At 42.2% G+C, this 115,343-nt stretch carries 99 protein-coding genes and 1 pseudogene; 65 read left to right on the top strand and 35 right to left on the bottom strand.

Annotated elements, in window-relative coordinates:
- Positions 1-144 precede the first annotated feature (144 nt).
- Positions 145-672, top strand: a complete 528-nt coding sequence (hpt, locus tag A9260_RS01945) for a hypoxanthine phosphoribosyltransferase (RefSeq protein ID WP_068695685.1) — start codon at positions 145-147, stop codon at positions 670-672.
- A 56-nt stretch (positions 673-728) separates the two neighbouring features.
- Here hpt and can read toward each other — a convergent pair whose 3' ends face one another.
- Positions 729-1,379 (bottom strand): carbonate dehydratase, encoded by a 651-nt coding sequence (gene can, locus A9260_RS01940; RefSeq protein ID WP_068695683.1) that lies wholly within the window; start codon positions 1,377-1,379, stop codon positions 729-731.
- A gap of 95 nt (positions 1,380-1,474) precedes the next feature.
- Between can and A9260_RS01935 the strand changes: the two genes are divergently transcribed.
- Together A9260_RS01935 and A9260_RS01930 are read left to right on the top strand one after the other, a co-directional pair.
- Entirely contained in the window at positions 1,475-2,395 is a 921-nt protein-coding gene (locus A9260_RS01935; protein ID WP_068695681.1) for an ABC transporter ATP-binding protein, read from the top strand.
- Positions 2,395-3,165, top strand: a complete 771-nt coding sequence (locus tag A9260_RS01930; protein WP_068695679.1) for an ABC transporter permease — start codon at positions 2,395-2,397, stop codon at positions 3,163-3,165. Before A9260_RS01935 ends, A9260_RS01930 begins: the two co-directional genes overlap by 1 nt.
- 91 nt (positions 3,166-3,256) lie before the next feature.
- Here the strand turns inward: A9260_RS01930 and A9260_RS01925 are convergent, their stop codons facing one another.
- Positions 3,257-3,907: a hypothetical protein gene (locus tag A9260_RS01925; protein ID WP_068695677.1), complete on the bottom strand. Its 651-nt coding sequence runs from the start codon at positions 3,905-3,907 to the stop codon at positions 3,257-3,259.
- Positions 3,908-4,243: 336 nt separating this feature from the next.
- Between A9260_RS01925 and A9260_RS01920 the strand changes: the two genes are divergently transcribed.
- Together A9260_RS01920 and A9260_RS01915 are read left to right on the top strand one after the other, a co-directional pair.
- A complete protein-coding gene (locus A9260_RS01920) occupies positions 4,244-5,800 on the top strand; it encodes a YadA-like family protein (protein ID WP_068695675.1) in 1,557 nt (518 codons plus the stop codon).
- 310 nt (positions 5,801-6,110) lie between these two features.
- A complete protein-coding gene (locus A9260_RS01915) occupies positions 6,111-7,568 on the top strand; it encodes a Na+/H+ antiporter family protein (RefSeq protein ID WP_082957008.1) in 1,458 nt (485 codons plus the stop codon).
- Between the two features lie 107 nt (positions 7,569-7,675).
- Here A9260_RS01915 and panC read toward each other — a convergent pair whose 3' ends face one another.
- The 7 genes from panC to sfsA all read right to left on the bottom strand — a co-directional run bounded on the left by panC (position 7,676) and on the right by sfsA (position 13,553).
- Positions 7,676-8,527, bottom strand: coding sequence for a pantoate--beta-alanine ligase (gene panC / locus A9260_RS01910; RefSeq protein ID WP_068695672.1), 852 nt, complete (start codon positions 8,525-8,527; stop codon positions 7,676-7,678).
- A gap of 8 nt (positions 8,528-8,535) precedes the next feature.
- Positions 8,536-9,330 carry a 3-methyl-2-oxobutanoate hydroxymethyltransferase gene (gene panB / locus A9260_RS01905; protein WP_068695670.1) on the bottom strand — a complete coding sequence of 265 codons (795 nt, stop codon included), beginning with the start codon at positions 9,328-9,330 and terminating at the stop codon, positions 8,536-8,538.
- 28 nt (positions 9,331-9,358) lie between these two features.
- Positions 9,359-9,841 carry a 2-amino-4-hydroxy-6-hydroxymethyldihydropteridine diphosphokinase gene (gene folK, locus A9260_RS01900; protein ID WP_068695668.1) on the bottom strand — a complete coding sequence of 161 codons (483 nt, stop codon included), beginning with the start codon at positions 9,839-9,841 and terminating at the stop codon, positions 9,359-9,361.
- Positions 9,838-11,190: a polynucleotide adenylyltransferase PcnB gene (gene pcnB, locus A9260_RS01895; RefSeq protein WP_068695666.1), complete on the bottom strand. Its 1,353-nt coding sequence runs from the start codon at positions 11,188-11,190 to the stop codon at positions 9,838-9,840. Before pcnB ends, folK begins: the two co-directional genes overlap by 4 nt.
- Before the next feature lie 105 nt (positions 11,191-11,295).
- Positions 11,296-12,183 (bottom strand): tRNA glutamyl-Q(34) synthetase GluQRS, encoded by an 888-nt coding sequence (gluQRS, locus tag A9260_RS01890; protein WP_068695664.1) that lies wholly within the window; start codon positions 12,181-12,183, stop codon positions 11,296-11,298.
- Positions 12,184-12,247: 64 nt separating this feature from the next.
- Positions 12,248-12,694, bottom strand: a complete 447-nt coding sequence (gene dksA, locus A9260_RS01885; protein ID WP_068695662.1) for an RNA polymerase-binding protein DksA — start codon at positions 12,692-12,694, stop codon at positions 12,248-12,250.
- A 142-nt stretch (positions 12,695-12,836) separates the two neighbouring features.
- Complete coding sequence (gene sfsA, locus A9260_RS01880) at positions 12,837-13,553, bottom strand: DNA/RNA nuclease SfsA (RefSeq protein ID WP_068695660.1); 717 nt, start codon at positions 13,551-13,553, stop codon at positions 12,837-12,839.
- A gap of 57 nt (positions 13,554-13,610) precedes the next feature.
- Between sfsA and hrpB the strand changes: the two genes are divergently transcribed.
- The 10 genes from hrpB (at position 13,611) to A9260_RS01830 (ending at position 30,036) form a co-directional block, all read left to right on the top strand.
- Complete coding sequence (gene hrpB / locus A9260_RS01875; protein WP_082957007.1) at positions 13,611-16,085, top strand: ATP-dependent helicase HrpB; 2,475 nt, start codon at positions 13,611-13,613, stop codon at positions 16,083-16,085.
- A gap of 32 nt (positions 16,086-16,117) precedes the next feature.
- On the top strand, positions 16,118-18,490 hold the full coding sequence (mrcB, locus tag A9260_RS01870) for a penicillin-binding protein 1B (RefSeq protein WP_068695658.1): 2,373 nt from the start codon (positions 16,118-16,120) through the stop codon (positions 18,488-18,490).
- Positions 18,491-18,560: 70 nt separating this feature from the next.
- Positions 18,561-20,867 (top strand): patatin-like phospholipase family protein, encoded by a 2,307-nt coding sequence (locus A9260_RS01865; protein WP_068695657.1) that lies wholly within the window; start codon positions 18,561-18,563, stop codon positions 20,865-20,867.
- A 269-nt stretch (positions 20,868-21,136) separates the two neighbouring features.
- Positions 21,137-23,725, top strand: a complete 2,589-nt coding sequence (acnB, locus tag A9260_RS01860) for a bifunctional aconitate hydratase 2/2-methylisocitrate dehydratase (protein WP_068695655.1) — start codon at positions 21,137-21,139, stop codon at positions 23,723-23,725.
- Between the two features lie 175 nt (positions 23,726-23,900).
- Positions 23,901-24,269, top strand: coding sequence for a YacL family protein (locus A9260_RS01855; RefSeq protein WP_068695653.1), 369 nt, complete (start codon positions 23,901-23,903; stop codon positions 24,267-24,269).
- Positions 24,270-24,496: 227 nt separating this feature from the next.
- The gene (gene glnK / locus A9260_RS01850) at positions 24,497-24,835 is read left to right on the top strand and encodes a P-II family nitrogen regulator (protein ID WP_068695651.1); all 339 of its coding nucleotides are present in this window, start codon (positions 24,497-24,499) and stop codon (positions 24,833-24,835) included.
- Positions 24,836-24,859: 24 nt separating this feature from the next.
- Positions 24,860-26,089 carry an ammonium transporter gene (locus A9260_RS01845; protein WP_068695649.1) on the top strand — a complete coding sequence of 410 codons (1,230 nt, stop codon included), beginning with the start codon at positions 24,860-24,862 and terminating at the stop codon, positions 26,087-26,089.
- A gap of 206 nt (positions 26,090-26,295) precedes the next feature.
- Positions 26,296-27,309, top strand: coding sequence for a Fe(3+) ABC transporter substrate-binding protein (locus A9260_RS01840; RefSeq protein WP_068695647.1), 1,014 nt, complete (start codon positions 26,296-26,298; stop codon positions 27,307-27,309).
- Positions 27,310-27,385: 76 nt separating this feature from the next.
- The gene (locus A9260_RS01835; RefSeq protein WP_068695644.1) at positions 27,386-29,011 is read left to right on the top strand and encodes an ABC transporter permease; all 1,626 of its coding nucleotides are present in this window, start codon (positions 27,386-27,388) and stop codon (positions 29,009-29,011) included.
- A complete protein-coding gene (locus A9260_RS01830; protein WP_068695642.1) occupies positions 29,011-30,036 on the top strand; it encodes an ABC transporter ATP-binding protein in 1,026 nt (341 codons plus the stop codon). Before A9260_RS01835 ends, A9260_RS01830 begins: the two co-directional genes overlap by 1 nt.
- Before the next feature lie 15 nt (positions 30,037-30,051).
- Here A9260_RS01830 and A9260_RS01825 read toward each other — a convergent pair whose 3' ends face one another.
- The 10 genes from A9260_RS01825 to hemL all read right to left on the bottom strand — a co-directional run bounded on the left by A9260_RS01825 (position 30,052) and on the right by hemL (position 45,580).
- Positions 30,052-31,938 (bottom strand): beta-N-acetylhexosaminidase, encoded by a 1,887-nt coding sequence (locus tag A9260_RS01825; RefSeq protein WP_068695640.1) that lies wholly within the window; start codon positions 31,936-31,938, stop codon positions 30,052-30,054.
- A gap of 137 nt (positions 31,939-32,075) precedes the next feature.
- Positions 32,076-33,071 (bottom strand): ABC transporter ATP-binding protein, encoded by a 996-nt coding sequence (locus A9260_RS01820; protein ID WP_068695639.1) that lies wholly within the window; start codon positions 33,069-33,071, stop codon positions 32,076-32,078.
- A 29-nt stretch (positions 33,072-33,100) separates the two neighbouring features.
- Complete coding sequence (locus tag A9260_RS01815) at positions 33,101-34,087, bottom strand: ABC transporter ATP-binding protein (protein WP_068695637.1); 987 nt, start codon at positions 34,085-34,087, stop codon at positions 33,101-33,103.
- Positions 34,084-35,118 (bottom strand): ABC transporter permease, encoded by a 1,035-nt coding sequence (locus tag A9260_RS01810; protein ID WP_068695635.1) that lies wholly within the window; start codon positions 35,116-35,118, stop codon positions 34,084-34,086. Before A9260_RS01810 ends, A9260_RS01815 begins: the two co-directional genes overlap by 4 nt.
- A 1-nt stretch (position 35,119) precedes the next feature.
- Positions 35,120-36,106 carry an ABC transporter permease gene (locus A9260_RS01805; RefSeq protein WP_068695633.1) on the bottom strand — a complete coding sequence of 329 codons (987 nt, stop codon included), beginning with the start codon at positions 36,104-36,106 and terminating at the stop codon, positions 35,120-35,122.
- 150 nt (positions 36,107-36,256) lie between these two features.
- On the bottom strand, positions 36,257-37,930 hold the full coding sequence (locus A9260_RS01800) for an ABC transporter substrate-binding protein (protein ID WP_068695631.1): 1,674 nt from the start codon (positions 37,928-37,930) through the stop codon (positions 36,257-36,259).
- A 631-nt stretch (positions 37,931-38,561) separates the two neighbouring features.
- On the bottom strand, positions 38,562-41,945 hold the full coding sequence (locus tag A9260_RS01795; RefSeq protein ID WP_068695629.1) for a response regulator: 3,384 nt from the start codon (positions 41,943-41,945) through the stop codon (positions 38,562-38,564).
- A gap of 107 nt (positions 41,946-42,052) precedes the next feature.
- Positions 42,053-43,072: a 16S rRNA (guanine(1207)-N(2))-methyltransferase RsmC gene (rsmC, locus tag A9260_RS01790; protein ID WP_068695627.1), complete on the bottom strand. Its 1,020-nt coding sequence runs from the start codon at positions 43,070-43,072 to the stop codon at positions 42,053-42,055.
- A 12-nt stretch (positions 43,073-43,084) separates the two neighbouring features.
- Entirely contained in the window at positions 43,085-44,170 is a 1,086-nt protein-coding gene (locus A9260_RS01785) for an AI-2E family transporter (protein ID WP_068695625.1), read from the bottom strand.
- Between the two features lie 123 nt (positions 44,171-44,293).
- On the bottom strand, positions 44,294-45,580 hold the full coding sequence (gene hemL / locus A9260_RS01780; protein WP_068695622.1) for a glutamate-1-semialdehyde 2,1-aminomutase: 1,287 nt from the start codon (positions 45,578-45,580) through the stop codon (positions 44,294-44,296).
- Between the two features lie 220 nt (positions 45,581-45,800).
- Here hemL and erpA point away from each other — a divergent pair, with 220 nt between their 5' ends.
- The 3 genes from erpA to A9260_RS01765 all read left to right on the top strand — a co-directional run bounded on the left by erpA (position 45,801) and on the right by A9260_RS01765 (position 50,457).
- Positions 45,801-46,142: an iron-sulfur cluster insertion protein ErpA gene (gene erpA / locus A9260_RS01775; protein ID WP_068695620.1), complete on the top strand. Its 342-nt coding sequence runs from the start codon at positions 45,801-45,803 to the stop codon at positions 46,140-46,142.
- Positions 46,143-46,247: 105 nt separating this feature from the next.
- Positions 46,248-47,354 carry an efflux RND transporter periplasmic adaptor subunit gene (locus A9260_RS01770; protein ID WP_068695618.1) on the top strand — a complete coding sequence of 369 codons (1,107 nt, stop codon included), beginning with the start codon at positions 46,248-46,250 and terminating at the stop codon, positions 47,352-47,354.
- A 10-nt stretch (positions 47,355-47,364) separates the two neighbouring features.
- Positions 47,365-50,457 carry an efflux RND transporter permease subunit gene (locus A9260_RS01765; protein WP_068695616.1) on the top strand — a complete coding sequence of 1,031 codons (3,093 nt, stop codon included), beginning with the start codon at positions 47,365-47,367 and terminating at the stop codon, positions 50,455-50,457.
- Between the two features lie 47 nt (positions 50,458-50,504).
- Here A9260_RS01765 and A9260_RS01760 read toward each other — a convergent pair whose 3' ends face one another.
- The gene (locus A9260_RS01760) at positions 50,505-51,800 is read right to left on the bottom strand and encodes a peptidoglycan DD-metalloendopeptidase family protein (RefSeq protein ID WP_068695614.1); all 1,296 of its coding nucleotides are present in this window, start codon (positions 51,798-51,800) and stop codon (positions 50,505-50,507) included.
- Positions 51,801-51,926: 126 nt separating this feature from the next.
- On the opposite strand from A9260_RS01760, the gene tyrS reads away from it, so the two are divergent.
- Both tyrS and A9260_RS01750 read left to right on the top strand, forming a co-directional pair.
- Positions 51,927-53,114 carry a tyrosine--tRNA ligase gene (gene tyrS / locus A9260_RS01755; protein ID WP_068695612.1) on the top strand — a complete coding sequence of 396 codons (1,188 nt, stop codon included), beginning with the start codon at positions 51,927-51,929 and terminating at the stop codon, positions 53,112-53,114.
- Positions 53,115-53,512: 398 nt separating this feature from the next.
- Complete coding sequence (locus A9260_RS01750; protein ID WP_068695610.1) at positions 53,513-54,358, top strand: magnesium transporter; 846 nt, start codon at positions 53,513-53,515, stop codon at positions 54,356-54,358.
- An 81-nt stretch (positions 54,359-54,439) separates the two neighbouring features.
- Here A9260_RS01750 and dacB read toward each other — a convergent pair whose 3' ends face one another.
- The gene (gene dacB, locus A9260_RS01745; RefSeq protein WP_068695608.1) at positions 54,440-55,810 is read right to left on the bottom strand and encodes a serine-type D-Ala-D-Ala carboxypeptidase; all 1,371 of its coding nucleotides are present in this window, start codon (positions 55,808-55,810) and stop codon (positions 54,440-54,442) included.
- A gap of 98 nt (positions 55,811-55,908) precedes the next feature.
- Positions 55,909-56,961, bottom strand: coding sequence for a porin (locus tag A9260_RS01740; RefSeq protein ID WP_068695606.1), 1,053 nt, complete (start codon positions 56,959-56,961; stop codon positions 55,909-55,911).
- 503 nt (positions 56,962-57,464) lie between these two features.
- Between A9260_RS01740 and greA the strand changes: the two genes are divergently transcribed.
- A complete protein-coding gene (gene greA / locus A9260_RS01735; RefSeq protein WP_068695604.1) occupies positions 57,465-57,938 on the top strand; it encodes a transcription elongation factor GreA in 474 nt (157 codons plus the stop codon).
- Positions 57,939-58,022: 84 nt separating this feature from the next.
- On the opposite strand, the gene yhbY is transcribed toward greA, so the two are convergent.
- On the bottom strand, positions 58,023-58,319 hold the full coding sequence (gene yhbY, locus A9260_RS01730) for a ribosome assembly RNA-binding protein YhbY (RefSeq protein ID WP_068695602.1): 297 nt from the start codon (positions 58,317-58,319) through the stop codon (positions 58,023-58,025).
- Positions 58,320-58,451: 132 nt separating this feature from the next.
- Here yhbY and rlmE point away from each other — a divergent pair, with 132 nt between their 5' ends.
- From rlmE to glmM, 4 genes are all read left to right on the top strand, one after another.
- Entirely contained in the window at positions 58,452-59,081 is a 630-nt protein-coding gene (rlmE, locus tag A9260_RS01725) for a 23S rRNA (uridine(2552)-2'-O)-methyltransferase RlmE (protein ID WP_068695600.1), read from the top strand.
- A gap of 107 nt (positions 59,082-59,188) precedes the next feature.
- Positions 59,189-61,129 carry an ATP-dependent zinc metalloprotease FtsH gene (gene ftsH / locus A9260_RS01720; RefSeq protein ID WP_068695598.1) on the top strand — a complete coding sequence of 647 codons (1,941 nt, stop codon included), beginning with the start codon at positions 59,189-59,191 and terminating at the stop codon, positions 61,127-61,129.
- A 91-nt stretch (positions 61,130-61,220) separates the two neighbouring features.
- A complete protein-coding gene (gene folP, locus A9260_RS01715) occupies positions 61,221-62,051 on the top strand; it encodes a dihydropteroate synthase (protein WP_068695596.1) in 831 nt (276 codons plus the stop codon).
- Between the two features lie 17 nt (positions 62,052-62,068).
- A complete protein-coding gene (gene glmM, locus A9260_RS01710) occupies positions 62,069-63,406 on the top strand; it encodes a phosphoglucosamine mutase (protein ID WP_068695594.1) in 1,338 nt (445 codons plus the stop codon).
- Positions 63,407-63,532: 126 nt separating this feature from the next.
- Here the strand turns inward: glmM and suhB are convergent, their stop codons facing one another.
- Positions 63,533-64,336, bottom strand: a complete 804-nt coding sequence (gene suhB / locus A9260_RS01705) for an inositol-1-monophosphatase (RefSeq protein WP_068695592.1) — start codon at positions 64,334-64,336, stop codon at positions 63,533-63,535.
- Between the two features lie 156 nt (positions 64,337-64,492).
- Between suhB and trmJ the strand changes: the two genes are divergently transcribed.
- The 20 genes from trmJ (at position 64,493) to A9260_RS01605 (ending at position 82,391) form a co-directional block, all read left to right on the top strand.
- On the top strand, positions 64,493-65,224 hold the full coding sequence (gene trmJ / locus A9260_RS01700) for a tRNA (cytosine(32)/uridine(32)-2'-O)-methyltransferase TrmJ (protein ID WP_068695589.1): 732 nt from the start codon (positions 64,493-64,495) through the stop codon (positions 65,222-65,224).
- A gap of 111 nt (positions 65,225-65,335) precedes the next feature.
- Entirely contained in the window at positions 65,336-65,839 is a 504-nt protein-coding gene (gene iscR / locus A9260_RS01695; RefSeq protein WP_068695587.1) for a Fe-S cluster assembly transcriptional regulator IscR, read from the top strand.
- Positions 65,840-65,866: 27 nt separating this feature from the next.
- Positions 65,867-67,081 carry an IscS subfamily cysteine desulfurase gene (locus A9260_RS01690; protein ID WP_068695585.1) on the top strand — a complete coding sequence of 405 codons (1,215 nt, stop codon included), beginning with the start codon at positions 65,867-65,869 and terminating at the stop codon, positions 67,079-67,081.
- 33 nt (positions 67,082-67,114) lie between these two features.
- Positions 67,115-67,498, top strand: a complete 384-nt coding sequence (iscU, locus tag A9260_RS01685) for a Fe-S cluster assembly scaffold IscU (protein WP_068695583.1) — start codon at positions 67,115-67,117, stop codon at positions 67,496-67,498.
- A 46-nt stretch (positions 67,499-67,544) separates the two neighbouring features.
- Positions 67,545-67,868, top strand: a complete 324-nt coding sequence (gene iscA / locus A9260_RS01680; RefSeq protein ID WP_068695581.1) for an iron-sulfur cluster assembly protein IscA — start codon at positions 67,545-67,547, stop codon at positions 67,866-67,868.
- Between the two features lie 67 nt (positions 67,869-67,935).
- Complete coding sequence (hscB, locus tag A9260_RS01675; protein ID WP_068695579.1) at positions 67,936-68,451, top strand: co-chaperone HscB; 516 nt, start codon at positions 67,936-67,938, stop codon at positions 68,449-68,451.
- Positions 68,452-68,474: 23 nt separating this feature from the next.
- Entirely contained in the window at positions 68,475-70,325 is a 1,851-nt protein-coding gene (gene hscA / locus A9260_RS01670; RefSeq protein WP_068695577.1) for a Fe-S protein assembly chaperone HscA, read from the top strand.
- Between the two features lie 12 nt (positions 70,326-70,337).
- Positions 70,338-70,676 (top strand): ISC system 2Fe-2S type ferredoxin, encoded by a 339-nt coding sequence (gene fdx, locus A9260_RS01665; RefSeq protein WP_068695575.1) that lies wholly within the window; start codon positions 70,338-70,340, stop codon positions 70,674-70,676.
- A 25-nt stretch (positions 70,677-70,701) separates the two neighbouring features.
- A complete protein-coding gene (gene iscX / locus A9260_RS01660; protein ID WP_068695573.1) occupies positions 70,702-70,896 on the top strand; it encodes a Fe-S cluster assembly protein IscX in 195 nt (64 codons plus the stop codon).
- Positions 70,897-71,132: 236 nt separating this feature from the next.
- Entirely contained in the window at positions 71,133-72,419 is a 1,287-nt protein-coding gene (gene pepB, locus A9260_RS01655; RefSeq protein ID WP_068695571.1) for an aminopeptidase PepB, read from the top strand.
- Positions 72,420-72,502: 83 nt separating this feature from the next.
- Positions 72,503-72,931 carry a nucleoside-diphosphate kinase gene (gene ndk / locus A9260_RS01650; protein ID WP_068695569.1) on the top strand — a complete coding sequence of 143 codons (429 nt, stop codon included), beginning with the start codon at positions 72,503-72,505 and terminating at the stop codon, positions 72,929-72,931.
- Between the two features lie 156 nt (positions 72,932-73,087).
- A complete protein-coding gene (locus A9260_RS01645; protein WP_068695568.1) occupies positions 73,088-74,203 on the top strand; it encodes a bifunctional tRNA (adenosine(37)-C2)-methyltransferase TrmG/ribosomal RNA large subunit methyltransferase RlmN in 1,116 nt (371 codons plus the stop codon).
- A 62-nt stretch (positions 74,204-74,265) separates the two neighbouring features.
- Positions 74,266-74,940 (top strand): type IV pilus biogenesis/stability protein PilW, encoded by a 675-nt coding sequence (gene pilW, locus A9260_RS01640; protein WP_068695566.1) that lies wholly within the window; start codon positions 74,266-74,268, stop codon positions 74,938-74,940.
- Positions 74,941-74,989: 49 nt separating this feature from the next.
- On the top strand, positions 74,990-75,913 hold the full coding sequence (locus A9260_RS01635; RefSeq protein ID WP_068695564.1) for a RodZ domain-containing protein: 924 nt from the start codon (positions 74,990-74,992) through the stop codon (positions 75,911-75,913).
- 2 nt (positions 75,914-75,915) lie between these two features.
- Positions 75,916-77,037, top strand: a complete 1,122-nt coding sequence (ispG, locus tag A9260_RS01630) for a flavodoxin-dependent (E)-4-hydroxy-3-methylbut-2-enyl-diphosphate synthase (RefSeq protein WP_068695562.1) — start codon at positions 75,916-75,918, stop codon at positions 77,035-77,037.
- Between the two features lie 41 nt (positions 77,038-77,078).
- The gene (gene hisS / locus A9260_RS01625) at positions 77,079-78,347 is read left to right on the top strand and encodes a histidine--tRNA ligase (RefSeq protein WP_068695560.1); all 1,269 of its coding nucleotides are present in this window, start codon (positions 77,079-77,081) and stop codon (positions 78,345-78,347) included.
- An 11-nt stretch (positions 78,348-78,358) separates the two neighbouring features.
- Complete coding sequence (locus A9260_RS01620; RefSeq protein WP_068695558.1) at positions 78,359-78,973, top strand: YfgM family protein; 615 nt, start codon at positions 78,359-78,361, stop codon at positions 78,971-78,973.
- 11 nt (positions 78,974-78,984) lie between these two features.
- Positions 78,985-80,145, top strand: coding sequence for an outer membrane protein assembly factor BamB (gene bamB / locus A9260_RS01615; RefSeq protein WP_068695556.1), 1,161 nt, complete (start codon positions 78,985-78,987; stop codon positions 80,143-80,145).
- A 153-nt stretch (positions 80,146-80,298) separates the two neighbouring features.
- A complete protein-coding gene (gene der / locus A9260_RS01610; protein WP_068695554.1) occupies positions 80,299-81,786 on the top strand; it encodes a ribosome biogenesis GTPase Der in 1,488 nt (495 codons plus the stop codon).
- A 374-nt stretch (positions 81,787-82,160) separates the two neighbouring features.
- Positions 82,161-82,391 (top strand): zinc ribbon domain-containing protein, encoded by a 231-nt coding sequence (locus A9260_RS01605; protein ID WP_068695552.1) that lies wholly within the window; start codon positions 82,161-82,163, stop codon positions 82,389-82,391.
- A 2-nt stretch (positions 82,392-82,393) separates the two neighbouring features.
- On the opposite strand, the gene xseA is transcribed toward A9260_RS01605, so the two are convergent.
- Complete coding sequence (xseA, locus tag A9260_RS01600; protein WP_197485218.1) at positions 82,394-83,797, bottom strand: exodeoxyribonuclease VII large subunit; 1,404 nt, start codon at positions 83,795-83,797, stop codon at positions 82,394-82,396.
- 152 nt (positions 83,798-83,949) lie between these two features.
- On the opposite strand from xseA, the gene guaB reads away from it, so the two are divergent.
- From guaB to focA, 8 genes are all read left to right on the top strand, one after another.
- Complete coding sequence (gene guaB, locus A9260_RS01595) at positions 83,950-85,413, top strand: IMP dehydrogenase (RefSeq protein WP_068695548.1); 1,464 nt, start codon at positions 83,950-83,952, stop codon at positions 85,411-85,413.
- Positions 85,414-85,639: 226 nt separating this feature from the next.
- Positions 85,640-87,217: a glutamine-hydrolyzing GMP synthase gene (gene guaA / locus A9260_RS01590; RefSeq protein ID WP_068695547.1), complete on the top strand. Its 1,578-nt coding sequence runs from the start codon at positions 85,640-85,642 to the stop codon at positions 87,215-87,217.
- A 142-nt stretch (positions 87,218-87,359) separates the two neighbouring features.
- Positions 87,360-87,881: a DUF2058 domain-containing protein gene (locus tag A9260_RS01585; protein ID WP_068695545.1), complete on the top strand. Its 522-nt coding sequence runs from the start codon at positions 87,360-87,362 to the stop codon at positions 87,879-87,881.
- 165 nt (positions 87,882-88,046) lie between these two features.
- Positions 88,047-89,210 (top strand): ABC transporter substrate-binding protein, encoded by a 1,164-nt coding sequence (locus tag A9260_RS01580; RefSeq protein WP_068695543.1) that lies wholly within the window; start codon positions 88,047-88,049, stop codon positions 89,208-89,210.
- A 34-nt stretch (positions 89,211-89,244) separates the two neighbouring features.
- Positions 89,245-90,909: an ABC transporter permease gene (locus A9260_RS01575; RefSeq protein WP_068695541.1), complete on the top strand. Its 1,665-nt coding sequence runs from the start codon at positions 89,245-89,247 to the stop codon at positions 90,907-90,909.
- A 7-nt stretch (positions 90,910-90,916) separates the two neighbouring features.
- Entirely contained in the window at positions 90,917-91,564 is a 648-nt protein-coding gene (locus tag A9260_RS01570) for an ATP-binding cassette domain-containing protein (RefSeq protein ID WP_068695539.1), read from the top strand.
- Positions 91,557-92,174: a CDP-alcohol phosphatidyltransferase family protein gene (locus A9260_RS01565; RefSeq protein WP_068695537.1), complete on the top strand. Its 618-nt coding sequence runs from the start codon at positions 91,557-91,559 to the stop codon at positions 92,172-92,174. The genes A9260_RS01570 and A9260_RS01565 overlap by 8 nt, the downstream gene beginning before the upstream one ends.
- Before the next feature lie 261 nt (positions 92,175-92,435).
- A complete protein-coding gene (gene focA / locus A9260_RS01560) occupies positions 92,436-93,911 on the top strand; it encodes a formate transporter FocA (RefSeq protein ID WP_068695535.1) in 1,476 nt (491 codons plus the stop codon).
- Between the two features lie 63 nt (positions 93,912-93,974).
- Here the strand turns inward: focA and A9260_RS01555 are convergent, their stop codons facing one another.
- Positions 93,975-94,904 (bottom strand): LysR family transcriptional regulator, encoded by a 930-nt coding sequence (locus A9260_RS01555; RefSeq protein WP_068695533.1) that lies wholly within the window; start codon positions 94,902-94,904, stop codon positions 93,975-93,977.
- Positions 94,905-95,136: 232 nt separating this feature from the next.
- Here A9260_RS01555 and A9260_RS01550 point away from each other — a divergent pair, with 232 nt between their 5' ends.
- The 7 genes from A9260_RS01550 (at position 95,137) to A9260_RS01520 (ending at position 101,759) form a co-directional block, all read left to right on the top strand.
- Positions 95,137-95,472: an ArsR/SmtB family transcription factor gene (locus A9260_RS01550; RefSeq protein WP_068695531.1), complete on the top strand. Its 336-nt coding sequence runs from the start codon at positions 95,137-95,139 to the stop codon at positions 95,470-95,472.
- Positions 95,473-95,624: 152 nt separating this feature from the next.
- Entirely contained in the window at positions 95,625-96,686 is a 1,062-nt protein-coding gene (gene arsB, locus A9260_RS01545; RefSeq protein ID WP_082957006.1) for an ACR3 family arsenite efflux transporter, read from the top strand.
- A 342-nt stretch (positions 96,687-97,028) separates the two neighbouring features.
- On the top strand, positions 97,029-97,502 hold the full coding sequence (locus A9260_RS01540; RefSeq protein ID WP_068695527.1) for a hypothetical protein: 474 nt from the start codon (positions 97,029-97,031) through the stop codon (positions 97,500-97,502).
- Between the two features lie 22 nt (positions 97,503-97,524).
- A complete protein-coding gene (locus tag A9260_RS01535; RefSeq protein WP_068695525.1) occupies positions 97,525-98,451 on the top strand; it encodes a tripartite tricarboxylate transporter substrate binding protein in 927 nt (308 codons plus the stop codon).
- Positions 98,452-98,521: 70 nt separating this feature from the next.
- Positions 98,522-98,968 (top strand): tripartite tricarboxylate transporter TctB family protein, encoded by a 447-nt coding sequence (locus A9260_RS01530; protein WP_068695523.1) that lies wholly within the window; start codon positions 98,522-98,524, stop codon positions 98,966-98,968.
- A gap of 9 nt (positions 98,969-98,977) precedes the next feature.
- Positions 98,978-100,468, top strand: coding sequence for a tripartite tricarboxylate transporter permease (locus tag A9260_RS01525; protein ID WP_068695521.1), 1,491 nt, complete (start codon positions 98,978-98,980; stop codon positions 100,466-100,468).
- 232 nt (positions 100,469-100,700) lie between these two features.
- A complete protein-coding gene (locus A9260_RS01520; protein ID WP_068695520.1) occupies positions 100,701-101,759 on the top strand; it encodes a polysaccharide lyase family 7 protein in 1,059 nt (352 codons plus the stop codon).
- A gap of 578 nt (positions 101,760-102,337) precedes the next feature.
- Here A9260_RS01520 and A9260_RS01515 read toward each other — a convergent pair.
- Positions 102,338-103,381 carry a polysaccharide lyase family 7 protein gene (locus A9260_RS01515; RefSeq protein WP_068695518.1) on the bottom strand — a complete coding sequence of 348 codons (1,044 nt, stop codon included), beginning with the start codon at positions 103,379-103,381 and terminating at the stop codon, positions 102,338-102,340.
- A 613-nt stretch (positions 103,382-103,994) separates the two neighbouring features.
- On the opposite strand from A9260_RS01515, the gene A9260_RS01510 reads away from it, so the two are divergent.
- Positions 103,995-105,419: a DASS family sodium-coupled anion symporter gene (locus A9260_RS01510; RefSeq protein ID WP_068695516.1), complete on the top strand. Its 1,425-nt coding sequence runs from the start codon at positions 103,995-103,997 to the stop codon at positions 105,417-105,419.
- A 135-nt stretch (positions 105,420-105,554) separates the two neighbouring features.
- Here the strand turns inward: A9260_RS01510 and A9260_RS01505 are convergent, their stop codons facing one another.
- Both A9260_RS01505 and A9260_RS01500 read right to left on the bottom strand, forming a co-directional pair.
- A complete protein-coding gene (locus tag A9260_RS01505; protein WP_068695514.1) occupies positions 105,555-106,364 on the bottom strand; it encodes a RecX family transcriptional regulator in 810 nt (269 codons plus the stop codon).
- A gap of 182 nt (positions 106,365-106,546) precedes the next feature.
- The gene (locus tag A9260_RS01500; RefSeq protein WP_068695512.1) at positions 106,547-107,035 is read right to left on the bottom strand and encodes a hypothetical protein; all 489 of its coding nucleotides are present in this window, start codon (positions 107,033-107,035) and stop codon (positions 106,547-106,549) included.
- Positions 107,036-107,146: 111 nt separating this feature from the next.
- Here A9260_RS01500 and A9260_RS01495 point away from each other — a divergent pair, with 111 nt between their 5' ends.
- Both A9260_RS01495 and yidD read left to right on the top strand, forming a co-directional pair.
- Complete coding sequence (locus A9260_RS01495; protein ID WP_068695510.1) at positions 107,147-107,362, top strand: DUF4177 domain-containing protein; 216 nt, start codon at positions 107,147-107,149, stop codon at positions 107,360-107,362.
- Positions 107,363-107,366: 4 nt separating this feature from the next.
- The gene (gene yidD, locus A9260_RS16535) at positions 107,367-107,591 is read left to right on the top strand and encodes a membrane protein insertion efficiency factor YidD (RefSeq protein ID WP_082957005.1); all 225 of its coding nucleotides are present in this window, start codon (positions 107,367-107,369) and stop codon (positions 107,589-107,591) included.
- A 74-nt stretch (positions 107,592-107,665) separates the two neighbouring features.
- Here the strand turns inward: yidD and A9260_RS01490 are convergent, their stop codons facing one another.
- The 3 genes from A9260_RS01490 to A9260_RS01480 are packed head-to-tail and all read right to left on the bottom strand — an operon-like array spanning position 107,666 to position 110,657.
- On the bottom strand, positions 107,666-108,412 hold the full coding sequence (locus A9260_RS01490) for an ABC transporter ATP-binding protein (protein WP_068695508.1): 747 nt from the start codon (positions 108,410-108,412) through the stop codon (positions 107,666-107,668).
- Positions 108,412-109,494: a FecCD family ABC transporter permease gene (locus A9260_RS01485; RefSeq protein ID WP_082957004.1), complete on the bottom strand. Its 1,083-nt coding sequence runs from the start codon at positions 109,492-109,494 to the stop codon at positions 108,412-108,414. Before A9260_RS01485 ends, A9260_RS01490 begins: the two co-directional genes overlap by 1 nt.
- Positions 109,491-110,657: an ABC transporter substrate-binding protein gene (locus A9260_RS01480; protein ID WP_068695506.1), complete on the bottom strand. Its 1,167-nt coding sequence runs from the start codon at positions 110,655-110,657 to the stop codon at positions 109,491-109,493. Before A9260_RS01480 ends, A9260_RS01485 begins: the two co-directional genes overlap by 4 nt.
- A 632-nt stretch (positions 110,658-111,289) precedes the next feature.
- Here A9260_RS01480 and A9260_RS01475 point away from each other — a divergent pair.
- Both A9260_RS01475 and A9260_RS01470 read left to right on the top strand, forming a co-directional pair.
- Positions 111,290-111,619, top strand: coding sequence for a helix-turn-helix domain-containing protein (locus A9260_RS01475; RefSeq protein WP_068696023.1), 330 nt, complete (start codon positions 111,290-111,292; stop codon positions 111,617-111,619).
- A gap of 120 nt (positions 111,620-111,739) precedes the next feature.
- Positions 111,740-112,861, top strand: coding sequence for a type II toxin-antitoxin system HipA family toxin (locus tag A9260_RS01470; RefSeq protein WP_156683989.1), 1,122 nt, complete (start codon positions 111,740-111,742; stop codon positions 112,859-112,861).
- A gap of 242 nt (positions 112,862-113,103) precedes the next feature.
- On the opposite strand, the gene A9260_RS01465 is transcribed toward A9260_RS01470, so the two are convergent.
- The 3 genes and pseudogenes from A9260_RS01465 to istB all read right to left on the bottom strand — a co-directional run.
- Complete coding sequence (locus A9260_RS01465) at positions 113,104-114,417, bottom strand: HipA domain-containing protein (RefSeq protein WP_068695504.1); 1,314 nt, start codon at positions 114,415-114,417, stop codon at positions 113,104-113,106.
- On the bottom strand, positions 114,401-114,703 hold the full coding sequence (locus A9260_RS01460; RefSeq protein WP_068695502.1) for a helix-turn-helix transcriptional regulator: 303 nt from the start codon (positions 114,701-114,703) through the stop codon (positions 114,401-114,403). Before A9260_RS01460 ends, A9260_RS01465 begins: the two co-directional genes overlap by 17 nt.
- Before the next feature lie 422 nt (positions 114,704-115,125).
- Positions 115,126-115,343: pseudogene (istB, locus tag A9260_RS01455) on the bottom strand (IS21-like element ISVch3 family helper ATPase IstB); the annotation flags it as partial.

Genomic DNA, 115,343 nt, shown 5'->3' with positions numbered 1-115,343 from the left:
TTTGAAAATTAGTTTGTTACAATGCATGCCCATTTAACATCAACTGGCTTTTTACAGTTATAGAACAGCAAAAAAATAATCTTTTGCTCAAATTTTCCAGTCTATAGCTATAGTTGATGCGAGCCCAGTATACGAGAGAACAGTATGAAACATACCGTAGAAGTGATGATTTCTGAACAAAAGGTTCAGGAAAGAGTGCAGCAGCTTGGTGCATTAATTAATGAACACTATAAAGACAGCCAAGAGCTTGTCGTTGTAGGTCTTCTACGTGGATCATTTGTATTTATGGCCGATTTATCTCGCGCTATAACCGTTGACCACAGTGTTGATTTTATGACTGCATCTAGCTATGGCAATAGCATGGAGAGCTCTCGTGATGTACGTATCCTTAAAGATCTGGATGATGATATTAAAGGTAAAGATGTACTGCTAGTTGAAGATATTATCGATACCGGTAATACCTTGAGCAAAGTGTGTGAGATCTTATCTATTCGCGAACCAAAATCTATTCAGATTGCTACTTTGCTTGATAAGCCTTCTCGTCGCGAAGTGCATGTGGATGTTAAGTGGATTGGTTTTGAAATCCCAGACGAATTTGTCGTGGGTGTCGGTATTGATTACGCACAGAAATATCGCAACCTTCCTTACATTGGTAAAGTGATCCCATTATAGAAAGCAAAAAGCCAATACTCATGTTAAATGGGTATTGGCTTTATTAGTGACTGAAATTAATCTTGTTTTAAGATTTTAGCCATAGCTTCTGGGAAGTTTTGCTCTAAGGTTTCATGGCTAGAACAACGAACACCAAGGTCTTCAAGCTTGCCGTCCCCGATACCGTAGACAACGCCGTGAATTTCGACTTCTTGTCCTCGCTCCCATGCAGACTGCATGATAGTCGAGTTAGCTAAGTTGTAGACTTGGCCAGCAACGTTAATTTCACACAGTTTGTCGGTTCTTTCTTCGGGTGACAGTTTATCTAGCATGTCGCGATGTTTTAGGTATAAGTCACGAATATGCAGTAGCCAGTTATTGATTAAGCCTAATTTAGGGTTCTCAATAGAGGCATTAACACCGCCACAGCCATAGTGACCACAGATAATAACGTGTTTCACTTTTAGTACATCGACAGCGTATTGCACTACAGATAAACAGTTTAAATCGGTGTGAATGACTTGGTTAGCAACATTACGGTGAACAAACAACTCTCCAGAAAAGAGACCGGTTAATCGTTCTGCAGGAACTCGGCTATCTGAGCAACCAATCCACAGGAAGTCAGGGTTCTGTCCCTGTGCTAATGTCGTAAAGTACTCAGGTTCATCAGCTTTGAGGGAATGAGACCATTTGGAATTGTTCTCAAATAAAAGTTTAATTTCTGGCATGGTAAGTCCTTTTTTAAATCTTAGGCTACTATACCTAAAAAATCATCAAATCAAATCGGATTTGTGACAAATAATCATAGAGAAATCAACTTCATATGTATGCATTAGAAATAGAGAATCTACGAAAAACGTACAAAGGTGGCTTTGAAGCGTTAAAAGGTATCTCCCTTCGTGTTAAAAAAGGGGATTTTTACGCCTTACTTGGGCCTAACGGCGCAGGTAAGTCGACAACCATTGGTATTATTTCATCTCTAGTGAATAAGACCTCGGGTAATGTATCGGTTTTTGGTCATAATCTTAGTCAAGATTTGGAGCTTGCGAAGCAATATTTAGGCTTGGTTCCTCAAGAATTTAATTTCAACATGTTCGAGACAGTTGAACAAATCGTACTACAGCAAGCAGGTTACTACGGTGTATCTCGTGCTGATGCGAAAGAGAGAGCTAAGAAATACCTCACCCAATTAGACTTATGGGACAAACGTAATGAACGAGCACGAAGCCTGTCTGGCGGCATGAAGCGTCGTTTGATGATCGTTCGAGCGTTGATGCATGAGCCTAAGTTACTCATTCTAGATGAGCCTACAGCCGGGGTTGATATTGAACTGCGCCGCTCAATGTGGGGCTTTTTGCAAAAGATTAATGAAGAAGGGATCACTATTATCCTAACCACTCATTATCTTGAAGAAGCAGAAATGCTTTGTCGCAATATTGGCATTATCAATCATGGTGACTTAATTGAAGACACCAGCATGAAAAGCCTACTAGGTAAGCTTAAGGTCGAAACCTTTATTTTAGACTTAGAAGAAGGCGCTAAACCTGAGCTACTTGACGATGTGGTAAGCCAGAACTTTATTAATGGCTCTCTTGAAATTGAATTAAAGAAAGATCAAGGGCTTAACCATGTATTTGCTCAGCTTAGCGATGCTGGTATTAAAGTGCTTTCGATGCGCAATAAAGCCAACCGCCTTGAAGAATTATTTGTCACAATAGTGCGAGAAGAAAAGGAACAACAATAATGTATGCCGTTTATTGGACCGCTTTTAAAAGCCTATTACGAAAAGAAATTAATCGTTTTACTCGAATTTGGGTACAGACGTTAGTACCGCCTGCAATCACCATGACCCTTTACTTTATCATATTTGGTAATTTGATCGGTTCGCGTATCGGACAAATGAACGGCTTTAGCTATATGGAATATATAGTGCCAGGTCTTATCATGATGAGCGTGATCACGAACTCTTACTCTAATGTGGCATCTTCATTCTTTAGTGCAAAATTCCAAAAGAATATTGAAGAGTTGTTGGTTGCGCCAGTGCCGACTTACGTCATTATTGCTGGTTTTGTTATGGGTGGGGTAGTGCGAGGAATCTTAGTCGGAAGTATCGTAACGTTCGTCTCATTATTCTTTGTTGATCTGCAAGTACATCACTGGGGAATTATTATTGCGACGGTCTTTTTAACCTCAGTCGTATTCTCATTAGGTGGCTTAATTAACGCCGTCTTTGCCGGAACTTTTGATGATATCTCTATTATTCCGACCTTTATCTTAACGCCGCTTACTTATTTAGGCGGAGTATTTTATTCAATAAACCTGCTTCCTGAGTTTTGGCAGTCAGTGTCTAAAATCAACCCAATCGTATATATGGTTAATGCATTCCGTTATGGATTTTTAGGAGTGTCTGACGTTGATATTGTCAGTTCGTTTACCGTATTAACCATTTTTGTCGCAGTGCTTTTTGCTGTGGCATATAAATTGGTAGATAAAGGTATTGGGCTAAGAAGTTAATGAATATCAATGGTCTAAACTAAATAAAAATGGCAGTTTTAACTGCCATTTTTATTGCGTGTGATTTAATTACAATAGTATTAACTGCTTATTATGTAACAACAAAGCATTCAAATGTCGCAATAATCTGCATATGATCTTGAAGCTCTATCATTCGTAAATCCTCAGGAATATGCTCCTCTATATAACGAACAAAGTTTTTGTCATAGGCAGAATAAAACTCCATATATTCTAAAGGTGCGCCAGGGTGAGTTCGGACAATAACTAGTTGTCCAGATACTGGTTTTTTATCTTTATCAAAATAGATATGTCCAGCATGGTTTAAGCGACCCACAGGGCGACTTTGCCAAACGGTAAAAATACTGGGTTTATTTCCTGTTGGGCACATAAACCGAGTGATGGCCTCATTTTTTGAAGCCTCAGAAAATAATAAATCTATGCCTTTATCAGATATGTCATTAATAGAAAATAACGGCGCTCCATAACGCTTATCTCTATCTAAATGACCCGTCGGAGTAATTGGCCCTTTACCCGTCAGAAGCCATTCCATTGTACATTGAAGAGTCCTACCCAATAAAAAAGCACTATCTGCCATTATGGATTTTTCTGGATGCTGCATGATATTTGTAATTACTGCGCGACTAACCCCTGAATCTTTTGCTAAAGCTAAATTTGACTGAATGTTCAAATCATTCATTCTTTTTTTTATGTTTTTTGCTAAAACAGATTGTTTCGATTGCATATGTTTCCCTACAAGCAATATTGCATTGTATGTGTCATAACGGCTCCAATGCTACACCTCTGAATATTAATGTAATGTGATCTCTAACATACTTCCAAGATCTTAATATATCGTTAAATTAGTGTCTATTTATGGTAAATGTACACTAAGTATTTGTTTTTTATCTATAATGTCTTTTTTGTCATATTTGAAATGTGTGTTTACATTTATTGACAGTGAAAAATTTAATAATCGGAATATATTGGGCGACAAGGTGATTCGTTCGATGAAGTTAGTGCGTTGAACGTGTCGATAGTTTGGTTTGTCTGAATTGAATATTCAGAAAGGTAGAAGATTATGAGAAAATTAACTTTGGTAGCTGCAGCCGTATCTGCAATTATTTCTACAGGTGTATTGGCAAGTAATGCACCTATAATTGGCGAAGGAGTTGATGTAACGACTCCTGCATCAACTCAGGCATATCCTGTCCCCCCTAAAGCTAACGTTCCTACGGCCCCTGTTGCCGAACCTATTGCAGTTAACCCGGTTCCACAACCTATGTTAGTAACTGAGCCGTCAAGTGCTTATCATAAAGTTCCTACAGCTCCTACAGCCCCTGTTGCCGAACCTATTGCAGTTAACCCGGTCCCACAACCTATGTTAGTAACTGAGCCGTCAAGTGCTTATCATAAAGTTCCTACAGCTCCTATTGCCGAACCTATTGCAGTTAACCCAGTCCCACAACCTATATTAGTACCTGCACCGTCAAGTGCTTATCATAAAGTTCCTACAGCTCCTATTGCCGAACCTATTGCAGTTAACCCAATCCCACAACCTATGTTAGTAACTGAGCCGTCAAGTGCTTATCATAAAGTTCCTACAGCTCCTGTTGCCGAACCTATTGCAGTTAACCCAGTCCCCCAACCAATGCCAGTAATTGCACCATCAGAGGCATATAAAATAAAACAACCTGTACCACAAGAAGCTCAAACATTGGCGGTACCAAAAACTCGAGGTGAAACGAATACGCAAAATATCAATGAAGTAGAACAGATTGTTGCAGTTAACACGCAGATAGCTAGTGAAGCAGAGACTAATTCAGAAAATAACGGTAAAGAGATTCAACAAGTGGCTACTACAGTTATTAATGACCATCAAACCATGGTGCAAAATACTGGCGTAGCAACTCATGCGGAACTTCAAGCTGAAGCAAACACTCAAGCAATTGATGAAAATACTCAATTAGCTCATGCGGTAGACGTTCGTTCAACAACTAACGCTCAAGATATTGTAAGTAACTCACAGGCTATTTCATCAAATACTCAAAGTATTGAAACCAATACCAAAGCAATTGATTCAAACACTCAATTAGCGAAAACACTAGATGCTCGCTCAACAACGAATACACAACATATCACTGCCAATACACAGACTATTGATGCGACACAAAAAGTGGTTCATTCAAATACTCAATTAGCTCAAGCGGTAGACGCTCGTTCAACAACGAATGCACAACACATTACAGCTAATACACAAACTATTACTAGTAACACGCACCACATTACTAGCAATACATCACGTATAGATAGCAATGCATTCGCCATTGATAGAAATACGCAAAGTATTGAACAAAACAGCCAAGATATTAAAGGTCTACGTGCTGATTTAGAGCAGCAAGCTAAAATTATGGATGGTGCGATGGCGCAAGGTATTGCGACTAGTTCATTAGTTATGCCATACAATGTTGGTAAAATTAGTACTACGGTTGCGCTAGGTCACTCAGGTGATGCAAATGCGATTGCAGGTGGTGTTGGTGTTCGTTTTACTGAGAACTTCACTGCTCGTTCAAATGTTGCATATGATACCGGTTCTGAAAACGTATCTATCGGTGCTGGTGTGGGTTACGAATGGTAATATAGCTTTACGCTAAAATACTCATTTTCAGATGAAAAGCGGCAATAGGGTGACCTACTGTCGCTTTCGTCATTTTGGGGTAAAGCAATTCATTATGAATCTATATGCAATGGGATGCGTGTGAGTGGTAAAGCTGATATAGGTTAGATGAGATATAAAATTAAACGGCGTTACCATGTCGTAAGTGATTGATTAATAATTGCTTGTAAAGCATGAGTGTTTTTATTTTAGTACTTTTTTAAAAAGTGATTTACTAAAGCCTAAATTTACTGATTTAATGCATATATATCCACACTTAGAAACAGAGAACATGGACAATTCAACTTCTGGAAGTGAGACTATTCAGCCTCCTAAAAATACTAAATTCCAAAATATTGCTATCGCAGCTGTTGTTGTTATTAGTTTAATTGCAATCTTATCCCCAGGCTTTCTGCCGGTGAACTCAGTATTGCTTGCTATTAGCTTAATGATTGCAATGTGCTTACTTCGTTTACCGGTGCCAGTTGCGTTGATATCAGGCGCACTAGTGGGTGGTTTAAATAGTGGCTTAGATATCCATGATACGATTGGCGCTATTAATGACAATCTGGCTGAAGGTGCACAGGTTGGTATTACTTATGTGATGATTGGTGCTTTTGCAGTTGCGTTAGCTCGAAGTGGCTTATTAGATATGCTAGCCAATAAAATGAGCGGTGCGGTTGCCAAAGGAGTTAACTCAAGCTTATTGAAGTGGGGGTTATTTTCAATCTTTATCCTTGCATCAGTGATGTCTCAGAATGTCGTGCCCGTGCATATTGCATTTATTCCGGTGATGATTCCGCCTCTTCTGACTATCTTTAATCACCTTAAAATAGACCGTCGAGCTGTAGCTTGTATTATTGCTTGTTCTATTAGTGTCAGCTATTTACTTCTTCCTACCGGTTTTGGCGCTATCTACTTATTTGAAATCCTTTTGCCTAATTTAAACTCAGCAGGGGCTGACTATGGGTTAGCTGTAGAAGCAAGCCAAGTACCAGCAGCTATGTTTTTACCGGTAATGGGGATTATTGCGGGTATGTTAGTCGCGGTATTCATTACCTATCGAAAACCTCGTGAATATGATGATGAACTGACTAATAAAATGGTTTTTCACTCTGAAGCACCAAACCTAAATCTCAAGCAATTAGTGTTTGTTATCGCGGCTATTGCGGTTGCTCTTGTTTGCCAAATTGAGTTTGATTCTTTACTTGTTGGAGCCATGATTGGCTTTATTTTGTTGAGCTTCTCTGGGATTTTCACCTGGCAACAACAAGATGATGTGTTTACTGAAGGTATGCGCATGATGGTGCAAATTGCGGTGATTATTACTATCGCGGCAGGCTTTGCCGGAGTATTGAGTGCAACAGGTGAGATACCTTCTCTAGTTGAGGCAACTAAATCATTGATTGGCGATAACAAAGCAATTGGCGCGTTATTAATGCTATTGGTTGGTTTGTTTATCACTATTGGCTTTGGTGACTCTTTTGCTAGTGTGCCGATTCTTGCACCTATCTATGTACCACTGGCGCTTTCATTAGGCTTTTCTCCTGCTGCCACCATCGCTTTACTTGGCGCTTCCGCAGCACTCGGGGATGCGGGCTCTCCAGCTTCGACGATTTCTCTTGGGGTTACCTCTGGTTTAAATGCAGATGGTCAGCACGATCATATTCGAGATTCAGTTATCCCTACCTTTACTCATGCAAACTTAGGTATGGTGCTGTTTGCTTGGATTGCAGCTCTTATTCTGTAATCAGATAGACTGATCTGATACTGACTGCGATTGTAAATATCGCTTATAAAAAAGCCCCAATAATTCACGAATTATTGGGGCTTTTTTAATTTTATTATGATGCAGTGCTAAGCGATTTTTACAATGATATTATCGATAAGTCGAACTTGTCCTAAAAATGCAGCCATTAAAATCACCGCTTCTTTTGTCTCACTAGTGACGTTACCCAGAGAGTAGGCATCACAAATAAACAATTCATCAGGTTTCATGCCAGCTTCAATAATCGCCTCCTCTCCTTGACGGATGACAGCATCACTATCGAGGGGAGTTTTAAGCAAATTATCAGCCATTTTTGACATCACCTTGGCAAGGTTTGGTGCGATTGCTCGCTCTTGCTCGGTTAGACGATTGTTGCGTGAGCTTAGAGCGAGTCCGCTTTGTTCTCGAACAATAGAGACAGGGACAATATTAATGTCCATAGCCAAGTCTTCTACCATCTGACGGATAACAGCCACTTGCTGGAAGTCTTTCTCACCAAAGCAGGCAACATCAGGTTGAACTAAATTAAATAGCTTAGTAACGACGGTTGCAACACCTCTAAAGTGACCTGGACGAGAAGCACCTTCTAGCATGCTAGATAGGTGAGGTACTTCAACAAACGTATGCTGAGCAAGTCCATTTGGGTAGATGATTTCTGGTGTTGGAGTAAAGACCAGCTCGGTACCTAATTCGCTAAGTAGAGAAAGATCTTGCTCTAAAGTTCTTGGATAATTGTGTAAATCATCATGATTGCCAAATTGCAGTGGGTTAACAAAAATGCTCACCACAACAATATCAGCTAGCTCTTTTGCCTTGCGCACCAGAGTGAGATGCCCTTGATGCAAATTACCCATTGTTGGTACAAAACCAATGGTTTTACCGGCTTTTTTATAAGCGCGAATCTGTGCACGAAGCTCGGTGGTCTTTTCAATAGTTAGCATGTTCTGTCCTAGGCAATCGTATGGTCAGGGCCAGGGAAGGCGCCACTTTCAACATCGGCAATATATTTGGCTACAGCCAAACGCATATCACCTGTTTCTGCTAGGAAGTTTTTAGAAAACTTAGGCATATAGTTTGCAGCAATACCAAACATATCGTGCATAACAAGAATTTGACCATCAGTGACATTACCTGTACCGATACCGATAACAGGGACATGTAATGCTTGGGTAATGCGTTCAGCAAGAGCGGCAGGAACACATTCTAATAAAATGATTTGTGCGCCAGCAGCTTGTAATTCAAGTGCATCTTTAACCATTTGGTCGGCTTGTTGCTGATCGCGGCCTTGAACTTTAAAACCACCAAAAATATTAACGGACTGTGGTGTTAAACCTAGGTGTGCACAAACCGGTACCGCACGTTCAGTCAACATACGTACTGTTGGCGCAAGCCAAGATCCGCCTTCTAGCTTCACCATGTTAGCGCCAGCCTGCATAAGCTTACCTGCTTCTAAACAAGCTTGCTCTGGCGTTGCATAACTCATAAATGGCATATCAGACATAAGCAAAGTATTTGGACTGCCGGCACGTACGCAGCGCGTATGATAGGCGATGTCTTCAATGGTCACAGGAAGTGTGTCTGGTTTACCTTGAAGCACCATACCTAAAGAGTCGCCAACCAGTAGTACTGGCATCTCTTGTTGTTCAAATAATTGAGCAAAGCTTGCGTCGTAAGCAGTAGAAGATGCAAACTTTCGGCCTTCTTCTTTAAGCTTCATTAGCGTATTGATGGTTACTTTTTTCATTTCTATGCCTTTTACTGGAAGTTGGGCTTTAGCCCCACACTTGCAAGCCGTTTTGATCGACAGATGTGATTAGGTCTTGCAGTGTAGTCCCGTCTGGAAGTATTAAATTAGGTTCAATTTCTAGAAGAGGATAAAGGACGAACTCTCTTACCTTCATGCCGTAATGCGGTACGACTAAGCGTGGTAAATTGATGATTTCGTTTCCATAAAGAATTAAATCGAGATCGAGAGTTCTAGGTCCCCAGCGCTCCTCTTTGCGCACGCGACCCTGCTCGTTCTCTATCTTTTGGGTATTATCCAACAGTTCAAGAGGTTGCAGTGTCGTTTCAATCTTAACTACAGCATTTATGTAGTCTGGCTGATTTTGGGGTCCCATAGGGGTACTGCTATACAGTGATGATGCTTGAATAACGCGACTGTTAGGTAGCTCTTGTAAACTTCTAATTGCCAGTTTTGCCTGTGCAACAGGGTCGCCTAGGTTGCTACCTACAGCTATGTACGCGGTAATCATGAATTTGTTTTCTTCGGCTTTTTCTTGGCAGGACGGCGGCGACGTGTACTGCCGCTTTTATTTGCTGAGTTGCCAAGATCGGTAACCATAGCTTGGCGCATATTACGACCAGAATGTTGGAACGTATGCCACCAGTGAGCAAGTTTTTGAGTCTCACCCAATTCAGCCTGACCGCGCATCTCAAGGAAATCAAAGCCCGCTCTGAATTTATTTAATTCAAGTAGACGGAAAGCTCTCTTACCTGAACGTCTTTCTAAGCGTGATTGTAATTGCCAGATTTCACGAATCGTCGCAGTATGGCGACGAGGAATAGCAGTGCTACGAACTTGCTCATCAAGAATATGATTAGCCGCAGTCATCATCGCATCGTAGTGACTCATGCTCTGCTCTTCAATCAAGCGTTCAGCATAAGCTTCTACTGGGTACCAAAGCATTGCCGCAAAAATGAAAGCAGGGTTAACTCGCTTACCTTCTTGAATGCGCAGGTCGGTAGATTCTAAAACCAGTTCAATCATCTGCTCTGTTTTAGAGTTTTCATCTTCAGTAAACAGTTGAGCGACGGGTGGGAATAAGTGTTCAAATAAGCCAAATTCGCGCAGTAAGTCATAGGTATCGAGACCATGACCTGATTGCAGCAGTTTCAGAGACTCTTCATACAATCGAGCCGATGGAATGCCTTGCAATAGCGAAGCAAGGTGATTGATAGGATCGGCTGTTTCAAAGCTAATATCCATATCCAGTTTTGATGCAAAGCGAATAGCACGCAGCATGCGTACTGGATCTTCTCGGTAGCGAACTTCCGCGTCACCAATTAAGCGCACCATACCTTCATTGAGATCACGCATGCCATTGGCATAATCATGAATCGAAAAGTCAGCAATGTTGTAGTACATAGCATTAATGGTGAAGTCACGGCGCTCTGCATCTTCATCGATGCTGCCATAGACGTTATCGCGCAGTAGCATACCTTCGTCAGACTGAACCGATGTTTGCTTCTCTGGTTGCTGATGGTGGCCTCTAAAGGTGGCGACCTCAATGATGTCACGTCCAAAGATAATATGGGCAAGTCTAAAGCGTCGACCAATTAAGCGGCAGTTACGAAATAAAAGCTTGATCTGTTCTGGAGTGGCGTTAGTCGCAATATCAAAATCTTTAGGTGATTTGCCAAGAAGAAGGTCACGAACTCCGCCTCCTACTAAAAACGCATCGTATCCAGCTTTTTGCAATCGATACAATACCTTGAGCGCATTCTCACTGATATTTTCTCGAGAGATATTGTGTTGGTCTCTTGGGTAGACGTTTAGGTCAATTTTCCCAACTGAGTTATTTGTATCGAAATCAGATGTCATCGAATTTGTCGGTTTCTTTTTTAGTAGGAACAAGAAGGCAATAAAAAGTACTGCACTCCATAAAGGTTGGATCTGAATGAGTTCTAAATCCGCGCATATAATAGCCTAGCTGATGCGATTTGAGAACAAGGTTGTGACTTGAGTCTCTTTTGGCAATTGCTTAAGGTGCCAATGTTTGACTCCCCAAGCAATAATTTCGTCTATATTAGCCGTATTTATGTGCTCTGGTAGGTCAAAACCTAGAAAGTGCATTGCTTGAATTAAGGTGGGGATTGGCTTTTCTAAGCAAATCCCTTGCGCGTGATTTTGTTTGGAAAGTTTGGCACCATTTGCGGTAACCGCAAGAGGAAGATGCAGGTAGCTCACCGGTTTAGCGCCGAGTAATTGATAGAGACTGATTTGACGACCTGTCGGTTCGATGAGATCGGCGCCTCGCACGACTTCTGTGATGCCTTGGTCTATATCATCAATTACAACGGCAAGGTTATAGGCAAACAGTCCATCACGGCGTTTAATAATAAAGTCTTCTTGGGCGATTTGTTTTGGAATAGCAATTGCACCTTGCTTTAAATCGATAAACTCTGTTACAGGAGCATCAATTTTTATCCGAATGGAGCAGTCTTGACCGTCAAGATCTTGCTCTCGACAATGCCCTAAATAATAACTGCCAGCGGCTTTAATTTGTTTGCGTGTGCATTGGCAATAGTAGGCTTGCTTATCAAGTAACCACTGATCTATTTGTTGTTGATAAAGGGGGTGCCTTTGACTTTGATAGACAACATTGTTATCCCAATACAAATGGTAAGCTTCAAGGGTTTCTAAAATCAGTTTTGCAGCGCCGGGCATCTCTCTTGGAGGATCAAGGTCTTCCATGCGTACCAGCCAAGTCCCTTGTTGGGATTTAGCTTGAAAATAGCTGCCAAGGGCTGCTACTAGTGACCCAAAATGAAGAGGTCCTGAAGGGGAGGGTGCAAATCGTCCTACGTATTTCATATCAATACTTATTACTGAAAAAAGGGAGCCTAGGCTCCCTTTAGTTTAAACATTTTGATTGGCGTTAGCCTTGCATTTGTTTTTCTTTTAGCTCTGCTAGGGTTTTGCAATCAATGCAAAGATCCGCTGTTGGGCGAGCTTCAAGGCGACGAATGCCAATTTCAACACCACAAGAATCACAGAAGCCGAACTCATCTTCTACTATCTTATTCATTGTTTTTTCAATTTTTTTAATCAAGCGACGCTCACGGTCACGGTTACGCAACTCTAAGCTAAACTCTTCTTCCTGTGATGCACGATCAACAGGATCTGGGAAGTTGGCTGCTTCATCTTGCATGTGTACAACAGTACGTTCTACATCTTCACGCAACTGGCTACGCCAAGCCCCTAAAATTTTTGTAAAGTGAGCCATTTGCTCTGGTGACATATATTCTTCACCAGCTGTCTCTTTGTACGGCTCAACACCTGCAATGGCTAGAATGCCTAGCGCTTTCTTCTTTAATTCTGGCATACCGCATCTCCTAAATAGCCTTATTAAACCACTGCTGGTCTAATTTTAAGGCGGGTATCTATAGCAAAAAGTCCCTGCCTAAGCAACAAAGTCTATAAGTTACATCTTTAACCAACTGTGTTTTTGTGAACAATTCGGCACTTTAAGCACCAATAAATGGCAGATAATGTGCAATTTTGACGCTGTTCACAGATAAATCAGCTTTGTAACAAATTACTTCAACACCGGCCTCTTGGGCTTGTTTAAGTAAAATCGAATAGTGCCCATCTATATGGAGTGCCGGAGATACTTTTTCAATCCCTGAATGTAAAACAATGAATAAAAGTACTGCTCTTTTACCCGATTTTTTTACTTCTATCAGTTCTCTTAAGTGCTTTTGACCTCGAATTGTCACTGTATCAGGAAATTGTCCCAATCCTTCGCTTTCTTTTGCGAGCAAAGTAACACTTTTCACTTCTACATAACAATCGGCTTTATTTGAGTCCTGCAGGAGGATATCGATACGACTATTTTCAGAGCCATATTTCTGCTCGGTCTTTAATTCATCATATCCTGAAAGTTCAGAAATCGTGTTGTTTTGTATGCCTTCAATAGCTAATGCGTTCGCTCGGATGGTATTCACGCATATGTGATGGCCGGCAGGTGTTTGCGTTAATTCCCAGCTATTTGGGTATTTTCGTTTTAGGTTATCAGAGGTGGAAAACCACACCGTGCTACCAGGCTCGGCGCAGCCTGTCATAGCCCCTGTATTGGCACAGTGAATAGTGATTTCTGAACCATCTTGTAGAGAGATATCGGCAAGAAAACGTTTGTAGCGTTTGATTAAAGTTCCGCTTTGTAAGGGAGGAGAAAATTCCATTTCTAAATCATTTGGGTAGAATTGAGGGAAGGACACATCATGGCATAGGCCTATCTCTTGACTCAAGCACTATCCAAGCTACCGATTAGCGCGATTTCAGATGACATAATGCACTCCCTTGGGCAGAATTCGCAGTTAATCATTCAAGCGCCGCCAGGGGCGGGTAAGTCAACTTACTTACCATTGCAACTATTGCTTAGCTCCCAGTGGAGCGGCAAAATTATTATGTTAGAGCCGAGACGGTTAGCGGCAAAAAGCATTGCGACATTCATTGCCAAACAGTTAGGTGAGCCTGTCGGGCAACGCGTTGGTTATCGTATTCGAGGAGAGAGTAAAACCACCTCATCAACTCGCTTAGAGATCGTAACCGAAGGGGTACTCACTCGAATGATCCAATCGGATCCAGAGTTAAGTAATGTTGATATGATCTTGTTTGATGAATTTCATGAAAGAAGTCTGCATGCCGATCTTGGTTTGGCTTTGGCCTTGGAAGTACAGCAGGTTTTCAATGAACAATTAAAAATTGTGGTGATGTCGGCAACTCTTGATCAGTTTGGGTTGCAGTCTATTTTACCTGACGCCATTGTGCATACCTCTGAAGGTCGAGGTTATCCCATTGAACAGCACTATGCGCCAGCCAAACCCAATCAAAATTTAATTGCATTAATTTGCCAACAGACAATGAAAGCCATTAATGAGCAGCAAGGGTCTATCTTGGTGTTTTTACCCAGTGTGGGTTTGATTAATGCGTGTTTTGATACGTTAGAGGCACAATTGGCGTCAAATAACGGCATTAGCGTACTGCCTTTGCATGGGGGGCTGGACTTTTCAGCTCAGCAACAAGCGATTCATCCGTGTGCAAATGGGCATCGTAAAGTGGTATTGACCACCAATATTGCGGAAACCTCCCTCACTATTGAGGGGGTTAGAATTGTTATTGATAGCGGCTTGGAAAATCGAGCAAGCTTTGATTTAGTCAGCGGCGTAACTCGCCTTGAGCAGAAATGGATTTCTCAATCTTCAGCAGTGCAACGAGCAGGCCGCGCAGGCCGAACCGAAGCGGGCTTATGTGTGCGTATTTATTCCGAGTCTCAGTTTAAACAAAATCCACAACATACCCAGCCAGAGATACTGCGCAGTGATCTTTGTTCATTAATGCTAGAAGCGGTGCTGTGGGGAAGTGGCGATCTTAAAACAATGCAGTTTGTTGATCAGCCACCCAAATCAGCGGTTAATGCAGCTTGCGATCTTTTACAAAAATTAACCTTACTCAGTTCTGACTTAGCGCTGACTCATCAAGGCAAGCGAACACTACAATTAGGGCTAGAGCCTCGCCTTGGCTCAATGTTGTTATGTGCACCAGCGGCGTTATTTACAACGGCACTGGCAAGCGCGGTAGTACTAGAAGAGCTGATGAGAAATAGCGATGATATCTCGTTCCAAGTGGGGCTTTTTGTTGATAAGCGACACCCAAAGCAAGGCCTACTGCAAACGCGAGCGAATCAGTTAGCAAAGCGTCTTAATCAGAGCTTTTCATTGTCTGCGGTAAATACCAGCAAAATTGGTTTGTGTTTGAGCTTTGCCTATCCCGATAGAATTGCTCAAAGGCGCAGTATTAGTGGCACTCAATACCAACTTACTTCAGGTCATGGGGCTATGGTGGATGATGTTAGCCGCTTATCAACGGATGAATATGTTGTCGCCGCTAAGCTACAAAAAGGTCGTCAATCATCAAGTCGAATCTTGGCTGGTGCGGCGGTAAGTCTGGCTGATTTAGAGCTTCACCATCAGTTTGAGAAAAAAGATATTTTGCAATGGAGTGAGGAAAAACAATCTCTATTAGCAGAACATCAAACATGCCTTGGCAAATTAGTCATACAGCGCAAACCGATATCGTCAGCGGATCTTTCCGCGGATCTATTGGCAAAAGGGATGTTGGATTTTGTGATTAAAAAAGGCTTGCAGGTATTGCCATGGAGTAAAGAGTGCATCGCTTTACGTCACCGCGTTAACTGCGCAGCACAATGGCTACCAGAAATGAACTGGCCTGACTGGACAGAGACAGGGCTACTTAATAGCGTTGATCAATGGTTATTGCCCTATTTAGAGGGGATTCGCTCGGTTAAGGGCTTAAAAAGCCTTAAAATGATGGATATTCTCAACAGTTCATTAGGTTGGCCGCTGAATCAGAAAATAGACACATTGTTACCTAAAGCGATTAAAGTGCCATCGGGCTCAATGAAAGTGCTTCATTACGCTGATGATCAACCGCCAAAGTTATCAGTTAAATTACAAGAAATGTTCGGTGAACCGCAATCTCCCACCGTTGCAGAAGGCAGAGTGAAGGTTACTCTTGAATTGCTTTCCCCAGCGCAAAGACCTTTGCAGGTGACCCAAGATCTAGCCGGTTTTTGGAATGATGCTTATAAAGAGGTGCAAAAGGAAATGAAGGGGCGTTACCCTAAACATCCTTGGCCTGACGATCCTGCATCACACCAAGCCACCAGTAAAACTAAACGTCATTTAAAATAAGTCGTTATCTAAAATCAAAATGGAATACTAGCGTGCCAGAAAAACGGACTCCACCAAAGACTCGTCAAACCAAAAAGCCTCAAGCTAAAAAAACGCCGGCTAAAAAAGCGCGTCCTAAAAAAAATAAGATCAACAAAAAGCCATCGACTTCTTGGGTTAAAAAAATTTGGAGTATTGGCTGGAAAGTTGGGCTGACCGGTATTGCGGTACTGGCTTTCGTGATGGTGTATTTAAATACGGTGGTAGAGCGCCGCTTTGATGGTCAACTGTTTGATCTTCCTACCATAGTCTATGCGCGTATATTAAATTTAGCTCCAGGTACTGAAATTACTCACTCTCAGATGTTGAAAGAGCTGGATGTTCTTCATTATCGTAAAGTTCAATCACCGAAGTTCCCTGGAGAATACTCAGCGTCGAACAGCAAAATAGAGCTGATTCGCCGCCCGTTTGATTTTCAAGATGGGGCAGAGCCTGAGCGCCATGTCATGCTTTCGTTTGATAGCAATAGCGTGACTAAAATACAGTCTTTAGAGAAAAAAGGTGAACTCGGTTTTTTACGTCTAGAACCTAAGATGCTTGGCATGCTTGAGAAAGACGTTACAGAGCAGCGATTGTTTGTTAAAAGACGTGATTACCCAGAATTTTTGGTTGATGCGTTATTAACCACCGAAGATCGAGACTTTTATCATCATGATGGCGTTTCTCCTACCGCAATAGCGCGTGCGTTTATTGTGAATATAAAAGCCGGTAGAGCGGTGCAGGGGGGAAGTACCTTAACTCAGCAGCTCAGCAAAAATTTATTCCTGACTCAAGAGAAAACCTTATGGCGTAAAGTTCGAGAAGCTTTGATCGCCATTATTATTGATCATCGCTACGATAAAGATCGAATTCTTGAAGCGTATCTGAACGAAGTCTACCTTGGGCAAAGTGCAGGACAAGCTATCCATGGTTTTGGTTTAGCGGCACGTTTTTACTTTGGGCAACCGATTCAGGAACTGCGTATTGATCAACTGGCGATGCTGGTGGGGTTGGTAAAAGGTCCTTCGTATTACAATCCAATTCGTCACCCACAGCGCTCGAAAAATCGTCGAGATCTTATTCTCAAACTGTTGCTTGAAAAAGGCGTGCTTGATTCTGGGCAATATCAACAAGCCATAAGCCGAGATTTGGATCTGCAAAAAACGCCGCGTATTGCCAGTCGTCAGCCTGCGTATTTCCAACAACTTAAAAATGAGCTTAACCAATATGTTGGGGGGGATTTTGAACAGCATTCAGGATTGCGTTTGTTTACCACATTGGATCCTGTCTCACAGTCTATGTTGGAAAAAGCGGTGACTGAAACACTGCCTAGATTAGAAAAAGGCAAACCGGATAAATTAGAGTCAGCCGCTATTGCAGTAGACAGAAGAACGGGTGAGATTCGAGCTATGGTTGGCGGGCGACGCACAGGTTACGATGGTTTTAATCGCGCTCTGAATGCCTCACGTCAAATAGGTTCTCTAGTGAAGCCTGCGGTGTATTTAACAGCGTTGATGCAGCCAGATAAATACCAATTAGCTTCAACTTTGGTTGATGAGCCGATTTCATTAAAAGGCAATAAAGGCAGTACTTGGACGCCAAGAAACTTTGACCGTAAGTTTAGAGGGAATGTGCCGCTGTATCGCTCGTTAGCCCATTCTCTTAATGTCCCTACGGTGCGTTTGGGTATGACTCTTGGCATGAAAAATGTGCAGAACACCATTGAAAGCTTAGGGGTTGATGAAGACGAAGTGAGACCATTGCCTTCTATGTTCTTAGGTGCGTTTACCCTAACGCCATATCAAGTAGCGCAAATGTATCAATCTCTCACGAATTCAGGTCGAAAAGTGCCATTAAGTGCGCTACGAGTGGTGAAAAACCAAGATGATGAGATTATTTATCAATCTTTCCCTCGCGCTCAACAAGTGGTTCCTGAGCAGGCAGCTTGGCTTGCAACTTATGCAATGAAGAAGGTTGTGAGTGAAGGATCTGGGCGATATTTATCAGCACATTTTTCTCGTTATTCATTAGCGGGCAAAACCGGAACCAGTAATGATGGACGCGACAGTTGGTTTGTCGGTGTTGATGGTCGAGAAGTGGTGACACTTTGGGTTGGACGTGATGATAACCAATCGGCGCATTTGACTGGTTCATCAGGGGCGGTAAGAGTCTACGCTGACTATTTGAAACATCGTGAACCTGAAGTACTAAGTTTACCTTGGCCGCAGGGCATTCGTACTCTTGGTTATCGAAAACAAGCAGACGGAAGCTTAGCGGTAGACTGCAACAGTCAATTTAAATTGCCTGTTTGGGATGAAAGTGGACAGGCATTAACTGACTGCCAATCAAACGCAAAGCCTTGGTTTAAAAAAATATTACCTTGGTAAAAAGGATGAATCGCCATAAAGTGTGTTAGATTTATGGTTATTCTAGTAAACGGATTTATAGGATTTTCAATTGCTTCGTAATGCATTTGTTATAGGCATCATTGGACTCTTTACATTAGCCGTGAGTACCTCCGCAGCTTTTGCCACAGAGTCTTATGCTCAGCACTCTAAAACACGTCCAACTATGGGAGTAGTGTTAGCCGGTGGTGGCGCTAAAGGTGCGGCACATATTGGCGTGCTTAAAGCGCTAGAAGAGATGCGTATACCAGTTGATATTATTACTGGTACCAGTATGGGTTCGTACGTTGGTGGTCTATATGCGACCGGGCAAAGTGCCGATCAAATCGAGAGCTACCTTACTGATATTGACTGGAATTTAGGCTACCGCGATCAGGTCGTTCGTGCTGATCGCCGTATTCGTGATAAAGCTTACGAAGACAGATACCAAATCAATGCCGATTTAGGTGTTGGTTGGGGAACCATCAAAACTCCAAAAGGTGTTGTGCAAGGGCAGGGAATGCTACGAATTTTGCGCGAAACCTCACACTCTCCATTAGATGTAGACAGCTTCGATGACTTTGCGATTCGCTACCGCGCGGTTGCTACCGATATTGTAAACCTTAAAGAAGTTGTTATTGATAAAGGCTATCTAGTCGACGCTATGATGGCTTCTATGTCCGTGCCGGGCGCTTTACCTCCCTATGAATTAAATGGCCAACTATTGGTTGATGGCGGTGTGGTCAATAACATGCCGGTGGATCTCACTCAGCAAATGGGCGCTGATTACATCATTGCTGTTGATATATCATCGGACTATAAAACCAAGGAAGAGCTGGCCAGTTTCTTAGATGTGGGTGGACAACTTTCTAATTACCTCGTGCAACGCGGAACAGTAGAGCAGGGTAAACTCCTGCATGAACAAGACGTATTACTTAGCCCTGATGTAGGTCAAATAGGTACGACGGACTTTAGTGCTATGCCGGATGCTTATCAGCGTGGCTACGAAGAAGCAATGAAGCATAAGCAGGAGCTTGCAAAGTTTGCTTTGTCTGAGGAAGACTACGCCGAATATCAAAATCAGAAAGCAGAAAAAGCGCAGAAAATTGTGTTTGGTGATGATTTGCTGGTCGATAAAATTGAAATGATCAACCAATCGCACTTTAACCCGGAAGTGCTTAATACTCGCCTTGGCCTTGAAGCGGAAGATAACCCAACCGCAGAAGACATTGAAAACGGCGTATCACGATTGTACGCGTTAGATCGATTTGAAAAAATCACTTATAAATATGATCAGCGCGATCTTGAAAATACCCTTGTTATTGATGTTGATGAGAAAGATTGGGGGCCGAACTACCTAAACTTTCGTTTTTTCCTCGAAGATGATTTCACTACGACCAGTCAGTATGCCATTGGTGGATCAGCAAACTTTACCGATCTTGGCTGGGATGGCGGTGAGGCGAGAACCAGTGTCGAGCTTGGTACGGACAAACTCGTAGCAGCCGATCTATACACTCCATTTTTCTCCAATCAAGTTTTGTTCAATACCTTGTTGTTGCAGTATAGCGATGAGACGCGCAACGTTGCGTTATCCAGTATCAAAGGTGAAGAAATTACCGACCTATCGGATGTAAGTAATTACTTACCCGTGACCTACTCTGAATTTAAAGTGGACATGAGCATTGGTCTGCAACCTGCGTTATGGAATCAGCTTTCCGTCGGTTTACGTTATACATCAGGTCGAGCAGGGTTATCGACGATATCATCTGGGGGATACGTCTCCTACGATCGTAAGGGTATTTACCTGCGATATGTGGCAGATACTTTAGACAGCGCCAGTTTGCCAACCGAAGGACATTATTTATTGATGGAGTATTTAACCTCTTTTGATGATGTAAATGATGCAACTTCCAGTTATGAAGAAGAGCGAGTGGATGAATATAAAGTTCGCTGGGTATCGGCTGTCACCTTTTTACAAAAACATACCTTAGTGGGAAATGCTGAGGTGGGGATTTTTAACTCGGAAAACAATATTGTTCCTATCGATCCTTACGATCTCGGTGGTTTTCAACATCTTTCGGGTATTCCTCGTAATAGCTTAATTGGTCAAAATAAAGCCTTTGCTATGTTGGTGTATCGCTACCGATGGTTTGAAAATGACTTTGGCATGTTTAAGTCGCCTATTTATGTCGGGATGTCGGCAGAATATGGTGGCGTATGGTCGGGCTCCGATCGCAGTTTTGATAACGTACCTCTTTTTGTTGCAGGTTCAGCCTATATAGGAATAGACTCACCTTTAGGCCCTGTGCTAGTGGGGTATGGTCAGACAGAAAATGGTATGGGCGCGGCATACTTATCTATCGGTACTCAATTTAAATAACCCTAAATATAATTGGGTAAATCGAGGGTAGTTATTTACTCGGTTTACCTATTTTTCTAATCTTTATCCGCACTTTCATCTCAAGTTGCTATGTTGGTCAATATGGTGAGATTTTAATTTAAAGTTAAATTTGCTATTCTCGACACACCATTTTGACCCTTATCACTGCTTACACATGCTGTGAAGCGATATAGTGACTAAGGATGAGGTATCTAATCAAAGGATGTCTGAGGCTTTTGTCTACAGACCACAACCAGAGGAATGAAGTTGTGCTTGAAGCTTATCGCAAACACGTAGCTGAGCGTGCTGAACAGGGAGTAGTTGCAAAGCCCCTAAATGCAGAGCAAGTCGCCGGACTTGTTGAATTACTGAAGAATCCACCTCAAGGTGAAGAAACCTTCATCTTAGATCTCTTAGAAAATCGTATCCCACCGGGTGTTGATGAAGCGGCATACGTCAAAGCAGGTTTCTTAACTGCTGTCACTAAAGGTGAGATAGAGTCTCCACTAGTATCAAAGCAAAAAGCAGCTGAGCTTTTAGGCACGATGCAAGGCGGTTATAACATCGAATCATTGGTTGCTTTATTAGATTGTGCAGAGCTTGCACCTATTGCAACTACCGCACTTTCTCATACATTACTGATGTTTGATGCTTTCTATGATGTAGAAGAGAAAGCGAAAGCAGGCAATGAACATGCTAAGAAAGTGATCCAATCTTGGGCTGATGCTGAGTGGTTCACTTCTAAAGAAAAAGTGGCTGAAAAAATCACAGTTAAAGTCTTTAAAGTGACTGGCGAAACCAATACTGATGACTTGTCTCCAGCACCTGATGCATGGTCACGTCCTGATATTCCTGTGCATGCAAAAGCGATGCTTAAGATGGAACGTGAGGGAATCAACCCAGATGAAGCGGGTAGTATTGGCCCTATTAAACAAATTGAAGAACTACAAAAAGACGGCATTCCACTTGCGTATGTCGGTGATGTTGTTGGTACGGGTTCTTCACGTAAATCTGCGACTAACTCTGTGCTTTGGTTTATGGGTGAAGACATTCCATTTGTACCAAACAAGCGCACTGGCGGTATCTGTTTAGGTGGTAAAATTGCACCAATCTTCTACAACACGATGGAAGATTCTGGCGCACTACCAATTGAACTAGATGTGCAAAACATGAATATGGGTGATGTGATTGACATCTATCCGTATGAAGGTGTTGTACGCAAGAACAACGAACAAATCTCTAGCTTTGAACTAGGCAAAGTATTGCTGGATGAAGTTCGCGCTGGTGGCCGTATTCCACTGATTATCGGTCGTGGTTTAACAAGCCGAGCTCGTGAATCTCTAGGTCTAGAAGAAACCGATCTATTTGCTAAGCCTATTGATCCATTAGCATCAACTAAAGGCTACACACTGGCTCAGAAAATGGTTGGCAAGGCATGTGGCGTAGAAGGTGTACGTGCAGGTCAATACTGCGAACCTAAAATGGCAACTGTAGGCTCTCAAGATACGACCGGTCCTATGACTCGTGATGAACTTAAAGATCTCGCTTGTTTGGGTTTCTCTGCTGACTTGGTTATGCAGTCTTTCTGTCATACATCTGCGTATCCAAAACCAATTGATGTCAACACTCACCATACGCTTCCTGATTTTATTATGAATCGTGGCGGTGTATCACTTCGCCCAGGTGACGGTGTGATTCACTCATGGCTTAACCGTATGCTGCTACCTGATACTGTCGGTACAGGTGGTGACTCACATACTCGTTTCCCTCTAGGGATTTCTTTCCCTGCCGGTTCTGGTTTGGTGGCGTTTGCGGCTGCGACAGGCGTTATGCCTTTAGATATGCCAGAGTCCATTTTGGTGCGTTTTAAAGGTGAGATGAAACCTGGCATTACTTTACGTGATTTAGTGCATGCAATTCCTTACTACGGAATCAAGCAGGGCCTACTTACTGTAGAGAAAGCGGGTAAGATTAATGAATTCTCAGGCCGCGTGCTTGAGATTGAAGGTGTTGAGCATTTATCTGTTGAGCAAGCGTTTGAGCTTTCTGATGCATCTGCTGAGCGAAGCGCGGCAGGCTGTACGGTTAAGTTATCTCGCGAGTCTATCGAAGAGTACTTAAATTCAAATGTCACCATGCTTAAATGGATGATTGCTGAAGGCTATGGCGATCGTCGTACTATTGAGCGCCGCATTACTGCAATGCAAGAGTGGCTTGATAACCCTGAGCTTATGCAAGCGGATAAAGACGCTGAATATGAGCATGTTATTGAGATTGATCTGGCTGAGATCAATGAACCAATTTTGTGCGCACCAAATGATCCAGATGATGCACGCACACTATCTGATGTGCAAGGCACTGATATTGACGAAGTATTCATCGGTTCATGTATGACCAATATTGGGCATTTCCGCGCTGCGGGTAAATTGCTTGAGAAATTCAACGGCCAGCTTGATACACGCCTTTGGGTTGCTCCACCAACAAAAATGGATCGTGACCAATTAACAGAAGAAGGTTACTACGGCATCTTTGGTAAAGCTGGCGTTCGTATTGAAACTCCGGGTTGTTCTCTATGTATGGGTAACCAAGCGCGCGTTGCTGATAAAGCAACGGTGATGTCGACTTCTACACGTAACTTCCCTAACCGTCTTGGTAATGGGGCGAATGTGTATCTGGCTTCGGCGGAGCTTGCGGCAGTAGGTGCGATTTTAGGGCGTATTCCAACTAACGAAGAGTACTTAGAGTATTCTTCTCAAATTGATGCGACAGCGGCGGATACTTACCGTTACCTGAACTTCCATCGCATGGAACAATATACGGATAAAGCCGATACGGTTATTTTCCAAGAGCCAGCTTAGTTTTTAGAGCTTGCTGTTTATAGAGCTTTATAAAGCCCTCTGAACATATTTAAACCGCTGTTTATCAGCGGTTTTTTTATGCCTGCATTTTGGCTTTTGTTGCATGGTGAGTTATGCGGTAGAATCACGACAAATCTAATGCCCTAATAGGGTTTTGTATCTCAAGAGGCCGATAATGGAATTTGAATTTAAGCGTGTATTTGGTGTGTATTCCATTCAATGCAGTATGGGGCATGAAATCGTCGGACGCTGGCTACAAGAAGAAATCGGCCGAGATCAAGAAAAGCTACAACAGGTATTTGAATTAATCAGCGAAGCTGAGACTAATAAGAGTCAGGTACTTTCTCTTCGTGGTACTGAAATTAGCTTGAGCATCGAAGCATCAGAAGTGACAGTACAAGAAAACGTATTGTCCCAAGACAGCGAGCAGGAATTTGAACCAGATATGAGTTTTTATAATAGTGAAAGTTCAGCAATATGTGGTTTAGAAGATTTCTCAACATTAATTCATCAATGGCAGCGCTTCCTTACTACTGGCCGTTAGTCTCTGGCCAACACAATCTCCTTTGCCCCTTAATTGCACAATGCTGTGACATTTATTAACATTTTGTGCACTTTTGGTGAACACTGCGCACCATTACGGTGCGTTGGTTGTTAGCCTCTTTTCCTTTCTTTTGCCTTCCCCTTAAAAATCAATAACTTAAAAACTTGGCACGCCCTTTGTATATATAAAACTGTTGATGAAACTATTATTTATGCTGAGGGAAAGCGATGAAACTAATCAATGCAATTATAAAACCCTTCAAACTGGACGATGTCCGTGAAGCCCTATCTGATGTGGGTATTGAAGGTATGACAGTTTCCGAGGTTAAAGGATTTGGCCGTCAGAAAGGCCACACAGAATTATATCGTGGCGCAGAGTATCAAGTGGATTTCTTACCAAAAGTTAAATTAGAAATCGCAACACAAGCTGAGAATGTTGACCGTGTAGTCGAAGCTGTAACTAAAGCTGCACACACTGGCAAAATCGGTGATGGCAAAATTTTTGTTTATGACCTTTCTCATGCTGTACGTATTCGTACAGGCGAAATGGATACAGAAGCCCTTTAAGAATAACGGACAAGAGAATTTATTATGGAACTTATCGCTACAGTAACGGAACTACGTTACGCACTAGACACTTTTTTCTTTCTAATTTCAGGTGCACTGGTTATGTGGATGGCAGCAGGCTTTGCCATGCTAGAAGCAGGCTTAGTTCGCTCTAAGAACACCACTGAAATCTTAACTAAAAACATCGTCCTATACGCGATTGCTTGTACTATGTTCTTGTTGGTGGGTTACAACATCATGTACGTAGACAATAGCGCGGGCGGATGGATGCCTTCGTTTGGTAACCTAATTGGTACTCAAGCTGAAGGTGCAGACCACTCACTAGAGTCGGACTTCTTCTTCCAAGTCGTGTTTGTTGCAACAGCAATGTCAGTTGTTTCTGGTGCTGTAGCTGAGCGTATGAAGCTTTGGGCTTTCCTTGCATTTACCGTTGTTCTAACAGGTTTCATTTACCCAATGGAAGGTTACTGGACATGGGGCGGTGGTTTCCTATCAGAAGCAGGTTTTAGTGACTTTGCAGGTTCTGGTATCGTTCACATGGCAGGCGCAGCCGCAGCTTTATCTGGTGTTATCTTACTAGGTGCACGTAAAGGTAAATACGGTAAAAACGGTTCTGTACACCCAATCCCTGGTTCAAACATGCCTCTAGCAACGCTAGGTACCTTTATTCTTTGGTTTGGTTGGTTTGGTTTTAACGGCGGTTCTCAGTTGATGGTTTCAGACTTTGAAAACGCAACGGCAGTAGGTCAAATCTTCCTAAACACTAACGCAGCAGCAGCAGCAGGCGCAATTGCGGCACTGATTGTATGTAAGCTAACTTGGGGTAAAGCAGACTTAACTATGATTCTTAACGGCGCGTTAGCCGGTCTTGTTGCTATCACAGCTGACCCTCTATCACCGTCACCACTTGCTGCAGTCAGCGTTGGTGCAGTTGCGGGTATCATTGTTGTCTTTAGTATTGTTGGCTTTGATAAAATCAAGATTGATGATCCAGTCGGCGCTATCTCGGTACACGGTGTGTGTGGTTTCTTTGGCTTGATGGTTGTTCCTCTAAGCAATGCAGATGCAACATTTGGTGCTCAGCTTCTAGGTGCTGCTGTAATCTTTGGTTGGGTATTTGGTGCAAGCATGGTTGTGTGGGCTGTACTGAAAGCAACTATGGGTATTCGAGTAACTGAAGACGAAGAGATGGAAGGTATGGATGTTCATGATTGTGGTATCGGTGCATACCCGGAGTTCATGACCGTTAAATAGTCATACTGATTCATTCTTAATGTTAAAGGCCTGCTTTGTGAGCAGGCCTTTTTTGTGGGTGTAGAAAACAACAATGACAGTTACATTTGGTTACAAACAAGTTAAGTAAATGGCATAAAAGTTGATTTAGTCGGTTGTTTGAAATCGGTTCTTGAATATAATAAACGCACTGATAACTATTCTCAATTTCAATTAAAGGGACTGTAATGAAAAAGCTACTTATGTTGACTGCTGCTATTAGTGGTGTATTTGCGCCAATCGCATCGGCTACTGAAGAGGTCAATGTTTACTCTTATCGCCAACCATTCTTGGTTGAGCCAATGTTTGACGAATTTACTAAGCAAACAGGTATTGTTGTTAACGTTAAGTTCTCAAAATCAGGCATTGCAGAGAAGCTTCTTCAAGAGGGTGAATACAGCCCTGCTGATGTTGTCTTAACAACAGATATTAGTCGCCTAGTTGAGCTTAGTAATAAAAAAGTAGTTCAAGCATTAGATAGCAAAGTTATCGAAGCTAACGTACCTGCGCAGTATCGTGATAGTGATAACGAGTGGTTCTCTCTAACACTACGTACTCGTAATGTTTACTCTTCACGCGATCGCATTGGTAAGCTAGGTTCTGATTTTGACTACAAAGATCTCGTTAAGCCTGAATATAAAGGCAAGATCTGTACTCGAAGTGGTAAGCACCCATACAACGTTTCTTTAGTTGCTTCTATGGTGGCTCATTACGGTGAAGCTGAAGCGAAAACATGGCTAGAAGGCGTAAAATCTAACTTAGCTCGTAAACCTCAAGGTAACGATCGCGCACAAGTTAAAGCGGTTAAAGAAGGTCTATGTGATCTAGCGCTAGGCAACAGCTACTACCTTGGAAAAATGGTTAATGATCCTAAACAAGTAAGCTGGGCTGAATCTGTTTACATTAACTTCCCAGGTCAAGAAGCTAATGGTACTCACGTAAACGTGAGTGGCATGGCAATGGCTAAACATGCTCCAAACCATGACAATGCTGTGAAGCTTATGGAATTCCTAACCGGTGACAAAGCTCAGCAAATGTACGCAGAAATTAACTATGAATACCCAGTAAAAGAAGGCGTTAAGCGTTCTGAACTTGTTGCTTCATGGGGTGAATTTAAAGCAGATACTCTTTCTTTAGAGAAAATTGCTGAAAATCATGCCATTGCTGTGAAGTTGCTGGATGAAACTAAGTTTGACCTGTAATACACTAGATGCACAAATGCATATGGATTTTTATATAGAATTAAGGCGTCTTTAAGGCGCCTTTTTAAGTTAATTAATGAAAGAAAACTACTCAATATTTAGAACCAGCAGTGCGCTATTAGCCGTACTGCTGGTTTTGCCAATTTTAGCCATTTTTTACACCAGTATCGATGGTGATAACGACCTGTTCGTGCATCTTATTGGCACTGTGCTACCTACCTATATCTCTAACACCTTTTGGCTAGTGTTTGGGGTGATGCTGCTGTCTTTATTGATTGGTATCCCTAGTGCTTGGCTTATGGCGATGTGTCGTCTTCCTTCTGAAAAAATTCTGCAATGGGCAATGGTGCTGCCGCTGGCGATGCCCGGCTATATTGTGGGCTATGTCTTTACCGATTGGTTTGATTTTGCCGGACCATTACAAATATTTTTACGTGACTTAACGGGCTGGGGACCGGGGGAGTACTGGTTTCCAGATATGCGCACTTTAGGCGGCGCTATTTGGGTATTGTCATTAGTCCTTTATCCGTATGTATATTTGCTATGTCGCGCAGCATTTATGGAGCAAAGCGTCAGTATTTTACAATCAGCTCGCTTATTAAAGTGCTCGCCTTGGCAAAGCTTTTGGCGAATTTCTCTGCCTATTATTCGCCCGTCCATTGCGGTGAGCTTATCTTTAGTGGCAATGGAAGCAATTGGCGATTTCGGTACTGTCAGCTATTTTGCGGTAAATACTTTAACCACCGCAGTGTTTGATACTTGGCTTGGTTATTCTAATTTAGGCGCAGCAGCTAAGATTTCAGCGATGATGTTATTGGTGATTATTTTACTCATCAGTGCTGAGCGTTATAGCCGCCGTAAACAAAAACTCTTTCAAAATCAATTTAATAGTCATGAAAGCTTTCGCTATGAACTACAAGGTTGGAAAAAGTGGGCTGCGGTAATTTGGTGTTGGTCAATTGTTGGCGTAGCGTTTATTTTCCCATTACTGCAACTGTGTTATTACGCTTATAGCTATTTTGAGCAAAGCTGGACCAGTGAGTTTTATCAATACGCAATCAATAGCTTGCAAGTCTCTGTATTAGCAGCCTTAATTGCATTGTTTATTGCCATTATTCTTAATTTTAATCAGCGTTTATCCGCCACTACGGGGAGTAGCATACTGGTTCGTATCGCATCTCTGGGCTACGCCGTACCGGGAACCGTGTTAGCGATAGGGGTAATGGTTCCGGTATTAACCGCGGATCACTTTATCAATGATATTGCTAAAATGATGGATTGGGGCAGGCCGGGGCTTATTTTCTCAGGCTCTATGTTTGCCATTGTTTTTGCATTTGTGGTGCGTTTTTCTGCGGTGGCAATTGGCACAGTAGAAAGTAGTATGAATAAGGTTTCTCCTTCGTTGGATATGGCGGCGCGAACCATGGGTTGTAATAGCACGCAAATGCTACGACGTGTGCATATCCCACTAATGAAGCGCGGTGCATTAATTGCCTTTTTATTAGTGTTTATCGAATCGATGAAAGAGTTAAATGCCGCATTACTGCTGAGGCCATTTAACTTTGAAACCCTTGCCACCTATGTATATAACTTTGCCTCCGATGAGCAGCTAGAAATTGCCGCGATGCCCGCGGTATTACTGGTGTTTGTTGGGCTTATCCCGTTAATTATCGTTAATCGTTCTTTGGAGCAAACTCACTAATGAGCCGCACTTTAGCCATTAAAGACCTTACTTGTAAGTACGAAGAGCAGACTGTTCTTGAGTCTTTGTCATTAACAGTAAAACAAGGAGAAATAGTGTGTCTTCTTGGTGCGAGTGGTTGTGGTAAAACCACCTTACTTAAAGCGATTTCAGGTCTATTGCCTTTAACTAAAGGCTATGTAGAGCTTAATGGTAACGTGATAGATGATGGCGAAAACTGGACACCGCCAGAGCAGCGCAATATCGGCATGATCTTTCAAGACTATGCGTTATTTCCACATCTCACTGTTGCGCAGAATATCTGTTTTGGCATTCAAGATTTATCGAGTGAGGTACAAAAACAGCGTGTTGACGAAATGCTGGAAATGGTTCATCTACAAAAATTAGGTGATCGTTATCCTCACCAATTATCAGGTGGTCAGCAGCAACGTGTTGCGATAGCAAGATCGCTGGCTTATAAGCCAGATCTATTATTATTAGATGAACCTTTTTCTAATATTGATACGCAAGTTCGTCATAAGTTAATTGCCCAGATAAGAAGTATTTTTAAGCAAGCGGGAGTGACCGCAATTTTTGTGACTCATAGCCGTGAAGAAGCGTTTGCTTTTGCCGATAAAATGGCGGTGATGAACAAAGGTGTAATAGAGCAATTTGGCACAGCCAGTGAGCTTTACCATAACCCTTCCAGTCGATTTGTCGCTGACTTTTTAGGTGGCGGCAGTTATCTTCCAGGGCAAAAGATGGAGTCGGATCTTTATCGAACGGCGCTGGGTATGGTGAGTGCGGTATCTAAACAAACAGAGATAAGCTCAGCTGCGTCTATTTTATTTAGGCCACAACATTTACAGTTGAGTGCTAATCCTGACGGGGCAACCCGGGTGTTAGAACAGCAGTTTATGGGAGATCACTTTCGCTATGTTATTGATGTGGAAGGGCACAAGTTGCTGTCTAGTTCTCTGGAGCAATTAGAGGTAGGTAGCCGAGTTGATGTCATCTTGATACCAACTCAGCTGTTAGCGTTTTAGGCTTATTGTGTTATATCAGTGCCAAGGGTTGCGGTAGTGAATACCGCGACTATCCAATCGTTTTAAGTCGACTTTTAAGCGAGATAAAAAGTCAGTCCACTGCTTATTATCAGCTTGTGTCCAACAAACTTCGGCAATGGCTTGCAGTCGTGGGTGCACCATATATTGCAGCTTCTGTTCATTATCAATTAACTCACACCACAGTCCCGCTTGAATCCCCCACACCTTTTTATGAATAGGATCGCTAGCTTCAATTTCTTGTAAAGGTTGATAGTGATAAGCGTGTTTTAACGGCGTAATGTTCGCCCAATAAAACCCTGATTCCGTATGATCAAACTCTTGCGCCATATCTAAATAGGTATATTGACCCGGCTGTAATACCACATCAAAACCTTTACGCGCACAGTCAATGGCCGCTTGTTCACTTTGCCATGAGTAAATCACTGTTTGTTGGCTTACCTTGCCACCATGTTGCGCCTCTTCCCAGCCAAGCATACGCTTACCTAGACTACTTAGTTTATTCTCAACATAACGAAGTAGGTGACCTTGTAGATCTTTTTCGTCGCGATAACCTTGCTCTTTCATCAAAGCTTGGCAGCGTGGGCTTTGTGTCCAAACACCTTCTGGTACTTCATCGGCGCCAATATGAACATAAGGAGCAGGGAATAATTCCGCTACTTCTTCAATGACCTTATCTAAAAATTGATAAGTGCCTTCAAGTGCCGGAGATAATACGTTGTCATTGTAGTGCTGAACACTGCGATAAACAGAGCGGTCATCACTGTCTAAAAGAAGGTGTGGCAGTGATTTTATTGCTGCGCGGCAGTGACCAGGAATATCAATTTCAGGAATAACGGTAATACCACGACGCTGAGCGTATATCACTACTTCTTTAATTTGCTTTTGTGTATAAAATCCGCCGTATTTAGATTGAATATGTCTAAATTGAGAGGTTAAAGGGAGATCTTTTGCTCGCCATGCACCAATGTCGGTGAGCTCAGGAAAGGCATTAATCTCGATTCGCCATCCTTCATCATCGGTAAGGTGCCAGTGGAAATGGTTATATTTGTACCTTGCTAGCTGATCGATGATTAACTTCACTTGCTCTATTTCGTGAAAATGCCTAGAGCAATCAAGCATCATGCCTCGATAGCCATAAGCTGGGCTATCATTGATCTGCACGCAGGGCACGCTATTATCATCATTAATGAGTTGCAGTAGTGAAGCGACGCCATAGCTAAACCCTTGTTCGCTATTAGCGTAAATACAGATCTTATTGTCTGAAACATCTAATTGATAAGCTTGATCTTCAAGCTTGCTGGCATATTTAAAACTGATTCGAGTCTGGCTTTGACCAAGACTAAAATATAACTCTTCTTTTGCTTCATACAGCCATAGAGCGGCTTCATTTGCCAACTCGGTTTCTATATAAAGACTTTCCCCTCGAGTAAACTCAAAGCTGCCAACTTTGAGTTCAAGCTGATTTGGTTTAGGAATAATTGCGATAGTTGCCGGCGTGACTAATTCGATTGCTGGTGGATCTGCTTGTGGATTCATCAATAGCAAAGGCATCACTTCAACGCTGTAATCACCTTGCGCACTTACTACAAATGCCTCTAGTATGCCATCGCATTGCAGTTGCAGTGGTGGGGTTGGCATTTCAAACTCAGTGGTCAACATGCCACATTGTTTAAGGTCTGGAAGATCGCTGAGAGTACAAAAACTGCCTACTTGAGAAAGAGATCCTACAGTGCAGCTTTGGCTATCTAAAAAACGTGTAATAGAGAAGTGCAGTTTCCAATCGTTGAGATCCACAGCCGACAGGTTGATGATAGATAAAGAAAAACGAGTGCGCTGATCGGTTTCGTTAACCACTTTTAGGTTAAGACGAAATAGGCTCATTATGAGTCTCCTAGTAATTCATTTGCTTTATTTGATAGGTGAGTTGTTAAGCTGAATAATTAACAACCGTATAAAGTCATTATTATGTTTGGATAAAAGTAGCCTCCTATGCAGGAGGCTAAAAAGAAAGGTTACACTTAACCTTCGTGCAAATAACAACGCACAAAATGGTTTTCTGATAATTGAGTAACCTCAGGGAGCTTCTCTTTACACTTGTCTGTAACGTGCAGGCATCGACCGGCAAATGGGCATCCAAAAGACTCAGGTGTCCACAAAGGTATTTCGCCTTTATTTCCCTTTAGTTTCTCATGAATAGATTTTGCCGGATCGGGCACTGCAGAAACCAATAACTGCGTATAAGGATGTTGAGGATTAGCGATGATCTCATCAGTATCCCCCCATTCCACCATGTGTCCGACATACATCACCGCAATGTCTTCGGCAATATAGCGAGCGGTCGCAATATCGTGAGTGATGTACAAAAGAGACATTTGTTTTTCAAACTTCATCTCTTCCATTAGGTTCAATACACCAGCACGAATGGACACATCCAGCATTGACGTTGGCTCATCGGCAAGGACTACCTCTGCACCCACTGCGATATTTCTCGCCAAATTCACACGCTGACGTTGTCCACCTGATAGTTGGTGGGGGAACTTTTCAGCAGTTTCTTTGGGTGGAATCAGTCCAACTTGATCGAGCAAATCATATACTCGCTCTTGCAATTCTTTCTTATTGCCACGAGTTACTTTCTTATGAATAAGCAGTGGTCGCGCAATATGATGAAAGATATTGTGGGTTGGGTTTAAAGATCCAAATGGGTCCTGCCAAACCATTTGCACACCTTCGCGGTAGTGCATTAGATCTTTTTTCTTGCTGATAGTTTGAATATCACGTCCGCGATATTCAATTTTTCCATTAGTAGGTGCGTACATTTTAGCTATCATTTTAGCGGTGGTGGACTTGCCTGATCCAGACTCACCGACGACAGCTAACCCGCGACTTTTGTACATTTTAAATGACACGTCGTTAATGGCGCGCATCATTGGGTTTTTTAGTGCATTACTACTGACAGGGAAGTCTTTAATTAAGTTCTTGCCTTCAATGAGTAATTCGCCTGTTGGTTTGCTCATATTACTTCTCCGAATACGTCCTGTTGGCCTTAACTGACTTTTTGCTGTGCAATAGGTTCACCAAAAAGATGACAGTTTGATAAACGCTGATTCTCAATTTCTCGTAGCTGAGTAGGTACTTTTTTACATATATCAGTTACTTGAGAGCAGCGCGCCTGAAAACGACATCCTTGTGGGATCTCTAGCAGGTTTAACGGACTTCCGGGAATACCCGTTAGCTTTGTTTTTGGCCCAGTAAGAGGCGGGAAAGAACTGCCTAGCCCTTGTGTGTAAGGGTGATACGGATTTTCCAATATCTGTTTTGCTGGTGCCACTTCGATGAGTTCGCCGGAATACATGATTCCGATGCGGTCTGAGAACTCAACCATTAGAGATATATCATGGGTAATGAATAATATAGAGAAACCAAACTCTTCTTTTAACGCATAAATCTTTTGTAAAATTTCGCGCTGAACCACAACATCAAGTGCTGTTGTTGGCTCGTCCATGATGATCATTTTTGGGTTAAGAGCTAGCGCAATTGCGATGACTAATCGTTGACGCATACCACCAGAAAATTGGTGTGGATAGTCACTTAAACGGCTTGGATGTATATCAACAATCTCCAATAAGCCTTCAGCTCTTGTGATTGCTTGCTTACGAGTCATGTTGGTGTGATGCATTAATACATCACAAAACTGTTCTTCCATTGGCAGTACAGGATTTAGTGCATTCATGGCACTTTGGAACACCATTGACATCTGGCTCCAACGAAATGCCTGCATTTGTTGATCGCTGTACTGCAAGATATCTTCACCATTAAAGATCACTTCGCCACCGGTAATAAATGCGGGCGGCTTGTGCAAACGCATCAATGAAAAGGCGACGGTTGATTTACCACAACCTGATTCACCGGCTAGGCCAAATACTTCACCTGGGGCAATGTCAAAGCTGACGTTATTACAGGCTCTAACATCGCCAGAATCGGTAATGTAATCCACACAAAGGTTACGCACAGAAATTAATGGATTGCTCATGATTGCTCTCCTTGTGTTGATAGTTGATTAGGTGCGTTATCTGCTACAGGTTTACGCTCTTTCTTATCTTCTTGTGCCAGTTTTTTCCAGCGGCGCATACCTTTGTGAGAGCGAAGTTGCGGGTTAGCAATTTCATCAACGGCAAAGTTAAGCAGTGCCAGTCCTGTGACCAGTAGAGTTAGTGCCATACATGGTGCTAATAATTCCCACCAAGCGCCAATCAGCATAGAAGATGACGTTTGTACGTTGTACAACATGATGCCCCAACTGATGGTGTTAGGATCGCCCATTCCTAAGAAGGAGATAGTCGCTTCCATCATGATGGCGTACATCACTGAACCGATGAAACTTGCGCCAACAATGGAGATAAGGTTTGGCAGAATTTCCACAAAGATGATTCTCGCTGGAGATTCACCCAGTACTTCGGCGGCTTTAACAAATTCTTTTTCTCGTATGGCTAGAGTTTGCGCACGCACAACACGCGCTCCCCAAGCCCAGGAGGTGAGACCAATAATCAGTGCTATGGTGAATGGACCTGCCTCGCCAATAAATGCCGCCACAACAAACAGTAATGGATACTGAGGTATGACCAACATGATGTTCATGGCAGCGGTTAAAAACTCATCCACCTTGCCGCCAAAGTAACCGGCGGAAACACCAATAATAGTGGCAAGAAAACACACGGTTAAACCTGCGCCAAAACCAACAGCAAGGGATACGCGAGCTCCGTATGCAACTTGAGCCCACACATCACGACCCATACGGCTAGTACCTAGAACATGCTCGCCATCTTTCGACATTCTCAGCGTTCGGTTATCTGTTGCCAGATTTGTCGCCACCCAACCATCAGGATTTGACTGAGCCGCTTTTACTAAAGCTGCAGGGTATTCATGAGGATTACCAGTGCGTTTATCTGGCGCATGCTGAGTGATCAGTGGCGCGGCCAGTGCAATAAAGAGAAAGGTACTTAAAATTGCTACACCAATCATCGCAATCGTATTACCACGAATAAGCTTGAATATGTCTTTCATTTTATTTGCCTCCCTTACGTAGACGAGGGTCTAGTAGGACATACAACATGTCAGCAAGTAGGTTAAAGAACAGCATGAATAAGGTCATGATAAGCAGCTGACCTTGTAGAACTTGGTAGTCCCTAGCGGTAATCGCATTAAATAGAACCGTACCTAAGCCAGGGTAGTTAAAAATGATTTCAATGATCAACTGACCACCGATTGCCATACCCAGTGACATAGAAAGAGCAGTGACACTTGGCAGCAGTGCATTACGAGCAGCATAGTTAAATACTACGCGGTTTTCGCTAAGACCCTTGCCTTTGGCCATGGTGATGTAGTCTTCGGCCAATAGATTAATCATGTTGTTACGCATGTTGACCAAGAAGCCACCAATTTGTACTAATGAGGCACAAAATAGAGGTAAAACAGCGTGGTAGGCAACATTTTTAATAAATTCCCAGCTCGTCCAGTCCGGGGTAATACCGGCTGTATATGCGTATCCTGTTGGGAACCATTTAAGTCCGATAGCAAAGATAAACATGGCTAACATAGCGATAACCACTTGCGGTACAGCCTGAATGATGAGCATTCCTGGCGTAACGAAAGTGTCGTATTTGCTGCCTCGTTTCCAAGCAGCAAAAATGCCAAGCAGTGAGCCAATGGAAAACGATAAAATAACCGCAGTACCGGCTAGAAATAAAGACCAGCCAAATGCTCCGCTAAGTAGTTCGTTAACACTTAGAGGGTAAAATTTAATAGAAGTACCCAGCTCCCAGCTAAGAATACTTTTTAGATAAGTGATGTATTGAAGCCAGAGAGGGCCATCGACAAAACCAAGAAGCTGTCTCATCGCCTCGATACGTTCTGGTGTTACTTGGGCTGTTGCGTGAGCAAACATCATGGTAACTGGGTCACCTGGCATTGCTCGGGGAATAATAAAATTGATAGTAGCGGCTACTAATAGCGCTATAAAGTAGAACGACAGACGTCTTAGAAAATATCCCATACCTACACCTTAATTATCCGATTTATTGTCCGTATATCGAATAAAATCCACTCTTTGAGCGAAAAAATCCCTGACGTATGAACGCCATCATTATTGTGAATTTTAGAGGGGTGATAATGGCGCACTGCTGTGCGCCATTAAGAAGTCGAATTACTCGACAGGTTTTAAATCAAGTACGTGAAGTAAGCGCTCTGGAATACCAGCCCAAATATTTGGACGGCCTTTAGAGTTCTCTTCTGTCCACCAACCCGTGAAACGAGTGGTGTTGTATTGATAGTTGCTTGCACCAGATAGCACAGGAATAGTCACTTGATCTTCAGCGATGATCTTCTGAATACCGTGAGCAATTTCCATTTGTTTTGCTTTGTCAGCTGTTTTGTAGAAGCTGTTTAGCAAGTTATCTAGCTCTGCATTTTTGTAGAAGTGCATTGCAAAGCGAGGCATACCGCTACCGTCTTGCAGTGCTGAGTTATAAGCACTGTTCCAGTATAGGTGTGGATCCGCACCGTGGAAGTAGTTGGTATAAGCAACGTCATAGGTTGCATCAAGCATAGCTTGGTTGTATACCGCAAACTCAGGTGTACGAGCGCGAGACTTGATGCCTACTTCGTTCAATTGCTCAACTGATAGTTGAACGGTGTTGTTAAAGTCCGTCCAGCCATTTGGCGATTGAATGAGTAATTCAAAAGACTTACCAGATGGAGTTTCAACAAATCCATCACCGTTAGTGTCTTTAAATCCAGCTTCTTTTAGTAACTTCTTCGCGCCTTCAGGATTGTATGTATTGAATTTTTTGTACTCAGTATGAACTTTTTCGTCAGACCAAGCTTCAAATGCATAGCCAAGACCCGATGCGAAGTCATTCACTGTACCTGCGCCGTAAAACGCGATATCAATGATAGTTTGACGGTCGATTGCCATACCCATAGCACGACGGAAGTTCACATCAGTTAAAGCTTCATTTTTAGCTGGATCTGGGTTTTTAAAGTTCACAACTAGAGACTGAGTGCCTGCTGGCGGATACCAGTAACCGTGGTTCGGGTTGGCCGCTTTATAAGTGCGATCAATGTCAGGAATAAATGCCGACGTCCAATCTAGCTCAGAGTTAACGATTTTGCTTAGCAGTTGGTCATTGTTTGCAATTTGCGGAACACGCAGACAATCAACGTCTAGGTTATCGGCATCCCAGTAGTTAGGGTTTGCACACTGAATGTAAAGTTGAGGAGTAAAGGTATCAATTTCAGTGAATGGACCAGTACCGACAGGGTTTTCATTAGTGAAAGAAGTAGGCTCTTTCACTTTTGACCAGATGTGCTCTGGCACAACAGGCACTTTTGAAATTTCGTATGGTACGTTTGAGTTGCCTTCAGTAAGAGTGAAACGAACTTGATGATCGTTCACTTTCTCTACTTTGCTGACCCATTTGTTAATGCCTGTTTGGTCTAGTGCAGTATTAGATTCAAGTAGAGCGAAAGAGTAAACAACGTCATCTGCTGAGAATGCTTCACCATCAGACCACTTAACACCTTTGCGTATATCAAAAGTGACACTTTTTAGATCATCAGCCATCTTAAAGCCTTCAGCCAAACGCATCACTGGCTCATTGCCGTGCATTTCGTTGAAGATAACAAGTGGCTCGTAGATGAAGTCTGTCGTCGTACGAAGGTTTGTCGCAAGGTAAGGGTTAAAGTTGCGAACCATCGTTGGGTAGAAATCAGGTACGATAGTCAGTTCCGATCTTGCTATTGCAGGAGCAGATATTGCGGTAGCCGCAGTTGCGACGATTACTGTAGCAAGAGCTGTTTTTTTTATATTAGCAAGCATGGTATGTCCTTTGTCTCTGTTTGCTTTTATTAGTCAGTAACCAAATTTTGATTACTAAAGTTTACTGCTTATACAGTGTCACCCAACGGTTCTAATCTTTTATTGTGGGGTATAGATATGACCTAAGAACCCTTGAGTAGTTGTAGAATCAGTCTTCTAATGTATATCGTCAATTTACATTCCCGTTAAAAACGTCAAATCCAAGTGGGACGACGTTAAAAACGTTAAATCATTTAGATTTTTTGAATGATAAAAACGCGTTCAATGACCTGTTTTATTTGTGGGTACTGTCTGCATGTTAGTGCTTACTATTCTTTGATGGCTTTTAATTTAAAGCAATTTGCTGGTTTGTAGATAAGTGTGACTTGATGTGATAGGCAGTTGCTAACTTTATTTTCAGGTTAAAAATACAGCGCTGTGTTTGTTGTGATTTTGCTCGCATATTTACATATACACTGGTTAATAGGCTCAGTTTTAGCGGGATAAGATGACGAATTGACTATAAGTGCGCTCTTTTTTAACATTGTAAAATAAGAGCGTACCTACAGTTAACGCTGCAAGATGCATATTTGGTGATGAAGAGATTCTCTTAAGAAACTCTCTTTAAGAGACCATCCTTAAGAAACTATTTTTAAGAGACAATGGTTTGCAGTTGCTCTCTTAGCTCTAATAATTGCGCTCTCTGCGCATTATCATTATTACTATGAGTAAGGATGTAATCTAAAGAATTAAGCACGGTGCGCCAGCGAGGTGTCTTTGGTAGTGTTTCAACTCTTAGATACTTATCTAGGGTTCGAGTTTGCAGGGTGCTTCGATCTAAATAGACGCGCCATAAGCCGCTTTGTTCGGCAAAACCAAACTTAGTATTGCCCTGATGACTCTCCCAATACTCAAGAGCTTCTGACATACAATCAACCAATAGCTGACGCATATTTTGTTGTTTGTTTTCTTTGTCACTGTCGATCATCTCGACAAGACCGGCAAACTCTTCACCTAAGCCTTTCAGTTGCTGTAGTTGGGATTTATCTCCGGCAAAGGCATAACTTGCCAGAGCATCCAGCGCCACTTCAAGATTGTTGACGCGCTGAGTGGCGTCATCAAGATCAGGATTAAAGATAATCATGCCTTTAAGCCCCGTTTCTAGTGGCAGAGTAAAAATATCACTGGCGATGACTTGCTTTGTTTCAGCAACAAATAAATCAATATCAATACTACGGTGGGGCTGATCGAACTGTAGGTATTTGGGCGCGATAAACTCTTCTATCTGCGAACGTTTCATTTGCTCATTAGAGCGTTTAAATAGCTCCATAGCGCTTTTGTTAGCAAAGGTAATCTTATGGGCTTCATTAATGCAGATGATGGCCTCTGGAGTGCTTTCTAGCTGTTCAAGCAACTTAGATTGAGTATCTAGTAGCAAAGATTCCACTTTTTCTCGTTGGCTCAACTGCGTATTAAGGTAGTCATTCTCCAGTTTACGTTGTTCCGATAGGCTGGCATTGAGATGTACTTGAATACGCGCAGATAGCTCTTGTTTATTAAATGGCTTAACTAAGTAGTCATTTGCACCGCACTCAAAGCCTTTGATTTTGTCTTCACTTTGACTAAGGGCCGTCAGCATGATGATAGGCAGTTCGTTATGAGTATATAACTCACGTAAGTGCTTACACACCTCAAAGCCACTGAGTTCTGGCATCATGATATCTAATAATAAAATGTCGGGTTTGTCCTGAGCAATAAGATCAATAACCTGACGACCATTATTGGCGCTGATAACGCGATACCCAGCAACACGTAAAAAGCTTTCTAGAATGTTAAGGTTTACCGGTTCATCATCGGCAATCATGACCAGTTTGCCATCAGGATTATGTGGCTGAATAGGAGTGTCTTCTGCAAAAGAGAGAGTTTGTCGAGTGTAATGCGTAGTATCTGATTCGCTATTAAATTCTTGTAATTGCTGAGCGCTTGCCAGAGGTAAGCGAAGGGTAAAGGTAGTCCCTAGCATCGGCTGGCTAGTGACACTGAGTTCCCCCTGCATAATTGAGATTAATTGCTTGCTGATGGATAAACCAAGCCCAGTTCCCTGCTGATAATTTGATGAGTTACCTTGAATCAGTGGCTCGAAAATATGCTCAAGATCGTCCTCTGGAATGCCTGAGCCAGTATCAATGATTTGGATCTTCAGTTGCTCACCATCTTGCTCAGCGGTAAGGATGATTTTACCTTCTGGGGTAAATTTCATCGCATTCCCCACTAGGTTGTAGAGAACCTGCTCAAGCCTTTGAGAATCGGCGCTGATCATAGGTAAGCTATCATCAATTTGATTAATAATGCGCACGGGCTTTTTATCAATAAGGTGCTTAGATAACTCGATGACTAAACGTGATGCCGAAGATAGTGACACCGCCACTGCTTGCAGTTTAAGTTGGCCGTATTGCATCTTGTGATAATCCAAAAGATCATCGACTAAATTAGACAGCCTATGGCCACTATTGATAATAATTTCTAGCTGATAACGCTGCGATGAAGGGATGCTACCGTGCGCCTCACCAATGATTGCCTGAGCCACACCTATCATGCCGTGCAGAGGTGTTCGAAGTTCATGTGAGGTAGTAGCAAGAAACTCATCTTTGAGTTTATCGGCTTGCTGCAACTCTTTATTTTGTGTCGCAATGGTATTTAGGTTGTAAGCCAGTTCAGTATTTTGCTGATTGATTAACTCAATTTTCTCTCGAATAGAGCGTTGCATTCGCTCAAAGCTCACCGCCAGTCGACCTATTTCATCTTTACGCCCAGTCCCTTCGACGGTTTCAATTAGATCTCCGGCTGATATTCGCTCTGCAGCCCAAGTCAGCTTTAATAAGGGGCGGGTTATAAAATTGGCTAAGTAGTGCGAGCCAATAACGATAACGATCACCGCGCTGCATATAATGATTAAAAACAAAGAATACAGTTTGTTTACGCGATCAAAAGCAACTTTTTCTGGTGTTTCAACGATCACGGCCCACTTTAAATTGTGCACCTTGATGGGGGCGTATGCCGCAATCATATTTTGATTGGCGGCATTGGTATAGGTTTCTACTTGTTCTATACCTTGCAGAGCTTTAGAGGCAACGGAGAGGCTTTTATCTACTTCTTTATCTAGAGTCTGCACTAGTAATTTATTGGATTGATCAATTAGAGAGATGCTTGGGTGATAGTCACTATCAACATCGATAAGGTTGGTTAGTGCCGACAAAGGCAAGCGAAAGAAAGCGTAACTGTGCAAGTACTCTTGTTGAATGATGGGAGCTGCAAACCAAGCAAACTCTTTATCGTCAGAGCGATCTAACCCTTTTGAAAAACCACTCATTAGCACAATTTCGTTGTATTCATCTAAGGTGTCTTTTTGGGATTTAACGTGCTGTTTCAGTCGTTTAAATAAAAGCCCGAGTTCACTGTCGCGATAAGGACCGGTTTCTAAATTGGTGGAGTAGTATCTGTTTTTTTGTACTGAATAAGCGACATTACCCTCAAGATCCACTAGAGCAATATCATCAAAATCTGAGCGTTCTAAAAGGCTTTTATAAGTGGAATGGTAGCGAGTATGTAATAGGCGATAGCGATTGACACTTTGGTGGGTCAGGGTGCCTTTTTTCGTTTGTGTATTGACTTGATCACCAGAGCCTAAAACGTATTTTTGCTGACCAATATGTCGCGACTGTTCCAGACTTGGCCCTAGCCGCCTAAAAGAATCAATCAACCCGTAAAAACGTCCACCACTGGCGTAGGCAAGCTCAGAATGGACAAAGCCAATCACTTCAGAATCGAGGCTTTTTATATAAGCGGTGACCTTATTTGTCGTACCATCTCTCATTGAGGTGAGATAAGTCGTACTTTGCTCTTCAAGATCTTCAATGTGAGATTGAAGGAAAAAGAATGCGATAAGTAGCATTGGCACAAGGCTAACGAATAAAAAAGCCCCCATTAAGGTGCTTTTAAGGCGCTTAAACTTTGGGTGTGAATGACATTTTGACATAGAGTACGAATTCAAAGCCTGATAAAAAAATCATCAATCTTGAAATGTACTAGTCAAATAGAGCGAGGCAAGCAAAGCCTTAAAAAAGCGTGTTGCCTCACACAGTTTTATTTGTTTGCGCTGTAGATTGTAAACTTATTGGTTTTATCTACAGTGACGCACTGACCAAAGGCTTTTTCAATAATTGGTGGGTATTTCAAGAAGCTATTTGCCACAATGACTAATTCGCCTTTGCGAGAAAGATGTGCCGGTGCTTGTTGAAGTAATGTTTCTGTCGCGCTGTAGCTGGTATCTAAACCAGAATGGAACGGCGGATTACTGATAATAAATTGGTAGTCACTACTTGCTTGTGAATAAACATCAGTCGCAAATACATGCCCTTTAATGCCATTGGCTTGCAGAGTGCGTTTAGTTGATTCAACAGCGAACGCGCTGACATCACACATCTCTAGTTCAATTTCAGGGTAGCGCAGTGCCATGGCCGCACCAATAATGCCTGCGCCACAACCAAAGTCTAAGACCTTACCACGCAGTTTAGGCAAGTTAGCAAGCAGCAGTTTAGTGCCTAAATCAAACTCACCATGGCTAAATACGCCCGGTAGGCTTTGTACTTCTAGAGAGGTACCTTCCAGTTCAACTTGGTAAGACTTGAAGTAGCGATTTAAATCAAACTGAGCTGGAGGGGTTTGGCTGATACCCATATAAAATGAACAGCGTCTAGCTGAGTCATATTTATTGATAGGGCCAAAGTCCTTGAACATTTTCTCGATGCTTTTCACACCAGAGCGATTTTCTCCCACCACGACTACTTCGGTTTCTGGTGCCAGTTTACTGAGCATCATATCCAGTAGGTACTGGGCTTCACTTTTGGCTTTAGGCCAGTAAAGAAGTAGCAGGTCAGCTTCTACATTGTTGTTAAATTCCACCCCAAATTGGCAATCAACGCCACTGCGCTGCATTTGTTGGTAGTAACCGTAGTGAGAGGTAAATACCGTTACCGATTGCGCATGTTGCTGTAGCTGTTTAGGAAACTGATCTTCAGCTTCACCTGCGATGACTACTTTCTTTCCGGCAAAGGAAGCAAGTTGACGTTCGGCTATTTGACTTGGGGCAGTGTAGACACTCATATTTTACTCTTACTAGTTATTATCTTGCTTATCAAGGAAGTCGTTAAACTCCTCTTCATACATGTTAAACAATACCATGGTGATGGCAAAGATAAGCGGGCCGTAGATTAAACCAATTAAGCCAAAGACATGCAAACCGCCAAGCAAAGAAAAGAAGATCATTAGGGTATTCATGCCCGCGCTTCCCTGCATAAGCAGAGGACGCAGAATATTATCAATCGATCCTACAACCGCTACAGACCAGATCAGCAAGAAGATTGCCCAACCCGTATCACCGGTTAACAGTAAATACAAACAAGCTGGAATCCAAATTAGCGCGGTCCCTATCACGGGGATAAATGAGGCAAAGCCCATCATGGTTCCCCAAAATAGCCCCGGGAATCCTACCAACCACATCGCAAAGCCTCCGGCTAAGCCTTGCGCAATCGCAGTCAAAAATGAGCCCATCACCGCAGACTTAGAAACTTGCTCAATCTCATTGAGCAAGCGGTCTTCTTGTGAGCGCGATAGAGGAAGGATATGACGCATTGAACTGATGATTCGGTCGTGATCGCGCAATAAGAAAAATAACACAAACAACATCAAGCCAAAATTCATCAAGAAGGTGGTTGCGCTGCCTACCACTGAGGCGCTAATGCCAACCAGATTAGAGCCAAAGGTGCTTGCCCATTGCGCGACTTTTTGTGCAACTTCCGTTGGATCTAACGAATCAAAAGGAAGATAAGTATTGGCAAAGGCCAGTGCTTTTACCACATAAGGCTGTGAGAATAGAGCTTGTACGCCGCCATCGGTGACCCAATGATAAACACTCTGTGAGAAGGATGAACCTTGCTGAATGATTGCCGTAAACACCAGTAGTAAAGGAATGACAATGATAACCGTGAGAATCAAACATGACAGCAGCGCGGTTAGATTCTTCATGGTGGGCAGTTTCTTTTCAAGATATTCATGAATAGGGAATATCAGTAAAGAGATGATAAATGCCATAACAATGGAATTCACATACGGCCGAATTAATGTGAAGCAGGCATAACCGGCAAGCAACAATGCAATGATTAATAGCCACTGGCTAGAGGTAAGCTGAATTTTTTTAGGCACTTTAGGCGGACCATTAATAGCGTTTGTGATGATAAATCATAACGTTATGCAACTGGAATCGCTACAAATAAAAAAGGAGCCAACGGCTCCCTTTCACATATCTTTCAGATAATGCGATTAAAATTACTGCGCAAGAGCGGCAAAACAGCGATCGGCTGCAGCTAGTGTCAGCTCAATGTCTTCATTGCTATGAGACAGTGAAGTGAAGCTGGCTTCAAATGCTGATGGTGCAAGGTATACGCCTTCATCTAACATCAAGTGGAAGAAGCGCTTGAAGCGTTCTACATCGCATTTAGCCACATCTTCGTAGCAAGTAATTTCGCTTTGATCGGTAAAGAAGAAGCCAAACATGCCACCAACTTGGCTAACAAACAGTGGAATACCGTGCTTGTCAGCGCATGCTTTAAAGCCTTGAGCAAGCTTGGCGGTAATCTCATTTAGGCGCTGTTCATTACCATCTTGTGCAAGCTGGGTAAGGCAAGCGTAGCCTGCAGCCATAGCGATAGGGTTACCAGAAAGCGTCCCCGCTTGATAAACAGGACCGGTTGGTGCGATGTATTGCATGACTTCTTTACGGCCACCAAATGCGCCAACAGGCATGCCGCCACCAATCACTTTACCTAATGTTGTTAGGTCTGGTTTTACGTTGTAATGACCTTGCGCGCAGTTTAGTGCCACACGAAAACCTGTCATCACCTCATCAAAAATAAGCAATGCGCCGTTTTGATCGCAAATTTCTCTTAGGCCTTGGTGAAAACCAGCAACCGGTGGAATGCAGTTCATGTTGCCAGCAACGGGTTCAACGATAATACAAGCAATCTGTTGTGGGTTGGCATCAAATAGAGCTTGTACAGATTCTAGGTTATTGAAAGTCGCTGTCAGGGTGTGTTTAGCAAAGTCTTCAGGTACACCCGGAGAGCTTGGCTGACCTAATGTTAGAGCGCCAGACCCTGCTTTTACTAGCAAGCTGTCAGCGTGACCATGGTAACAACCTTCAAATTTTAAAATTTTGTCACGACCTGTGTAACCACGCGCTAGACGAATTGCACTCATGGTCGCTTCAGTACCTGAGCTCACCATGCGCAATTGTTCCATAGACGGCACAAGAGAAGAGACTAGCTTAGCCATGTTTATTTCAAGTTCAGTTGGCGCACCAAAGCTAAGACCGCGTTGCGCCGCTTCCACAACTGCATCACGAATTGCAGGGTTGTTATGACCAAGGATCATTGGTCCCCATGAACCGACGTAATCAATATACGCTTTATCATCAGCGTCATAGATTCGAGAACCATCAGCGCGCTCGATAAAAAGTGGAGAACCACCAACACCATTAAAGGCACGTACTGGAGAGTTTACGCCGCCAGGGATAATATCTTGGGCTTGCTGATAGAGTGCTTCTGATTTGCTCATTAGAGAATCCTTGCTAATTGAATCGCATTTTTGGAAATGACAGCATTGTAATAAATATTGCGCACATGTCTAACGCTTGTGTCGCACTATTGCTCTAAGTGTAACGATTCACTTTACGTCAAAAGATGACAATACTTGAACACTTTGCTCAGGTATTACATAATCACCAGATCAAAATGTCTACTGACTAGTAGCAACATCGAATAATAGAGAGGTCTCGGTGAGCGAATTAAATGTCCCTTTGAATTTTTCTGACGCGGCAGCTGCGCGCGTAAAGGTATTAATTACAGAGGAAGAAAACCCAGAGCTTAAACTACGTGTATATATTACTGGCGGCGGTTGCAGTGGTTTTCAGTATGGTTTTACCTTTGATGAAAAGGTAAACGATGGTGATTCTATTATCGTAAAAGATGAAGTCACTTTGGTGGTTGACCCTATGTCTCTGCAATACCTAATTGGTGGCACTGTGGATTATACTGAAGGTCTGGAAGGCGCACGCTTCTTTATTGATAATCCGAATGCTTCAAGTACTTGTGGTTGCGGGGCTTCATTTAGCGTGTGATCCTAACCTCAGAAAGAAGCGGCAATTAACGGTACACTTGTTATATAAGAGTGTGCCGTAAGCAACTAAGCAAGGTCGCCAGTTGCTAATTAAAAGGATTTAATTATGCCGTTAAGAAAGACGGGGCAACTCTTTGCCCAGCGTCCTTGGATTATCTCACTGATTCTGATCGTTATTATTTGTGTTTGGCTTTTTGCCGGCATCTTTCCATTTCAATCCTCTTCTGATTCTTCTACCGACTCATCTGATAAACAAGTCACCGCTACTGAGCGCCATGTTCCATTAGCCAAAGTCGTCGTTACCCAATTTGAAGCTCAACCTGTAGCCCGAAAAATCGATCTCTATGGACGAACTGCACCTAATCGAGATATTGAATTAAGCGCTGAATTGGACGGCTCTATTAATGGGATCAAAGTTCGTAAAGGCGATGTCGTTAAGCGTGGGCAAGTGATTGCCACTATCGATAAAGGCGATCTTGATATTTTACTGGATCGCGCCAATGCCTTATTGCGAGTAAAGCAAAAAGAATTTAATGCAGCCACTTCTCTTAGAAAGCGCGGTTTACAAAACGAAGTCGAGTTTACTAAAGCCGAAGCGGAACTGGTGAATGCCAAAGCAACGGTAGCAAATGTTAAATTAGGCCTGCGATATAGCGTCATCCGCGCCCCTTTTTCGGGAGTGATTGATCGCCTATATGTAGAGCTCGGCGATTATGTCGCTCGCGGTGACAAGGTTGCTCACCTGATTGATCTTAATACCTTAGTGATTGAAGCCGATCTTAGTGAGCGTCATATTCAGGGCGTGCAAAAAGGGCAGACTGCCAATATTACTTTATTGGGCGGTGAACAAATTCAAGGAACATTGCGTTATATTTCTCGAAACTCGTCTTTAACCACTAATACTTTCCCAATAGAAATTGAAATTGCCAATAAAGATCAAAGGCTTCCTTCTGGCGTCAGCGCAGAAGTTGAGTTGGAGCTAGATACACAAATGGCGGTCATGGTGACGCCAGCCATGTTAGCGTTGGATGAAAGCGGTAATTTAGGGGTGAAAACCTTACAGGATGACCATATTCACTTTGTTGGCATTCAAATTGTGAAAGCTGAAAAGGAAGGGGTGTGGCTAAGCGGTTTAGGTGAGCGCGTGGACATTGTGACTAAAGGCCAAGGCTTTGTTCGTGATGGCGATCCTGTTATCGCAGTAAGGCAATAGGGAGCAGATTATGTACGCAATTATTGAAGCGGCGCTGTCTCGCTCTAGAACCGTTCTAACTCTGCTAGTCATGCTCATTATTGCTGGGGTTTATACCTATATCACCATCCCCAAAGAATCCAGCCCTGACATCACCATTCCTATTATCTATGTTTCTGTTGGCCATCAAGGCATTTCCCCTTTAGATGCTGAGCGCATGTTAGTGCGTCCAATAGAGCAAGAGCTGCGATCCATTGAAGGGGTTAAAAAAATGACCTCTATTGCATCGGAAGGACATGGCTCGGTCACATTGGAATTTGTTGCCGGAAGTAATTTAGATAAGGCAATGACCGATGTTCGAGAAGCGGTTGATTTAGTCAAATCCAAGCTACCTGATGGCAGTGATGATCCTACTGTTAACGAAGTCACTTTAGCCAGTGAACAACCGGTATTGTCGGTGGCGTTATATGGCACTGTGCCAGAGCGAACCATTGTACAAATTGGGCGTCAGATCCAAGATAAATTAGAAAGCTATAAGCAAATCTTAGAAGTCGATATTGCCGGAGATCGCGAAGATATCGTTGAGGTTGTGGTCGATCCTTTGCTTATGGAAAGCTACGGTTTAGATCAAGGTGATATTTATAATCTAATTGCCGCCAGTAACCGAGTGGTTGCCGCCGGTTTTGTCGATACTGGCTATGGACGATTCTCTGTAAAAGTCCCTTCTGTATTTTCATCATTAAAAGATGTTTTAGAGTTGCCAGTAAAAGTGGATGGCAAACAAGTGATCACCTTTGGCGATGTCGCGTCTGTGCGCCGCTCTTTTCGAGACCCTGAAAGCTTTGCTCGATTAAACGGCGAAAGCGCTGTGGTACTCGATGTTAAAAAGCGCGCCGGTGAGAACATCATCGAATCAGTTAATATTGTCAAAGCGGTACTAGCCGAAGCTCAAAAAATGCCTGAATGGCCGAGTAATTTACTGGTCAAATACACTTATGATGATTCAAAGAATGTCGATACCATGTTGACTGATCTACAGAATAATGTGTTATCGGCGATTATTTTGGTGGTGATTGTCATCATCGCTATTTTAGGTGTGCGCACCGCGTTACTGGTCGGAATATCCATTCCTGGTTCATTTTTGACTGGGTTACTAGTCCTGTCTATTTTTGGACTGACGGTCAATATAGTGGTGCTATTTTCGCTGATTATGGCGGTAGGTATGCTGGTGGATGGTGCCATAGTGGTGACGGAATTTGCCGACCGAAAAATGCAGGAAGGGGTCGCTAAAAAAGAAGCGTATCGCGATGCTGCTAAGCGTATGGCTTGGCCTATAACCGCTTCAACGGCAACCACATTAGCCGCGTTTGCCCCATTACTATTCTGGCCAGATACCACTGGCGAGTTTATGAAGTATTTGCCTCTGACCTTGATTGCGACACTGAGCGCATCCTTGGTTATGGCTTTAGTTTTTGTTCCTGTTTTAGGCAGCTTAATCGGTAAGCCGCAGTATATGAATCCGGTAAATCAGAGCCGAATCAAACAGCTACATGATGGTGATTTCACCCAAGCTACTGGGTTCACTAAACTTTATTATCACACTCTTGCTGTGGCGATTAGACACCCATTAAAAGTGCTACTGAGTGCCATTTTACTGGCAATTGCAGTGGGTTTTTCTTATAGCAAAGCGGGGTTAGGCGCAGAGTTTTTCCCTGAAGTTGATCCGCCTTATTTCAATATTAAAGCACGCTCTTACGGCGATCTTTCTATTGTTGAAAAAGATCATATTATGCGTGAACTAGAGCAAGTGCTCATTGGTCATCCTGAGCTGGAAAGTGTTTATACCCGAACAGGTGGTCAAGATGAAATCGGCACGATACAAGTGACTCCTGTTGATTGGCAAGATCGCCGACCAATAAAAGACATTATTGAAGAGTTGCGTAGCCAAACCGATCAATTTGCTGGCGTTGAAATTGAATATAAGTTTCCTGATGCTGGACCTCCGGTTGAGAATGATCTGGTGATTGAAGTGACTGCGCGTGACGCTCATTTAATTGATGCATCAGCAAAGAAAATACGCCTGTGGGCTGATAGCAATCCAGCATTAACCAATGTCAGTGATAACTCGAGTAAAGAAGGAATAGATTGGACCATAGATGTTGATCGCGCAGATGCGGCTCGCTTTGGCGCGGATGCATCACTGGTTGGCAACACAGTGCAATTTGTGACAAATGGCTTGAGAGTTGGGGATTACCTGCCTGATGATACCGATGATGAAGTGGATATCTTGGTGCGTTACCCAGAAGATAAGCGAGATATTGGCCGCTTTGATGAGTTACGAGTCAAAACTGCCCTTGGCTTAGTGCCAATTACTCATTTTGCCAGAGTAAAGGCCGAACCCAAGCAAGATACGATTAACCGCTTAGATGGTACGCGGATTGTTAATATTGTCGCAGATATGAGTGAGGGTTATAACCTTGCAATAGAGCTACCAAAAATTGAAAAAGCGTTACAAGCGCTTGATTTACCTGATGGGATTAATGTCAGCATCAAAGGGCAGAATGAAGAGCAACAAAACTCATCTAACTTCCTACAATCTGCATTTTTAGCCGCCTTAGCCGTGATGGCGCTGATTTTGATCACCCAGTTTAATAGCTTCTATCAGGCATTATTAATCTTGAGCGCAGTGCTGTTTTCGACCGTAGGTGTTTTTGCCGGTTTATTATTATTCCAACGCCCGTTTGGCATTGTCATGTCAGGTATTGGTGTTATCGCGTTGGCGGGGATTGTGGTCAATAACAACATAGTATTGATTGATACGTTTAATCAATTGCGTCGCAGAGGATTATCTAAAGAAGAGGCGATACTGCGCACCGGAGTTCAGCGCTTACGTCCAGTGATGTTAACTACTGTGACGACGATTCTTGGACTCATGCCTATGGTGCTACAAACCAATGTCGATCTGATTAATCAGAAGATAGAGATAGGCGCACCAAGTACTCAATGGTGGACTCAGCTTGCTACCGCTATTGCTGGAGGGTTAGCGTTTGCTACGGTACTGACCTTGGTATTAACGCCATGTCTATTGATGTTTGGGCGAAGCAAAGTAGAGCCTAGGAGTTAATCTCTAGGCTCTACTTTGTACTTTATTGGGATTGTTAGCAGGGTGAGCTAATCTTTTGCCGCCGTGAGTAAGTATTGATAACGTTGCAACTCACCTAAGCGCTGGCTGGCAATTTTCATAAAGGCTTTCTTCTTATTACCACTTAAGGACTTAGCTTCTGGCAGTTTCACCGTACGCGGGTTTTTGTGTATGCCGTTAACTAAAAATTCGTAGTGTAGGTGAGGGCCGGTTACACGACCGGTGCCGCCAAGGGTGCCTATGGTTTGCCCTTGTTTTACTCTTTGCCCACCTTTCACTGTGCGTTTTTGCAGGTGTAAGTACTTCGTAATATAAATATTGCTGTGTTTGATAAACACGTAGTTGCCATTAAATTGGTTATACCCAGATTTTAAAACAACACCATCACCAGCAGAATAAATAGGAGTACCGACAGGTGCGGCGTAATCAGTACCTCGATGAGCGCGGACTTTCCCTGTTACTGGGTGGCGTCGATTAGGGTTAAAGTTTGAGGTAACACGGCGAAAATCAACAGGAGAGCGCAGGAAGGCTTTTTTCATCGCACGTCCTTTATCATCGTAATAGTTGCCGCTGTCTTCATCAAAAATGGCTTTGAACGTTTGCCCTTGGTTGGTGAACTGCGCGGCTAAAATACGTCCTCGTCCTACAAATTCCCCTTCGACGATGTTTTCTTCAAATAACAGCTTAAAACTATCATTAGGGCGAATATCTAATGCAAAATCGATATCCCAGCCAAAAATCCCGGCCACACTCATAATTTGATTTGGCGTTAGTTGTGCGCCAATTGCAGCATTCCAAAAGCTAGAGGTAATGTTAGCTTGAGCGTAGTTAAGTTGAGTATTGACTTCTTTTGTATCGGTAACTGCCTTGAACTTGTCACCTTCTTTTACTGCTTTAAAGGTTTCATAAGGGCTGATTTGGCGCTGCAGTTGAATTAGGTTGTTTTGTTCATCATAGCCAAACACCAGCTCATCATTTGGGCGCAAGCGAGACAATTGCTTGTTAATGGCTTTGTCACTGCTCACCATATTATGCAAAAGGCGCGGCGATAAGCCTAAGCGTTTAAATAGCACGGAAGCACTTTCGCCAGAGCGCACTTTATGAGTTTCCCAACGCATGATCACCATTGGGCGCAGTTGATCGGTTGGTGATAGAGCCTGAGTGTTGATCTCCAATGGGTATTGGCGACCGACTTGATAATTGTTTTCTTGTTGGTGCAAACTGCTTGGGGTGGGGAGTAAAAATAGTGCAACCACGATGAGGGCACTAAAACAGCAGATTAACGCTTTATGTAAGAGGGGTAAACGTTGAAAAATAGTCAGCATATCCCGATTCATTCATTAATCAGTGAAAAAAATGTCTTTGATTAGTCTAACTGCTTTCAAAACTAATCGCTATTCAAGTACACTGTCGAAAACTATTTTTTCCTGATTTTGTGGGAGCAAACCAATATGGCAAGTTTTGAAGCTGCTTTAGCTGAAATCAAACGTGGTGTTGAAGAATTAATACCAGAAGCTGAACTAATCGCGAAGCTAAAAGAAGGTCGTCCTTTACGTATCAAGTTAGGTGCCGATCCAACAGCACCAGATATCCATCTTGGTCACACAGTTATTCTTAATAAACTGCGTACATTCCAAGATCTTGGTCATGATGTGACCTTTTTGATTGGTGACTTTACCGGTATGGTCGGTGACCCTACGGGTAAAAATACGACTCGTCCACCTTTGACTCGTGAAGACGTATTACGTAACGCTGAGACATATAAAGAGCAAGTATTTAAAATCCTTGATCCAGCTAAAACCAAGATTGCATTTAACTCTGAGTGGTTAGGTGAGCTAGGTGCTGAAGGTATGTTGCGTTTAGCATCAAACCAAACCGTTGCTCGCATGTTAGAGCGTGATGACTTTAAAAAGCGTTATGCTGGTGGCCAACCAATTGCTATCCATGAGTTCATGTACCCACTGTTACAAGGTTATGATTCCGTTGCGATGGAAACTGACGTTGAGCTAGGTGGTACCGATCAGAAGTTTAACCTTCTTATGGGGCGTGAGCTGCAAAAAGCACACGGTCAAAAACCTCAAGCTGTTCTTACTATGCCACTTCTTGTCGGCCTTGATGGTGAGAAGAAAATGTCAAAGTCTGCACATAACTACATTGGTGTGAGTGATATCCCAACAGAGATGTTTGGTAAAATCATGTCTATCTCTGATGTATTGATGTGGAGCTACTATGAGTTGCTGTCTTTCCGTCCTTTGGCTGAAATTGAGCAATTTAAAGCGGATGTTGAAGGTGGTAAAAACCCTCGTGATGTGAAAATCCTGCTAGCTAAGGAAATCATCGCACGTTTCCACTCAGAAGCGGATGCAGAAGCTGCCGAGCAAGAGTTTATCAATCGTTTCCAAAAAGGAGCAATTCCTGATGAAATGCCTGAATTTGAATTCGAAGTAGGCCGCCCAGTAAGCAACATCATGAAAGAAGCTGGCTTATGTTCTTCTTCTTCAGAAGCGATGCGTATGGTTAAGCAAGGCGCGGCCAAAATTGATGGTGAAAAAATCACTGACAGTAAATTTGTACCGCAAGCTGGAACCTTTGTATTCCAGGTTGGTAAGCGTAAATTTGCTCGTATTACCTTTAAATAAGGTATCTTGTAAGTATTGATTAATAGGCGTCTTTTAGGCGCCTTTTTTTATGCGCTTAACTTGTGAAGTCGCGCATGCTTTTGCTATATTACCTGTCGCTGGGGTAGCCCAGTTTTTTGGAGAAAATTATGAACACTACCGACCATCCTCCTAGTATGAAGGGAGAAAAATAACTCACTGTCGGTACGCTCGTTGTTCGTTCCTATCTGTAGTGATAGAGAGCGTTTATCCTTTCCTTTAAATATTCTCCTGTTTTTCTCCTAACTTCCTAGCCGTTAATAACACAGAAATCGCCTCGATTTTCTGCGGTGAAGCTCGTGTGTTATTCGATGGTCGTTACCCCATTTATATCAGCTTATATCGAGCTGATGTCGACACAGCTAATCGGGAGATTCGCCATGACGGTAATGAACACAACTCTTGCTCACGACATTGATTCTTATTCTCGTGAGGAAATTTGCGCTGCCACCAGTGCATTTTTGAAATACGATCAAAAACAACAGGTTAGCCTGCTACAAGTGATGCCGATGGAAGAGGCGGTAGGCATTTTGAATCAATGCTCTGTCTCTTTTGTTCAATACATTATCTCTGAGTTAGAGCTGATTGGAGAGGATGTATTGGCTCGCCATTTTGCTCATCAACTTGGTTTTATTCGCTCAGAGGCGGAGCCTCATAAAGGCTACCTTTCGACTAGCGTTATGGCGCATGTACGCCAGCGTATTGGTTGGATTATTGGCCTGGCATTAATGGGGATAGTTTCAGGGCTGATCATTGCAAGCTATGAAGATACTTTGAGCCAATTGGTTTTATTAGCGATTTATATGCCAGTGATTGCCGCTGCGGGAGGCAATACAGGTACTCAAGCCGCGACTTTGGTCATACGAGCATTGGCCACCGGCGAGTTAAAGAAAAGACAATGGCTGTCAGTTCTTTGGAAAGAGAGCCGAGTTGCGCTGTGCATTGGCTTTGTGATTGCGATTGTGATTGTCGGTAGAATATTACTGTTTAGCGATGGCGTTTCAACGGGTGGGCATGATCTGAATATTATTGCACTGGCAATTGCTATCGCCTTGTTTATTCAGATTTCAATCTCGACAACCTTAGGGGGAATTTTACCCATTATTGCCCGTGCCTTTAAACTTGATCCTGCGGTATTAGTGAGCCCGGTACTCGCTTCGATTGTCGATATATCGGGGATGTGGATCTATTTTAGTATCGTAAATTACTTCTTAGGTTTAGCGTAATGATAAAGGGCTCTATTGATAGAGCCCTTGATGTCATAAATGCTATTCAGCTATTCAATTATACAGTTATTGAATATTCACCTACTGAGTCACCAGTGAATGGTAGAGTGATTTTTCAAAGCGAGTAATAGCCGGCTCAATTTTCTTTCTAGCTGGCTCTGGGTGATAGTTACTCACAAACTGTACGAACGTATATTTAATCTTGCCGTGTTTGTTATAGGTGTAACCCACCATATTGTGACTGCCAAATAGCGACCCACTTTTACCCTTGATGCGGCCTTTAATTGGTAACCTTTGCATACTTGGTCTGTATTTTAATGTCCCATCCATTCCCGATGTTGGAAGCAGGCTGATAAGGTGCAATTGCTGATCATGTTGTTTGATGTATTGCATGACCTCCATCATCACCTTAGGGGAGATTCGATTGTTGCGAGACAAGCCTGAGCCATCTTCAATAATAGCGTTGCCAAGATCGATATTGGCTTGCTGCTTCAAGATTTCTCTAACCGCCGATGTACCACTATTAAAGCTACCTTGCTCAGAATAATAATCAGCCCCAAGCTGCTTGGTAATGTTATCAGCATAAAGGTTGTTTGATTTATGCAGCATAAGCTCAAGCATATCGTCTAACGCTGCTGACTGGTGTTGCGCGATTAATACCGCGTCAGAGTCAGCTTTACCTAACTTAATACTTCCTCGTAAGGTGGTGTTTTGCTGCTCAAAAATAGTCGCTATGGTTTTCTTTAAATACAAACTAGGAGATTGCACCGCAAACTTAAGGGGTAATGGTTTTTCGCGATTAGTTAAACAGCCACTTAGGGTATAGCTGTTGTTGGGCGCGGTGGTGAGATTGAGATCGCAATAGCTGGTTTTCTTCTCTTCTTTGGTTACCGCTTTAACTCTAGTGGTAACATTTATCGGCTGGTGCTGGGGCACAAAGATCGAAGTTTTGCCATTGCCGAGTGTTTTTAACGATGCTTGAACACAATTGCCTTCTAAGCTTAGTGCTGAAGCGGGCGCTGCGTAACATACGCCAAGTACATCCCAAGGCCAGCCTACGCCACGATCATAACCCGTAAAAATTGAACCATCGAGGTACAAATCACCCGCAATGGTTTTGCCTTTAAAATGGCTAAGTAGAGACTCAAGATCTTTGCGACTGAAGCTAGGATCACCAGAGAAACGAAGAGTGTAATCTTGTCCTTGCTGCATGAGTTCAGTAGAAAACTGATACCCTTGTGGCCAATGAAGTTTTGCCGCTAGAGCTGTCACCAGTTTCAGTGTACTTGCCGGAGGAAGAAGCTGATCTGCATTGGTTGATGAGACTATTGTGGTATCTTTTTCCACAATGACGCTCGACAGTTGGCCGGTAGGTAAAATGTCATAAGGGGTGGAGATAGAAGCAGAAGCAGCAAAGGTAGCTCCGGTCAGTAAAAGAGTGAGAACGCGCATGAAGTTCCTAATGAAGGCAAGAAGCGATTCATCACAGTATAAACAAAAACACCCGCCAATAGGCAGGTGTTTTATTGTCAAACTAAGTGTTTATAACGTTACAAGTAGTAACGAACACCGATGTTCCACATGTCGTTTTCTTTGTAAGAATCGATATCAGAACCAAGATCAACTTGGTAACCCGCAAAACCTACGAATGTTGGAGTAAAGTTATACTCAGCTTGGAAAGCCATTTGGCTGTATACCGTACCGTCTACAACCGTTTTATCGCTGCTTTCAACTGCTTCGTAGTTGATAGATAGGTTTAGGCTGTTAGCAAATGCGTATGCAGCAATGAACTCTATACCGTTTGACTCATCTAGGATGTCATTAGTAGTAGCGCCAGTATTGTAGTTTGCTGTGCTGTTCATGTATTCGTTCATAGTGTAAACACCCGCAACGTATAAACCGTTACCGTATGAACCGTACTTTGCAGAAAGTGCGTGCGAAGTTGCGTCTTCTTTTTGTGTACCGATAACAGCAACATTGCGTTTACCTGCACTGTATGCATAACCAACCATGAACTCTGAGAAGTTAGCACCAACAGTAACTTGGCTACGAGAATCAAAGCCTGTTGTTGCATTATCTTGCCAGCCTAGGCCACCAAATACAGAAAGGTTATCACCTAGCTCAATGTCATTACGGTAAGAAACCATGTTTTCCGCACGGCCAGTACCTAGAGCACCATGGCTGTCGTATAGGAAGTCATTGGCAAATGCGATAGGCATATCTGTGATACCAGCTACATCATAGTATGGAGACCATTGTGTACCTGCTACTGCGCGACCAAAAACATCATGAGAAACACCGATGTAACCTAGACGAGTCGTGAATGCATTTGCACCGCCGTCAAGGTAGTTAAGCGCCCACTCACCTTTAGCATCAGCAGTAAAGCCATTGCCTAAGTCTTGAGTCGCTTCAAAGTTGATACGTGGAGAGTTAGCAATGATATCTGTACCACCAACATCAGAGTTTGAGTTACCTAGCGCACTTACCGATACGTGACCGCCAAGAGAGAAAGTTGAACCATCTTGGTTGTATAGTTCAACCGCTGTAGCTTGAGTTCCAAACGCTGCTGCTGCAACCGCTAGAGCAATAATCTTTTTGTTCATTTTTAAGTCCTAGAATGAATTTATCCGATAAAAAGAGTTGGTAACAACTCTGGTTCCCTAAAACAAAATCTCGATTAATCGCTGCACTAAGTTATTGTTATTTTGCAGTATTTTTTCGTCTAACAAGATTTGTCATCGATAATTAGTCTGACTTAGAAGAGGATTTGAGTGATAGTAAAATGATATAAATCAATGGAACTTATTGCATATTGGCGTTGTCATTTTAGGGGGATTTTAATAAAAACAGTCACTTATGGTTGCAGTGCAACTGAGTGCCTTTGTTTTTATTTTATGAAACTTTAGATTTAGGTTCTTGATTTGATGTATTTTTTGCATTAATCAATGTGATGCATATCACATTACTGTGAGTGGTTAGGAAATCGAATTTAGATGAAAGAATTCCTGTTTTTCGGTACAATTGACCTATCATTATCAGTTAATTACCTATTAAGCATGACTTAATAGAGTTTATTGTCCCAAATATTGTGGACAAAGAGGTTTATATGGAAAAAGTGCCAATGACTGTTCGTGGCGAACAGCAACTCAAAACAGAACTAGAACGCTTACTAAAATTGCGTCCATTAATTTCAGCTGCTATTGCAGAAGCGCGTGAATTAGGCGATCTTAAAGAAAATGCCGAATACCACGCCGCTCGTGAAGAGCAAGGTATCTGTGAAGCACAGATCCGTGATATTGAATACAAGCTATCTGTTGCTCAAGTAATTGATGTGACCAATATGGAAAATACCGGCAAGGTTATTTTTGGTACAACGGTTACTTTGATTGATGTTGATACTGAAGAAGAGTTTAAGTATCAAATCGTTGGCGAAGATGAAGCAGAGATTAAACTCGGTCGCATTTCTGTTAGTTCACCGATTGCTCGTGGGCTAATTGGTAAAATGGAAGGGGATGAAGTGACGATCACTACTCCTGGCGGCGTAAAAGATTATGAAATTGACCAAGTAGAATACTTATAAATTTCTATTGGTTGTTGATATAAAATATCAATAGCAAAAAGGCTGCATTAGCAGCCTTTTTTAGTGCGGTAAATCTAAGGTAACCTATTTACGAGGTATCTCAATTTTACGTTGCTCTGATTGGCGGTACATTACTAGCGTTTTACCAATAGTTTGTACTTTTTCTGCGCCAGTTTCACGGATGATAGCATCAATGATTAGGTTTTTTGTGTCGCGATCTTCTGATGCAACTTTAACCTTGATTAGCTCATGGTGATTCAGTGCAAGGTCAATTTCCGCTAGAACAGCCTCAGTAAGTCCATTTGCGCCCATCAACACAACGGGTTTCAGGTTGTGTGCTAAGCCTTTAAGATGCTGCTTTTGTTTGGTGCTTAAGTTCATATCGCGGCCAATTTCTTTATATGTAAGGGTTGAAAAATCCTATTTTAACGTCATATAGGTCTCAAGACTATACTTTATCCATTAAACGGGAATATTAGGCTAGATGCCTAACCTAAACACTTTGGAAATTGAATGAGTAAACAAAAGCATTCGGCCAGTTCGGGCCGATGGTTAAAAGAACACTTTGATGATAAATACGCGAATGAAGCTCGTAAAAAAGGCTACCGTTCTCGTGCTTATTTCAAAATGGAAGAAATTCACACTAAAGACAAACTGTTCTCTGCAGGTATGACCGTTGTGGATTTGGGGGCAGCTCCTGGTGGTTGGTCGCAATACGCAGCAAAAATAGTTGGTGACAGCGGGCAGATAATTGCCTGTGACTTGTTGCCAATGGACCCCATTGCTGGTGTAAGCTTCCTACAAGGGGATTTTCGAGAAGAGAGTGTTCTCGAAGCACTGCTTGAACGCATTCAGCCGAGTATGGTGGATGTGGTAATGTCTGACATGGCTCCCAATATTGCAGGTAATAACTCTGTTGACCAACCAAGGGCTATGTATTTAGTCGAACTAGCCCTTGATATGTGTCGACAAGTTCTAGCTACAAATGGTAGTTTTGTTGTTAAAGTGTTTCAGGGCGAAGGTTTTGATCAGTATGTCAAAGATGTACGTGAACTGTTCAAAACTGTGAAAGTCCGAAAACCTGATTCTTCTCGAGCCCGCTCTCGTGAAGTGTTCGTTGTAGCAACCGGTTACAAAGGCTAATCGAACTTCAAGCATGATAAAGCTTTACATTCTGGCTACAGGTTACAAACTGTAGTAATCTACTTTTAATTACAATTAGTTATCGAGAGGCTTACACCTTGAGTGACATGGCAAAAAATCTAATTCTGTGGCTTGTGATAGCTGTAGTACTTATGTCCGTTTTCCAGAGCTTTGGCCCTGGAGACAGTAACGGAAAATCAGTGGACTATACCACTTTTGTACAGGAAGTTGGCCAAGGTCAAATTCGTGAAGCAAAAATCAATGACAAAGAAATTGTTTTCTACCGTAGCGATAATTCACGTAACGTGACTTATATGCCAGTGTATGACACTAAGCTTCTTGATGATTTGATCAATAAAAACGTGAAAGTAAGTGGTACTCCACCAGAAGAGCAAAGTCTTCTAGGTACTATCTTTATTTCATGGTTCCCGATGATTCTGCTGATTGGTGTGTGGATTTTCTTCATGCGTCAAATGCAAGGCGGTGGCGGCGGTAAAGGCGCTATGTCTTTTGGCAAATCAAAAGCTCGCATGATGAGCGAAGAACAGATCAAAACACTCTTTTCAGACGTTGCAGGTTGTGACGAAGCAAAAGAAGATGTGAAAGAACTGGTTGATTACCTACGTGATCCAAGCCGATTCCAAAAGCTGGGTGGTAAAATACCAACAGGTGTTCTGCTAGTCGGTCCTCCTGGTACAGGTAAAACTTTGCTTGCCAAGGCAATTGCCGGTGAAGCTAAAGTACCGTTCTTTACGATTTCTGGTTCTGACTTTGTTGAAATGTTTGTTGGTGTTGGTGCATCTCGTGTGCGTGACATGTTCGAACAAGCTAAGAAAGCCGCTCCTTGTATCATCTTTATTGATGAAATCGATGCTGTAGGTCGCCAACGTGGTGCAGGTGTTGGTGGTGGTCATGATGAACGTGAGCAAACATTGAACCAGATGCTGGTTGAAATGGATGGTTTTGAAGGTAATGAAGGTATTATCGTTATTGCCGCAACTAACCGTCCTGACGTTTTAGACCCTGCATTACTACGTCCAGGTCGTTTTGACCGTCAAGTAGTTGTTGGTCTTCCAGATGTACGTGGTCGTGAGCAGATTCTTAAAGTTCATATGCGTAAAGTGCCGCTATCTGAAGATGTTGAGCCTTCATTGATTGCTCGTGGTACTCCAGGTTTCTCTGGTGCTGATCTTGCTAACCTTGTCAACGAAGCGGCTTTGTTTGCCGCTCGTGGTAACAAGCGCAATGTTTCAATGGTTGAGTTTGAACAAGCAAAAGATAAGATCATGATGGGTGCGGAGCGCCGCTCAATGGTAATGACCGATGACATTAAAGAGTCAACGGCTTATCACGAAGCAGGTCACGCAATCATTGGTCGCTTGGTTCCAGAACATGATCCTGTTTACAAAGTATCTATTATCCCTCGTGGCCGTGCGCTAGGTGTGACAATGTACTTGCCAGAACAAGATCGCGTAAGCATGAACCGTCGTCACCTAGAGTCTATGATTTCTAGCCTATATGGTGGTCGTCTTGCTGAAGAACTTATCTACGGTAAAGAAAGAGTATCAACGGGTGCATCAAACGACATTGAACGAGCAACTGATATCGCTCGTAAGATGGTAACGCAGTGGGGTTTCTCTGAGAAACTAGGTCCTCTTCTTTATGCTGAAGAAGAAGGTGAAGTATTCTTAGGTCGTAGCGTAACTCAGACAAAACATATGTCTGACGATACAGCTAAATTGATTGATGATGAGATTCGTCAAATTATCGACCGAAACTATGCGCGTGCTCGTCAAATTCTTGAAGAGAATATAGACATTATGCACACCATGAAAGATGCGTTGATGAAGTATGAAACTATCGATGCAGGTCAAATTGAAGACCTAATGGAACGCAAGTCTGATATTCGAGAGCCAGCAGGATGGGGTAATCAACCAACGAAATCTGTTGATGATAAGCCAGCCCAAGAAAGTAAGCCTACAGCGAAAGCTGAACCAGAAAAGGCTGAAGAATCTAAAGCTGAGCCTACTGATAAAGACTCAGAATAAGCGCTAAGCAAATAAACCCCGGGAGCTCTCTCGGGGTTTTTCTGTTTTTATCCAGTGCGAAAATTTATTAATTTCTAAATTCGTTAATGCTATGATTTTAACCCACGCAAAAAAACAACTCGACCTTAGCTCCCCTCAAGTTATGGGGATACTCAATGTCACTCCTGACTCTTTCTCTGATGGTGGTAAATACCATCAAATAGAAGATGCTTTAATTCAAGCTCGTAAAATGATCGCTTGTGGCGCAACCATTATTGATATTGGTGGAGAGTCAACGCGCCCCGGGGCTCCTGAAGTATTACTTGAACAAGAGATTGAACGAGTTATCCCTGTCATTAAAGCGCTTAGAGCTGAGTCTGATGTTTGGATATCAATTGATACCAGTAAAGCTGAAGTGATGCGACAAGCTGCGTTAGCTGGCGCTGATATCATTAATGATGTGAGAGCACTACAAGAGCCCGGTGCATTAGAGGTTGCGGCTAAATCAGGGTTGCCTATTTGCCTTATGCATATGCAAGGTCAGCCTAGAACTATGCAAACAAATCCTGAGTATAAAGATCTACTTAGCGATGTTGCAGCGTTTTTAGATGAGCGGATTAAAGCATGTCAGTCGGTTGGAATAAGCCGCGATAAATTAATACTTGATCCAGGCTTTGGGTTTGGTAAAACACTGCAACATAACTATTCTCTACTGCATCATCTTGAGGAGTTTCATCGTTTTGAAATGCCTATTTTGGTTGGCATGTCGAGAAAGTCGATGGTGTTTAAACTGCTTGATAAAAAACCGGCTGAGTGTGTATCAGCCAGTGTTGCATGCGCTATAATTGCAGCACAAAAAGGCGCACAGATTATCCGAGTTCATGATGTGGAAGAAACGGTTGATGCCGTTCGCGTCGTGAAATTCATAGATTCATTAAAATAATAATTAGGAAAAGAGCAATGTCTAAAAGACGTTATTTTGGTACTGATGGTATCCGTGGCAAAGTCGGCCAATATCCAATTACTCCCGATTTTGCTTTAAAGCTAGGTTGGGCTGCGGGTCGTGTTTTAGCGAAACAAGGCACTAAAAAAGTCATTATCGGTAAAGATACCCGTATATCTGGCTACATGTTGGAATCCGCTTTAGAAGCAGGACTTGCCGCTGCAGGTTTAAAAGCTTCATTTACAGGGCCAATGCCAACACCTGCTGTCGCGTATCTGACTCAAACGTTTCGCGCAGAAGCGGGCATAGTGATCTCTGCATCGCATAACCCATATTACGATAATGGCATTAAGTTTTTCTCATCTGAAGGTTCAAAACTTGCTGATGAAGTTGAGCTTGCGATTGAAGCTGAGCTTGATAAAGAGATTGAATGTGTTGAGTCTGCCTTCCTTGGTAAAGCATCTCGCATGAATGATGCGGCAGGTCGTTACATTGAGTTTTGTAAAAGTACTTTCCCGCACTCAGCAAACCTATCAACTTTAAAAATTGTGATTGATTGTGCGCACGGCGCAACTTATCACATCGCTCCGAATGTATTTAAAGAGCTAGGTGCAGAGCTTGTACTGATCGGTTGTGAGCCAAACGGCTTAAATATCAATGAACAAGTTGGTGCGACAGACGTACGTGCACTTCAAGCTAAAGTCCTTGAAGAGAAAGCCGATCTTGGCCTAGCCTTTGATGGTGATGGCGACCGTATTATTATGGTTGATCACAAAGGTAATAAAGTAGATGGTGACCAAATTGCCTACATTATTGCTCGTGATGCATTGCGTCGCGGTGAGCTTAAAGGCGGTGTTGTTGGTACATTAATGACCAACCTAGGTATGGAAAACGGCCTTAAACAATTAGGTATTCCGTTTTCTCGCGCTTCTGTTGGCGATCGCTATGTTATGGAACAGCTTAAACAAAAAGGCTGGAGCATTGGCGCTGAAAACTCAGGTCACGTCATTCTATTAGATAAAGTGACGACAGGTGATGCGATTGTTGCCGCGCTGCAAGTGTTAGCGTCTATCGTTGATAGCGGTATGAACTTATATGACTTGTCACAAGGCATGACTTTGTACCCACAAGAATTAATCAATGTTCGCTTTAGCGGTGGCAGCGATCCAATGCAGTTGGATATTGTACAAAATTCAGTGGCTGAAGCTGAGCAAGAACTTGGTGATAAAGGTCGTGTGTTACTGCGTAAATCAGGAACAGAGCCTTTAATCCGAGTTATGGTTGAAGGTGAAGACGGTGAGTTAGTATTGAAGCTTGCTAACCGTATTGCTGATACTGTTCGTGAGAACTGCTAAGTCGCTACTTTCTATTTACTGTTAGTTACGGTGAGCATGAATAGATTAAGTATTTAATTACTGTGATTGGTATAAAAAAAACGGCCATCAGATGATGGCCGTTTTTTTATATTAGATGAGAGGAGCTTATTTAAGCATACCTTCATTAGCGTGTTCACGGATGTGACGAAGAATATTCTTAACACCGCGAGCGCTTGAACCAACAACGTTACCAGACTTGATGTAGTCTGTGCCGCCAGCAAAGTCAGTTAGGATTGCACCAGCTTCACGAGCAATAAGCTCACCTGCTGCCATATCCCAAGGTTTTAGGCCTAGTTCAAAGTAACCGTCAACACGGTTAGATGCTAGGTAACAAAGATCAAGAGCTGCAGAACCAGTGCGACGGAAGTCAGCGACTTCTGTAAATAGAGAGCTCATGATTTTGAAGTAAGATTCAGAGTGTTGTTTTTGCTTGTATGGGAAACCAGTAGCAAGAATAGTACCTTGAAGATCTTTAAGTTGCTTAACACGGATACGTGAATTGTTTAGCTGAGCGCCAGAACCACGTTGTGCTGTGAACAGTTCGTTAAGCATTGGGTCGTATACACAAGCGACTTCAGTTCTGCCATTGATACGAACAGCAATAGAAACAGCGAAGTGAGGGATACCTTTAACGAAGTTATTAGTACCATCCAGTGGGTCAATGATCCATTGAACTGCGTCATCTTTACCGACAGTTAAACCAGACTCTTCAGCAATGATGCTGTGGTCAGGATATGAAGATTTAATAGTATCGATAATCAAATATTCTGCTTCTTGATCTACGTTAGTCACATAATCATTTGTGCCTTTTAGTGTAGCTTCAATTTTGTCTGCAGTTTCTAGAGATTTTGCAATATGATTGCCTGCTTTTCGCGCAGCGCGAATAGCGATATTTAGCATAGGATGCATAGATTTACCCAACGGATGTTAAAGAACGAAAGCGGGGCGGAGTATAAGCAACTTCTGAGTAAAAGGGAAGTGGTTATTTTTTGCTCGCGTGTTTTTTTTATTCTACAAAGGGTATGTGCTAATATGCGTCGGTTATAACAAACAGAGGTAAGCTTGATGTTAGAAAACGTCAAAGTGGTTTTGGTGGGAACATCTCACCCAGGAAATATTGGGTCAGCAGCAAGAGCTATGAAAGTAATGGGACTAAAGCAATTAGTCTTAGTTGATCCTCAATGTGAAATAGACGATCAAACCATGGCACTAGCCGCTGGTGCTGATGATGTTGTTAATCAAGCCAAAGTATTCTCTACAATGCAAGAAGCGGTTGCTGATTGTGCATTGGTGGTTGGATCGAGCGCACGTTCACGTACGTTAAATTGGCCGATGCTTGAACCTCGTGAGTGTGGTGTCAAGTTTGTACAAGAAGGAACCCATTCTTCGGTTGCTCTTGTATTTGGTCGCGAAAGAACAGGCTTAACCAACGAAGAGCTACAACTTTGCCAATATCATGTGGCAATACCGGCTAATCCTGAATATAGCTCTCTCAATCTGGCGATGGCTGTGCAAACTCTTTGTTATGAAATACGAATGGCATTCCTTGAAAGTGACAAAGCTCAGTATCCACAAGAGGATGCAGTCGAGTATTCAAGACATAATGAACTAGAAATGTTTTATCAACACCTTGAAAATGTGCTGATTGATACCCAGTTCATAGAACAGGATAAGCCGAATCAGGTAATGAATAAGCTGCGACGACTATTCAGCCGAGCTCGCCCAGAAGCGCAAGAAATCAACATTTTACGTGGCGTTCTCACGGCTATCCAAAGAGACACATCGAACAAGAAATAGCCTCATATCTCATAGGGTTAAATACCTGAGTAAAATGGTCAAATAAATACTTGACCGTTTTACTCGGGTATGGGACACTTTTGTTAATAAAATAATTGATAAGAGTGTGATATGAAGCTTACATCGAAAGGAAGATACGCCGTAACTGCCATGCTTGATGTAGCATTGCATTCTAAGACTGGCCCTGTACCGCTTGCGGATATTTCAGAGCGTCAGGGAATATCTCTTTCTTATTTAGAGCAGTTATTTTCAAAGTTACGAAAAGCGGGTTTAGTTGCAAGTGTTCGTGGTCCCGGTGGTGGTTATAACTTGGGTAAAGATGCTCATTTTATTGCTATTGGTACTATCATTTCGGCCGTTGATGAATCAGTTGAAGCGACTCGCTGTAATGGCAAAGAAAGTTGTCAGGGTGGGGCTCGTTGTCTTACTCACACCCTGTGGCGAGAGCTAAGCTCTCGAATTAGTGATTTTTTAAACAACATCACCTTAGGTGAGTTGATGATGGACAGTGATGTATTAGAGATCTCTGGACGCCAAGATATGGATCTCGCGTCAAATCATGGATTTAGCTCTAAATCTTTAGCTGAAGCTATCGGCATCAATGTCCGCTCATAGAGCATACAGTTTTACTTGGAGTAAATAATGAAACTGCCAATTTATTTAGACTATTCAGCAACATGCCCGGTAGACGAACGAGTTGCTGAAAAAATGGTCCAGTTTATGACTATGGACGGTACCTTTGGTAACCCTGCCTCTCGCTCTCATCGTTACGGTTGGCAAGCGGAAGAAGCAGTAGACACTGCTCGTGGAAACATTGCCGATCTACTTAACGCCGATCCTCGTGAAATTGTATTCACATCTGGCGCGACAGAATCAGACAACCTTGCAATTAAAGGTGCTGCGCATTTCTACGGTAAGAAAGGCAAGCACGTTATTACTTGTAAAACAGAACATAAAGCTGTTCTTGATCCATGCCGCCAACTAGAGCGTGAAGGCTTCGAAGTGACTTACCTTCAGCCTGAAGCTAACGGTATTATCGATCTTAATAAGCTTCAAGATGCAATTCGTGAAGATACTGTTTTGATTTCTATCATGCATGTAAATAACGAGATTGGTGTGATTCAAGATATTACTTCAATTGGCGAAATGTGTCGTGAACGTAAAATCATCTTCCATGTAGATGCAGCGCAATCAGCAGGTAAAATACCGATTGATGTTCAAGAAATGAAAGTTGATCTTATTTCTCTATCTGCTCATAAAGTTTATGGCCCTAAGGGTATTGGCGCACTTTACGTTCGTCGTAAACCTCGTATTCGTCTAGAAGCGCAAATGCACGGTGGCGGTCATGAGCGTGGTTTCCGCTCTGGCACATTAGCCACTCATCAAATTGTCGGTATGGGTGAAGCATTCCGTATCGCTAAGCTTGAGATGGAAAAAGATTATCAACATGCATTGAGCTTACGTAACCGCTTGATGAATGGCGTAAAAGATCTTGAAGCTGTTAGTGTTAATGGCGACTTTGATCAACGTGTTCCGCATAACTTAAATGTGAGCTTTGCCTTTGTAGAAGGTGAATCACTGCTTATGTCACTAAAAGACTTAGCAGTATCTTCTGGCTCTGCATGTACATCAGCAAGTCTTGAACCATCGTATGTTCTACGTGCTTTAGGTTTGAATGACGAGCTAGCACATAGCTCAGTGCGCTTCTCTTTTGGTCGTTACACCACAGAAGAAGACATTGATCACGCTATTGAGCAACTTCGCTCAGCAGTAACGAAATTACGCGACATGTCTCCACTTTGGGATATGTACAAGGAAGGTATTGATCTGGACACCGTTGAGTGGGCACATCACTAATTCCAAGGAAGTAGAGGATTAGAGGACTATATTATGGCTTACAGCGAAAAAGTAATTGATCACTACGAAAACCCACGCAACGTTGGTTCTTTTGATAAAGAAGACCCAAGTGTTGGTAGCGGTATGGTAGGTGCACCAGCATGTGGTGACGTAATGAAACTGCAGATTAAGGTGACGCCAGAAGGCATCATTGAAGATGCAAAATTTAAAACTTATGGTTGTGGTAGTGCTATTGCTTCAAGCTCACTGGTTACTGAGTGGGTAAAAGGCAAAAGTGTTGATGAAGCTGCGGCAATCAAAAACTCTGAAATTGCAGAAGAGCTAGAGCTACCACCGGTTAAGGTGCACTGTTCTATCCTAGCGGAAGATGCTATTAAAGCTGCAGTATCAGATTATAAGAAAAAACATCAAGAGTAATAACTAGAGGGGATCACTCCCCTCATTTGGCAATAAAGGTTGTAGTATGGCCATCACAATGACGGACACAGCGGTAGACCGCGTTAGAGCATTTCTTGACAGTCGAGGCAAAGGTGTCGGCCTTCGTTTAGGTGTGAAAACAACGGGCTGTTCAGGTATGGCATATGTACTTGAGTTCGTAGATGAAGTTAATGAAGAAGACAGCATCTTTGAGCATGGCGGAGTGAAGGTTATTATCGACGCCAAAAGTCTTGCTTATCTTGATGGTACAGAGCTAGATTACGTTAAAGAAGGTCTTAACGAAGGATTTGAGTTTAACAATCCAAATGCTAAGAGTGAGTGTGGTTGTGGCGAAAGCTTCAACGTATAATTAGCGAATTAAGGCTTGGGTTCACCATAAAGGTGGACCCTCTCTCTTTTGTTATGAGACTTTCATTATGAATCACTTCGAATTATTCGGACTACCAACACAATTTAAAGTGGACGGTAACCTCCTGTCTTCTCAATTCAGAGAATTACAACGCCGCTTTCATCCTGATAAATTTGCGACCGCATCTGCCCAAGAACAATTAATGGCTGTTCAAAAAGCAACCATGATCAACGATGCTTATCAAACGATTAAGAATCCTGCCTCTCGCGCGGAATATATATTAGCTGAAAATCAGCATGATATTCGTTCCGAACAGCAAACACTGCAAGACCCTATCTTTCTTATGCAGCAAATGGAACTGAGAGAAGAGCTTGAAGAGATTGGTGATAGCGATAATGCCGATGAATTATTATTTGATTTCGAATCAAACGTATCGAAAATGCATCAGCAACAATTACAATTAGTTGAGCAGCAGTTAAACGACCAGCATTGGACTGAAGCTGCAGATAGCGTAAGAAAACTCAAATTTATCGCTAAATTATTAGTTGAAATTGAACGATTAGAAGAACGACTACTCGATTAGTCGGATATTAGAATAGGAATATCATGGCTTTACTTCAGATAGCAGAACCAGGCCAAAGTTCTGCACCTCACCAACATAAGCTTGCTGCAGGCATTGATCTTGGTACGACTAACTCCCTTATTGCTACTGTGCGTAGTGGTGAGGCAAGCCCACTGTTAGATTCTGATGGTCGCGCTATTTTACCCTCAGCCGTTCACTATCAAACAGATAGCTTGAATGTCGGCTACTCTGCATTAAGTGCGGCAGAAAAAGATCCTCAAAACACCATTATTTCAGTTAAGCGACTTCTCGGTCGTTCAGTGTCTGATATACAGCAACGTTACCCTAATTTACCTTATTCATTTATCAGTAGTGATAACGGTTTGCCTATTCTGCAAACCAGCAATGGCAATAAAAACCCCATTGAAATCTCTGCTGATATTTTACGATCTCTAGGGCAACGCGCTGAAGCCGCTTTAGGTGGCGATCTCACAGGGGTTGTGATTACTGTTCCTGCCTATTTTGATGATGCACAACGTGCTGGCACCAAAGATGCCGCCAAGCTTGCCGGTTTAAATGTGCTTCGTTTGCTCAATGAGCCAACGGCCGCTGCTATAGCCTACGGATTAGATTCTGGTAAAGAAGGCGTCATTGCCGTTTATGATTTAGGTGGTGGTACGTTTGATATTTCCATTCTACGTCTATCAAAAGGTGTGTTTGAAGTACTGTCAACTGGCGGTGACTCTGCGTTAGGCGGTGATGATTTTGATCATCTTCTTGCTGAGCACATTCAAAAACAAGCCGGACTTGAGACTCTAACCGCTGAGCAAACTCGTACTTTACTGAACGTTGCTGCTAGAACGAAAATTGCATTATCTGATAATGAACAAATCGAAGTATCGGCACTGGGTTGGCAAGGCGTTGTATCGAGAGAATTATTTGATGATCTCATTCGTTCATTGGTGAAAAAGACCCTAATGTCGTGTCGCCGAGCCTTAAAAGACGCAGGTGTTACTCGTGACGATGTTCTAGAAGTTGCGATGGTTGGTGGTTCAACTCGTACTCCACTTGTGCGCTCTATGGTCGGTGAGTTTTTTGAACAACAGCCACTAACTAGCATTAACCCAGATGAAGTTGTTGCCATTGGCGCTTCTATTCAGGCTGATATTCTAGCGGGTAACAAGCCAGAGTCGGATATGCTGCTATTGGATGTCATTCCACTTTCTCTTGGTATTGAAACCATGGGTGGATTGGTTGAAAAAATCATTCCTCGCAATACCACAATTCCGGTAGCAAGAGCGCAAGAGTTTACCACTTTTAAAGATGGTCAAACTGCAATGACGGTACATACAGTGCAAGGCGAACGTGAGATGGTTGATGATTGCCGTTCTCTGGCTAAGTTTGCTTTAAAAGGCATACCGCCGATGGCCGCAGGTGCCGCTCATATACGCGTGACGTATCAAGTGGATGCTGATGGGCTTCTTTCTGTTACAGCAATGGAAAAGAGCACTGGTGCACAGGCTGAAATACAAGTAAAACCTTCTTATGGCTTGAGCGATAATGAAGTGACAAACATGCTAAAAGACTCCATGACGTTTGCTAAAGAAGATATGCAAGCAAGAGCTCTAGCAGAACAGCGTGTTGAAGCTGACCGAGTCATTGAAGGGCTTATTGCTGCGCTACAAGCTGACGGCGACGAACTCTTAACAGAGCAAGAGCGTGCTACATTGCTTCAGGTAATTGAAAAATTGATTGCTTTACGTAACGGTGATGATGCTGATGCGATCGAAGATGGAATTAAACTGACGGACAAGGAAAGCCAAGAATTTGCTTCCCGTCGTATGGATAAATCAATTCGTCAGGCGTTGTCTGGCCAATCTGTAAACGATATATAGAGATAAGCTATTATGCCTAAAATTGTTGTGTTACCCCATGAGGACCTTTGCCCAGAAGGTGCTGTTTTAGAGGCCAATGCTGGTGATTCGGTATTAGATGTTGCGTTAAAAAATGGTATTGGTATCGAGCATGCTTGTGAGAAGTCTTGTGCTTGTACTACTTGTCATATCATTGTGCGCGAAGGGTTTGATTCTCTAGAAGAAAGCGAAGAACTTGAAGATGATATGCTTGATAAAGCATGGGGCTTAGAGCCAGAGTCTCGCTTAGGTTGCCAAGCTGTTGTTGCGACAGAAGATCTTGTTGTAGAGATCCCTCGTTACACTATTAATCACGCATCTGAAGATCACTAATCATTAAGCTTACAAGGAGGTCAGCATGAAATGGGTAGATAGCCGAGATATTGCGATAGAGTTAGCAGATAAGTTTCCAGAAGTAGAGCCACAAACTGTGCGTTTTACTGATTTGCACCAATGGGTGATGGAGCTTAAAGATTTTGATGACAATCCAAATCATTCTAATGAAAAAATATTAGAAGCCATCCTTCTTTGTTGGTTAGACGAAGCGGATTAATAAGCTAGTTAACATTTCTTTAATAAAAATCGGGCCTTTGTGCCCGATTTTTATGTTTTTGACATACAGCCTAGGCATAATAGCTTCATCGGATCAGTTAACGGGAATCACTTGTTAACTTGAGGGGATCTTACTTTTCATTTATAGCCGCGTTTCCTCTGTCAGAGGGGCTTGGATTCCTGTATCTTAAAATACATAAAAGCAACAAACACATACATAAAGGGCAAGGAGAGGTCATGTCAACAGCAATGCAAGTCTCATTATCAACAGATAAAGCTGCACCTCAGTGGGGCGAAAATGCCATTCTTTCTCATACAGAGCAAGGTTGTTCTGTACACATTGGTCAAGGTCATGATTACGGCGCGATTCAAAGAGCTGGTCGTAAACTTGACACTCAAGGAATCAAAAACGTTAACTTGATTGGCAGTGAATGGGATCTAGAAGGTATCTGGTCTTTTGTTCAAGGCTTCCGTAACCCAAAACGTAACAACGCAGTCGAGTGGCAACCACTGGCAGAAGCGGATGAAAAAGAGCTTCAAGACCGTATTCGAGTTGCTAACTGGGCTCGTGACATCATCAACAAAAGCGCAGAAGAAGTGGCACCACGCCAACTAGCAACAATGGCGGGAGAGCTGATAAAATCAACAGCTCCAGGACAAGTGACTTATCGCATCGTTAAAGATAAAGATCTATTAACTGAAGGCTGGGAAGGTATATATGCGGTAGGACGTGGCTCTGCTCGTACTTCAGCAATGCTACAACTAGACTTTAACCCAACCGGTGACCCAGATGCGCCAGTTATGGCTTGTCTAGTGGGTAAAGGAATCACATTTGATTCTGGCGGTTACAGCATCAAACCTTCTCAGTTTATGACTGCAATGAAGTCTGATATGGGCGGCGCTGCTACCATTACTGGCGGATTGGCACTGGCTATTCTACGTGGTCTAAATAAGCGTGTTAAATTGATTCTTTGCTGTGCTGAGAACATGATCTCTGGACGCGCGATTAAACTTGGCGATGTGATTACCTATAAAAATGGTAAAACAGTTGAAGTGATGAACACTGATGCTGAAGGGCGTTTAGTGCTTGCAGATGGTCTTATCTATGCGAGTGAGCAAAACCCGGAAGTGATCATTGACTGCGCGACGCTTACTGGAGCGGCTAAAAATGCTCTAGGTAATGATTTCCATGCACTACTGAGCTTTGATCACGCATTATCAGAACAAGCTTTAGCGTGTGCCGCTGAAGAGAAAGAAGGTCTATGGCCTTTACCTCTGGCTGATTTCCACCGTGGAATGCTACCGTCAAACTTTGCTGATTTGTCTAATATCAGCAGTGGCGATTACAGCCCTGGCGCTTCTACAGCTGCGGCTTTCTTGTCTTACTTTGTTGAAGACTACAAGACAGGCTGGTTACACTTTGATTGCGCTGGTGCTTATCGTAAGTCTGGCTCAGATAAGTGGGCTGCTGGCGGTACCGGTATGGGTATTCGCACTCTAGCAAACCTACTAAACAATCAATAATTAGAATGAGGTCCTTTTGGGGCCTCTTTTTATAGGAAGACAAATAACCGCTAGGCGGTACAAGAGAGCTATAAGGATAATAAATGGCCATTGAAAGAACATTTTCTATCGTGAAACCGGATGCAGTAAAGCGCAATATTATTGGTACTATTTATCAGCGAATTGAACAAGCGGGCTTGCGCATTGTTGCTGCTAAAATGGTCCATCTTACTGATGAACAAGCGGGTGGCTTTTATGCTGAGCATGAAGGCAAAGAGTTTTTTGGTGAGCTCAAAGAGTTTATGACTTCTGGTCCTATCATGGTTCAAGTACTTGAAGGCGAAGATGCAATTAGCCGCTATCGTGAACTTATGGGGAAAACCAACCCTGAACAAGCCGCTTGTGGCACGATTAGAGCCGATCATGCGTTAAGTATGCGTTACAACTCTGTACACGGCTCTGACAGCCCTACGTCAGCTGCTCGTGAAATAGAGTTCTTCTTCCCAGCCTCAGAGATTCATCCTCGAAGCTAGAGTGAAGTTAGCACCCTAAACACTCATCCAGACCTAAGTATTTGCTTAGGTCTTTTTTATTATATTTAATGATCTAAATCACATATTTCTTGTTGGGGTTGACTAAGTACTGTACAATCTGCGCCCCAAGATTTGATGTTCATTGTGAGAGGCTCCATGACTAAAGCAAAAGTAAATCTGCTTGATTTTGATCGCCAAAGCTTACGTCAGTACTTTGCTGATGAGTTAGGTGAGAAAGCGTTCCGCGCAGATCAGATTATGAAGTGGATATACCATTTTGGTTGTGATGACTTCGATAAAATGACCAACCTAAATAAAAAGTTGCGCGAGAAACTGCAGCGTTTAACCGAAATCCGTTCACCTCATGTAGCGGATGCACAGTACTCTAGTGATGGCACCATCAAGTGGGCATTACGAGTCGGTGATCAGGATGTTGAAACGGTATATATCCCTGACGGAGATAGAGCGACGTTGTGCGTATCATCTCAAGTTGGCTGTGCTTTAGCTTGTACATTCTGTTCAACGGGTCAGCAAGGTTTTAACCGTAACTTACGAGTATCCGAGATTGTAGGCCAAATTTGGCGTGCATCTAGAGAGATTGGCCTTGAAAAAGAAACCGGTCGCCGCCCAATTACTAACGTAGTAATGATGGGAATGGGCGAACCACTTCTTAATATGAAAAACCTAATGCCGTCATTGAACATCATGTTAGATGATTATGGCTTTGGTTTGTCTAAGCGCCGCGTCACTGTATCTACTTCTGGTGTGGTATCAGGCCTTGATCAAATGACGGGTAATATCGATGTTGCACTTGCGATTTCATTGCACGCACCGACTGATGAATTGCGTAGTAAAATCATGCCAATTAATGATCGTTGGAATATCGAAGAGTTCTTAGCATCGGTAAGACGTTATATTGCTTCTTCGAATGCAAACCGCGGCAAGGTTACCGTTGAGTATGTTCTTCTTGATCATGTAAATGATGATATGGAACATGCGAGACAACTCGCAGAATTACTTAAAGATACACCGGCTAAGATTAATTTAATTCCCTTTAATCCATATCCTGGTTCACCTTATAAGAAGCCAAGTAATTCGCGAATCGACCGTTTCATGAAAACGCTCACCGCACTTGATTATACGGTAACGGTACGTAAGACCCGCGGTGATGATATTGATGCTGCTTGTGGGCAATTAGTTGGTGATGTTATTGACCGAACTAAACGTACCCAGAGAAACTCTGGGGAACTCATTCCTATCAAATCGTTGTAGCAAATATAAAACTTGTTGATTATTTAGGCTGAGGTTCCCTGATATTTGTATCGGGGAACCTTATGTTTAAAGGATTGGTCACATTTTTTTTACTCAGTCTTACTTTTGGTTGTGTTACAGTTGATAGCGAGACTGGAACCGCGAAATTTAACCCTCTCAAAGCTGCGGATGCCCGTATAGCGCTCGGTATAAACTACCTTGCACTAGGGTACAATGTCAGAGCAAAGCAAAATCTTGATCTGGCACACCGTTATGCACCTAATTATGTACGCGCTTCCTCCGCAATAGCCTATTATTATCAGCAAGTCTCTGAACCAGATTTTGCTGATATTTGGTATAGAAAAGCACTTAATGAATCACCGAATAATGGTGAGGTATTAAATGATTACGGCGTGTTTCTATGTCGTAAACAAGCGTATGTTTTAGCTCAACAACAATTTGAACGTGCGATTCGACAAAACAGTTATGGGTATGTCTCTGCAAGTTATGAAAATGCAGGTCTGTGTGCCATCATGCAGGGTGATTTTCAGCAAGCTGAGGCTTATTTTCGTAAGTCTTTAGAGTACGAGCCATCACGCTTCCGAAGCAGTATTGAATTGGTTAAATTATCGGTTCACTTCGGCGCCTTTAGCGATGCTCGACTGCAACTAAAAGATATTCACTTGAGGTTTGGACCTAGAGTAGAGACACAAGAGTTACAAGATGAACTTGATCGCAAGGCATCATTAACTCAATGATTGTGACCTCCTAACCGAGCTTCCTTTTAAGAATGAAGTAATAAACATAATGAATAAAGAACCTAGTAGCGCAGAAACAGCACATTCTGACTCAAACGATAGTCAAGCTAATCTCCCTTTAGTTGGGGATATTTTACGTGATAAGCGTGAGTCCTTGGGCATTAGTCAAAAGGATATTGCAGATCGCTTACGCCTAAGAGTCGCTATTGTGCAGGGTATAGAAAGCAATGACTTTCAAGTGGGGCAAGTGCATACCTTCACTCGTGGTTATATTCGCTCTTATGCTCGCGCTGTAGGCATAGATGATAAAACGATTCTAGAGTTGTTTGATAAATCTGAGGCTACTCAGGTTCCAGAACAGAGCATGCAAAGTTTTTCACAGCAAACAACAAAACAGAAACATGATAAAAATATCATGAAACTGACTTGGGGGATCTTTACTGTAGTTTTAGGTATCTCCGTTGTTTGGTGGTGGCAGAGTGAGCAAAAGGCCGACAGTATTGTAAGTGACTCGTCAGAAGTGACTCAAACTATTGATGAGCAAGGGGCAGAATCACCTGTTGATATTCAGCAACTACCAGCATCACAAGATTCAGTAGAACAACAAGCATCCGTTAACGTTAATGAGGCTCAACCGACGGTAACGGAAGAAACAGCGCAGCCAGCAGTTGAGCAACAGGTGCAAACTAAACTCGTAAAATCAGATGATAAGCCAATATCTAGCACTGTTGAGAAATCACCGACCATTGCGATGACGTTCAAGGCTGACTGTTGGATTCAAGTCCAAGATGTGCAAGGCAATACATTATGGACAGGGGTAAAAACCAAAGGGCAACAACTTGAACTAGAAGGCCAAGGTCCGTTCAAGTTTGTTCTCGGTGCACCAGAGGCGGTATCACTTTCAATTTCGGGTGAATCAATCGATCTTTCTAGGTATACTGCTGGCAAAGTAGCACGTTTCACTGCAGAGTAATTATGCATCAAGAATCTCCAATAAAGCGCCGTCCATCGACTCGAGTTTATGTCGGCGATGTCGCCATTGGCGATGGGGCACCCATCGCTGTTCAGTCGATGACGAACACCCGCACCACCGATGTTGACGCTACGGTGGCACAAATTCGCGCCTTAGAAAAAGTCGGTGCGGACTTAGTGCGAGTCTCCGTACCTACTATGGATGCGGCAGAAGCGTTTAAAGCGATCAAGCAACAAGTCAATCTTCCTCTTATCGCAGACATCCATTTTGATTATCGAATCGCCCTTAAAGTGGCTGAGTATGGGGTGGATTGTTTACGCATTAACCCTGGCAATATCGGTAATGAAAGCCGAATTCGTTCAGTGGTTGATTGTGCTAGAGACATGAATATCCCTATTCGTATTGGTGTTAACGGTGGTTCTCTTGAGAAAGAAATCCAAGAGAAATATCGTGAGCCGACAGCTGCGGCATTAGTCGAGTCGGCGATGCGTCATGTTGATATTCTCGATCGTCTTAACTTTGATCAATTTAAAGTTAGTGTAAAAGCATCAGACGTATTTCTTGCAGTAGAGTCTTATCGCTTACTTGCTACTCAAATTGATCAACCATTGCATTTAGGTATTACTGAAGCAGGTGGTGCAAGAGCCGGTTCTGTTAAGTCAGCTGTCGGTTTAGGCATGCTCTTATCTGAAGGTATCGGCGATACTTTACGCGTTTCATTAGCGGCAGACCCTGTTGAAGAAGTAAAAGTAGGGTTTGATATTCTTAAATCTCTGCGTATTCGCTCACGTGGTATTAACTTCATTGCTTGCCCGACGTGTTCTCGTCAAGAGTTTGATGTGATCAATACAGTGAACACTTTAGAGCAACGCCTTGAAGATATCGTTACACCTATGGACGTTTCTATTATTGGCTGCGTAGTGAATGGCCCTGGTGAGGCGGAAGTCTCTCATATGGGTATTGCTGGCGGAAATCGAAAGAGTGCTTTCTATCTTGATGGCAAACGTCAGAAAGAGCGATTTGATAATAACAATATTATCGATCAGCTTGAGGCTAAGATCCGAGCAAAAGCAAGTCAGCTTGATCCTGCTAACCGCATCGATGTAAACGATATTTTAAAATAAAGGTTCAGGGCGCACGCCCTGACAATAGATGGTATTTAATTTTGGCAAAAGCAATCCAAGCAATTCGAGGCATGAATGACTGCCTACCGACTCAATCGCCTTTGTGGCAAAAATTAGAGTCAACAGTTAAGCAAGTTGTTAGTGCATACGGCTATAACGAAGTCCGTATGCCGATCGTTGAAGTGACCAACCTTTTTAGCCGTGCTATAGGCGAAGTGACTGATGTTGTCGAAAAGGAAATGTACACTTTTGAAGACCGCAATGGCGATAGCTTAACACTGCGACCTGAAGGTACTGCAGGTTGTGTACGCGCCGGAATTGAAAACGGTCTTCTGTACAATCAAGAACAGCGTCTATGGTACATGGGACCAATGTTCCGCCATGAACGTCCGCAAAAAGGTCGTTACCGTCAATTCCACCAATGTGGTGTTGAAGTCTTTGGTATTGATGGCCCAGATGTTGATGCTGAACTGATCATGATGACTGCGCGCTTATGGCGTGAGTTAGGGATTGATAAGCACGTTCGTTTAGAGCTGAACTCTATTGGTTCTCCAGAAGCTCGTGCTGACTATCGAACAGCACTGATTGCTTATCTAGAACAGCACATTGATGTATTAGATGAAGATTGTAAGCGCCGTATGCACACTAATCCATTGCGTGTTCTTGATAGTAAGAACCCAGATGTGCAAGCGATTCTTGGTGATGCACCTCGTCTTTCAAACTACTTAGACCCTGAGTCAAAAGCGCACTTTGCAGGTCTATGTGAACTTCTTGATGCTGCGGGAATCGAATATCAAGTTAATGAACGTTTAGTTCGTGGCTTGGATTACTACAACCGCACTGTATTTGAGTGGATTACGGAAAGTCTAGGTTCACAAGGTACTGTGTGTGGCGGTGGTCGCTATGATGGTCTTGTTGAGCAATTAGGCGGCAAACCAACTAAATCTGTAGGCTTTGCTATGGGTTTAGAGCGTTTAGTTCTTATGCTAGAGACTCTAGAATTAAACGACGTTCGTCGTTCAGTTGACGCTTATGTTGTGACGGCAGGTGAAGGTACATTAATGGCCGGAATGAAGCTTGCAGAAGAGTTACGTGAGCAATTACCTGGACTACGAGTAATGAACCACTTTGGTGGTGGCAATTTCAAAAAACAATTCAAGCGAGCGGATAAAGTAGGCGCAGCCGTGGCTTTAGTGCTTGGTGAGAATGAAGTAGCGGAAAATAACATCGTGATTAAGGATCTAATCGGCGGCGAGCAAATCACTATCGCGCAAGCAGATCTTACCAACAAACTAAAAGAATTAATTTAAGAGGATCCGTCGTGGAATTGTACGATAGCGAAGAGCAACAAGTTGAAGCCATTAAAGATTGGTGGAAAGAAAATGGTAAAGCCGTTGTCCTAGGTGCAGTAATTGGTTTAGGCGGTTTATTTGGCTGGCGTTACTACCAAGATTCAGCAGTACAAGGTCAAGAGAGTGCAGCAGATGCTTACGCTGAAACTGTTCAAGCTCTTAATACTAAAGGCCTAGACGCTTCACAAGATGTACAAGCCTTTATCAGTGCACACGCGGACCGCGAGTACGCAGTACTTGCAGCATTGCAATTAGCTCAGGCTCAGGTTGCTGAAGGTAAATACCAAGAAGCAGTTGATCAACTAGAGTGGGCTAAAGCCAACACTAAAGATGAAGCTATTGCTCCTGTGATCGCACTACGTGCCGTACGTGTAAAAGCAGAGCTAGGCGACCTTGATGGCGCGATTGCTGAGCTAGATACATTGAAAGCAGTAGGTTGGGAAGGTCGTGTTGCTGAGTTAAAAGGTGATTTGTTCCTTCGTAAAGGTGACAGTGCTAATGCTTACACAGCATACACTGAGGCTCAACAAGCATCTGATGCGAGTCAATCTATCCAATTTAAACTTGATGATTTGGCTAAATAGGACAGCGTAGCATGCTAACGAACAAGTGGCTTCGTCGTATACTTCTCACTACATTTACTGTTGCGATAGTAGGTTGTGCTAGTGAAGAAGACACCATTATTATGGCACCAGTGCCGGTAGTTGAGAGTCAGTTTACGCCTTCAGTGACTTGGTCTCATTCTGTAGGTGATGGCGTTGGACAGTACTTTTCTAAACTGACGCCAGCTTATGCGTATGGCAAGGTTTTTGTTGCTAGCCGTGATGGTGATGTTGTGGCATTTGATGCAACAACTGGTGATGAAGTTTGGTCAGTTAATCTTGAAAAAGAAGTTCCGGCTCGCCTATCAGGTGGGATTAAGGCTTCTTATGGTCAGCTATTCATCGGTACAGAAAATGGTGAGCTTATTTCTTTAGACGCTGAAAGCGGTGAAGAAAAATGGCGCTCCGATGTTGATGGTGAAGTGCTGTCTGTTCCCGAAACTGATGCCAACTTAGTTCTTGTTCATACTACTCGTGGTGCTTTAGTGGCATTGGAAGAAGAAACAGGTAACGAAAAATGGACAGTAAGTACAGAGGTACCTAACCTAACATTGCGCGGAACCAGTTCTCCTGTTGCCGTTTCTGGTGGTGTTTTTTGGGGTACAGCAAACGGTCGTCTAGCGGCGGCAATTGTTGAACGTGGCCAAATGATTTGGCAGCAACCAGTTGGAACACCAAAAGGCGCAACAGAAATTGACCGTTTAGTTGATTCTGATGCTCAGCCCCTGATTGTCGGTGGCATGCTATATACTATTGGTATTAATGGTCAGCTAGTGGCGATTGATCTTCGCTCTGGTTCTCCTGCATGGAAGCGTAATTACTCTTCTGCAAGAGATATGGCAACCGATGGTCGTAATATTTATTTAGTGACAGATAAGGACTACATCGTTGCCGTCGATGCACGTAGTGGTACTGAACTGTGGCAAAACCGTCAGCTTGAATATCGTTTACTTACAGCCCCTGCTGTGATTGATCGTAAAGTAGTCTTAGGTGATAGCGAAGGTTATCTGTACTGGCTAGATCGTAATACTGGCGAGTTCATCTCTCAGCAAATGGAAGACGACAGTGGCTTTGCTGTTGCTCCTTTAGAGGTTGAAGATGGCTTCATTATTACGACCCGCGACGGTAGCGTTAAGATGATGAAGATCAATTAGATCGTCAGACATTCTATTAACGTGATATAATTCACAATTGGCTCTTGACTGGAAACAGTTAAGAGCCGTTTTATTTATTAATTTTAGTGTGGTTATAGGTAAGTCCATTGGGCTTACCTATAGCTACACAATGCTTTTTATTTTGAGGTCACTATGGTTCCAGTTGTTGCGCTTGTTGGGCGTCCTAACGTAGGAAAATCCACACTATTCAACCGCTTAACTCGTACGAGAGATGCACTGGTAGCAGACTTTCCCGGTCTAACACGCGATAGAAAATACGGACGAGCTAAACTTGGCGAGCACGAATTTATCGTTATCGATACCGGTGGTATTGATGGTACAGAAGAGGGTGTGGAAACCAAGATGGCTGAACAGTCGCTTGCTGCGATCGATGAAGCTGATGTTGTTTTATTTATGGTAGATGGCCGTGCAGGTCTTACTGTATCTGATGAAGCAATTGCACAACACCTTCGCCGTATCGAAAAGCCTGCGATGTTAGTAGTCAACAAAGTAGATGGTGTTGATGCAGACTCTGCGAGTTCTGAATTTTGGCAACTAGGTGTTGATGATATGTATCAAATTGCGGCCGCTCATGGTCGTGGTGTGAATATATTGATTGAACGTGCTCTAAATCCATTTGCTGAAGCTTTGTTAAAAGAGCAAGGTGAACTAGAAGATCTTACTGGTTTTGCCGATCAGGAAGATGAACAACTAGAGTACACCGAAGAAGAAGCAGAAGAAGAGTTCAAGCGCCTGCAAGATCAGCCAATCAAACTGGCTATCATAGGTCGTCCAAACGTAGGTAAATCAACGCTAACTAACCGTATCTTAGGTGAAGAGCGTGTTGTTGTTTATGATATGCCGGGTACGACTCGAGATTCTATTTATATTCCAATGCAACGTGATGAGCGTGAATATGTATTGATTGATACTGCCGGTGTTCGTCGCCGCAGACGTATTAATGAAACCGTAGAAAAATTCTCAGTGGTTAAAACTCTGAAAGCGGTTGAAGATGCTAACGTTGTATTGCTCGTTATCGATGCTCGCGAAAATATCTCTGATCAAGACTTGAGCCTACTAGGCTTTGCTTTGAACGCTGGTCGCTCAATTGTGCTTGCAGTGAATAAGTGGGATGGCTTGGACTACGAGGTTAAAGAACGCGTTAAGAAAGAACTGGATCGCCGTTTAGGTTTTGTTGATTTTGCTCGTATTCACTTTATCTCAGCATTGCACGGTACTGGTGTAGGTAACCTATTTGAATCAGTACAAGAAGCGTATAAATCAGCGACAACTCGTGTTGGTACTTCTGTTCTGACTCGTATTATGAAAATGGCAACAGATGATCACCAACCACCATTGGTTCGTGGACGTCGTGTTAAGCTAAAATACGCGCACGCAGGTGGTTATAACCCACCAATCGTTGTGATACACGGTAACCAAGTTAATGAGTTACCTGCATCTTACAAGCGTTTCCTAATGAACTACTACCGCCGTTCTTTGGATATTATGGGTACACCTATTCGCATTCAGTTCCAAAGTAGCGAGAACCCGTTTGAAGGTAAAGTAAGCAAAATGACGGTTTCTCAAGAGCGCAAGAAGAAGCGTTTATCTCAGATGCTAAAAGGTCGTAGTAAGAAGTAACGGTCATTATTATTGTAAAACCGCTTCGCTATCGAAGCGGTTTTTTTTCGCCTGTAATTTAGCCAAAATCCAATTTACACATATTAAAGATCTTTTTATTATTATCTGCTTCCTCTTTGCTTGGATACATTAAGAAGGTTAATGTGCTGAATTAAATCCATACGCAGGATATGTAACTTATGCTTTCGGTGTGTGGTTATATAAATGTTCTTTTAATGGTAGATCGCTGATCATTACCAATAAAGTAGAAGATCGAACAAAGATCACATTAATGCTGTTACAGCACACTTTTGACTAACTGACCTTATATAGAACAAATTAGCGACAACATGCTAGATTAGCAACAGAGAATACTTTTATATTGGAGTGTTGAGATGTCACAGAATATTTGCCCTAAGTGTCAAAAGCCATTGAGTTGGGATGGGCAGTACTATTGTGAGGGCTGTCAGTCTCACTATCGTAAGACGGCATTTTGCCCAGACTGTGAGGCTAAGCTAGAAAAGCTGCAAGCGTGTGGAGCTGAGAGTTATTTTTGTAATGACAGTTGTAACGAGCTCAAGTCAAAATCTCGAGCTCGTTTTGAATTTAATAAGATAGAAGAATAAAGCTAACCGTTTGTTGATTTAACGGCTTTAACGGTAGAGGTCACTTCACCATCAGCGAAGCGAGTCACTAATGTATCTCCGTGTGCTAGGTGTTGCGACTGAGTCACCACTTTGCCTTGCTTGGTTGAGATAGAGTAACCACGGCGCATAGTGGCAAGCGGGCTTACCGCATCCAACTTTTCGGTGAGTAATTCAAATTGATGTCTTTGGCGACGCAATTGAATTTGCATTGCTTGTTTTAGTTGCTGCTCTAGATGAATTAAATTTTGCTGCTGTTTGGCAATTTTGTTTGCTGGAGCGTGCATTTCTAGTTGCATCTGTATACGAGCAAATCGCTGTTTAAGCGCATTTAATTGCCCAAGCATACATTGTTTTAATTGCGCTTCTTTTTCATCAAGTTGCTGACTTTGCTTTTGCAATTGATGTTTAGGATGAAGCTTTTCTAATTTGTGTTGCTGAATTAGTACTTGCTGTTGTTGCTGACTCATGTAGCGGTTCATTGCATTGGTCAGTTGTCTTTGTTTTGCCACAATACCTTGCAGTTTAAAGCTCTGATCGCGACTCACAAGCTCTGCGGCTGCCGATGGGGTAGCGGCGCGTAAGTCCGCTACAAAGTCGGCGATAGTCACATCAACTTCATGCCCAACAGCGCTGATAATTGGAATCTGGCTTGAAGCAATGGTTCTTGCCACTATTTCATTATTAAAGCACCACAGATCTTCTAAAGAACCGCCGCCTCGACCAACAATTAACACATCACACTCATTACGCTCATTGGCCAGACCAATGGCTTGAGCAATACTGATAGATGCGGATTCTCCTTGCACCATCGTAGGGTAGATGATGACCGGAAGGCTAGGGTCACGTCGTTTTAACACTTGCAGAACATCATGTAGCGCCGCGCCCGTAGCAGAGGTGATTACCCCGATTTGCTTAGGGTGCTCAGGAATAGGCAATTTATTGGATTGAGCAAATAGACCTTCGGCGGCTAATTGCATTTTTAGTTGATCAAATTGCTGTTGCAGTCGTCCGTCGCCTTCTGGCTGCATAGAGTCAATGATCAACTGATAATCACCCCGAGGTTCATACAGTGATAAGCGCGCTTTAACTAACACTTGTTTGCCATTCTCAGGTCTAAACGTTACTCGACGATTGTTACCACGAAACATCGCACATTTCACTTGGGCACGTGAGTCTTTAAGAGTTAGGTACCAATGGCCAGAAACAGGCGCTGAGAAATTTGAGATCTCACCAATGAGCCAAACCACTCCCATTTCATTTTCAAGGAGTAAGCGAACTTCGGCGTTAAGACGTGAAACCGTAAAGATATTACTAGATTGCGGGGCAGGCAAAATACACTCGTCAGAGGTGAGTATGGAGGATAGCGCCAGTATAATACACAGCACTCTATAAAGCGCAAATTTTATTATTATAAATGTGTAGCCAAACGATTGCGCTCAGCGTATAATCCCTCCGCAATATCAATTCCAACTCTGCGCATAAGCGTCTAAACAGTTGGTTTCCTTACTTTTAACATCTATGTTGTGAGATATTGCAAATGTTACGTATTGCCAAAGAAGCGCTGACCTTCGACGACGTCCTACTGGTTCCAGCTCACTCCACCGTTCTCCCAAATACAGCGGATCTCCGTACCCGCTTGACGAAGAATATCAACTTAAACATCCCAATGATTTCTGCATCTATGGATACAGTTACTGAGGCTCGCTTAGCTATTGCTTTAGCTCAAGAAGGCGGCATCGGTTTCATCCATAAGAACATGCCTATTTCTTTGCAAGCAGAAATGGTTCGCCAGGTGAAAATCTTTGAAGCAGGTATCGTTTCTGATCCTGTTACTGTTCGCCCTGACCAAACCATTGATCAAGTTCTTAAACTGACTGAAAAGCACGGTTTTGCTGGTTTCCCTGTTGTAACTGATAGCCAAGAGCTAGTCGGTATCATCACCGGTCGCGATATTCGTTTCGTTACGGATATGAGCAAAACAGTGGCTGAAGTAATGACAATCAAAGAACGTCTTGCTGCAGTTAAAGAAGGTGCATCTCCTGAAGAAGTTCAAGAGAAAATGCACGAAGCACGCGTTGAAAAAGTACTTGTTGTAAACGATGAGTTCAAACTACGCGGCATGATCACTGCAAAAGATTTCCATAAAGCAGAGCGCAAGCCTAACGCATGTAAAGACGAACGTGGTCGCCTACGTGTTGGCGCTGCAGTTGGTGCTGGTGCTGGTAATGAAGAACGTGTTGCCGCTCTTGTAGAAGCTGGCGTTGATGTTCTACTTATCGACTCATCACACGGTCACTCTGAAGGTGTACTAAACCGAATTCGCGAAACTCGCGCAGCTTACCCAGATCTAGAGATCATTGGTGGTAACGTTGCAACTGGCGCAGGTGCTCGTGCACTTATCGACGCTGGTGTGAGTGCTGTTAAAGTGGGCATCGGCCCTGGCTCAATCTGTACTACTCGTATCGTAACAGGTGTTGGTGTTCCTCAAGTAACAGCAGTTGCTGATGCTGCAGAAGTTGCTGCAGAATTTGATATTCCAGTTATTGCTGATGGCGGCATCCGCTTCTCAGGTGATATCTGTAAAGCAATCGTTGCTGGCGCATCATGTGTGATGGTTGGTTCTATGTTTGCGGGTACTGAAGAAGCACCGGGTGAAGTTATTCTTTATCAAGGTCGTTCTTACAAGTCTTACCGCGGCATGGGTTCACTTGCAGCTATGTCTCAAGGTTCATCTGACCGTTACTTCCAAACGGATAACGCAGCAGACAAACTTGTACCTGAAGGCATCGAAGGTCGCACACCTTATAAAGGTCGCCTAAAAGAAATCGTTCATCAGCAAATGGGCGGTCTACGTTCTAGCATGGGTCTAACTGGCTCTGCAACAATCGAAGACATGCGTACTAAAGCTGAATTTGTTCGTATTTCTGGTGCGGGTCTTAACGAATCTCATGTTCATGACGTTCAGATCACTAAAGAAGCGCCAAACTACCGTTTAGGTTAATTTATTGCGGTTGATTACCTGCGTTATCTTTATAACGAAGGTTATAGCGAAGGTGCTCATTTACTTTTTACGATTAGTATTAGGTAAACGATGCGCCTTCTCTTTTATAATCAGCAATTTGCTTAGCCAAATCTAATCTAGATATATCCATCTAGGTTGGAATAAAATTTATTTAAAGTTGTGGAGGTTTCAGCCTCCATCCATCTAATACTATTGAGATTTCTAAATGACTAAGAATATCCACGACCAACGTATTTTGATCCTTGATTTTGGTTCTCAGTACACTCAACTTGTTGCACGTCGCGTACGTGAAATTGGTGTTTACTGTGAGCTTTGGAGCTGGGATGTAGAAGAATCGGATATCCGTGAATTTAACCCAGACGGCATCATTCTTTCTGGTGGTCCAGAAAGCGTCACAGAACATAACTCTCCTCGTGCACCGCAATATGTATTTGACTCTGGTGTTCCAGTGCTGGGTGTTTGTTACGGCATGCAAACTATGGCCGAACAACTTGGCGGTAAAGTTGCAGGTTCTGATGAGCGTGAATTTGGTTATGCTCAAGTTAAAGTCGTTAAAGAGTCAGCTCTATTTAACGGCATTGAAGATGCGATTGCTGAAGACGGCAATGCATTACTAGATGTTTGGATGAGTCACGGCGACAAAGTTGTAGAAATCCCATCTGACTTTACTAAAATTGCTGAAACAGATACTTGTCCGTTTGCTGCTATGGCAAATGAAGAGAAGAAATACTACGGCGTTCAATTCCACCCAGAAGTGACTCATACTCGCCAAGGCGCGCGTATGCTTGAGAACTTCGTGATGAATGTATGTGGCTGTGAAAAGCTATGGACTTCTCAATCTATCATCGATGATGCAATTGCTCGTATTAAAGAGCAAGTGGGTGATGATGAAGTGATTCTTGGCCTTTCTGGCGGTGTTGATTCTTCTGTTGTTGCGATGCTAGTACACCGTGCAATCGGCGACAAATTAACGTGTGTATTTGTTGATAATGGTCTTCTTCGTCTAAACGAAGGCGAACAAGTGATGGATATGTTTGGTGATCACTTCGGTCTTAACATCATCAAGATTGAAGCTGAAGAGCGCTTCCTTAACGCACTTGAAGGTCAATCTGATCCAGAGCAAAAACGTAAGACGATTGGTCACGTATTTATTGACGTATTTGACGAAGAATCTAAGAAGCTTGAAAACGCTAAATGGTTGGCACAAGGGACTATTTACCCGGATGTGATCGAATCAGCTGCTTCTAAAACAGGTAAGGCGCATGTGATTAAGTCTCACCATAACGTTGGCGGCTTGCCAGACGATATGGAAATGGGCCTAGTTGAGCCGTTACGTGAACTGTTTAAAGACGAAGTTCGTAAGATTGGCCTAGAGCTTGGTCTGCCATACAACATGCTTTATCGCCACCCGTTCCCTGGACCTGGTCTAGGTGTTCGTGTTCTTGGTGAAATTAAGAAAGAGTATTGTGACTTGCTACGTCGCGCCGATGCTATCTTTATTGAAGAACTGCACAGTGCAGACCTTTACCATAAAGTCTCTCAAGCGTTTACTGTGTTCTTGCCAGTACGTTCAGTTGGCGTAATGGGTGATGGTCGTAAATATGATTGGGTTGTATCACTACGCGCAGTAGAAACAATCGACTTCATGACCGCTCATTGGGCACACCTTCCATACGACTTCTTAGGTAAGGTTTCTAACCGTATCATCAATGAAGTAGGTGGCATTTCTCGCGTTGTTTACGATATCTCAGGTAAACCACCTGCGACAATCGAGTGGGAATAAGTTTAACTCGCTTAAACTAATGACAATAAACCCGTGAGTGTTGCTCGCGGGTTTTTTTATGTGACTCAAAAATTAGGAAAAACAGCGTTAAGCGTGCGAAAATAGCCTTAATGAGATTAATTGAACAATAGAAGTATTAGAAATGGCAAAACTGACCCTTCAAGAACAAATGCTAAAAGCTGGCTTGGTCAACGAGAAGAAATTAAAGAAAGCCAAAAAAGGCGCGAAGAAGTCTCGCGTACAAGCTCGTGAAGCAAAAGCAGCAGCAGAAGAAAACCGAGTTGCTCAACAAGAGCGCGACAAGCAAATTAACCAAGAGCGTGAACAGCAACGTCTGGCGAAAGAGCTAAAAGCTCAAGTAAAACAGTTAATTGAAATGAACCGCATTGATACTAGTAAAGGTGAAGTTAAGTATAACTTTACTGACGGAACTTTAGTTAAGTCATTGTATGTCGAAGAGCTAAACCGTACGCAACTGATCAAAGGTATTTTGAGTATTGCGCGCTTTGGCGAAGGATACGCAGTGATTCCGACTATCGTTGCTGACAAGATTGCGACTCGTGTGCCGGAAGCTATCGTAGAAACAATCAAGACCGAAGATGAAACACCTGATGAAGATGATCCGTACAAAGACTTTGTCGTACCAGATGATCTGATGTGGTAATTAGCCACTAACACCTGATGTATTTAGGGCGACAGATATGTTGCCCTTTTTTATTGAAAGATATCATGCCGCAGTCAGGTCTATATTGACGCATCAATATCGCTATAAGTTTGCGTAATCTGTTTATCGTTAAAGGCAATGCCAAGGAAAGTAACGGAAATCACTATGAAAAAATTATTTACAGCACTCATTACCTTGTGTGCAGTGCTTGGAATGGGCACGGCGTTTACCGTAAGTGCAGACACGATTGATTGGAAGAGTGTCGAGAAAAAGGCGCAAGGACAAACTGTCTATTTTCATGCTTGGGGTGGTAGCCAAGAGATCAATCGCTATTTGCAATGGGCAAATAAGCAACTGCAACAGCAATATGGCGTAACCTTAAAGCACGTCAAAGTCTCAGACATTGCAGAAAGTACACCAAGACTGATTGCCGAAAAAGCCGCGGGTAAAACTGACGGTGGCAGTATTGATTTAGTATGGATTAATGGTGAGAACTTTAAGTCCATGAAACAGAATCAATTACTGTTTGGACCTTTTACTGATTCTTTACCTAATTGGCAGTATGTTGATAAATCTCTACCGGTCACGGTCGATTTTTCAGAACCGACTCAAGGACTTGAAGCGCCGTGGGGCGTGGGGCAGTTAGTGTTTATTTATGATCAGCAGCAGTTAAGTAATCCGCCAACATCATTTGCTGACATGCTCAGTTATGCCAAGTCACACCCTCATCGTTTAAGCTATCCTAAGCCTCCTGAGTTTCACGGTAGTAGTTTTCTTAAGGCACTATTAATTGAACTATCAGAGTCTGATCCTGCGCTAGAAAAACCAGTGACTAAAGAGGCATTCGCTCGTTTAACCCCTAAATTATGGCAGTATTTAGATGACTTTCATCGCGTCGCTTGGCGCAGTGGTAAGCAATTTCCAGCCGGCACAGCCGAAATGATCCGTCTGCTTGATGATGGTCAATTAGACTTAGCGGTGACGTTTAATCCTAACGCTGTTTATTCGGCGCAAGCGGCAGGAAATCTTGAGCCGACAACCAAGCCATACGCAATGAAAGCCGGTGCGCTGTCTAATATTCACTTTTTAGCGATTCCTTGGAATGCCAATGCAAGAGAGGGTGCCTTAGTGGCGATTAACTTTTTGCTCAGCCCAGAAGCTCAATCTCGTAAAGGAGATTTGAATGTCTGGGGCGATCCTTCAGTACTGGAAGCTAAATACTTACAAGGTAGCGCTAAGTCATCTCAACAATTTAAGTCGATTAATGAGCCTCACCCAAGCTGGCAGGTTGAATTAGAGAAAGAATGGCTTAAGCGTTATGGGCAGTGACTAATTAATAATTAATAAACAATATGACTAAGTAATGTTACGATTTTTTTATGGGCTGGTGGTTGCGCTATGTGTCGTGCCCACCATTCCTGGAGTGCTGGGCGTGGTGTCATCTTCGCTCAGCTTTATTCCTCCATTAGGCATGACCTCTTTTTCTATCCACGGTTTTGAGCAAGTATTTGCTTGGAATGGTGTTTGGCGTTCAATCAGTTTAAGCCTATCTTCTGCACTTATTAGTAGCTACTTAGCTTGCCTAATTACGTTTGCTATTTTGCAGAGCTGTTGGAATCGCTCATGGTGGAAAAAAATAGAATGGTCACTTTCGCCATTACTTTCGATTCCTCACGTAGCGTTTGCCATTGGTTTTGCCTTCTTATTTGATCCAACAGGATTAGGCATTCGTTTCATTCACACACTATTGGGTTATGACCCAAACCAAACTTCAGCTCATGAACTGGCGTTATTAATACACGATCCTAATGCGCTAGGGTTAATCGTTTTATTAGCGATTAAAGAAGTGCCTTTTTTACTGTTGATGAGTATCCCAATTTTAAAGCAGTTGAATATTGAGAAGACGGAGAAGGTGACTGCGGCAATGGGATACAGCCGAGCACAGACTTGGTGGAAAGCCATTTTTGCACAATGGTTAGTGAAACTGCGTTTTCCTATGCTGGCGGTTTTAGCCTATAGCTTGTCGGTTGTTGATGTGGCGCTTATTGTCGGGCCAACTAATCCACCCACTTTTGCCGTTTTGGTTTGGCAATGGTTTAACGACCCTGATTTATCGTTACTGCCTCGTGCATCGGCAGGCGCAATTGTACTGTTTTTACTGGCTGTGATTGTTATTGCCATTGCTCGGTTACTCGAGTGGCTACTGACTAAGAAATTAACTTTGTGGCAAATCTCTGGGCGACGCGGCGCATTGTTACCAGGGAAAAGCCTATTTAGCGGTATGCTATTACTTACCGCAACTATGTTGCCGTTGATGGTTTTATGGAGTATCGCGCAGCGTTGGCGCTTTCCTGATCTTACGCCAAGTCGCTATTCTGTTAGGTTTTGGCAGTACGAATGGTCAGGTATTTTAAGCTCTTTGCAACAAAGTCTAAGTTTAGCGTTAGTGTCGGGCACTGTAGCGTTAGTGTTAGCATTAATTGCCCATGAGTATCGCATTCGATATCGCTGGCAAGTACCGGGCTATATTATTGCTATTCCTATGCTGATCCCTCAATTATCCATCTTGTTTGGCCTACAAATAAGCACACTGTTTATTGGTGGTAGCCATTGGTTATGGGTGTGTTGGGCGCATATGTTCTTTGCCTTTCCATTTGTTTATCTATCCATGGATGGGCCGTGGCGCAGTTATAATGAAGGGATGACTCGAGTGGCTCTTAGTCTGGGTAAATCCCCTTTGCATGTCTTTTTAACGGTAAAACTGCCGCAAGTGTTTCCGGCTATTTTATTTGCTTGGGCCGTTGGTATCAGCGTTAGTCTATCCCAATATCTACCGACATTAGTGTTAGGGGCAGGTCGCATCACCACATTAACCACGGAAGCGGTAGCACTATCGAGCGGTTTTGATCGCCGAGTCACCGCGATTTATGCCTTGTGGCAAGCCTTATTGCCGTTAGCTTTTTTCTTTATCGCTATATTGGGAAGTCGCCTTCAAGCCCGATATTACCGTATTCATGTTAGGGGGTAGCTGTTAGATGGCTCTGCACTTAAAAAATCTTACTATTGCTAAGTTAGATGGAAATACACTATTCAATAAGTTGAATATGACTATTGATTCTGGTGAAGTGGTTTCCTTAATGGGCCCAAGTGGCTGTGGTAAATCGACTTTACTTGATGTAATAGCAGGGCATTTGTCATCAGAGTTTACTTATCAGGGACAGATAGAACTCAACCAACGCAGCTTGGACTTAGTTGAAGCACATCAACGCCGAGTTGGTATTTTATTTCAAGACGATCTGCTGTTTCCTCATCTTTGTATTTGGCAAAATTTAGCCTTTGCTTTACCCAATAGTGTCAAAGGCAAATTACGTAAAGAGATGGCAATTGAAGCGCTACAGCAAATAACATTAGATAAAATAGCTTATTCTTATCCAGATCAAATATCGGGTGGGCAACGAGCACGCATTAGTTTGACGCGTATGTTACTGGCAAAGCCACAGGTAGCTTTGCTTGATGAACCTTTTAGTAAGTTAGATAAAGATCTTCGTGGTCAGTTTCGAGATTGGGTATTTGAGCAATTAAGAGTGGCGAATATTCCGACATTAATGGTCACCCACGACGAACAAGATATTCCACAATACAGCCGTGTATTAACTTGGCCTTGGGAGAGTAGCCATGCTTGATAGTATTAGCATTAAAGTGATTCGTTGGCCTCTGGCCCAAGGGGCCGCATTACTTGATAGGTTAGGCATTACTGCAAACCAAACCACTGTATTTGGCTTTGTCGTGGGATGCTTTGCGTTTCCTCTGTTGTGCTTGGAGCAATATACAGCCGCTCTAGTACTGATTGCTCTTAATCGTATTTGTGATGGTTTAGATGGCGCACTCGCTCGCCGGCAAGGCATTACTGATGCGGGCGGATTTCTTGATATCAGTTTGGATTTTCTATTTTACTCTATGGTGCCTTTTGGCTTTGTATTGGCTAACCCTGATCTAAATGCCATTGCGGGTGCTTTTCTTATTTTCTCGTTTATCGGAACGGGCAGTAGCTTTTTGGCGTTTGCGGTTATGGCAGGCAAGAAAGGAATAGAGAATCCGGTTTATCAGCATAAGTCTCTTTACTATATGAGCGGCTTAACTGAAGGCACTGAGACTATCGCCTGTTTTGTGTTGATGTGTTTATTCCCGCATTACTTTTCCCAACTAGCATATGTGTTTGGCGCGATGTGTTGGTTTACTACCGCAACTCGTATCTATTCTGGGTTCTGTACGTTATCTGATAGCGAGAATTAAAGAACTCACCTCACTTTCCTCCACTTTGATTATCCTTTAATTGAGTACAACCTTTTGTTATATCGATTGTTATACCAATTGTTATGTATAGCTGAGGATGCGCTCATAAGCACCCAGTTTCTCATTATCAACTTTCCTCAAACTCAGCTTCAATATAACTAGATATTTTTTCCTTCGTACCTCTCTTACTATGAATGGGCTTTCACAGGAAAGCGTTTCATTACTGTGATGACTGAGTTCATCTTAGAGAAGGAGGAAAGCATGCCAATAAAACGTCCAAGTCCAGAATTGGTTGATCTAGGTTCGTCAAAAGCGATGCCAAGCTTAACCATGCAAGCTGCAGACTATGGGCACAAAAAAGTACTAAAGCCATTTAAACAGTCATTTGGGTTGTCGATGTTCGCCGGCGCATTTATTGCTCTAGCGTTTGTCTTTTATATCACTGTCACCACAGGCTCTGCTGAAAGTGGTTGGGGAATGACACGCTTTATTGGAGGGCTCGCCTTTAGCCTTGGACTGATGTTAGTCGTGGTCTGTGGTGGAGAGCTTTTTACTAGCACTGTTTTGAGTTCAATCGCTTGGGCGCAAAAGAGGGTCACCACTAAGCAGTTATTAGGGTGTTGGGCGCGTGTGTATTTGGGGAACTTTGCTGGCGCAATACTGACTCTTGCTTTCATTATGATGGCAAAAATGCACCTGCTTGATCACGGTAATTGGGGGCTTAACGCTTTAAGTATTTCTACCCATAAGCTTGAGCACTCTTGGTGGCAGGCATTTTCACTAGGTGTTATGTGTAACCTATTGGTTTGCTTGGGTATTTGGATGAGCTTTAGCAGTAAGGAGAGTGCGAGTAAGGCATTTTTTGTTCTGTTACCTGTGGCGATGTTTATCAGCTCAGGCTTTGAACACAGTGTCGCGAATATGTTTATGGTGCCACTAGGGATGGCGATTAAGGCTGCGGGTGACCCTATGATACTAAGCGCTGCATCTGATGCCGGTATTCATCTAGAACTCCTTACTATAAAACAGTTTATCACTGCGAATTTAATTCCAGTGACTCTAGGCAATATCTTTGGCGGAGCAGTACTCGTTGGGCTTGCATACTGGAGTATTGAGCCAAAACAAAACGCAACATCATCTATTTACCCGATTAAAAATTCAGATATCCATTATTCATCTTTAAATTCATTGGAGCACGCCATGTTAGAAAAAATGAAAAATTTACGAGTTGCAGATTTAGCATCAGACGAGCAAGTGACATTTTCTGAGGAACTAAATTGTCATTCAGCACTTAAGTTACTGATTGATAACAATCAAGCTGGAGCGGCTGTATTAGGTCAAGATCATCAAGTTAAAGGTTTTATCTCACAACAAGATCTTCTACGAGCATTGTGGGGTCAAGACTTTGATATGAATGCAGCGGTTCAAGTAAAAGACTACATGCAAACACCGGTTTGTACTCTATCTCCAGAGCAAAGCATTTTATCTGCTCTTGAGCCGATGATTGTTGACCAAGATACATTATACCCAGTAAACCAAGGTGGTTTTTATATGGGTGGACCAGCACTGTCATTTAGCGAGCGTTTAGCTAAAGCGGCAAGTAAGATGCCAAGTGCTTATCCGGTCGTATTTAACGGTCAATATGTGGGGCTGTTAAATCGCGATGCAATTGCACTTTGGGTGGCAAATTTCAATCAGCCACAAATGCAAAAAAAGAAAGATCTGTCTGTCGCTTAATCACAAGCGATAGTCATTAGGGCAGGTGACGCCCTATCTAAAAAACACAACTAAGTTTTTAGGTCACGCAGGGATTCCATCTTTGCGTGGCTTGAAAGATCGTCCCTTAGTCAATCTTCTTGCCTCTGATAAGAAACACTCCCTTAGTGGTGAGTCCCCACTATCGTTACGCCAAATAAATGAGATTTCTCGCTGCATATTTAACTGCGGTGTTGGTAGTACAACCAAACGATTACTTTCCAGCTCAGGTAATACATCAAGGTAAGGCACACATCCTAGATAGCTACCATTGGCAACCAGTGATTTAATCACTCGAATACTTTCGTACTCTTTCCATACCTTAATATTGTCAATCAATCCGTGAATTGCACCGTCAAAGATACGGCGAGTTCCCGCACCGGGTTCACGCAATACCCATTTAGCTTGTTCAAGTTGAGCCAGTGTGACTTGCTTATATTGAGCAAAAGGGTGATTAGGGGAGGAGATCACTACCAAATCATCATCTAACCAATGTTCTTGCTGTAAACGGCTATCGGTATTACGACCTTCAATGATGCCCAAGTCACAATCGTAGTTCAGCAGGGCTTCCATGACGTTTTCAGTGTTTTCTATGGTTAAATTAATTCTCATTTCGGGGAAATCATTATCAATTTTACTGATAAGTGAAGGTACTAAATGTTTAGCCGCTGTCTGGCTGGAACATAAAGTAAATGTGCCACTGATAAGGTGTTGCTCATGAAGCCCAAGTTCAATTTGTTGTGCTTCTTGTAATAGGCGTTTAGCTCTCGGTCTTAACCAGTGTCCCCAATGACTTAGTACTAATCGGTTGCCTTGACGGTTGAAAAGAGGGCGATCAAGTACGGTCTCTAATTGGGAGAGAGACATACTGACAGCAGACTGGGTCATAGAGAGCTTTTTAGCTGCAGTACTGACACTTTCGTGACTGGCAACAGCATCAAATACTGCGATTTGCTTCAATGAGAATTTAAACATGCAACCCCTATTATTGAAAACTAAGTATCAATTTTACTGATACTTAGAGTTTGCTCTATTCGGTAAGACAGTTCAATAATTATTCACCGTAAACTGTGAGTAAATGATAATGGTCTCATATGCTAAGGCTAAATAAGAACCCATTGTTTAACTGTCATTTAATGTAATCGGTTGTCATATGTCACTATCATCGATATATTAATCGTCATTAAACGATTGAGTGGCTATAGTTATGACAGATTGTCAAAGTAAGCAATGCGAAGCACCGATTATCTCTGCTAAAGAGACAAGGTTTGAACAAGAATTAGCCGCAATGGCGAAAGCGATCGCTCATCCTGCTCGAGTTAGAATTCTTAAAGTGTTATTTGAGCTAGAAGCTAAAGGCGGTTGTTTAAATGGTGATTTGGTCGGTCAATTAGGCTTAGCTCAATCGACGGTTTCTGAGCATTTACGGATATTACGTGAGGCTGGGCTGATTCGAAGCGAACCAATGCCACCTAAAGTCTGTTATAGAATAGAGATGCAAGGCATGGATAGATTACAGCAGTTATTTAAGGATCTGTTTTAATAACATGGGTCGTTAGTAAAAATTCAATACGCAGTATCAATGACACTCTTGTTAATCGTCTTTCGACGAATAACGAATAGCAAGTATCGAGTAGCAGTGATGTAGAGTGATAAAGAGTGTCAAAATAATAGTAATAAAAATAGAGAAAAATGATGACAGAAGAAATGATGGGTAAATCCCCCAAATTAAGCTTTTTAGATAGATTTTTAACATTGTGGATATTCATCGCTATGGCGACAGGTGTTGCCATTGGCGCGTTGTTTCCTGAGGTTGTGGAGCTGAATGAAGCAATGTCAGTAGGCAGCACTAACATACTGTTAGCGATTGGCTTGATTCTAATGATGTATCCACCTTTAGCTAAAGTGGATTACAGTTTGTTAAGGGAAGTAACTAAAGATAAGCAAGCCATCAAACTGTCATTAATTATGAATTGGTTAGTCGGTCCGGTATTAATGTTCGCATTGGCATTAATTTTTCTTGGTGATCATCCCGGTTACATGGTCGGCATTATTTTAATCGGCCTTGCTCGTTGTATCGCCATGGTGCTGGTGTGGAATGATATTGGTGGTGGCAATAAAGAGTATGGCGCAGCGCTCGTTGCTCTAAATAGTGTATTTCAGATTGTCACATACAGCTTTATGGCTTGGTTATTCATCACTGTGCTTCCTCCTGTATTTGGTTATACGGGAATGAACATCGATATTTCAATGGCCGAGATTGCTCAAAGCGTCTTTATATATCTGGGTATTCCGTTCTTAGCGGGATTTTTCGGTCGAAAAATACTGATCTCAGCTAAAGGGGAGCAGTGGTATAACGAACAGTACATCCCTCGAATTTCCCCTATCACTTTAATTGCTTTACTTGCCACTATCGTACTGATGTTTAGCTTAAAAGGAGAGATGATTCTGGATTTACCAATGGATGTTGTGCGTATTGCGATTCCATTAACCCTCTATTTTGTCAGCATGTTTTTTGCCAGCTTTTTTGTGGGTAAATGGTTAGGTATTTCCTATGACAAAAACGCATCAATTGCCTATACCGCAACCGGTAATAATTTTGAGTTGGCCATTGCTGTGTCAATTGCTGTATTTGGGATCCACTCAGATCAAGCATTTGCCGGCGTGATAGGGCCATTGATTGAAGTGCCTATTTTAATTCTGTTGGTCAATGTCGCGCTTAAAATGAAGCAGAAGTATAAAGTTAAAACTGCATAATCAGTCAAGTAATAAGCTAGTTATTCACTGGCTTATTACTTCATTCTTTCAATGCCTTGCATAATATCGATTATTTTTAAACGAACGCTGAAAACATAACGTTTCCTTTGTAGAAATAGACCTACTTAATGCCTTGTTCATCACACTTTTCCGATTAAATTCAATGTGACTAATGTCATATAAAAATCCACATAACTGCTTAAAAACCCGATCCCTTCCGCCCTTTACGAGTGTGGTGGGTGATCTAGGTATCATTTGACCTTGTCGTCGATGTCAGTACTTCAAGTCATACAATATAGTTAATGCGTCAGTTAGGTTTATGTCTATAAAAGAGGTTAGACGATGAAAACTCATGCAGAAATAGCAAAAGATGCTATTGAACTAGTTAAACCATCTATTGAAAAGCTATTTGAAAGAACAAATCGCAAAGAGTTACATATCGTAGTGATGGACCCTCGAGTTAAGCCGTGGGAGTCATCATTTGAAGACGCTATCTTAGTTGAAAGCTCTTTAGGTAACCCAGATCAATGGACCATTCCTTTCGATGAATTTGCGCGAAAAAAAGCGAAACAAGCGTGGCGCAATTCACAAGCCAATATTAATAATCAAACCGTACACACAGCCTCACTTGGTGATGATGATCTGCTGTTCTATGGCTCCTTTGTATATGGGGATGTAGTGGTGGGTTGCAGTGGTGTTGAGCAATGGTATGACATGCTAATCAGTGGTTGGATTGCCGTGGCAATCGAGCAATTGTGTATGGCTGAATACCAAAGCAATAAAGTAAGTAACCCTACGCAAACGACTAGAAAATAATATAAATCGAAAAGGAATTATCATGAGCAAACTTTTAAAAACTCTTCTTGTTGCCGCAGGCATCATGGTATCTGCAACTTCGATTGCAGCCGATTACCCAAGTAAAAACATTCGTCTAGTAGTGCCATTTGGTGCTGGTGGCGGTACTGATGCTGTTGGCCGTACCTTAGCAAATTCTGCAAAAGACATTCTGGGTCAAAATATTTCTGTAATGAACCGCACCGGTGGTGCTGGCGCTGTAGGTATGAGCTTTGGCGCTCAGCAACGTGCAGATGGTTACACATTGACTGTAGTTACTCGTGAAATTGCTTCTCTACCTCAAATGGGGTTGATGCAGCACGATGTCAGTGACTTTAAACTGATTCGTATGGTTAACCTTGATCCTGCAGTTGTGCTGGTATCAGCAGATAGCCCGTACAACACGATTAATGATCTTATTGCAGAAGCGAAGAAAGGCGATGGCGTTGTTAAATTCGCATCGACTGCGGCTCCAAACTTCTACCTAATGGCGCTTGAGAAAAATCAAGGCATCAAACTTAATGCTATTCCTTACAACGGCGCATCTGAAGCTATTCCGGCAGTACTTGGCAAGCACACTGACGTGACAATGGTTACTCCAGGTGAAGCCATCGCGCAGCTACGTTCAGGTCAGCTTAAAGCTCTAGGTGTTATGTCTGAAGAGCGTATTGCGTTCCTACCAGAAGTTGCGACTCTAAAAGAGCAAGGTGTTGATGTTGTAACGGGTACATGGCGTGGTATTGGCGCTCCGAAAAATACGCCAGATGCCGTTATCGAAACGCTAGGTAAAGCATTTGATGAAGCAATGGCATCGCCTGAATTCAAAGAGTTCATGCAAAAAGGCGCAATGACCATTCACAACATGAATGCTGAAGAGTTCACTAAATTTGTTGAGCAAGACACTAAAAACCTTGGTGCATTGATCAACTAATCATTTCCATCCGGGAGCTTGCCAAGCAAGCTCCCACTTTCTTTGAAGTTCAGCTTTAAAGGGTCGTATTATGATTAATAGAAATGTTGTTTTCCCATCCTTAATCATTGCCCTAAGCGCAGTTATTTTGGTTCTTATCGGACAATTCTCAGAGCCTCGCTTTCAAGATGCAAGTGTTGATGCCAAGTTTTTCCCAACTGCAATTGCAATTGCTCAGATTCTGATTTGTATCGCCTTACTCATCCAGCACAAACTTAAATCCATCAAAGAAGAAGATCAGCCAGCTATTTTTTCGAAAATGGCAGTATTTGGCGTAGCTTTCTTAATTGGATATGCCTTGTTGATTAATGTCATCGGTTATTTATTTGCAAGTCTGGTCGCGTTTACCGTCTATCTGATCTTGTTCAAAGTGAAGAAGCCTGTTTATTACATTGTTGCTTGGACATTTGTGTGTGGTGTTTATTACCTATTTGGTGAAGTGTTCTATATCGCACTTCCTGAAGGTCTATTTTATTAAGGAGGCGGTATGATTGAACATTTACTCAATGGTTTGTTAACCGCATTCAGCCCCGCGGTATTACCTGTTCTTATTTTTGGTGTGGTTGGCGGTATTGTCTTAGGTGCTTTACCGGGGTTAACCGCAACAATGGGTGTGGCAATCCTTCTACCATTTACTTTTGGTATGGAACCGACAGCCGCACTTGTGATGCTTATTGGCGTGTATATCGGCGGAATTTATGGCGGATCAATTGCCGCGATTTTACTTAAAACTCCGGGAACGCCCGCTTCAGCGGCAACGGTGCTCGATGGGCATACCTTAGCCGCAAAAGGGCAAGCCGCTAGAGCACTGAGTATCTCGGCGATAGCTTCATTTGTTGGCGGACTTATCAGTACCATTGTATTGATTGCTATTGCTCCGCTATTAGCCAATTTTGCCCTGCGTTTTAACGCTCCTGAATATTTTGCATTGGCCTTATTTGGCTTAACCATTATCGCCAGTGTCTCTGCGCAAAACATTCTAAAAGGTTTATTAGCCGGTAGTATTGGTTTGCTCGTCTCGACTGTGGGTTTAGACCCAATCAGCAGTGTGCCTCGCTTTACTTTTGGCATTATGGACTTGTACAGCGGAATTAACGTCATACCTGTATTGATTGGTTTGTTTGCACTTTCAGAAGCCATTAATCAAATTGAAAGAATCCTAAAAGAGAAACAGGTTAAGGTTCCTAAATTTGATCATAAGTTACTCAGTAAAAAAGATTTAAAAGAGATGATGCCTACTGCGATAAAAAGCGGAATTATGGGGACATCGATTGGTTCAGTGCCGGGAGCTGGCGCTGATATCTCAGCCTTTGTTTGTTACAACGAAGCAAAACGCTCATCTAAGAACCCAGATGAGTTTGGTAAAGGGTCGGTGCGTGGCTTGGCAGCAGCAGAAGCTGGTAACAACGGAGTAACCGGAGGATCGCTTGTTCCTTTGCTTACTTTAGGTGTTCCCGGAGATGCGGTAGCGGCTGTGCTGTTGGGCGCACTAATTGTACAAGGCTTAACACCTGGGCCTTTGTTATTTGCGCAAAATCCTGAAGTTGTTTATGGCGTATTTAGCTCAATGCTGGTGGCGAACATCGTGATGCTTATTGTTGGTTTGGTGGGTATTCGCTTCTTCTGTCGCATTATTGAAGTGCCTAAGCTTCTAATGATTCCGATCATTATTTTCTTATCAGTTGTCGGTGCTTATGCCATCAATAACTCAATGTTTGATGTAGGTATTGCGATTGCCTTTGGTATTTTAGGCTTTGTATTAGGCAAGTTGGATATTCCATCGTCGCCAATATTACTGGCTATCATTTTAGGACCTATGGCTGAGACAAATCTACGTAAAGCACTGTTGATGTACGATAACTCGTGGTCATTTTTGTATGAAAGACCGATTGCGCTAGCCTTCATATTACTGGCCATCTTCTCGGTATATTCCACCATGAAGATGAAAAAGAAAAAACAGATGACGGTAGATAATTAGCAAAAAACGTCTAATTTGTAGTCTATTCTATCTAAGCCATGAAGTTATTCTTCATGGCTTTTTTAATTATCGAAAAATAAGTTTGTAGGAACTTTGGCCGGAAATGTTACGAGGTGTGATCTTAAATCTATTTTGTCATACTATATTAAGGTATGGTTTTGGGGTATTCGTTGCTTATCAGGATATATAATAAGTGATAGGCAATGTAAGAAATTAAGTTTTAGAGGTTAATATGCATACAAAGAATAAGATTGCTGCTGTTGTTGTTTCAGCACTAGTTGCTGGCCTAGCGGGTTGTTCAACTGCTACTTCACACGATACTGCATCTGCTAAATCAACAAGCCAAGATTCACAGCTTGCTGCTAAATACAACTTAGATGTGAATAAAGTTCCTGCACAGAACTTTGACTTATCTAAGTTCAAATTGAATCTTCCTATGGATGATGACAAAGCAGAGCGCGCTGGCAAAGTAATGGAAATTTACAAGCCAATGCTAAACAGTAAAGAGCAACCTTTCTCTCAAGCTGATTGGTTCTACACTGATTCTGTTACTGGCGCTATGGTGTTCGCCGCTCCAAACAAAGCGATGACTACACCTAACTCTAAAAATGCACGTAGTGAACTTCGCGCTATGCTTGCAGATGACTACGCAACACCAAAAAACAACTTCACCATCGCTTCAACGAAAGATGCTGAAAAATACGGTGCTATTGGCGGTCACATGAGCGCTACACTAGCTGTAGATTGGGTTAGTACAAGTGGTGACTACAAGAAAGGCGGCGCATTCGCGACTGTAATCGGTCAGATTCACGCTTCTCACAACGAACCTCTAAAAATTGTTTACCGTAAACTACCTGGTCATGAATATGGTTCTGTTTACTGGAACTACGAAACAAATGCTAAAGGTGATGATTATAAACATCGTCACGACATTAGCACTGATGTGTTTGGCCAAAATGGTCTGCGTAAAGGATCAACTGATCCTGTAGACGGCATTAAACTTGGTGAGATCTTCTCTTACGACGTTAATGTTGAAGGTGACATCATGCACCTAACATTTGTTAAAAACCCAGGTACAGCAAATAAAGAAGTTAGAAAATTCGATATCGATCTTGCGAAAGGTCACGTAGATGGTGATCAATACGACCAAGGTTATGCTAACGACTACCTATACTTCAAAGCGGGTAACTACAACCAATGTAATACTGGTTCAACTAAATGTTCGAACAACGGTATTGAAGCTGGTGACTACGCAAAAGTTAGCTTCTACAAATTGAACCTAGACCAATAATATTGGTTGAAGGCATAGCATTTATGCCAAGGTTATATCAGGGTGGCTAGTGGGGGCTAACACCTTGATAAACTGTAATAGTTTGTAGTTAAAGCGATTTAAATGGACTTTATTGTAGGTTGATTACAAACATTTTACGGTTATTTAGAGCTTGCTTCGGCAAGCTCTTTTTTTGTCTATAGATTAACAACTGATCAAAAATATTAGCCTCGCTCTCAAGTGTTTTCCCTGCGCTATTTCTGAATATTTAATTACTGTGATTGGTATAACCTGAGCTGGTGGATGAAATGCTTAGTGTGATGCAAAAGCTATCAAAGGAAGGCTGTAGCTTGCTTGTGGTGACCCATGAAATGAAGTTTGCTAGGAATGTATCAAGCTAAGTTGTATTGATTGAGAAGAGCATTTTAATTGAGACAAATCCGCCGCAGACATTGTTTAATAATCCAGTTTTATCTAGAAATTCACCTAGGTTAGGCCATTTCTAAAGCTGGATTAGCAGGCACAAAAAAGGCCTTTCATAGTAGATATCTGAAAGGCCAAGTGCGGAGCTACATCAAACTTAAAAAAGAAGGACTTAATTATTTACCATTTAGCTTCAAGGCAGAGAAGGTCACACTGTTGTAGTCACCAGTCTTTTTATCAGCAGTAAAGTCACCAGTACCGGCACAACCTGTACCCCAAACAGGGTGAGATTCGCTTGTGCTACATTGGCCGTAAGCACCAGCTTTGTAGTAGAAATCATCTTCAGCATAACCTGTTGGATGATCTTTAGCGTCTTGTCCTTTGCTTAGGTCAATATCGTAAGTTACTTTATCGTGTCTTGCTGTTTCGAAAGTTAGGTGCATGATAGTGCCCTTAACTTCTACTTTATAGCTAAATTCTTCACCTAGAGCGATACCTGCTTTACCAGGATCTGCAGGATTTTCCCAAGTGTTACCCCATACAGGGTAAGAGATATCCATGCGGTTTGGATCTTTTTTCTCTAGGTTGCGTTCGTAGTTCCAGAATACAGAACCGTATTCTTGGTCAGGGAATTTTTTGTAAAAAATCTTCAGTGGCTCGTTACCATGACCGTAACCCGTTTTCGCTTTAATTAGAGACTTATGTTTCTTAGCGTGAATTTGGCCAACCACTACAGAGTATGCAGGGCCTTTCTCTGGGAATTTAGCATGCATAGATACGTGGTTAACTTTAAGCGTACCTTCTAGAGTTCCGCCAACAGCGCTGTATTGATCCGCTTCTGGGTGGCTAGAAAGAGCCCATTGATTCAATTTAGAATCAGTAAGAATGTTATCGAAATTAGCACCACGAGGCATTTGACGAAGCTCAGAACGTGCGTTCTTAGAGTTCTTGGTGGTGATTGCTTTATTTTGAACTTCAAATACAAGATTGCCATCTTTATCTAGATGGAAAAAATCTGAATGTGAGTAGCTCATCATTGCTACGCCTTCAATCTCATCAACCTTACCATCTTTGTTGATGTCTGATGGGATTGTGATTTTCCAGTTGGTCATATCAAATTTGTCAGCTGGAACAGGGTAGGAAACGCCGTTGCCTGCAACATCTGCTAAAGCCGGTAGGGCAAGTAAAAGTGAACCAGCAAGAACGAGAGTTTGTTTCATGATGTTACTCCATGTATGTATTATTGTCATACATGATAGATGCTGAAACATGGATGAAAAGTAGAGAAAATCTGATATGCCTGTTTGATCACATTTTAAATCTGAGACTTTGATGTTCATCGACAATAACCTTGATTACCCTCGGTTTTATGTGATGACTGTACGGTTTTTAAATCATAAATTAAATGGACAAATGAGCTGAGAGGATCTTTCATTATCATATGATTTTATTGTGGATTATATGGGTGATTAGCTACATAAGTAACGCAAGTATCTGCTTGTTAAGTGTTGAGGTGATATTTAATTACGCCTAAGTTGCTCTAGGTAGCATAAAACAATATCGCACTATTTTAGTGCCAGTACGTACCATGAATTTGTTCTGGATTGTTTTTTGTACTGTAGAAACCAGATATTGTTACTTTTTTGCCTTATTTTATATTATTCGGAAAAGATAATAATTACATGAGGTTACATTTACTTGCATCTTTATTGGCTTATCAAGTGATATTTTCAAATATAAAACAGTGTTAAATCTTCTGATTTTTAGAGGAAGATCAATTGGATAAACGCATGAACATGCCCATACTCCAGATATATTCATTTGGAGAATGTTATGCAAAAGCTTTCTTTTAAAGCTATACCGCTTTTGGTAATTGTTGTTATTACCGCTTTGTTGTATCAGCTAGACCCACCATCAGGCTTGCAGGTTCAAGCCTATCATCTTGCTTTACTGTTCATCGCAACCATTGCAGCTATCGTATGTAATGTAATGGCCACCGGTGCTATAGCCGTTATTTCGGTTGCGGCATATTGTGTCATCTTACCGGTAGAATCTAGCGGCAAGCTAGCGATTACTGCTGAATTGAGCTCATTTAATAACGCGCTTATTTGGCTTATTGTGATTGCATTTATGATGGCAAGAGCATTTATTAAAACGGGTCTAGGTGAGCGTATTGCGCTTATGCTGTTGAGTCGTTTTGGTCAGTCCTCTTTACGTGTAGCTTATTGCTTAGGTATTGCGGATTATATTATTGCGCCTGCTACGCCAAGTAATACCGCGCGTTTTGCAATAACTTCCCCTATTGCTAATTCATTAGCTAAAGCCATTAACCCAGAAGATAAAAAGTTAGGTGAATTCCTAATCTCAAATAGTTCAGCAATGAATGATGCTTCTGCCGTTGGTTTTAGTACTGCATTTGCGGGAAACCTAGCACTGCTTGGTATCGCTTCTAGTTTACTAGGTATTAATCTTACTTTTGCTGATTGGGCGACCTACCTGCTCGTTCCGTCTTTAGCGTTACTCGCTATCGTCCCCTTGGTGCTGTATTACTTTATTTCCCCGCAAACAAAAGCAACACCTCAAGCGCCTATTTTTGCTAAAGAGAAACTGACTAAGATAGGCAGAATGTCTCTACAAGAGTGGAAGCTGACTTTTGTGTTCTTAGGCTTAGTTGTGCTTTGGGTATTTGGTAAGCAACTTAACTTGCACTCTACTGGCGCTGCATTTATCGGTTTATCAGCCATGCTGCTACTAGGTGTATTAAGCTGGGACGACATAAAATCTGAGAAAGGTGCTTGGGATACGTTGATTTGGTTCTCTGTATTAATGGGAATGGCTAGCCACCTTAAAACATTGGGCGCTGTGACATGGTTAGGTAACTTAGTTTCAGACTTCTTATCATCAAATATGACCGGCGCATCACCAACACTCTTTTTACTGGTGATGATGGCGTTCTTCCTCGTTACCGCCTATGCCTTTGCTTCAGGCACCGCAAAAGTAGTTGCATTAGGTGGGGTGGTTATCGGCGCTATGGTCTCTTTAGGCGTGACACCGATTATCGCGGTACTTTCGGTAGCCGGTATTATGAACATTGGTTGTAACTTAACGACTTACTCTCATGCGCGTAACCCGCTTGCTATGGGCTATGGCTATCACACTGCCGGTAAGTGGATGCTTAATGGGTTAGTGATTGCCTTTGTTGGTTACATTATCTTTATGTCTGTCGGCCTTGTGTGGTGGTCAATACTTGGTTTATAGCTTTTTCTAAATGAATGGCTAAAGATGCGATAGATTTAAATGATAAACGGAAGGTATATGCCTTCCGTTTTTTTGTTTTAATGGAGCTCTAGAAAGGGGAGGAGAGTCGCCCTAGGGAAGAGAGAGTAAAAAGCATTAAGCTTCTTCTTCTAAGGCAAACTTGATTTCATCGGATGCAAAGCCTTTTCGAGATAGCATTGCATAGGCTTTGGTGCGTTGTTTAAAGTCTTTCAGGTCATATTTCTTTTTTTGTAACTGCTCTAAACATGAAGAGTAAAAATCAATATCACCCTTATTAATGGCGTTATTGACGATATCTTCAAGGTCAGTAATATCGACTTTTCGCTGTTTTAGCTCTTGGCGTATAACAGTCAGTCCTTTTCCTTTTCTAGCATATTTTAGAACTTCTTTTTCTAGATCAACTTTGTCGGCCTTAATCTCTAATGAAGATCGTAAGCTATTTGAGGCTGGGTGCTGTTCAATCGCGATTTGTATTTGTTGAAAGGTAAACCCTCGTTTTAGCAGAGCATTAACCAGTTTCTCTCGACTGATAGTAAACTCATTATACTGGCTATTTATCCTTTGTATAACAATGGCTTGCTCATCAATATTGTATTGCTGTTTTACCTGCTCAATCGCAATAAGGCTAGTCGACTCATCAACGCCTTTATGTTTGAGTTTGCCTAAAATATATTTTGAACCATATTCATTATTGAAAGATTGCTCGGTAAATTGCTGAGCAAAGTCCATATCTGATTTTAAATACCCATAGCTACGTAGAGATTCAAGTGTTTGGTTAATCCAATCTTGATTATCCGTTTTGGCGTTCAGTTTTATTAATAGTTCACTTTCGGTCATATCTCTTTGAGTTAAGTGCCACATAGCGGAGTTCATAACACTTTCTTGTCGAGTTGCTTTCTTGATGCCGTTGGGATTATTTTTCATGAATACAGACCATTATTTAGAGTCGTTTATTATAACTTAAATTAATGGATAGTGATTTATAGATAGGATAAGTGCAGTAGTTGAAAATATTTATAATATGATTTGAAGATAATAAAAAAGCAGTGGCTCTTGATTTAAGATAATCACTGCTTTTATTTATTTATTTAATAAATCACATCAAGCTATTTTTCTTTAAATACAAAGTATATTGTGGCCATCGTACCAAACACCAGTGCGAGTCCGGTGGGTATCGCCAGAGCCGCAATGGCTTCATGCGCGGCTGATTTGCCTATCATAGGAGTGACAAAGGCCATCAATGTCCAAACAAAAACACCGTAACCTGCAGCGCCTAAGCCAGTAATAGTACTGACTACTTTTTTCTTTCTATCAGAAATGCTACAAAAACCTAATGCAAAAATGGTAGCTAAAGAAGCTGTTCCCATTGCAGCAGAGTGTAAGTGGGCACGTTTAACGTAGTCTTTAGCTTTAGAAAATGCTTCATCTTTAGCTTTTTCAGTTGTAAAGTTATCAGCATGCACGACATAAACTTGCTCATGGAAAAATGCTTTCATAGTGCTATTTGCAGCACCAAATATACAACCTAAGCTATAGCCAAATAAAATAGTTAGCAGGCTCAGTAGTACCCCGATCTTTATAGGTTTTATGTTCATTGTAACCCCAATGTGATTTATTTGTGATGAGTATAGTTCATTGTCATGCAGAATATAGTTTACGAAAGGTTACTTTTCAAATATGTAGGTTAATTGTAATGGAGAAGAAAATTGCAAAGATATAGTGAATACAAGGTTGTTCATATAGTAGAAGGTGGTTGCGGCACTATTTTACTCGGCTCTAGCGGTTTGCCGTTACAGAAAATAGAAGATGAACTTAATATGTATGCAGCGGAAGGGTGGCAACTCGTTTTTCAGGTGATTGAACAAAAACGTTTTTTATTATTTTGGCATCGAGAAGCAGCCATTATTACTTTAGGCCGATAGCAGCTTGTTAAAAATCATATCATTAGTTCTTATTGATCGTTACCAAGCAGGCGGAGGCTCTAAACGTTACTTTAATACTGAATGTAATTTTGAGCCAACTTGTTCTGAGTATACAAAACAATCGATTGAAAAATATGGGACGATGAAAGGATGGAAGCTAGGATTGGCGAGAATAAAGCGTTGCAATCAACCGAATTTAACCAAAAAAATTGTAGATAATGTTCCGTAATAAGCTAGGTTCTATTTTGATTGGACATTGAACTATGTGATTCAAAATAGGTGCTTTTATCGGGTGAATGATCTCTATGAACGGACAACAACAACCGGATGTTCTTCTAGCTGAATTACATGAGAATTAACATTAAATAAGTCTCGAATGAGCTGCTCATCTATGATTTTTTTCGGCTCACCGTAAACAAATAATTGACCATCATGTAACGCCGCAACTTTGTGTGAATATTGGATGGCTAAATTTAAATCATGCACCACCATCAAAACATAGGCGTTATTATCAGTGGTGTAATTTTTAACATACTCAAGCAGCTTTAACTGATTACTCATGTCTAGCGCTGAGGTTGGTTCATCCAGAATGAGTACTTTCGGTTGGTTAATCACTGCCTGCGCCAGTCCTACCATTTGGCTCTCACCACCCGATAGTTCAGTACATAATTTATTAGCAAGATGAATAATCCCAACTTGTTCAAGTAGTGCTAATGCTCTCTCAGCACTGTTTGCTCTAGTAAAAAGTGAGCTAACACCAACATGCATAGTGGTGATGAGTAATTCTACTACCGTGATACTGGCTGATATTCGATGATCTTGTGGCAAGTAACCAATGTCATCAAGGGATAGAGGCTGATCATCTAGGGTTACAGAGTTTGGGTTTAAGCGAATTAACTTAGTCATTTGCTTTAGTAGCGTTGATTTCCCTGCGCCATTTTTACCAATCAGTGACACCATTTCTCCTGATTGGATTTCTGGAATCGTTAGGTCATTTAAAATAGTGTTACCGGAAAAAGCCACCGAGATATTGCTAATTTTAAGTCCCATTAAAATCTGCCACCCTTTTTAATGATTAAGTAAATGAAAAATGGAACACCGATTATCGACATCATGACAGTTAAGGGCAGGATAAGCCCTGGCATAATGGATTTGCTGGCGATTGAAGCAACTTCAAGTAATACAGCACCAAGCAATACAGAGGCAGGTAAGAAGAAGCGTTGATCTTCACCTAATATCATTCGCGCAATATGCGGGGCAACCAAGCCCACAAAGCCAACAGCGCCAACAAAAGCGACGGAAATTGAGGTGATCAAAGACACCATTAACAAGGTTTTATTGCGCAGACGATCGACATTGATTCCCATAGATTCAGCACGTTCTTGACCAATTTTTAGAGATGATAGCTTCCAAGAATCTTTCATCATAATCACAAGAATGGTTGGTATTAAGATAGCCAGTACAATGATCTTGCCCCAGCTTCCTCTATCCAATGATCCCATTTGCCAAAACACCAGTGTTTGTAATTGAGTCTCTGAAGCGCTGTATTGCATCATGGTTAGCAAGCCATCGTAAGCAAACATGATCGCGACACCAAACAGCATGACACCTTCAATTGAGATGCGTTTCATGGATGAAATGCCTGCAATTAAAAGTGTGGTCAATAAACACATAATAAAGGCCATTGCCGCTATCTGGTATTCCATCGGAATAAATGGAATCGCCACAATGTTCATTATCACAAGCGCTGCGCCAAATCCTGCGGCGGCAGACACGCCAAATGTGTAAGGATCAGCGAGTGGGTTATTTAGCGTTGTTTGCATTTGCGCGCCAGCTAAAGCCAATGCGCCGCCCACAAAAGGTGCCATCAATGACATCGGCATACGAATATCCCAGATAATGATCTGAGTAGCTAAATCACTATTTTGCGGGTAAAAAATGCCGTTAAGAACTTGAGATAAAGTTAAGCCCTGCGAACCAATTAAAATATCAGCAATTAGGAACACAATACTGAGCACAAAAAACACACCGAGCATGACTTTTTTCTTACGTTCACGAGTGCGGTGGAGTGCCAATGCACTTTCAGCTTGGCTTCCTAAGCTTGGGATCTCAGCTTTATCTTGTTGGTTCATTTTTGAATAACCTTAAAGTTATCTTGCCCAAAGACGCCGTTAACTGTGCGATTGGCGAGTGTTTTATTCATCTCTTCAAAAGTGAGCTCTGGATTTAAGTTTTTAAATTGTTCGGGGTAAATCCATTTTGCAAAATATTCCAATGCAACCAAATTATAAGGAGAGTTATAAAACGGCATATAAATAGAATAGACATTTTTATTTTGATAAGCAGGTGTTGGTACCATCCAAGAACGATGCAGTAGGGCATTAGTAGCAGACTTTATGGCAGTAAGATTGGCATTGTAACCCAGAGGAATCCCCGCTTTAGGGGTACCATTTTTATCAATCCACCCCGTAGTCTGCATGATATAAATATCCGGCTGAGCAACGATTAAGCTTTCTGCTGACATCTTGCCGGAGAAAGCCCCTTTGAGTGGCTTATCTGCAATATTGGTAGCCTTTAAAAACGGGATATATTCGCCCATGTTGCCAGCAGAGAATGTCTCGCAACACGAATCACGTTTACCAGCAGAGCGTTCCACAAAAACTTTACGATTTAATTGCTCTTTAGGCACTGTCGCAATACCCGCAAGTAAAGTCTCTAGATGCGCTTGGTAGTAGCGAGCAAATTTTTGACCTTGCTCTTTACGTCCAACAGCAGTAGCAAGGCTAGTCACTGATTGCACAGTATTTTTAATTGGGTTTTCGCGAAAATCAACAACAAGAACTTTAATGCCAGCCTTATTAAGCTTGTTAAATAGTCCTTCTTCTTCGGCTAGCTTCACATTAACGATATCAACAACAAATAAGTCAGGTTTATTCTTCATCTGAATAAAACGCTCAGTATCAAACTCTCCAGATTTGATTTTGCCTAAATTCAGCACCTCTTTTAGCTGAGGGAAATCCTTCACATAACTGGCATACATACTTGGCGCAGAAGTACGCATATCATCACGCCAAGCAACTAGGTGACTGGCTGCATCTTGCTGGTAAATCATTTCCAATAATGGAAAAACCCGGCCTGTAGAAATCGCAATATTTTGTGGCTCTTTCTCAATGGTGATAGTGCGCCCCGCAACATCCGTAACGGTAACGGGGAATGCGTCAGCAAAAACTGAAGGAGAAGAGATTAGGAGTACTAAACCAGTAAACAGTAAGCGTACAACAGTGGAGTTTTTCATATAGATTCACGCAGTCCCATAGTGCCAATTTGGGAATGATAATTACTTTCAATTAGATTGTAAACAATTGTAATTATTTGATATTGATCACGTAGCACTTGCAGAGGTTTTGATAGGAGGAGTTTATTTTTGAATGTGGATTATGGAACCGTTAATTAAACAGAAATCACCTATTTAACTTGTTGAATTTAAATACAATATTTGCTCGGCATACAATGAAAATATCATTTTGATCGATCTATTGATCACTACTGTTTGCTTGCTCGCCTATATGCGCTTGTTTTACTGAAACTTAGATTACCTTAAAATGTTAGCTAGGTTCAGGTCCCATTTAGGGAGTTGAATTGATACCTGATAATCAATTCCAAACCTTATTTTAGTGGGCTGGCGTAAGATCTATCTATTTGATATTTAGTTGCATTTATCGATTGGTTTTTTCCAGGTGTCCCTATTCTTTTTCTTAAAATATTTATAATTATCCTTATTCCTAAACCGATTTGGTCTCATGAGAAAACAACTCCTTTGTTGTTTATCCCTCACTGTACAACGTATAAGTTGTTAGTATCTCAATTTACAACTAATATGTTGTTTGTGGTGCTATGTACAACTTAAAAGCTGTTCGGGGGTTAGTGATGAAGAATATAGATGAAATAGCAGTACTGCTTATTGACCAACGCAAGAAGCTCGATATTGAGCAGAAAGACATGTACATGAGAATTGGCATGAAGCAGCAGCAATATCAGAGAATTGAAGCAGGTAGTGATGTAAAGCTATCAACTTTACTCAGGGTATTAGAAGGATTGGACTTAGAGCTCTCTATTGTGCCTAAAGAGCCCAAAACTATTCTGTCCTCGTCAGTTAAAGCAGCAAAACGTCAATGCGATAGCACTCAAAGCTTAGAAGGAGTACAAGATGATACTGATGATCTCGGATTTTGGTTCGACGCAGAGGACAAATCATGACTAAGCAGGTAGAAAAGGTCGAAGGTCTTAATATCCAGTTACATGGCATCGATGTAACTGGATATTACACATTATGCTGGTGGAAAAAATATACTGACGTTCAATCCAAAGTTTACTTCTATGCCAACAGAAAATCGTCCAGTTATTACTTTGAGGCAGCTACTAGATTCGGGATATTTGAACAAAGCGCAAATTAGGACAGATAAAATACCACCAGTATTATCCAACCTGTTACCAGAAGGAGCGTTAAGAGAACTGACCGCCAAGGCACTACAATGTCACACTAACAATGAATTCTCTATTCTTGCGTACTTGGGATCAAACCTGCCGGGGGCATTAATTGCTGGGCCGATAGAGGCAGGTAATTTGCCTAGTTGGGCACTTGAGCAGCGTTTATCAACAGAGCCTCAACAGATTAATGTAAAGCATGCAGATACTAAATTTTCACTTGCTGGTGTACAGATGAAGTTTTCTTCGTCTCATCTTGATGGTCGTTACCATATTGACCAAGAAATATCGAAAGATATATGGATTATTAAAACTCCGTCTACAGTCCATAACGGTGTACCCGTTAATGAATATACCTGCATGAAACTGGCTGAAACAGCAGGAGTTGAAACTCCTGAAGTTCGCTTAATCGATCTTGATGAGCTTGAAGGCTTGCCTAGTATTAGGTTACCAGATGAACAGTATGTATATGGCATCAAGCGCTTTGACCGAAGTGACAATGGGCGTATCCATACAGAAGACTTTGCTCAAGTATTCGGTCTATATCCTTCGGATAAATACCAACAGGTTAATTATGATCAACTTGGAAAAGTGCTTTATCAATCGAGCTCAGAGCGTTTGAAAGATATACAACAAATGGCTAGAAGGCTGCTTATCAATATCTTGCTTGGCAATGGTGACGCCCATCTAAAAAACTGGACGCTTATCTATAGTGATGCACAATCTCCTCGCTTGTCCCCTCTGTATGATGTGGTGTTTACCACGCCATACATTGAACATGATAGCCTTGCTCTTAATATGGCAGGAACTAAGCAGTGGTTCAATATTACGATGGAGCACTTCAAAATTTGGTCGGAAAAAGCGGATGCGCCGTGGGTGGCGATCAAGCCTCATTTGCTAGATGTTTTAGCGATAGCAAAAAGCCGCTGGCCTGAACTACCTATGCTAGAAGAACATAAAGATGCATTGCGACTGCACTGGGGGAGCCTAAGTGTCGATTTTCGATTCGCATGATAAAATGTGTATATGTACTAAAGCTATGGGGCGCTGTTGATATATTGGACAAGTATTGACGAAAAAGTGTGAGATTGGTACATACAAAAACGGTGCAACACAATAACATAAGCTATCGATATAAAATCGTTTCCAAACGTTTGGCGGAGCAATTGGAAAAACAAACCCAAACCCTTGGCTCTATCCTTTGCTGTATAAGGCTTTGTGCTTTCTATATTCTGATTAGATAGCTTATCTATAAGCTAAAGCTCAATTTCAGTGATGAGTGGTGATTGCTTAAGGAAGTGCTTACATCTAGCCACAACGATTTCACGGTATCGGTTGAAATAAGGTAATTGTGAATCAGAAGTAGGAGTGACGAGAGATATAGCATCATCAATGTTGTTTATAATGTCATTTGCGATCTTTACTAGGCTCTGTTGAAGCAATTTTGGTGAAATACCACAATCGTCAGCAAACTCTACAAGTTGGTAGGCATTAATCGAATCTGAGTCAAATTCATCCCCAATTGCCATCGCAAGATCCTGCTCAAATTCAGGGTACATTCTGACATTGACTAGATCGTAAAGTGGCGTTGGTGTTAAGCCCGATTTTTGGACAAAGAAACTGAAGTTTTTGCCATGTGCATCTGCGTTATAAATACAGAGATTGAACATTGCCCACTTTAGGATCGCTAGTTTTGCCGCTAATGGGTTTTCACATTGCTCTGTTACCGAAAAAAGTCGGGCGAAGCTGACACCATCACGAATATGACTGACATCTCTTTGTTTGCCTAAGTTTCGTTCATACTTTCTATCGACACCTAGGTTACAAGCTTGACAGGCATCGATCATATGCCTTCGTTTCACACTTGTTGAACTAAATAGCTTTCGATCAAACCTCTCTACAATTAAGGCTGGAAATTGGTCAAAATACCGCAACTCAACGTCAGCAACATCTAGTCCAACTAGCTTCGCTAATTTCATCGTCACAAATTCATTTATGACAAGGTGTTGTTGGTCATTTTTTTCGAACTTCACAATATGAGTTGAGCATAGTTCACCCTCTCCAAACCCTAAGTTTCCATCGATAGATAAAACGTTTAGCTTAGATTGAACCCCCGCTACTGATAGTCTTGGTTTTCCTTCCCATACTTCTAAATACCAAAGTTCAGGGTCAGATAGTTTCTTAATTAATTCACTATCATTGATTGGGTTGAAGGAGGTTTCAGTTTGAACTGGAGAAACACCTTCGGATAAGAACATCATTGCACCTGATGTATCTGTTCCAATCCCACCAACTTGTGCAAATACGTTTGAGCGTGATACGCCAAGAAAGTCGATCAAATAATCTAAACCTTTATTTTCAGGGAGTAAATTATGTAAGAATCTCCTGATATTGACTGATGGTATATCTGAGTTAAATGGGAGGTGTGGCGATATGGGAAATCCATTATCAATCCAATCTTGCTTGTAGAATACAGATAGAGCATCACTTTCTTTACTCAGTGATAGCTTGCCTATGACTTGCTGGCTGTAGACTATATCGAGGATGTATTGATTAGACCCAGACGTCATTACCTTTCTCCTGTGATGGGACTGAAGCATCTAAGTCTTGCCATGGTTGTATCGATATCTTTATCCCTAGAGCAGACACAACTTTCATTAAAGAGGTTAGCTTAATATCGGAGCTGCCTTGTTCAATTTTTATGTAGGTTTGTTTTGAAACACCAGAAAGCAATGCTGCATCTTGCTGGGTGATTTTACTTTGAGTTCTTTTTGCTTTGATCGCCTCACCAAGTAGTGATGGTGTGAATACCTGGCTTAGATCTGGTGACTCAGTTGCTTTTACTTTCTTAGCCATGGAACCTCCATATAGCATGATACAATAAAGTATGCTTTGGTAGACTTTTAAATTATTTATACGCGGATTTTAAATAAAAGTCTATTAAAGTTAACCTTTATGGCGAGTGCATTGAGTTATCACGTAAAAGTCTACAATAGTGAGCTTTTATGTTTATAAGCTTGGCGATCTTATTAAAAGTCTAATGTGACTTACTTTATGTAATGAAAGAACAATAGAGAACTACATCGATCCAAATGGAATGGGGGACATGAATTGTCCTTGTTTTATCCAGCGGTAAAGTGTCTGTTTTGAGATGGCTAGACGAGTAGGTACGGTAGATATTTTGATGAATTGATCCATGTGCGTATTCCGGTGATTGCGATCAGCTGTTTCGGTTTATTCCGATCACCAGATCCTGCCGTTTTTCTCTCTTCTTATTTTTACTCTAAGTGATCGGATTGCGCCAGTTTTCTCATTGATTCACCTCCCAGTTCTATTCGATGACTATTGTGTACGAGCCGATCCATTAGCGCGTCTGCAACGGTAGCGTTACCGATCATGTTGTACCACTCCTTTACGGGTAATTGGCTGATGACGATTGTGCTGCTGTTTTGATAACGATCTTCAAGCACTTCTAGTAAGTGACCCGCATGCTCTT

The sequence above is a fragment of the Vibrio sp. UCD-FRSSP16_30 genome (assembly GCF_001676025.1).
Lineage (GTDB): Bacteria > Pseudomonadota > Gammaproteobacteria > Enterobacterales > Vibrionaceae > Vibrio.
Note: the sequence above shows the minus strand (reverse complement) of the source record. Positions and strands in the feature narration are given on the sequence as shown.

What these genes read in the sequence shown, in the direction of transcription:
- A9260_RS01555 (WP_068695533.1), bottom strand. Translation starts at nt 94,904, where the DNA reads ATGTTTAAATTCTCATTGAAGCAAATCGCAGTATTTGATGCTGTTGCC.
- ndk (WP_068695569.1), top strand. Translation starts at nt 72,503, where the DNA reads ATGGCCATTGAAAGAACATTTTCTATCGTGAAACCGGATGCAGTAAAG.
- A9260_RS01845 (WP_068695649.1), top strand. Translation starts at nt 24,860, where the DNA reads ATGGAACTTATCGCTACAGTAACGGAACTACGTTACGCACTAGACACT.
- A9260_RS01525 (WP_068695521.1), top strand. Translation starts at nt 98,978, where the DNA reads ATGATTGAACATTTACTCAATGGTTTGTTAACCGCATTCAGCCCCGCG.
- A9260_RS01570 (WP_068695539.1), top strand. Translation starts at nt 90,917, where the DNA reads ATGGCTCTGCACTTAAAAAATCTTACTATTGCTAAGTTAGATGGAAAT.
- A9260_RS01820 (WP_068695639.1), bottom strand. Translation starts at nt 33,071, where the DNA reads ATGAGCAAACCAACAGGCGAATTACTCATTGAAGGCAAGAACTTAATT.
- rsmC (WP_068695627.1), bottom strand. Translation starts at nt 43,072, where the DNA reads ATGAGTGTCTACACTGCCCCAAGTCAAATAGCCGAACGTCAACTTGCT.
- A9260_RS01930 (WP_068695679.1), top strand. Translation starts at nt 2,395, where the DNA reads ATGTATGCCGTTTATTGGACCGCTTTTAAAAGCCTATTACGAAAAGAA.
- A9260_RS01765 (WP_068695616.1), top strand. Translation starts at nt 47,365, where the DNA reads ATGTACGCAATTATTGAAGCGGCGCTGTCTCGCTCTAGAACCGTTCTA.
- rlmE (WP_068695600.1), top strand. Translation starts at nt 58,452, where the DNA reads ATGAGTAAACAAAAGCATTCGGCCAGTTCGGGCCGATGGTTAAAAGAA.
- pilW (WP_068695566.1), top strand. Translation starts at nt 74,266, where the DNA reads ATGTTTAAAGGATTGGTCACATTTTTTTTACTCAGTCTTACTTTTGGT.
- A9260_RS01585 (WP_068695545.1), top strand. Translation starts at nt 87,360, where the DNA reads ATGGCAAAACTGACCCTTCAAGAACAAATGCTAAAAGCTGGCTTGGTC.
- yhbY (WP_068695602.1), bottom strand. Translation starts at nt 58,319, where the DNA reads ATGAACTTAAGCACCAAACAAAAGCAGCATCTTAAAGGCTTAGCACAC.
- arsB (WP_082957006.1), top strand. Translation starts at nt 95,625, where the DNA reads ATGACAGAAGAAATGATGGGTAAATCCCCCAAATTAAGCTTTTTAGAT.
- A9260_RS01800 (WP_068695631.1), bottom strand. Translation starts at nt 37,930, where the DNA reads ATGCTTGCTAATATAAAAAAAACAGCTCTTGCTACAGTAATCGTCGCA.
- glnK (WP_068695651.1), top strand. Translation starts at nt 24,497, where the DNA reads ATGAAACTAATCAATGCAATTATAAAACCCTTCAAACTGGACGATGTC.
- folK (WP_068695668.1), bottom strand. Translation starts at nt 9,841, where the DNA reads ATGATTACCGCGTACATAGCTGTAGGTAGCAACCTAGGCGACCCTGTT.
- A9260_RS01460 (WP_068695502.1), bottom strand. Translation starts at nt 114,703, where the DNA reads ATGGCTAAGAAAGTAAAAGCAACTGAGTCACCAGATCTAAGCCAGGTA.
- suhB (WP_068695592.1), bottom strand. Translation starts at nt 64,336, where the DNA reads ATGCATCCTATGCTAAATATCGCTATTCGCGCTGCGCGAAAAGCAGGC.
- A9260_RS01645 (WP_068695568.1), top strand. Translation starts at nt 73,088, where the DNA reads ATGACTAAAGCAAAAGTAAATCTGCTTGATTTTGATCGCCAAAGCTTA.
- A9260_RS01510 (WP_068695516.1), top strand. Translation starts at nt 103,995, where the DNA reads ATGCAAAAGCTTTCTTTTAAAGCTATACCGCTTTTGGTAATTGTTGTT.
- panB (WP_068695670.1), bottom strand. Translation starts at nt 9,330, where the DNA reads ATGAAAAAAGTAACCATCAATACGCTAATGAAGCTTAAAGAAGAAGGC.
- A9260_RS01805 (WP_068695633.1), bottom strand. Translation starts at nt 36,106, where the DNA reads ATGGGATATTTTCTAAGACGTCTGTCGTTCTACTTTATAGCGCTATTA.
- A9260_RS01810 (WP_068695635.1), bottom strand. Translation starts at nt 35,118, where the DNA reads ATGAAAGACATATTCAAGCTTATTCGTGGTAATACGATTGCGATGATT.
- A9260_RS01605 (WP_068695552.1), top strand. Translation starts at nt 82,161, where the DNA reads ATGTCACAGAATATTTGCCCTAAGTGTCAAAAGCCATTGAGTTGGGAT.
- A9260_RS01935 (WP_068695681.1), top strand. Translation starts at nt 1,475, where the DNA reads ATGTATGCATTAGAAATAGAGAATCTACGAAAAACGTACAAAGGTGGC.
- dacB (WP_068695608.1), bottom strand. Translation starts at nt 55,810, where the DNA reads ATGCGCGTTCTCACTCTTTTACTGACCGGAGCTACCTTTGCTGCTTCT.
- A9260_RS01740 (WP_068695606.1), bottom strand. Translation starts at nt 56,961, where the DNA reads ATGAACAAAAAGATTATTGCTCTAGCGGTTGCAGCAGCAGCGTTTGGA.
- A9260_RS01520 (WP_068695520.1), top strand. Translation starts at nt 100,701, where the DNA reads ATGCATACAAAGAATAAGATTGCTGCTGTTGTTGTTTCAGCACTAGTT.
- A9260_RS01515 (WP_068695518.1), bottom strand. Translation starts at nt 103,381, where the DNA reads ATGAAACAAACTCTCGTTCTTGCTGGTTCACTTTTACTTGCCCTACCG.
- A9260_RS01760 (WP_068695614.1), bottom strand. Translation starts at nt 51,800, where the DNA reads ATGCTGACTATTTTTCAACGTTTACCCCTCTTACATAAAGCGTTAATC.
- guaB (WP_068695548.1), top strand. Translation starts at nt 83,950, where the DNA reads ATGTTACGTATTGCCAAAGAAGCGCTGACCTTCGACGACGTCCTACTG.
- glmM (WP_068695594.1), top strand. Translation starts at nt 62,069, where the DNA reads ATGTCTAAAAGACGTTATTTTGGTACTGATGGTATCCGTGGCAAAGTC.
- A9260_RS01770 (WP_068695618.1), top strand. Translation starts at nt 46,248, where the DNA reads ATGCCGTTAAGAAAGACGGGGCAACTCTTTGCCCAGCGTCCTTGGATT.
- A9260_RS01795 (WP_068695629.1), bottom strand. Translation starts at nt 41,945, where the DNA reads ATGTCAAAATGTCATTCACACCCAAAGTTTAAGCGCCTTAAAAGCACC.
- bamB (WP_068695556.1), top strand. Translation starts at nt 78,985, where the DNA reads ATGCTAACGAACAAGTGGCTTCGTCGTATACTTCTCACTACATTTACT.
- A9260_RS01535 (WP_068695525.1), top strand. Translation starts at nt 97,525, where the DNA reads ATGAGCAAACTTTTAAAAACTCTTCTTGTTGCCGCAGGCATCATGGTA.
- A9260_RS01550 (WP_068695531.1), top strand. Translation starts at nt 95,137, where the DNA reads ATGACAGATTGTCAAAGTAAGCAATGCGAAGCACCGATTATCTCTGCT.
- trmJ (WP_068695589.1), top strand. Translation starts at nt 64,493, where the DNA reads ATGTTAGAAAACGTCAAAGTGGTTTTGGTGGGAACATCTCACCCAGGA.
- guaA (WP_068695547.1), top strand. Translation starts at nt 85,640, where the DNA reads ATGACTAAGAATATCCACGACCAACGTATTTTGATCCTTGATTTTGGT.
- A9260_RS01635 (WP_068695564.1), top strand. Translation starts at nt 74,990, where the DNA reads ATGAATAAAGAACCTAGTAGCGCAGAAACAGCACATTCTGACTCAAAC.
- A9260_RS01915 (WP_082957008.1), top strand. Translation starts at nt 6,111, where the DNA reads ATGGACAATTCAACTTCTGGAAGTGAGACTATTCAGCCTCCTAAAAAT.
- A9260_RS01580 (WP_068695543.1), top strand. Translation starts at nt 88,047, where the DNA reads ATGAAAAAATTATTTACAGCACTCATTACCTTGTGTGCAGTGCTTGGA.
- folP (WP_068695596.1), top strand. Translation starts at nt 61,221, where the DNA reads ATGATTTTAACCCACGCAAAAAAACAACTCGACCTTAGCTCCCCTCAA.
- der (WP_068695554.1), top strand. Translation starts at nt 80,299, where the DNA reads ATGGTTCCAGTTGTTGCGCTTGTTGGGCGTCCTAACGTAGGAAAATCC.
- A9260_RS01565 (WP_068695537.1), top strand. Translation starts at nt 91,557, where the DNA reads ATGCTTGATAGTATTAGCATTAAAGTGATTCGTTGGCCTCTGGCCCAA.
- A9260_RS01575 (WP_068695541.1), top strand. Translation starts at nt 89,245, where the DNA reads ATGTTACGATTTTTTTATGGGCTGGTGGTTGCGCTATGTGTCGTGCCC.
- hpt (WP_068695685.1), top strand. Translation starts at nt 145, where the DNA reads ATGAAACATACCGTAGAAGTGATGATTTCTGAACAAAAGGTTCAGGAA.
- A9260_RS01530 (WP_068695523.1), top strand. Translation starts at nt 98,522, where the DNA reads ATGATTAATAGAAATGTTGTTTTCCCATCCTTAATCATTGCCCTAAGC.
- A9260_RS01490 (WP_068695508.1), bottom strand. Translation starts at nt 108,412, where the DNA reads ATGGGACTTAAAATTAGCAATATCTCGGTGGCTTTTTCCGGTAACACT.
- A9260_RS01750 (WP_068695610.1), top strand. Translation starts at nt 53,513, where the DNA reads ATGACGGTAATGAACACAACTCTTGCTCACGACATTGATTCTTATTCT.
- A9260_RS01920 (WP_068695675.1), top strand. Translation starts at nt 4,244, where the DNA reads ATGAGAAAATTAACTTTGGTAGCTGCAGCCGTATCTGCAATTATTTCT.
- gluQRS (WP_068695664.1), bottom strand. Translation starts at nt 12,183, where the DNA reads ATGAAATACGTAGGACGATTTGCACCCTCCCCTTCAGGACCTCTTCAT.
- A9260_RS01500 (WP_068695512.1), bottom strand. Translation starts at nt 107,035, where the DNA reads ATGAACATAAAACCTATAAAGATCGGGGTACTACTGAGCCTGCTAACT.
- tyrS (WP_068695612.1), top strand. Translation starts at nt 51,927, where the DNA reads ATGGCAAGTTTTGAAGCTGCTTTAGCTGAAATCAAACGTGGTGTTGAA.
- A9260_RS01485 (WP_082957004.1), bottom strand. Translation starts at nt 109,494, where the DNA reads ATGAACCAACAAGATAAAGCTGAGATCCCAAGCTTAGGAAGCCAAGCT.
- ftsH (WP_068695598.1), top strand. Translation starts at nt 59,189, where the DNA reads ATGGCAAAAAATCTAATTCTGTGGCTTGTGATAGCTGTAGTACTTATG.
- A9260_RS01830 (WP_068695642.1), top strand. Translation starts at nt 29,011, where the DNA reads ATGAGCCGCACTTTAGCCATTAAAGACCTTACTTGTAAGTACGAAGAG.
- A9260_RS01540 (WP_068695527.1), top strand. Translation starts at nt 97,029, where the DNA reads ATGAAAACTCATGCAGAAATAGCAAAAGATGCTATTGAACTAGTTAAA.
- iscA (WP_068695581.1), top strand. Translation starts at nt 67,545, where the DNA reads ATGGCCATCACAATGACGGACACAGCGGTAGACCGCGTTAGAGCATTT.
- A9260_RS01470 (WP_156683989.1), top strand. Translation starts at nt 111,740, where the DNA reads ATGCCAACAGAAAATCGTCCAGTTATTACTTTGAGGCAGCTACTAGAT.
- focA (WP_068695535.1), top strand. Translation starts at nt 92,436, where the DNA reads ATGCCAATAAAACGTCCAAGTCCAGAATTGGTTGATCTAGGTTCGTCA.
- A9260_RS01840 (WP_068695647.1), top strand. Translation starts at nt 26,296, where the DNA reads ATGAAAAAGCTACTTATGTTGACTGCTGCTATTAGTGGTGTATTTGCG.
- sfsA (WP_068695660.1), bottom strand. Translation starts at nt 13,553, where the DNA reads ATGGAATTTTCTCCTCCCTTACAAAGCGGAACTTTAATCAAACGCTAC.
- A9260_RS01690 (WP_068695585.1), top strand. Translation starts at nt 65,867, where the DNA reads ATGAAACTGCCAATTTATTTAGACTATTCAGCAACATGCCCGGTAGAC.
- iscR (WP_068695587.1), top strand. Translation starts at nt 65,336, where the DNA reads ATGAAGCTTACATCGAAAGGAAGATACGCCGTAACTGCCATGCTTGAT.
- can (WP_068695683.1), bottom strand. Translation starts at nt 1,379, where the DNA reads ATGCCAGAAATTAAACTTTTATTTGAGAACAATTCCAAATGGTCTCAT.
- A9260_RS01815 (WP_068695637.1), bottom strand. Translation starts at nt 34,087, where the DNA reads ATGAGCAATCCATTAATTTCTGTGCGTAACCTTTGTGTGGATTACATT.
- A9260_RS01925 (WP_068695677.1), bottom strand. Translation starts at nt 3,907, where the DNA reads ATGCAATCGAAACAATCTGTTTTAGCAAAAAACATAAAAAAAAGAATG.
- hemL (WP_068695622.1), bottom strand. Translation starts at nt 45,580, where the DNA reads ATGAGCAAATCAGAAGCACTCTATCAGCAAGCCCAAGATATTATCCCT.
- A9260_RS01835 (WP_068695644.1), top strand. Translation starts at nt 27,386, where the DNA reads ATGAAAGAAAACTACTCAATATTTAGAACCAGCAGTGCGCTATTAGCC.
- panC (WP_068695672.1), bottom strand. Translation starts at nt 8,527, where the DNA reads ATGCTAACTATTGAAAAGACCACCGAGCTTCGTGCACAGATTCGCGCT.
- pepB (WP_068695571.1), top strand. Translation starts at nt 71,133, where the DNA reads ATGTCAACAGCAATGCAAGTCTCATTATCAACAGATAAAGCTGCACCT.
- A9260_RS01475 (WP_068696023.1), top strand. Translation starts at nt 111,290, where the DNA reads ATGAAGAATATAGATGAAATAGCAGTACTGCTTATTGACCAACGCAAG.
- A9260_RS01855 (WP_068695653.1), top strand. Translation starts at nt 23,901, where the DNA reads ATGGAATTTGAATTTAAGCGTGTATTTGGTGTGTATTCCATTCAATGC.
- iscX (WP_068695573.1), top strand. Translation starts at nt 70,702, where the DNA reads ATGAAATGGGTAGATAGCCGAGATATTGCGATAGAGTTAGCAGATAAG.
- A9260_RS01505 (WP_068695514.1), bottom strand. Translation starts at nt 106,364, where the DNA reads ATGAAAAATAATCCCAACGGCATCAAGAAAGCAACTCGACAAGAAAGT.
- A9260_RS01480 (WP_068695506.1), bottom strand. Translation starts at nt 110,657, where the DNA reads ATGAAAAACTCCACTGTTGTACGCTTACTGTTTACTGGTTTAGTACTC.
- hscA (WP_068695577.1), top strand. Translation starts at nt 68,475, where the DNA reads ATGGCTTTACTTCAGATAGCAGAACCAGGCCAAAGTTCTGCACCTCAC.
- dksA (WP_068695662.1), bottom strand. Translation starts at nt 12,694, where the DNA reads ATGCCAGAATTAAAGAAGAAAGCGCTAGGCATTCTAGCCATTGCAGGT.
- iscU (WP_068695583.1), top strand. Translation starts at nt 67,115, where the DNA reads ATGGCTTACAGCGAAAAAGTAATTGATCACTACGAAAACCCACGCAAC.
- A9260_RS01825 (WP_068695640.1), bottom strand. Translation starts at nt 31,938, where the DNA reads ATGAGCCTATTTCGTCTTAACCTAAAAGTGGTTAACGAAACCGATCAG.
- hscB (WP_068695579.1), top strand. Translation starts at nt 67,936, where the DNA reads ATGAATCACTTCGAATTATTCGGACTACCAACACAATTTAAAGTGGAC.
- pcnB (WP_068695666.1), bottom strand. Translation starts at nt 11,190, where the DNA reads ATGACATCTGATTTCGATACAAATAACTCAGTTGGGAAAATTGACCTA.
- fdx (WP_068695575.1), top strand. Translation starts at nt 70,338, where the DNA reads ATGCCTAAAATTGTTGTGTTACCCCATGAGGACCTTTGCCCAGAAGGT.
- ispG (WP_068695562.1), top strand. Translation starts at nt 75,916, where the DNA reads ATGCATCAAGAATCTCCAATAAAGCGCCGTCCATCGACTCGAGTTTAT.
- A9260_RS01465 (WP_068695504.1), bottom strand. Translation starts at nt 114,417, where the DNA reads ATGACGTCTGGGTCTAATCAATACATCCTCGATATAGTCTACAGCCAG.
- greA (WP_068695604.1), top strand. Translation starts at nt 57,465, where the DNA reads ATGGAAAAAGTGCCAATGACTGTTCGTGGCGAACAGCAACTCAAAACA.